This window comes from Lentzea sp. NPDC058450 (genome assembly GCF_042721395.1).
GTDB lineage: Bacteria > Actinomycetota > Actinomycetes > Mycobacteriales > Pseudonocardiaceae > Lentzea.
In genome coordinates, this window is the sequence record NZ_JBHXLO010000039.1 from 1 (window position 1) to 94,599 (window position 94,599).

The window sequence follows — 94,599 nt, forward strand, 5'->3', positions numbered from 1 at the left end:
CTCTCAAAGGAACTACCTCGACGAGGAGGTAATTCATATATTACTGGCTGTGTTTCGGCACGCTGTTGAGTTCTCAAAGAACACGCGCTCACCGGATCCAATCTCCGTTTCCGGAGAGTTTCACTCGGGGCTGGTGTTTCTGAAGCTTATTTGGTGTTGCTCGCCGGTGTCAAATCGGCCTCTCAGAGGCTCTTTGTCTTCCGGTTTTTTGTCAGGCCCGTTCCGGCTTGTTTTCCGGCCCGTGTCGCTCTGACTTGGAGAACATTACACGGGCCAGTTTCGATCTCCAAATCGGGGGGTACCTCAAGCGTCCGAACCGCCACTGACCTGCGCGTTCGTCACCGCGAAGACAGGATGGCGGTCAGCCTCCGCTTCGAACGCCGAGACGGCATCTCCGACCTTCGCGTCGAAGAAAGGCCTAGTCACAGGCTCCTTGCGAACGTAGGCGGCCAACACGGGCGCCGCGACGGACGCGGAAACCTCGCGCAAATCGACTTGACGTGACCTACGTCCCCTTCGCAGCACGGCCTCGCCGGCGGCCCGTGCGTTGTGCACCCAGTCCCGAACTCCGTACGGCGCGACAAGCCACTCAGCGCCGTCGTGCTCCATAAGACGAATGGGGATCGTGCGCGCAGCACCAGTGCGACGGCCACGAATGGTCAGCAGCACGTAGTAGGAGGGTGCGATGCCGAGAGCTACGGCGCGACTGATGACGACGTTGCCGATGCGACGCACAAGGTGCTGACGGTAAGTCTTGGCCACACGGTCAATCATGGACCTCATGACGTACGACGTGGTGGTGATTGGCGGAGGTCCCGCGGGACGCGCACTCGCGCGCGCCGCAGCAGAGCTGGGCCTCCACACAGCGATCGTCGACCGCCACCCCCGCCGTCCCTGGACGGCCACCTACGGCGCGTGGGCAGACGAGCTCCCGTTCGGCACTCCGATCAAAACCACCAGCACGACCGTGAAGGCCTACGCGCGCGAGGAACACCGCATCCAACGCACGTACGTGGTCCTGGACAACGCCAAGCTGCACGAACTGCCAGAAGCAGTAGACGTACTCCAACGGCCGGCGGCGGCGCGCTACACGTTCAACGCCACGGGCGCGCGCCACGGCCGTGCGGAGCAAACGGCCGTGGGGACGTTCATCAGCAGCACAAGCACCGAGACCACGCTCATGGACTGGCGGGGCGATGGCGACACGTTCCTCTACACGGTGCCGGTGGGCGATGGCCGGGTCCTGGTGGAGGAGACGTGCCTGGCGAGGAGGCCGGGGATGCCGCTCGGCGAGCTCCGGGAGCGGCTTCGGGCCCGCGGGTGGGCAGGCGGGGAGGAGATGCGGGCCGGGGGTGGCAGGCCGGAGGGTCACGCCTGGGACGAGGGGGAGCCACGCGGACGGGGTGCCGTGGTGGGCGGGGAGGAACCGCGCGACCGAGGTGAGGCGGGAGACGCGGGTGCCTGGGGTGGAGCGGGTGGAGGGCCGCGCGGTGGGGGCGCGGTGGGAATGAGTGAGGAGCGGGTCCGAGGCCGGGAGGGGGCGGCTGCAGGTGGGGCGGGTGCTGGAGGCACGGCTACGGGAGGGGCGGACGGCCGAGGTGCGGCGGGTGCGGGAGAGGCAGGCGGGAGTGGTGCGGAGACCGGCGGCGGTGCGGCGAGGGTGGGAGCTGCGGGTGGCCGGGGTGTGGTGGGGGCGAGAGACCCAGGTGGCCGGGATAGGAGCGGGGGCGCAGGTGGCGAGGGGGCAGGTGGCGAGGGGGCAGCGGGGCTGAGAGACCCAGGCGGCTCGGGCGGGAGTGGCCTTCACGGTGGCGCGGTGGGCGGGGAGGAGCGGGTTCGGTTTCCGTTGGACTCCCCCAGGGTCGGCGGGCTCGCGTTCGGGGCCGCTGCCGGCTTCATCCACCCCGCGACCGGATACAGCGTTGCCACCGCGCTGCAGTTGGCGCCGCGTGTGGCGGAGGCGGTCAGGCAGGGCCGGGATCCTCGGGCCGTCATCTGGCCGGTGAAGGCGCGGGTCGTGCACGCCCTGCGGCGGAAGGGGCTGGAGGCGCTGTTGAGGCTCGACCGCGAGGAGACGAAGGACTTCTTCGAGTTGTTCTTCCAGCTTGATCCCGAGTTGCAGGTGGCCTATCTGTCCGGGCGGGAGGACGTGCGGGGAACGGCCAGGGCGATGGCTGCCCTGTTCGGGGCCGCGTCTGGCCGCCTCAGGTGGAAACTCGTCTGACAAACCCCCTGCGTGAACAGCGAATCACCGTGCGCAGTGCCGCGGTGGCAGAAGAGAGCCAACCTCGTGAACAGCTGGTGAACCGGCTTGGGCAGGCCTGCGATCACGGGCACGATCGAGGGCGTGCCCGCATTGCTGGATGACGTCAGGTTCGCCTTCCAGCCGCTGTTCAACCTCAACACCGGGGGCGTTGTCGCGATCGAGGCGTTGGCCCGGCCGCACGACGGCAGCGTGCAGGATCTGCTCCAGGCCGCGTTCCGGGCCGGGTTGCTCGCGAACGCCGACGTCGGACTCGCCTGTCGTGCCGTCAGGTCGGCTGCCGACTTCGACCTGATGCTGCCGTTGCACGTGAACCTGCTCGCGATCACGGTCGCGGACAAGCCCGAGGTGCTGAGCCCCCTCTACGGCGCGCTCCGGGACGCGAACCGCTCCCCCGACAGCGTGGTCATCGAGATCGGGGAGCCGTACTCGCGCGCCAACCGGGCGCGGCTGGCGCGGGGGATGCAGACGTTGCGGAACAACGGTTTTCGCATCGCGCTCGACTGCGTGGGCGAGGGCGACGTGCCGCTTGGTCTGCTCACGAGCGCGAATCCCGACTACATCAAGCTCGACCGGGAGATCGTCCGGACGTTGCCCGACGACGCCGCGCGGGGTGCGCTGGTGAAGTCGTTGGTGCACCTGGGCGAGTACACGGGCGGCCAGGTGGTGGCGGAGGGTGTGGAGACCGAGGCCGAGCTCACCTACCTGCGCAAGCTGGGGGTGGGGTTCGCGCAGGGGAAGTTCCTGGCGCCGCCGCAGCGAAGACCGGCGGTGAACGCCCGCATCGCGCCTGAGGCGGTGACGGAGACCGGGGAGATCCGGCGGGCCAGCACGGGGCCGCGGATCACGGCGTTCCTGCATCCCGCGACGGTGTTGCCCGAGCACGCGACGAGCGATGAGGTACGTGAGGTGTTCGCCACGCAGCCTTCGATCACGGGTGTGGTGCTCCTCGACGACGAGGGCCGGCCGAAGTGGTCCGTGGACCGCAACCGGTTCCTTCTGGCCGTGACCGGTCCGTACGGACATGCGTTGCACGCCAAGCGTGAGGCCGCACGGCTTGCTGACAAGCCGCACGTCATCGGCACCGAGTCGTCGGCGCTCGAGCTTCTGGACGTGGTGGCCGGTGCGAACCGTGAGCGCACCAACGACGACCTCATCGTCGTGGACCACAACGAGCGGTGCATGGGTGTTGTGCGCGTGGCGGACGTGGTGCGCGGTGTGGCCGAGCTGAAGGTGGAGCAGGCGGCGGCGCTGAGTCCGCTCACGAGGCTGCCCGGCAGCGACGCCATCGCGAAGGAGGTCGACCGGCGGATCGAGGCCGGCGAGATCTTCGCGATCTCGTGGCTGGACGTCGACGGCTTCAAGCTGGTGAACGACACGGTCGGGTTCGCGGCGGGCGACGACCTCATCCGCGAGATCGGGCACGACCTGGCGGACCTCGCGCACGCGTTCCCCGGTGTGTCGGTCGGGCACGTCGGTGGCGACGACTTCCTCCTGCTGGCGGGCCTGGACGAGACGGTGCCGCTGAGTGCCCGTCTGCTCGACAAGCCGTACACGGCAGAGGGACGACATGTCACCCTCTCTCTTGCGACCCTTATCTGTGCCCCGGGATCAGTGGGCTCGTATCGCGAGGTTTCGCGATTGCTGGCGCCAGTGAAGGAGCACGCGAAGTCGCTCGGTGGGTCCAGCTGGGTCATGGGCCGGCCGGGGAGCGAACGACGTGACGTGCTGCGTGGTGTTCCGCAACGCGCGGTGAGCTAGGAAGTACAACCGAACGCCTCCTGCGCGGCGCGCTGATCACTCATAGCATCGAGCGTGCTACTCAATGCACAGGAGGTTCGGCGTGCAGGTCGGCGGCAGAACTCAATCGGTACCCGCGCAGCGCAGAAGCACGGACGGCCTCCTCACCGTTGGCGTGGAAGAAGAATTCGTTCTGGTCGAGGCCGCCACGGGGCATTTGGCCAACCGCGCCAAGGAAGTTCTCGCCGGCGCGGACCGGTACGAGGTGGATCTGCAGCAGGAAATCGCGCAATACCAGGTGGAATCGGCCAGTGGCGTCTGCACGGACATGACCGTGTTGCGCGAACAGCTCGCCACGGCGCGGAGAGCGCTCATCGAACGGGCCGGGCGGCACGACGCGAGGCTCGCCGCGACCGGGACTCCGGTGCTGGGCCTCACGATGCCGACACCGCTCACGAACTCCCCGCGCTACCACAAGATGGCGCAGGAGATGGGAGCGCTCACCAACGACCTCGCGATCTGCGGCTGTCACGTGCACGTGGGGCTGCCGGACGACGAGTCGAAGATCTTCGTGAGCAACCACCTGCGGCCGTGGCTGCCGACGTTGCTCGCGCTGGGGGCGAACTCGCCGTACTGGCTCGACGGCGACACCGGCTACGCGAGCTGGCGGTACGTGGTCTGGAACCGTTGGCCCACTTCGGGTGCGCCGCCGCACTTCGAGTCCGCGGCCGAGTACTACGCGGCACGGGAGGAGATCGTCGCGAGCGGCGCGGCGATCGACGCCGGGATGCTCTACTGGGACGTCCGGCTCTCGGCCCGGCACCCCACGCTGGAGCTGCGGGTCTCCGACGTCGCGCCGACGGTCGAGGAGGCCGTGCTGATGGCCGCGCTGGTGCGCGGGATCGCCGCCACGGCGCTGGGTTCCGGTGCGCCTCCGCCGAAACTGCCGCCGCACCTGCTGAAGGTCGCGATGTGGCGGGCCGCGCGGGACGGCCTGGAGGGTTTCGGCATCGACCCGGTGACGGGCTCGCCGACGCCCGCGTCGTCGATCGCCGCGTCGTTGCTGCGGTGGATCCGGCCGGCGCTGGAGTTCGCGGGCGACTACGAGCTGGTGTCGACGGGGATCGACCGGTTGCTGCTGGACGGCACGGGCGCGGTGCGGCAACGGCGGGCGTTCGCGCGGCGGGGCAGGCTGGACGACGTCGTGGGTTTCCTGGTGGCGCAGACCTCGCCGGTCTGACCTCGATCACTCGATCGGGTACATGTCGGGCCGGCTTGGTGCGCCTCCAAGGTCCGATCCAGTACTCAGTCACCGTGGCCACCCCCATCTGGGCACCCGGAGTGAACGGCCCGGAGCTCCCCAACACCGCGCGGGTCAGGGATTACTGGCTCGGCGGCACCCGCAACACCGAGGCCGACCACCGGCTCGCGGACGCGCTGGTGTCCGCGGCGCCGCACCTGCCGTACCTGTGCCGCACGCACAGGTCGTACCTCGGCCGGGTGGTCCGGCGGCTGACCGCGCTCGGCGTGCGGCAGTTCCTCGACCTCGGTTCCGGCCTGCCCACCGCGGGCAACGTGCACCTCGCCGCGCCCGACGCGCGCGTGGTGTACGTGGAGATCGACCCCGCGGTGGCGGCCGAGGGCCGTGCGCTCGTCCAGGACGACCCGCGCGTCGCCTACCTCTGCGCGGATCTGTGCGAACCGGAGGAAGTGCTGCGCTCGCAGGAGGTTCAGGACACGCTGGACCTCAGCGAACCGGTCGCGGTGCTCGTCCTGGACGTCCTCCACTTCGTCTCCGACGACGCCGAGCCGCACAAGGTGCTGGCGCGGTACGTGGACGCGCTCGCCCCCGGCAGCTACCTCGGGCTCTCGCACACGTGCCGCGACCCGTTCATGCTCGCCGCCGTCGGCCTGTTCGGCGCCATGTACGGGGATCAGCCGCTGCCCGAGTTCACGTTCCGGTACCCGGAGCAGGTCGCGCAGTTCTTCGACGGCTTGGAGCTCCTCCACCCCGGCGTGGTGCCGATCCCGTTGTGGGAACCGGATCCCGGCGAGGCACAGGACCGCAACCCGGAGAACTTCCACGGCTGTGGCGGCCTCGCGCGCAAGCCCTGGTCCTAGGCCAGCAACGGGATCGCGGCGAGCACGATCGTCGACGTGACGGCGAGCGACATGCCGTACCGCAGTTGCTGCCGTGCCGACGGCAGATCGCGCGCCAGCAGGAACAACGAGCACGCGACGACCCCGACGGCCGCCCAGAACACCCCGAACCGGAACCACAACCCGCCGCCGACCAGCAGCAGCCCGCCGAACGTCAGCTGCGTGGTCGCGTTCAAGGCGTGCCGGGTCCCGTACAGGACGACCGGTGTGCGCGACCCGGCACGGGCGTCCCCCACCCGATCCGGCACGGCCCACCACAACGCACGGCCCGTCGCCAGGCACGCGACCCCGGAGAACACCAGCCACACCGCGGGTTCCGCCCGTCCCCCGGCCGCCGAGTACGCCGTGATGCTCGGCAGCAGCCCGGCCGCGGTCGCGAGCGCCACGGGACCGGCGTACCCGCGCCGCTTCAGCCGCACCGGCTCGAGGTTGTAGGCCAGGTACAGCACCAGGATCAGCGCGACCCCGGCGGCGACCTGCCACGAGACGGCGACCGCCAGCGCGAGCGCGAAGATCATCTCGAAGATCGCCAGCGCCAGGACCTTGGACGCGCCGATCTCCCGCACGGCCTGGGCCAGATGCCGTTTCTCGTCGGTGTGGACGTCGTTGCGGAGATCGGCGTACGCGTTCAGCGGGTTGCCGGAGATGATCGCGACGAAGTTGGCGAGCACCGCGATCACCACCGCGAGGTCGAATCTCGTCGCGTAGCAGGCACCCCAGGCGGCGGCGCACGCGTAGTGCGCGCCGAACGGGTGCTCCAGGCGGTGGAGGTGGATCAACGCCGGCAAGTGGTCACCATCGCGAGGCTCGGCGGCGGCGCCATCGCGGCGCCTCGCAGCTGGGGTGTGCCAGCCGGGTGGACGAGCTCGACGTGCTTGTGCCGCAACAGAGCCGTGACGATCAGCCGGATCTCCAGCAACGCCAGGTCGCGACCGGGGCAGTGCCGCACTCCCCCGCCGAACGGGAAGAACGCGCCGGCGGGCGGTGGCGCGCGGAACGGGTCGAACACGTGCGGGTTCTCGTACGTCGCGGCCCGCCGGTGCGCGAGGTAGATGCTCGGCGTGAGCACCATGCCGTCGGCGCTCATCCGGTTGCCGGCGAGGGTCGCGGGCGGGGACAGCCGGAGCGACTCGGTGATCGCGGCGCCGACCAGGTCCGGCCGGTCGGCGAGACCCGCCTCGTGCATCCAGTACACCGTCCACGCCGTGGCGCTCGCCGTCGTCTCGTGCCCGGCGAACAGCAACGACACCACCTGGTCGCGCAGGTCCTCGCGTGGCAGGCAGGCCGCGAGCGCCGGGAACTCCGCGGATTGGACGCGCTCCAACAACATCGCGTCGAGCCGCGGATCGCTTCGGGTCGCCCCCGGCGTCAGCCAGCGGTGCGCGAGCGTGCGGACGCGACTGCCCAGGCGCCGGTCCAGCCAGCGGCTGAACGCCGTGAGCAGTTCGTCGTCGTCCACGCCGAAGACGACCCGGCCGATGATCCGCAGGGTCAGCCTCCTGGTCCACGCCGGCAGACTCGTCGGCCCGGCGGGCAGCTCGGCGACCGCCCGGCCGGCCATCTCCTCGATCAGCGCCCGGTACCGCTCGCCGCGCAGCATCGGCACGAGCGCACGCCGGTACGCGGTGTGCTCTGCGCCGTCGAGCCAGAGCACGGACCGGTTGCCCAGCAACGGACTCAGCGTGCGGCTCGGCGGATGCCGCAGCACGCGGTCGTTGCGGAACAAGGCCGTCATGACGTCCGGGTGCCAGACCAGCCAGCGCCGGTCCCGCAGCCGGACCAGGCCGTCCTCGAAGCCCTCCACCGAGTCGAGGAACGGGATCAGCCGCCACGCGAACCTCAGCTCCGTGCGGTTCATCGGCACACCGCGCACGCGAGGTGCAGCGCCGCCACGCCCTCGGCCTGCACGATTCTCGTTGGGGTGTAAAGGTCTTTGTCGTGCCACAGCGGCGGGTGCGGGCGATCCCAGGCGTGCATGAACCTCGCGCCCCGCGCCATCGCGGCCGACACGTCCCGGGGCGAGTGCGCCAGAACCCTGATGGCGTAGGCGGTCTCCTCGTACGTGCCCTCCCACCGGCCCCACGAACCGTCGGAGCGTTGGGTCGCGAGCACCCAGTCGACGGCCTTTTCGTTGCCGCCCAAGGCGTTCGTGACGCACGCGGTGGCGTAGTAGGGCGAGGCGTGCCACTTGTCGCGCCAGCTGCCGTCCGGTTCCTGCATGTCCCGCAACCACTCCTCCAGCGCGCGGTCGTGGCGCAAAGCCTGCAACGCGTGGGCGTTCGTGCTGGTCGACGGCGTGCGCTCGCCCGGGAAGCAGGCGAAGTGGCGGGCCTCGCGGTAGTGGCCGAGGGTGCTGACCGGGCCGGGGCTGTCGCACAGCGCGAGGGCGTGCAACGCGGTCGCGGTGTCGTCGGCGTCGGCGGGCAGTCCTGGTCCCCCGGCCGCGCCGGCCGCCGAGAACGCGGACCGGATCAGGCCCGCCCCGGCGTCGGGCACGTCCAGGCCCGCGGACCTCAGCGCGACGACGATCCAGGACCGTTCGAACAACGGCACCGGCACCCCGGCGGGCACAGGTCCGCCGTGAGCTTCTTGGACCGCCTCCAAGTAACGCAGGCTGTCCCCCGGCCGAGGCCCCCGCAGCCAGACGGCGGTCGCGGCGGGGCTCGCGGCCACCACACCGCCGACCGGCACGACCTCGGGCCGTGGGCCGAAGATCTCCAGGGTGTGCCAGAGCTTGTCCGGCAACGGCCTCTGGCGCAGCGCGTGCAACGGACGGGGGTCGAGCGGCGTGCGCAACCCGAGCCGTTCGGCCAGCGCGGGCACGATGAGTTCGACCGCGACCGTGTCCGGCAGCGTCACCGGACGGCTGAGCAACCGGCGCAGTGCCGCGAGACCACGCCGCGCCGCCGGGTGCCGGCCGAGGGCGTCGACCGCGCTCAACGTCGGGACCAGCGCGTACTCGCCGGGACCGCCCCACGTGCCGTCCGCGTGCTGGGTCGCCAGGAGGTACCGGACGCGAGCCTCGTGCCCCGTCAACCACGGCGCCAGCGCGACCAGCCTGCCCGTCTCGTACACGGACGGTGAGATACCGCTCCAGGGATCGTCGGTCAGTTGCGCTAACAGCCCCATCGCGGCCCCCGGAGACAGCAACTGCGTAACCCTAGGACCACAGAGAGTAGCACTCGTTAGGCCGTTCAGATCAGTACTCAGCAGGGTGGTCCAGGCGGGCGGATGCTGGGGTGAAAGCCGGAAGGAGGAGGTCGTGACGACAGCGCGCGACATCATGCATCCCGGAGTGCGGTGCGTGGACGAGGACGCGACCCTCGTCGAGGCCGCCCGGATGATGCGGGACCTCGACGTCGGCTCCCTGCCGATCTGCGGCAGGGACGACCGGTTGCAGGGGATCATCACCGACCGCGACATCGTGATCAGGGCCGTCGCGGCCGGGCTCGACCTGACCACGACGAAGGCGAGCGAGTTCGGCGGGCACGTCCACTGGGTCGACGCCTCCGACTCGGTGGCGCAGGTGCTGCGGACCATGGAGGACAACCAGATCCGCCGCGTGCCGGTGATCGAGGACCACCGGCTCGTCGGCATGGTGTCCGAGGCGGACCTCGCCCGGCACCTGCCGGAGGACCAGCTGGCGTCGTTCGTCGAACGCGTCTACGCCTGACGCGCCAAGTCGATCAGAACAAGGTCGCGGGCTCGACCGGCTCCGGCTCGGGCAGCGGGTCGAGTTCGGGCACCAACGCCCGCACGTCGTCGTGGAAGCGGCGGGCCAGTGCGGGGGCGTCGTCGTTGTTCGGCGTGTGCAGGAAGAACGTCGGCGAGCGGCCCTCGCGCAGCCAGTCCGCGATGATCTCGGTCCACGGCTGCCAGCCCGCGATCGTCTCCTCGTCCGCGTCCCGGCCCAGGTAGCGGACGACCGGCCGGTCGGTCAGCGCGCGCGTCCGGCGGGGCGTCCTCGGCTTCTTGGCCCACGCCTCCGCTTCGCCCTCGCTGGTCGGTGGGCTCTGGAACAACACCTGGGTGTCGAACGGGATCCACTCGGCGTCCGCGTCCGCGAGTGCCCCTTCGAGCCCCGACTCCGCGCGCTCGTTGGTGAAGAAGTCGAGGTGGCGCACCTCCACCGCGCGCCGGAGTCCGACGGGCAGCCTGCGCAGGAACCGGCTGAGGGCGTCGATGTCGAGCGGGCCGAACGACGCGGGCAGCTGGGTCCACAGCACGGCGCGCTCGCCGAGGGGTTCGATCGCGTCCAGGAAGGCCCGCATCTCGGTCTCGACACCGGCGAAACGGCGTTCGTGCGTGACGACCTTCGGCAGCTTGACCACGAACCGGAAGTCGGGGTCGGTCTGCTGGACCCACGTCTCGACGGTGGCGCGGGTGGGGGTCGCGTAGAAGGTGGTGTTGCCCTCGACCGCGTTGCACCAGGCCGCGTACGCGCGCAGGCGTTCCTTGGCGGGCAACGGTTGCGGCAGGAACCGTCCGGGCCACGCCTTGTGGTTCCACATCGCGCAGCCGACGTGCAGACGTGCCACTCCACCCACTCCCATCGGTCGTGGGTCTCAACTTACTGGTTCGCGTGCGAACGGATGGTCGTCCCGCCAGGAGTTGAACCTGGGACCTACCGCGTATCAGGCGGACGCTCTCACCGGGCTGAGCTACGGGACGGAGTGGAAGACGAGGGTGTCGAACCCTCCAGGGCGATCTTGCAAGGATCACCTGCGCGCCGGCGCGTCCCCCGTCGTTGTTCTGTTGTGGGATTCAGTTGTGCAGTGCCGCGGGCAGGATTCGAACCTGCACTGGACGCGTTCTGAGCGCGTTGCCTCTTCCGTTGGGCTACCGGGGCGTGCGGATCCGGGGAGTCGAACCCCGACTGTCATGGCCCTCAACCATGTGCCTCTACCAGTTGGGCTAGAACCGCGTTGTTCGTGCGAGCGGTCGGAGGGCATCGAACCCTCTGCTTCGGTTTGGAAGACCGACGTGTCCGCCGAGTTCACCACGACCGCATTGTTTTCTTGCCGCACCGATGGAAGGAGTCGAACCCTCGGGAAACGGGTTTGGAATCCGTTCCGCTTCCAAAGCTCACCGGCATGTGACGCAGGTCAAAAAGAAAACCGCCCAGGTTTCCCGTGGGCGGCTCCGAGGTCATGACCTGGGGATCAGGTCATGGCGTGGAGCCCCACGCCAGCGCCAGCAGACCGCCGGCGATTACGGCGAGAATTCGCCATCCCGCGAGCTGTGCCTTGGCGAGCATGTCTTCCTCCGGTTGATCTCTGTCGTTCGTGATGACACCAAGCTATGCGACGGCCGAGGGCCGTGCAACGCATTTAATTCTCTCCCAGGAACTGGGAATCAGCCTTCTAGGGGTTTGCGTAGTTCCGCGGCACGCGCGGCGCCGAACCGGGCGGCGAACAGGTCGGTGAGCACCTGGTCGGCGGTCGTTCCCCGCTGGGTCGCCAGCTTCTCCAGGCCGGCGGTCGTCCACTCGGTCAGGACCGCGAGGTCGACCTTCCAGTCCTCGCCTTCGCGCACGAACCTGACCGTGAGCGGCGGGGACGGCGCGGGCGCGTCCGGGTTGCCCGGCGCCATCTCCCCGGTGCTGACGTCGGCGCCGAGGATCAGCCTCGTCAGGTCGGGCAACGACTCGTCCACGGTGGTGGTGCCGTCGGCGTACCCGACCCTGGTCGACGTGTTCATGGAGACGAGGCCCTGCTGGACGGCCGTGACGAGCACCTCGCGGCCTGTCCGGGTGCGCAGGACTGCGGGGTCGACGGCCGCGCGCAGGCCGTAGACGACGGAGCGTTCGCCGATCGGGAGTGCCGCGAGCTGGGACTCGGTGCTCTTCAGCGCGTGCACGCGGTAGCTCTCCCAGGTGGCGACCGCCTTGCTCGCCACCGCGGCCAGGGCGGCGTCGCCGTTCTTCTCGCTCAGGGCGTTCGTGAACTGGAAGAAGACGTCGTGGATCGCGTACGTCTGGTCCGGCTTCGGCGACGTGGTCGTCGGAGCAGGCGCCTGGGTCGTCGAGGACGACGGCACGGCCGGAGGCGTCGTGGAGCACGCGGCCAGGGTCACGACCAGCAGCGGAACCAGTCTCTTCACAGCCGGAGCGTAAAACGAACGGCGCGCACTCCGTGGTGGAATGCGCGCCGTTCGACGAGGTGTCCGATCAGACGGTGAAGCCGAGTGCCCTCAGCTGCTCGCGGCCGTCGTCGGTGATCTTCTCCGGGCCCCACGGCGGCATCCACACCCAGTTGATGCGGAAGTCCGACACGAGACCGCCGCCCGTGCCACCGGTGAGGGCGGCGCGGGTCTGGTCCTCGATGACGTCGGTCAGCGGGCAGGCCGCGGACGTGAGCGTCATGTCGATGGTGGCGACGTTCTTGTCGTCGATGTGGATGTCGTAGACGAGACCGAGGTCCACGACGTTGATGCCGAGCTCGGGGTCCACGACGTCGCGCATCGCTTCTTCCACGTCGTCCAGCGCGGCGACGTCAGCCTTGGGCTCGAAGACCGGCATGCCTTCGGCTCCCCGGACCACTTCTTCGGTGCTCATGCTGCTCCCTGGCTTCGTGCTACTGCGTCTTTGAAGGCCATCCAGCCCAGCAGCGCGCACTTCACGCGCGCCGGGTACTTCGAGACACCGGCGAAGGCGATGCCGTCTTCCAGGACGTCCTCGTCGGGCTCGATCTGCCCGCGGCTCTGCATCAGCTCGACGAACGCGTCCATCTTCTTGAACGCCTCGCCCACGGGCTTGCCCACGACGAGGTCCGTCAGCACCGACGTCGACGCCTGGCTGATCGAGCAGCCCTGGCCGTCGTACGACACGTCGGAGACGATCTCGCCGTCGAGCTTGACCCGCAACGTCACCTCGTCGCCACAGGTCGGGTTGACCTGGAACGATTCGGCGTCATACGGGTCGCGCAGACCGCGGCCGTGCGGGTTCTTGTAGTGGTCCAGGATGATCTCCTGGTACATCTGCTGGAGCTGCATCTCAGGCCACCCCGAAGAACTTCTGCGCCTCGCGGACGCCGTCGACCAGCGCGTCGACCTCGTCGAGCGTGTTGTACAGGTAGAACGTCGCGCGCACCGACGACTGGGCGTTGAGGCAGCGGTGCAGCGGCCACGCGCAGTGGTGGCCGACGCGCACGGCGATGCCCAGGCTGTCGAGCACCTGGCCGGCGTCGTGGGGGTGCACGCCCTCGATCTCGAACGGCACGGCGCCGCCGCGGTTCACGGCGTCCTGCGGGCCGATCAGCCGGACACCCTTCACCGCCGACAGGCCTTCCAGCGCCGCCACGGTCAGCGCGTGCTCGTGGGCGTGGATGCGTTCCATGCCCACGACGCTGAGGTAGTCCACCGCGGCACCCAGACCGACGGCCTGGGACGTCATCGGCGAACCGGCCTCGAAGCGCTGCGGCGGCGGGGCGAACGTCGAGCCCTCCATCTTCACCAGCTCGATCATCGAGCCGCCGGTGATGAAGGGAGGCAACGCCTCCAGCAGCTCACGCCGTCCGTAGAGGACACCGATGCCGGACGGGCCGAGCATCTTGTGTCCCGAGAACGACGCGAAGTCCACGCCGAGCTTGCGGAAGTTCACCGGGCCGTGCGGAACGGACTGGCACGCGTCCAGCACCGTCAGCGCACCGACGCGTTGCGCCGCCGCGACGAGCACATCGACCGGGTTGATCACGCCGGTCACGTTCGACTGGTGCGTGAACGCCACGACCTTGGTGCGCGGGGTGATCACGCTGTCCACATCGGACAGGTCGAGCCTGCCGTCCGCGTCGAGCTTGAACCACTTCAAAGTCGCGCCGGTGCGGGCGGCGAGCTGCTGCCACGGAACGAGGTTCGCGTGGTGCTCCATCTCGGTCACGACGATCTCGTCGCCGGGACCCACGACGAAGCGCGCGGCCTCGGGACCCGAGGTCGCGGCGTTGCCCATCGCGTACGCCACGAGGTTGAAGCCCTCGGTGGCGTTCTTGGTGAACACCAGCTCGCCGAAGTCGGCGCCGACGAAGTCCGCGATGCGCTGACGCGCACCCTCGTACGCGTCGGTCGCCTCTTCCGCCAGCTGGTGCGCGCCGCGGTGCACGGCCGCGTTGTGCTCCTGCAAGAACGCTTTTTCCGCGTCCAGAACCTGCGTCGGGCGTTGCGAGGTGGCGCCGGAGTCCAGGTAGACCAGGCGCTTCCCGTCACGAACGGTGCGAGACAGGATCGGGAAGTCCGCCCTCAGAGCGGTTACGTCCAGTGGTGCTGCGGTGGTGGTCACAGCGCCTCCTCTCAACACCTACAACACTAGGAAAGGGCTGCGGCTTCCTTGGAACCCGTGTACTTCACGTAACCCTCGGCCTCGAGCTGGTCGGCGAGCTCGCGGCCGCCCGACTCGACGATCCGGCCGTTCGCGAAGACGTGCACGAAGTCCGGCTGGATGTACTTGAGGATCCGGGTGTAGTGCGTGATCAGCATGACGCCGACCTCACCGGAGGCCTTGTAGCGGTTGACGCCCTCGGACACGACGCGCAGCGCGTCGACGTCGAGACCCGAGTCGGTCTCGTCGAGGATCGCGACCTTCGGCGCGAGCAGGCCCAGCTGCAGGATCTCGTGGCGCTTCTTCTCACCGCCGGAGAAGCCCTCGTTCACCGAACGCTCGGCGAACGCCGGGTCGATGTCGAGGTCTGCCATGGCACCCTTGACCTCCTTCACCCAGTGGCGGAGGTTCGGGGCCTCGCCGCGCACGGCGGTGGCGGCGGTGCGCAGGAAGTTCGACATCGAGACGCCGGGGACCTCGACCGGGTACTGCATGGCGAGGAACAGGCCCGCGCGGGCGCGCTCGTCGACGGACATCTCGAGGACGTCCTCACCGTCGAGCGTGACGGTGCCCGAGGTGATCGTGTACTTCGGGTGACCGGCGATCGCGTAGGACAGCGTGGACTTGCCGGAGCCGTTGGGGCCCATGATGGCGTGCGTCTCGCCGGCCTTGATCGTCAGGTCGACGCCCTTGAGGATCTCCTTGGGAGCGTCCTCGCTGACGACCGAGACGTGCAGGTCCTTGATCTCAAGGGTGGCCATGACTTGCGGTTCTCCTGGTGGTCTGGCTGAAGTCAGTTCGTGGTGACGGTGACGTCGACGAACACATCGCCGTCACGGATGTCGACGGCGTAGACGTCGACCGGTTCGCTGGCGGGCGGTGACGAGGGCTTGCCGGTCTCCAGGTCGAAGCACGACCCGTGCAACCAGCACTCGATCCCCTTGCGGGAGACCTCGCCCTCGCTCAGCGACACCGCGGCGTGCGAGCACAGATCCGCGAGTGCGTGCACCCGCTCGCCCTCGCGCACCAGGACGACGTCCACGTCGTCCACGGTGGCGGCGAAGGGCTTGCGGTCGTCCAATGAGGACAGTGCACACACCTTGATCACGCGCCGACCGCCTCGAGCTCTGCCTCGATGGCGGCCTCGAGGCGCTCGCGCACCTCGGGGACGGCGATCTTCGCGATCAGCTCCTGGAAGAAGCCGCGCACGACGAGACGGCGTGCCTGCTCCTCCGGGATGCCGCGCGCCTGCAGGTAGAACAGCTGCTCGTCGTCGAACCGGCCGGTGGCGCTGGCGTGGCCCGCGCCCTCGATCTCGCCGGTCTCGATCTCCAGGTTCGGCACCGAGTCGGCGCGCGCGCCGTCGGTGAGCACCAGGTTGCGGTTGAGCTCGAACGTCTCGGTGCCCTCGGCCGCCACGCGGATCAGCACGTCGCCGATCCACACGGTGTGCGCGCCCTCGCCCTGCAGCGCGCCCTTGTAGACCACGTTGCTGCGGCAGTTGGGCTGCGAGTGGTCGATGAACGGCCGGTGCTCCTGGTGCTGACCCGCGTCCGCGAAGTACAGACCGAAGAGCTCGGCGTCGCCGCCCTTGCCCGCGTACTGCACGACCGGCGTGATGCGGACGGCGTTGCCGCCGAGCGTCACGACCGTGTGCTTGATCGACGCGTCCCGGCCGAGTTTCACGTGGTGCTGCGAGACGTGCACGGCGTCGTCGGCCCAGTCGTGGATCGCGATCACCTGGAGGTGCGCGCCGTCCGCGACGACGAACTCGACGTTCTCGGCGTACGCGCCGGAACCCCGGTAGTCGACGACGACGGTGCCCTCGGCGAACTGCGCGGCCTTGACCAGCAGGTGCCCGTAGGCGACCTGGCCCTCGCCGGCGCCCGTGATCGTCACGGTCGTCGGGTCGGACTTCGCGTCGCCGGGCAGCGTCACGACGGTGGCGTTCTCGAACGACGAGTACGCCTGCGCGGCGATGCGGTCACCGGGGACACCGGCCTTGCCGAGGCGGTCGTCGTCACGACCGACCGTCTCGACGGTGACACCGGAGGCGGCGTTCACCTCGACGGCAGCGGAACCCGTTGCCGCAGCGCCGGAGTGCAGACCGGCAAGACGCTTGAGAGGAGTGAAGCGCCAGATCTCCTCACGGCCACCCGGGACCTCGAACGCGTCCACGTCGTACGACGTGAAGTGCTCTGCGCGCGAGGCGACCGGGACTACGGCGCCGTGGGAGTGAGGTTGAGTCGACAGGGCGGCCATGTCAGCCGACGGCCCCTTCCATCTGCAGTTCGATCAGGCGGTTCAGCTCGAGGGCGTACTCCATGGGCAGCTCGCGCGCGATGGGCTCGACGAACCCGCGCACGATCATGGCCATGGCCTCGTCCTCGTTGAGGCCGCGCGACATCAGGTAGAACAGCTGGTCCTCGGAGACCTTCGAGACCGTGGCCTCGTGGCCCATCGCGACGTCGTCCTCGCGGACGTCGACGTACGGGTAGGTGTCCGAGCGGCTGATGGTGTCGACCAGCAGCGCGTCGCACTTCACCGTGGACTTCGAGTGGTGCGCCCGCTTGTTGACCTGGACCAGGCCGCGGTACGACGTGCGGCCACCGCCACGCGCCACCGACTTCGACACGATGGTCGAGGAGGTGTGCGGGGCCATGTGGACCATCTTGGCGCCGGCGTCCTGGTGCTGGCCCTCGCCCGCGAACGCGATCGAGAGGACCTCGCCCTTGGCGTGCTCGCCCATGAGGAACACGGCCGGGTACTTCATGGTCACCTTGGAGCCGATGTTGCCGTCGACCCACTCCATGGTCGCGCCCTCTTCGGCCTTGGCGCGCTTGGTGACCAGGTTGTAGACGTTGTTCGACCAGTTCTGGATCGTCGTGTAGCGGCAGCGGCCGCCCTTCTTCACGATGATCTCGACCACGGCCGAGTGCAGCGAGTCCGACGAGTAGATCGGCGCCGTGCAGCCTTCGACGTAGTGCACGTAGGCGTCTTCGTCGACGATGATCAGCGTGCGCTCGAACTGGCCCATGTTCTCGGTGTTGATCCGGAAGTAGGCCTGCAGCGGGATGTCGACGTGGACACCCTTCGGCACGTAGATGAACGAGCCACCGGACCAGGTCGCGGAGTTCAGCGCGGAGAACTTGTTGTCACCCGCGGGGATGACCGAGCCGAAGTACTCCTTGAAGAGCTCCGGGTAGTCCCGCAGGCCCGAGTCGGTGTCGACGAAGATGACACCCTGCTGCTCCAGGTCCTCGCGGATCTGGTGGTAGACGACCTCGGACTCGTACTGGGCGGCGACACCCGCGACGAGGCGCTGCTTCTCAGCCTCGGGGATGCCCAGCCGGTCGTACGTGTTCTTGATGTCCTCGGGCAGGTCCTCCCAGCTGGTGGCCTGCTTCTCCGTGGACCGCACGAAGTACTTGATCGAGTCGAAGTCGATCCCAGAGAGGTCGGCGCCCCAGTTCGGCATCGGCTTGAGGTCGAAGAGCTTCAGCGCCTTCAACCGGTAGTCGAGCATCCACTCGGGCTCGCTCTTCTTCGCCGAGATGTCGCGGACGACGTCCTCGCTGAGGCCTCGGCGTGCGCTCGCGCCGGCAGTGTCCGAGTCGGCCCAGCCGAACTCGTAGTTGCCGAGAGACGCGATGGTCTCTTCCTGCGTGAGCGGAGACTGCACCGTGGTGGGCGTGCGCTGCTCGGCAGCGGCAGTCATGCGGGCTCCCCTCCATCATCTGGGATCCGTTGAACGTTCGGGATGTGCGTCGTGCACACGGCGTGGCCGCGGGCGATCGTCGCGAGGCGCTGCACGTGGGTACCGAGGAGGTTCGCGAACGTCTCCGTCTCGGTCTCGCACAGCTGGGGGAACTCGGCGGCGACGTGGGCGACCGGGCAGTGGTGCTGGCACAACTGCTCACCCACCCCGACGTTGCGAGCCGATGAAGCGTAGCCCTCCCTGGTCAACGCGGCGGCGAGGGCCTTGGCCCGTTCGGCGGGCGTGACCTGGGCCACGATCGCCGACCGATGCCGGTCCACCAATGCGTCGACACGACTCTGCGCGAACGCCTTGACCGCTTCTTCCCCACCCGTCTGGGCGAGGAACCTGATCGCGGCGACCGCGAGGTCGTCGTAGGCGTGGCCGAACCGGGCACGTCCGGCGTCAGTGAGCAGGAAGAGCTTGGCGGGACGACCACGGCCACGTTGGGTCTGCCGGGGAGCGTCCCTGCTGATCGCCTCGCCGTCCGCGAGCAGCGCGTCGATGTGCCGGCGCACCGCCGTAGGACTGATGCCCAGCTCCTCGGCGACAGCCGCCGCGGTGACCGGGCCCTGCTCCAACAGGAGCCTGGCGACAGCGTGCCGAGTCTTGCCGTCGTGCTGGTGCACGGCGTCAAGATGGGTCTCGGCGTTTTTCACAACACCAGTGTTGCGTATTTAGCCGGAGGTCGCAAAGATCGCGGTCACAGGGTGACCTGACTCACGGTGGAGGCCGCCTGCCAGGGCGGTTGAGGGCCGCTCGTCCGGGGTGGACGGCGGGCCGGGCGGAGTGCGAGGGGCCAGGCACGGCGGGAGCAGGCACGGCGGCGGGCGGGACGGGCCGGGCAGGCGGGGCGAGGCAGGGCAGGCGGGACGGGCCGGGCAGGCGGGGCGAGGCAGGGCAGGCGGGACGGGCCGGGCAGGCGGGGCGAGGCAGGACGGGGCGAGGCCTGGGGTAAGGCGGGGCTGGGGCGCGATAGGCGCGGGCGGGGTGAGGCGAGGCCGAGCCGGGCACGGCCAGGCGGGACGAAGCGTCGGGCGAGGTTGCCGAGCGCAGCGGTTGGGGCGTGGTAGCTGAGCGCAGCGGTCGGGGCGTGGTAGCTGAGCGAGTGGGTCTGTGGTGAGCCAAGACGGGTGGGCCTTGCCGGGTACCAATGGCTTTAGGGGATGCGAAGCCGAAGGCGAGCCCGTCTGAGCGCAAGGTCCGCGATGGCGCAGCCGAGCTACCTTGCCGCAAGCGCAATGCCGAAGGCGAGGCGTCCTTCCTGGGCGCACCACGGCAACCGGTAATGACGTGACGTACCAGCACAAACGCAACCACGCACGCTTGAGATTGGGGCTTGACTTTGGGTGCGAGGTGCTAGCTTCTCGAGCTCGGCCGGGCGCTTTTCAGCCCGGCCTTTTCCGGCCGATGAGCGCCTCGCAAGGGCCCCGAAGTCAAGCCCTAATCTCTATCGTCGCGCAGCGGCGATGACGTAACCAAAGCTCGTCCAAGGTCTTTGCACCCAAACCCGACCCGCACGAGTAGTGACGTCCCGGCACACCCCCACCACCCCCGCTGGATACGCTGCCCGCATGCCCACCAACGGCGGAGCCGTGACTCCGGAGAGCGACCTCTTGAACGGTCGAGAGCGTCGCCAGCTGGACATCGTCCGCCGCTGGGGCACGATCGGCGCACTCCTCCTGACCGTGGGCAGCCTCGGCGGCGGCGCAGCCCCCATCTACTCCCCGCTCTACGGCGTCCCGGTCCTGGGCCTGTTCTCCAGGATGCCCAGCGTCGCCATGGGCGTCGTGTGGACCGGCATCTTCATGATCGTGTCCGCCTGGCTGGCCCTGGGCCGCTTCGTCAAACCGGGCAGACCGAGACTGATCTCCCGCGGCCAGATGGACCGCACGCTGCTGATGTGGACCGTCCCGCTGGTCTTCTGCGTGCCGATGTTCTCCAGGGACGTCTACTCCTACCTCGCCCAGAGCGAGATCGCGGCCAGGGGCCTCGACCCGTACGAGCTGGGGCCGGCCAACGCGCTGGGCGTCGACCACGTCCTCACCCGCGGTGTGCCGAACATCTGGCGGGAGACGCCGGCGCCGTACGGGCCGCTCTTCCTCGCGTTCGGCCGGTTGACCGCGATGCTCACGGGCGACCACGTGGTGTCCGGCGTGTTCGTGCACCGGCTGCTCGTGCTGGTCGGTCTGGGCATGATCGTGTGGGCGCTGCCGAGGCTCGCCGCCAGGTTCGGGGTGCCGCCGGTCGGCGCGTTGTGGCTGGGGGCGCTCAACCCGTTGGTGTTGTTCCACATCGTCATCGGCGTGCACAACGACGGGCTGGCGCTCGGGCTCATGCTGGTCGGCCTGGAGCTGGCCATGCGCGGGCTGGAACCGCTGAAGTGGTCGTGGATCGCTTTGGGGGCCGGGGTCATCGTGTGCGGTGCGATGGTGAAGATTCCGGCGATGGCCGCACTCGGGTTTCTCGGGGTGCTGGTCGCGCGGAAGCTCGGCGGGCAGTTCAAGCACCTCGCGCTGGTGGCCGGGGCGATGGCGGGCATCGCCGCGGTCGGGGTGGTGGCCATCTGTCTGGGGACCGGGTTCGGGTTCGGGTGGCTGGAGACGCTGAACGTCGCGTCCACCGTCAAGTCGTGGATGTCGCCGCCCACCGCGCTCGGGTTCCTGGGGGCCGGGACCGGGATCATGCTCGGGCTCGGCAACCACACCGAGGCGATGATCGCGTTGACCCGCATGCTCGGGCAGGCGGTGTCCGTGGTGATCACGGTGGCGTTGTTGTGGAGGAGCTTCAAGGGGCGGATCAAGGCCATGAACGGGCTCGGGGCCGCGCTCGGCGCGATCCTCGTGCTCGGGCCGGTGCTGCAGCCCTGGTACGTGTTGTGGGCGATGTTGCCGCTGGCCACGGCGGTGGTGGGGCCCAAGTTCCGGATGTTCGCGATGGTGGTGTCCGCGATCATCGCGGTGATCCTGCCGCCCACCGGGTCCGCGTTCGACGGGCGTGCGTACACGGTGCCGCAGGCGGTGGCCGGGGCGATCATCACGTTCGCGGTCTGCGTGCTGATCGCGCGCAAGCGGGTCGGGCCGTTCCTCAAGTCCGACCCGGCCGGTGGCGGGCACGTCTGACAGCCCGATCGGGCCAGTAACCCCGAACCTCCGGCGGGCGACCTCCTCTCAGTAGGAAGATCTACGCCGGGAGGGGGTGCGGCATGAGCGAGACCATGGCGCGCGAAGAGGTCCGGTTCGCGGTCGTGCTCAACGGGGGTGTGAGCCTCGCCGTCTGGATGGGCGGCGTGGTGCTGGAGCTCGACCGGCTGACCAGGCCCGGGTCGGTCTACCAGCCGTTGCTCGACCTGGTCGGGTGCACCGCGCGGGCGGACGTCATCGCCGGCACGTCGGCCGGTGGGATCAACGGGGCCGCGCTGGCGTTGTCGCAGGTCAACAAGAAGGCGGACCTCAGCAGGCTGCGGGACCTGTGGGCCGAGCAGGGGCGGATGGAGCAGCTGCTGCGCACGCCGTTCCGGGGGCAGCCGGCGTCGTTGCTCAAGGGCGACGAGTTCTTCCTGCCCCGGCTCCAGGAGGCACTCGCCCGGCTGACGACCGACTTCGAGCCGACCGAGGCCGACGAACGCCCGATCGACCTGCGGATCACCACCACGCTGCTCGGCGGCGTCCCCACGATCACCTACGACGACCTGGGCCAGCCGCTGACGCAGTCGGTGCACCAGGGGTCGTTCTCGTTCCGGCGTGACCCGTACGCGTGGGTCTCCGAGGACACCCGCGACGACTTCGCGCCCGGCACCATGAACGACCGCGTCAACCAGCTCGCGCTCGCGGCACGCAGCAGCGCCAGCTTCCCGTTCGCGTTCGAGCCGAGCTTCATCCCCGTCGGCGGCCAGGCCACGCCGGACCGCCCGGACATGGCGGACGTCGCGAACTGGGCCAACGGCGGCGACCGCAGCCGGTTCGCCGTCGACGGCGGCGTGCTCGTGAACACGCCCACGAAGGAGGCGCTGGAGGCCATCGACCGGATGCCCGCGGACGGGCCGGTGCGGCGGGTGATGCTGCTGGTCTTCCCGCACGCCGAACCGCTCGGCTCCGAGCCCGTGGCCGACACCGTCGACAAGTCGATGACGACGGTCGCGTCCGGCGGCAAGCTGCTGAGCGCGATGTCCAGCCAGGCCAACAGGACCTACGTCGAGAAGATCGAGGAGCACAACCGGCGCGCCGCGAGCAGCAGGGGCGGCCGGATGGCGTTGCTGGATCGCCTGCACGCCAACGGGGACGACGTCGTCGGCGAGGTGTACTCGTTGGCGGACAAGCTCTTCGGCCACTACGAGGACGTCGAGATCCGCCTCGCCGCCCGGCAGGTGACGGCGCAGCAGTTCGCGCTGCCCAAGGGGAACCCGGCGAACTGGTCGTTCGAACGGGCCCGGCGCGCGGCGGAGACCGCGCAGCGCAAGTGGAAAAAGCAGCACGGCGTCTTGCCGTACGTGCCGGGCGTCAAGCTCCCCGACCTCGTGTGCCGCGAGGACACCGGCTGGGAGTGGGGCATCACCATGGCCGAACGGCTGGGTGCATCGGCCCTGGACCTGCTCAAACGGCTGGTCTGGGTCGCCCCGGACGGCAAGGCCGAGGAGATCGCCGCCGCCCGCCGCCAGCTGCACCAGGTCCGCGCGGAGCTGCGCCGGCTGCGGACCGAGCTGTTCGACTGGAAGCCGTCGGACTCGCTCGGCGAGACGTACTGGACCGGACGCCTCGCGAGCTACCACGAGCACATGATCGACGGGCACCTCGGCCTGGAGGTCCGGGCGCAGGTCACCGAGATCGGCCGGATCGTCGGCGCCGCCCAGGACGTGATCACCGGACTGGCCGCCGACCGGCTCAAGCTCGGCGGTCTCCTCTCCTGGAACGCCCTGCTCGGCGCCCCCGCCACGACCGCGGAAGCGGGGCTGGAGGACGGCGAGCGGTGGCTGGCGCGGCTGCTGGCGCTGGAGATCGCGGGCACGTGCCTGTCCGACGACGCCTCGACGGGCCTGGACACGCCCGTCGAACTCGTCCAGGTGTCGCTGCAGACGCGCAACGCGTTCGCGCAGCAGTCGGTCACGGCCGATGACAAGGCCGGTGGAGCGTCGCTCTCCCGCTTCTCGGGTTTCCTGAAGCGGTCGTGGCGGGTCAACGACTGGATCTGGGGCCGCCTCGACGGCGCGACGATGCTGTGCCGCGTGCTGTTCGACCCGCGCCGCCTGCGCCGCATGGACACGCTCGGCCGTCCCGCCGACGACCAGCGCACGCCCGAACAACGCGCCGCGGCCGTCGTCGACGAGGTCGTGTCGGCGATGTTCGGCCTGGAACTGCCGATCCAGGTCGCGGCCTGCGCCGAGGAGGCCAAGAAGGAGCTCGCGGACATCTACCAGACCGAGAACGAGCTCTCACCGTCGTCGATGAAGCTCGCCGAGCTGGCCGCGTGGGGCCTGCACTGGCGGATCATCTGCGAGGAGCTCCCCCGGCTGCGCGCCGCGATCATCGCCGACCGCGGTGACGGCGCGGACAAGCGGTCGAGGGGCGAGCTGTTCCTCGAAGAGCACGCGGACATGTTGACCCGCCTCGAATATCCCGACCAGCACACGGTCACGCTCGGCATGTCGGCGCTCAACGCGTTCGACCGCGCCGGCATCGGCCGCGAGCCGCTCACCCAGGAGGCGGCGTCGGACCAGATGATCCGCACGGCCGCGACCGCCGCCGCCGTGGCCGTCACGGTCGCCGACTCCGAACGGTCGGGGCTCGCCGCCGTCCGCCCGGTGACGCGGGTGGTGCGCGGCGCGGCGCTGCTCCCCTACTGGACGATCACCGGCCTCACCCGCGGCGGGAACCTGGCCCAGTTCCTGGGTCTGCTGGGACTCGCGGTCGGCGGCGCGCTGGTCGTGATGGCGTTGTTCGGCATGCTGCCCGCGTGGGCCGCGGGTCCGGGCGCGGCGATCGGCGCGGCGAGTCTGCTGGGCGCGTTCGGGTACGCGGCGCTGCGCAGCGGCACGATGCTGCACGGCCTGGTGCTCCTGTCACCCGTGATCCCGTTGGTGGCCATAGCGGTCGACCGGCTGCCCGACGACCGCGCGGAGATCACGACCGGCACGGTCACGGTGGCGGGTGTCGCGTTCGTCGTGGCGGCGTTGCTGGTGCTGGGCTCGCTGCCGTCGCCGATCCGGACGCCGTTGGCGGTGCTGGCGGACTTCCGGCCGTGGCGGCTGATCAGGCGCCGCTGGAAGCAGGCCGCCGTCGCGGCGGTGGTCGTCGCCGGCGTCTGGGCGATCTGGCGGTTCGAGCTGCACACCAAGCCGTGGCTGGTGATCCCGACGTCCGTCCTGTGTGGAGCGTTCGGCGTCTGGATGGCGTTGTCCGGCGGCAAGTCCCTGCAACGCTGGCGCCGCGTGGAAGGCGTGTGGGGCACGGAACGCGCCGAGCCGCCCGCCGCCGCCACCGCGGGCTGGGCCGTGGTCTACGGCGTGGCGTACCTGGCCGCCGCCGACGTGCTGCTGATCATCGGCCCGCGCGGCTGGGGCTGGCAGGCGGTGATCGGCACGGCGCTGGCGTTCGGCCTGACGCTGCTGCTGATCACCTCTTGGTACGTGCCGCGGATCGAACGGCGCCGCATCCGCGAGCAGCTCGTCGAGGAGGCCATCCCGGCGATCTACCCGGCCGGTTCCGACGTCGCGGGGCTGCTGCGGGAACGGCTGGAGGGGCACGCGTCGCTCTACCGGTTCATGGTGACCGGCCAGGGCGACCACCCGGAGGAGCTGCGCCTCACGCAGACCGGACTGCTTGTCGCGCAACGGATCGAGGCGAAGCTCCGGTAGCTTGGTCCGGATGAGGGCTGACGGGACGCGCAACGTCGAAGCGGTGCTGCGCGCGGCGGCACGGGTCTTCGCGGCGGACCCGCACGCGCGGATCCCGGACGTGGCCGCCGCGGCGGGCGTGGACCGCCGCACGGTGTACCGCCGCTTCGACTCGCGCGAGGAACTGCTGCTCGCCGTCTACCGCGCCCGGCTCGACCAGCTGGAGACGTTGATCGCCTCGACGCTGGACGACCGGCCGGTGCGGGAGGCGCTGCTGGCGTTCGCCGAGGGCGGTGTCGCGCTGAGCCGGGAGTGGCCGGTGGACATCCGCGCGGTGGCCGATCCGGACGTTCAACGGCGGCGCGTCGAGCTCGACGACCGGATGTCCGCGTTCCTCGCGAGGGCCGAGGAGGCGGGCCTGATCTCGTCCGGCCTGCCTTCCGGGTGGGCGTTGCGGACGTTGCAGACCCAGCTGCACACGGCCGCGCAGGAGATGCCCGACCTGCCGCCTCCGGAGGCCGCCGCGCTGGTCGTGGCGACGTTCCTGCACGGCGTCGGCTGAGGTGTGACGCGGGCCATGCCCTGGTCCGGGCATTTTCTGGCCGCCTTGGGCGTCATAAGTGTCATAGAAAGTGACACTTATGGAGGTTCTGATGGCTCAGACGTGGCTCATCACCGGTGCGTCGCGCGGGTTCGGCCGTGAGCTGGTGCTCGCCGCCGCAGAGTCGGGTGCCCAGGTCGTGGCGACGGCTCGCCGCCCTGAACAGCTCGAAGACCTGGTGGAGCGCTTCCCGGACCGGGTGCGCGCGGTGGCCCTGGACGTGACCGACGCCGAGGCCGCCGCCCACGCGGTGTCGGTGGCGGTGGCGGAGTTCGGTTCGCTGGACGTGGTCGTCAACAACGCCGGGTACGCCAACAGCGCGCCCATCGAGGAAATGGCCGCCGCCGACTTCCGCGCCCAGGTGGAGGCGAACCTGTTCGGCGTCGTGAACGTGACCCGCGCTGCCCTGCCCGTGTTGCGGCAGCAGCGGTCCGGGACGTTCGTGCAGTTCTCGTCGGTGGGTGGCCGCGCGGGCGGCACGCCGGGGATGGGCGCGTACCAGACGGCGAAGTTCGCGGTGGAGGGCTTCTCCGAGGTGCTGGCGAACGAGGTGGCGCCGTTCGGGGTGCGGGTGGTGATCGTGGAGCCGGGGGCGTTCCGCACGGACTGGCAGGGTTCGTCGATGGTCCGCCACCAGGTCGGGCCGGACTACGAGGAGAGCGTGGGGGCGATCAACCGGTTCCGGGACGAGACGGACGGGGTGCAGCCAGGGGATCCGGCGCGAGGGGCGCGGGTCGTGGTGGACGTGGTGGGATCGGACGCTCCGCCGCGCCGGTTGGTGCTGGGGGCCGCGGCGGTGGAGCACGTGCTGGCGGCCGAGGCCCGGCGCAGTGCGGAGACGCGGGAGTGGGCGGAGGTCAGCGCCTCGGCCGACTTTCCCGCCGACGAAGCCTGAGCCACGCCACCAGCTCGCGGCACGCCAACAGCCCGGCCGGTGAACGTGGCCGGGCTGTGGCTCCTTCCCCCTGCTGCTGCCGCGCCCCCGCTTCGCAGCAGTCCCTGCGTCCCCCTGCTCCCCCGAGCTCAGGCAGCCAGCGCGATGACCGGCACCGTCTGGCCCATCGCCCGTGCGTACAGCGCCTCGAACCGCTCCAGCGTCGCGGCCAGCGCGTGGTGCGAGATGATCTCGCTGCTGGAGGCGCCCATCCGTGCGCGCATCGGCTCGTCGTGCACCAGCGTGTGCAGGCGCTGGGCCAGCTGGTTCACGTCGCCCGGCTCGAACAGCCAGCCGTTGCGGCCGGGGTGCACGAGGTGCGGCAGCGCCATGGCGTTGGCGGCGATGACCGGCTTGCCCGCGGCCATGGCCTCCATCGTGGCGAGGCTCTGCAACTCGGCGACGCCGGGCATGACGAACAGGTCGCAGCGGGCGTAGGCGTCGAGGAGCTCGTCCTCGGACACGAAGCCGTGGAACCGCACGCGGTCGGTGATGTCGAGGTCGCGGGCCAGCAGCTCCCACTCGGCCTTGCAGGTGCCGTCGCCGACGATCTCGCCGAACGCGCCGGGCACGCGGGCCAGGGCGCGCAGGAACTCGTCGACGCGCTTCTCCTCGTCCAGGCGGCCGACGAACAACGCGGTCGGGCGGTCGTTGTGGGTGACCGAACGCTGGTAGCGGTCGATGTCGATGCCGCACGACACCGGGACGGCCGGGGTCGGGAACCCGCTGTCGTGCAGCAACTGCACGGCGCGCGGGGTCGGGGCGGTCACGACGTCGGCGCGGCCGAAGACGCGGGCCAGGTCGCGGTAGGCGAACTTGCGGGCCATGCCCTGCAGGAACGCCGGCACGTGGGCGTGGCTGAACAGGTTCTCCGGCATGAAGTGGTTCGTCGCCATCGTCGGGATGCCCTCGGCGACGGCCGCGTTAAGCACGAACCGGCCCACCACGAAGTGCGCCTGCACGTGCACGACGTCCGGCTTCAGCGACTTGACCAGCGCGGCGGCCTCCTTCGACGCCTGCCACGGCAGGCAGAAGCGGAAGTCCGGGTAGAACGGCAGGCGGTGCGATCGGAGCCGATGCACTGTCACGCCTGGGATTTCCGTCGCACGGGGCGAGTCCGGGGCGATGACGTGCACGTCGTGGCCACGCTCGGCGAGACCGACCGCCAGGCGCTGCGCGAAGCGCGCGGCACCGTTGACGTCCGGCGGGAACGTGTCGGCGGCGATGACGACGCGCAGCGCGCTGGAGGTGTTCACGGGGAGCTCCGTTCGGATGTTTTCACGAGGTTGACGAGCGAGTGCGAACACGCCGCAAACGGCGGCGAGAGCGCAGGCGAACAGCGCGACACCGGTCAAAGGAGACAAATGCGCGGCTTCGCCGAGCAGGAACGCGCCGAGGCCCACGGCGACCAGTGGGTCCACCACGGTCAGGCAGGCGACGGCCAGGTGCGGGGGTCCGCCGGCGTAGGAGTGCTGGACGAGCCAGCCGCCCACGGCGAGCGAAAGGGCGATGCCGAGCACGGACGCGAGGTGCGAGAGCCCGAACCCGCCTTGCTGCACGGACTGCGAGACGGCACGCATCAGCACCGATACGTAGCCGTATGCGACGCCACCGGCTGATGCGAACGCCACGGCACGGATGCGTGCGTTAGGCGTAAGGGCTGCGACGAGGCCAGGCACCGCGATCAGCCCGAGAGTCACCAGTCCGGCCGTGAGCTCGACATCGGGCACGACCTTCGTTGCGGTCGCACTGCCCGACGCGAACCACACGAACGCACCCACACCCACGGTCGTGAGCAGGATCGCCGGCAACTCGCGGAAACGGCGGTCCATCAACGCCGTCATGCCGATCGCGAGGACACCGATCGGTTGCACGACCGTCAACGGCGCCATGCCCAGCGCGGCGGCGTGCACGCCGGCACCCGCGATGAGCAGCGCCAGGCCGCCCAGCCAGCGGGGTTGGCGCAGGACACTGGCCCGTGCGCCGGTCTCGGCGACCGCGTCGTGCTGCAACCGGGCCGCGAGCGCGAAGCACACGGCGCCGAGCACGGCGAGCGTGATGGCGAGCAGGGTCATGACGTGCGCCTCACCTGTAGTGCCGCGATGGCGAAAAGCAGGACGTAAAGAGATGCGAACAAAACGCGTTCCGTAAGTCCGCGCGCTTCGAAACCGCCGAAGGAAACGTGACTCACGAGAAACGCCGCGCTGGAGATGGTGGCCGTTGTTGCGATACCGAGCAGGGCCGGAAACTGACGGGCGATGAGCACCCCCGCGGCTGGCAGGGCCACGAACATCACCGCTCCGGCGTACCGGTGGATGTAGCCCGACATCGAGGTCGGCGCTCCCGTCGGATCGGTCGGGAAGATCGTCGCCACGGTCAGTCCTGCCGACCAGATGCCGATCAACCACTGCGCTGACCTGCCTACACCGCGCAGGTTGACGGCGAGCAACGCCGAGACGGCCGCGAGACTAAGAGACGTCGCCGCGAGCCAGCCCGTGCCGTTGTCGACGAACACGTAGTCGCTGATCACGTCCGAGACCGGGTTGAGCTGCCCTGCCGACATGACATGCAGGTAAAGAATCGGAACCAGTGAGAACACCAGTCCCCCGACCACCAGGCCTCGCCTTTTCGCCCCCGCTTCGACCACGGGAAAAGTCTCTTTCGATCGGCGTGATCAACCAATGGGGAACTCCCCCGACGTGACCCTGAGGTGTCCCTGAGGTGCCGGGGTAGGGCTAGCCCCACCTTTTTCAGCCCTGCTTCAGGAATGGGCCGAATGACCCAACTGAGTGCCGGGCGCTCCGACCGCCTAGGCTGCGTGCCTGTGAGCCCGAATCCCCAGCCTGCGGTGGAAGTGTCGGGGCTGGTCAAGAGATACGGCTCGAAGACCGCCGTCGACGGCCTCGACCTCGTTCAGCAGCCCGGCACCGTTCTCGCCCTGCTCGGGCCCAACGGCGCGGGCAAGACGACGACGGTCGAGATCTGCGAGGGCTTCCGCCAGGCCGACGACGGCACGGTGCGCGTGCTCGGCCTCGCGCCCGGTTCCGAAGCACTGCGGCCGCGCATCGGCGTGATGCCCCAGGGCGGCGGCGGTTATCCCGGCATCCGCGCCGAGGAGATGCTGAACCTCGTCGCCGCGTGTGCCGCGCACCCCCTCGACCCGAAGTGGCTGATCGAGGTCCTCGGTCTCGGCGGCGCCGCGCGCACCCCGTACAAGAGGCTCTCCGGCGGCCAGCAGCAACGGCTTTCGCTCGCGTGCGCGTTGATCGGACGCCCCGAGCTCGTGTTCCTGGACGAACCGACGGCGGGCATGGACCCGCAGGCGCGCCGGCTGGTGTGGGATCTGGTGGCGGCGTTGAAGGACGACGGTGTCGCCGTGCTCCTCACGACGCACCTCATGGACGAGGCCGAGACGCTCGCGGACGACGTCGTGATCATCGACGAGGGCCGCGTCGTCGCGCAGGGCACTCCCGCCGAGCTGACCGCGAACCGGCCGGACGACCAGCAGCTGCGGTTCCGCGCGCGGCCCGGTCTCGACCTGACGTTGCTGTCCGCCGCACTGCCCGAGGGGCTGAAGGTGCGCGAGGCGACGAAGGGCTGCTACGTCGTGGAAGGCCTGATCGACCCGCAGGTCGTGTCGACCGTCACGTCGTGGTGCGCGCAGCAGGGCGTGCTGGCCGAGGAGCTGACGGTGGCCAAGCGCAGCCTCGAAGACGTTTTCCTGGAGCTGACCGGCAGGGAGCTGCGCTCGTGACCACCTTCGCTCCCGGCACCTTCAAGCCCGCGCCCGGCCGCGGTTCGTTGCCCCGCATGCTCTTCACGCACGCGCGCACCGAGGCGATGCTGACGTTGCGCAACGGCGAGCAGATCCTGCTGACCGTGATCATCCCGCTGGCATTGCTGGTGGCGTTGTCGCTGATGTCGGTGATCCCGATGCCGGAACCGCGGGTCGGGTCCGCGACTGCCCGGATCTTCGCGCTGGCGATCATTTCGAGCGCTTTCACCGGGCAGGCCATCGCGTTGGGCTTCGACCGGCGTTATGGCGTGCTGAAGCGGCTTTCCGCGTCGGCACTGCCCCGGTGGCTGCTGGTTGCCGGACGGGTCTGCGGCGCTCTCGTGGTGGTCGCGATCCAGATCGTGTTGTTGGCGGTCACGGCGTTGCTGCTGGGCTGGCGGTTCCCGTTGGCCGGGTTGCCGTGGGTCGTGCTGCTGATCGTGTTGGGCACGTTGACGTTCGGCGCGTTGGGCGTGCTGCTCGGCGGTGCGTTGCGCGCGGAGATCGTGCTGGCGCTGGCGAACATCATCTGGTTCGTGCTGCTGATGGTCGGCGGTGTCGCGTTGTCGGTGCCGGTGTCGTTCGTGCACCTGTTGCCGTCGGCGGCGTTGGCTCAGGCGCTGGAAACCTCTGTGGTGCACGGCACTGCCCCTGGTGTGGGCCCTGTCGCAGTCCTCGTGGCCTGGGGCGTTGTGGCGGGTGCATTGGCCACCCGGACGACGAAGCTGACATAACGACACCTACGATCGGGGGCGTGTCGAAGCTGACCGCCTTCCTCGTGTCCTGGCAGCGCGCTTTCGCGATTGCCGTCGTCATCGCGCAGGCCGGGATCGCGGTCACCGGCTCGATCGTCCGCGTCACCGGCTCCGGGCTCGGCTGCCCGACGTGGCCGCAGTGCGTCGAGGGCAGCGTCGTCCCGGTGGAGCACCCCGAGGTCGCCGCGCTGCACCAGTGGGTCGAGTTCGGCAACCGCACGCTGACCGGTGTCGTCGGCGTCATCGCGGGCCTGTGCGTGCTGGCCGCGTGGTTCCACCTCCCCCGGCGCCGCCGGGTGCTGGTGCTGTCGCTGGTCCAGCTCGTCGGCGTGGCCGTGCAGGCGGTGGTCGGCGGGATCACCGTGCTGACCGGGCTCGCCTGGTACACCGTGTCGATCCACTTCATGATCTCGATGGGTCTGGTGTGGATGGCCGTGCTGCTCGTCAGCTCGCTGCGCGAGGGCGACGGTCCCGCCCGGCTGAAGGTGCCGGCGCCGTTGATGAAGCTCCAGGTCGTGATGGCGGTCGTGCTCGGCGCGTTGCTGCTCGCGGGCACCTGGGTCACCGCAGCCGGTCCGCACGCCGGGGACGCCTCGACGCCGCGCCTGGGCGTGGAGGTCGCGACGCTCGCGCAGATCCACGCCGACCTGCTGTTCCTGTTCCTGGGCCTGCTGATCGCGGTCGGGTTCTTCCTGCGCACCCGCGCCTACTGGACACTCGTCGCCGTCGTGCTCGCGCAGGGCGTGCTGGGCATGGTCCAGTACTGGACCGGTGTGCCCGAGGTGCTCGTGTCGATCCACGTGCTGGGCGCGGGTGCCGTTGTCGTTGCCACGGCGGCGCTCTGGACGTCCAGCCGGGAGCGGACGCACGAGGTCGAGCTGCCCGCTTCCGACGATCAGGCGCTCAGCAAGGCCTGAGCGTCGCCCTGGTCGTTGTGGCCCGCCCAGTTCGCGGGCGTGGCCTCGAAGTTGGCGTCGGTGATGGTCCGGTCGGCGCCCGCGTCCAGCAGGATCCTGATCACCGGCAGGTGGCCGCGTTCAGCGGCGAGGTGCAGCGCCGTGACGCCCTCGCCGTGCATCGGGCCGCCGAAACCCGTGCGGCGGTTGGGGTTCGCGCCCAGGTCGAGCAGCGTGCGGGTGGCGTTCTCCAGCCCGCACCAGGCCGCCCACGCGAGCGCGGTGCCGCGGTAGACGTCCGCGTCGATCCTGGCGCCGCGCTTGAGCAGGTCGCCGAGGACCTCGGTGCGGTCGTTGCGGGCGGCCCACGACAGCGCCTCGTCCAGCACTTCCTGCGGGTCGTTCGTCGGCCACCAGCGCGGGAAACCGCTGTGCGGCCGGTAGTAGCCGCGGTTCGCCTCGGGTTCGGTGGCGAGGTCGAGGTCGCCCAGTCCGGCGGCGGTGCGCAGGTTCGGCGGGTGGATTCCGTGCTGTGCCAGGAGTTCCGCGGTCTGCCGGTTGCCCCAGAACAACGCGACGGTGAGCGGGGTACCGCCTTCGCCGCGCGCTTCGAGGTCGGTGCGGGCGTCTCGGCTCAGAAGCAGCTCGGCGAGGTGCGGCTGGTTCGCGTAGGCCGCCTGGTGCAACGCCGTCCAGCCGTGGACGTTCTGGTGGTCGATGTCGGCGCCGTCGTTCAGCAGCACCTCGACGAGCCGTTCGTCGCACTTGGCGGTGGCGAGGCCGAGCAGGTCGTTCCCGTTGGTGCCGCTGGCCTTCACGAGCCACGGGTCACGCGTGATGATCGCCTTGAGCTCGCCGGGGTTCTGCATCTCGATGGCCTGGTAGGCGCGGGCGAACGGCCGCGGCTTGCGGATGTTCGCCTTGAGGGCCTTCCAATCCTCGCAGCCGTGGGCCTGCGCGAGCACCATGTGCGCGCCCTCGTCCGTCAGCGGGACGTCGTCGAAGACCTCCAGCGCGCCCGGCACGCCGTCCCACGCGGAGGCGAGCAGTCCGCGCGCTCGCTCCTCGTAGTACTCGATGTCATCGCGAAACGGGTGCCACATGGCACCACGCTACTTCGGTGCGGCGGGCCTGCGCTCCCACAAAGCGGGCAGTTCCTCTGAGAGCCAACCGTAGAGGTTGTCGACGGCCTTGAGCCGCTGCGCCCGCTCGGGGTCGCCGCTGAGCAACCGCATGCCGTCGTCGGTCAGCAACTGGACGCTCGCGATGGCGGTGAACTTGCGCTGGATGAAGTCCGTCCAGGCCTTCTCGTTGATCCGGTACTCGGCCGCCTGCCGGCCCCGGCGCGTCCGCTTGGTCACGAGGCCGACGTTGACCAGGTACTTCAGGTTGGTGCTGATCGACCCGCTGCTCGCCTCCAGTTCCTGGGAGAGTTCGGCGGCGGTGCGCTCGACCGGCTGGCAGACCAGCAGGTACCCGAGGATGCGGCCACCGATCAGCGGGATGCCCTCCTCGGCGAAGTGGGCCGCGAACCGCTCGATCCAGGCCGACAGCCTGGTCTCCCGCCCGACGCTCATCAGTGATCCCTTTCGGTCGACACTGAAACTATCGTAGCGATCTTGTCAACGGGCGCGGGCAGAGCGGACCAGCACGCGACCGCGGGTGGTCACGCGCTGGGACACGGGAGGTGCTGCCAGAAGTTGCCGGAGTCCCGCCAACGCAGGCGGGCGGGCGTTCACAACGGGGCGGCGAGCAGACGGGCGCGGCGCCGGTCGGGCTCGTGCCGACTGCCGGGCTCCTAGCGGGCGGAGTCGTCCTTCACCGTCGAGAGGAACGCCGTCCAGGCCGTCGCCGACACCGGCAGGTGGGTGGCGGGTGCCTTGCTGTCCCGGACGCCGGCGCCCCGCCCCACCTCGACGCAGTTGTCAGCGGTGCTGCTGTAGCTGCTCTTGCGCCAGTCGGTCATTGGAGACCCTCCAAGATGTTGTCGATCACCGCCCTCGATTCTTCCCGATTCAGCGCGGAGGCGGCGAGCTTCTTCACCCTGTCCTCGTACAGCGCGATGGTGTCCTTGTCGTCGAAGAACAAACCGCAGTTCAACGTGTCCAGGAAGACGAGCGGCGGGTACTTCGGGAACTTCATCACGCGGAAGTCCCCCGCCACGCCGGCGTGCGCGCCGATCGACCTCGGAATGATGTGGAGGTTGATGTACTGGCGCACGGACATCCGCAGCAGGTGCGCCAACTGCTCACGCCACACCTCTTCACCTCCTGCGGGCAGCCACAGCGCCTGCTCGTGCATGTAGAAGGTGAAGGTCCGGCCAGGCCGAAGGATCTCCGTTCGCGCCATCCGGGCGGCCACGACCTTCGGCACGTCCTCCGGCTCGTGCGGCCCGGCCAGCGCGATGGCGTACGCGTACTCGGGAATTTGCAGCAGGCCGGGCACGAGGCTCATCGACCAGGCGATGACCTCGTCGGATTCCTTCTCGTGGTTGATCAGCGTGCGCAGCTGGTCGGGAACGCCGTCCTCGGGAAAGAGCAGATAGCCCTTCTCCTGCGATTCCAGGTACAGCGCGAGCATGTGCCGACGGTCCGCCAGCGACAGGCGGCAGTAGGCGAGCAGGACCTCGATCTCGTGTGCCGTGGCGCCGCCCTTGCCGTTGACCAGGTCGGAGAGTTTCGACTCGTCCCAGTCCAGCTCCTCGGCCAGACCTCGTTGGGTCATGCCGGTCCTGGCGATGGCGGCGCGGAGGGCGTTGCCGAACTCGCGGCCCACGATGTTCGACTCTCTTTTGGGCATGAAGAAAAGCTAGGAGACACACGTCTCCCAGCTCCATCGTTTCAGCTCGAAAAGCCCTGAAAGAGAGCCGCTTGGAGATTCTCCAAGCGGCACAACGAGTTCGCCCGAAAGCGCTCGAACGCGGGAATCAGCAGACCGGCGCGAGCGGGGTGGTCTCGTCCGGGCCGGGACGGCGGCGCCAGCGGTCCAGTTTGGCGTGTTCCGTGAGCGAGATCAGCGTCTCACGGACGGACAGGCGCACGCGCGGATCGCACGTCAGCACCGGGACCTCGGGCGCGATGCCCATGCCCCGGATGATGGCCGACACGTCCGACCGGACAGACGCGTGCACGTTGTTCAACGCCAGCACGTACGGGATCTTGTGGTCCTCGAAGTAGCGCATCGCGTCGACCGAGTCGGCGGGGCGCATCACGTCGAACAGCACCACGGCACCCACGGCGCCGCGCACCACGTCGCTCCAGCCCGCGCGCGGGTCCTGCCACTGCGGGGCCACGAACAGGTGCAGCGCGAGGCCCGGATCGAGCCACACGCGTCCGAACTGGATCCTCACCAGCTCCGTGACTCCACCGGCGCGCTCGGGCGCCAGTGAGCTCATCGTCAGGAGATCGTTCTCCACGATGGACCTGATGAAAGTGCTCTTGCCCACGCCGAAGCCACCGGCGACGACAATCTTGGCCGAGGTCAGCTCCCGACCGGGCGGCCCTGGGGGCCCGAATTCGGGAAATCTAGAGCCGACGTAGTCCACTCAGCACTCTCTCCATCAACCCGAGGTCCGGCGTGTCACCGCCTGCGGAAGCGGTCTGGTGCACGTCCACCAGACCTCGTTCCGCCATGTCGCCGAGCAGTACTTTCACGACCCCCAGCGGGAGACGCATCAGCGCCGCCACTTCCGCGACGGATCGCGGGGAGTGGCACAACTCGACAACGCGTTGGTGCTCAGCCTGCAAGATACCCGCAGAGAGCCGACTCTGATCATTGGCGGAGACAAGTGTCTCGATCTCGAGGTGAATGTTCGACCGAGTGCGCCCACCCGTCCAGGCATATGCACGAACGATCGAGGCATCGGCGGCGTCCGGAAGGACGGATTCGAACGCCGGAACCACTTCTTGCCGCGATGCAACGGGAGTCGCATCCCGCGCGGGCACCTCGCCGGCCGAGCGCGGTCGCTTTCGGCCCGAGTCCAGGGAAAACCCGTTCATCAGGTCGGCGAACGTCTGCTCTGCGGGCGTTTCGGCCCGCTTCCGTCGTCGGTGCGCGTCAGCGGACGAACTCATGGATCACCTCACGCTGTGCAGCTGCGCTCGCAGTTCGGGGGTGAGGATCTGGCCCACCTGGTCGACGACCACGGTCATCTCGTAGGCGACCTGGCCGACGTCGCTGTCGGGGGCGGCGAGTACCGCCAAACAAGACCCGTCTCGAATGGACATGAGGAGCATGATCCCGTAGTCCATCTCGACCACGGTGCGCAACACTCCGCCACCTTCGAAGCAACGTGAGGCGCTCAGGGTGAGCGCCACGACGCCCGAGGCGATGGCGGACAGCTGGTCCGCGCGCTCGGGCGGCAGACCTGTGGACTTGGTGAGCAGCAGGCCGTCCACGGAGATCACGATGGCGTGGGCGACACCGGCCACGCGCTCGGTGAAGTTCGTGATCAACCAGCCGAACTGGTCGACCTGGCGTGACTGCGGCGTGCTCATGCCTTCTCCCCGTTGTACTGGCCGTTCCCCTGGCCGTTTCCGTTCCCGTTGCCACCGAGCGGCGCCTGGCGCAGGCCCGTCTGGTAGCTGGCGAGAAAGCCCCGTGCCCGCTCCGGATCGCGCTTCGGGCCCGCGGCGGGACGTGCACCGTTCTCGGGACGTTCGGCTAGATCGGGGAGCAGGTTCTTACGCGGTGCCCGTTTCGGCAAGCCGGCATCGGTCTCGCCGGCGTCCGTGGCGGGGTCTCCCGCCTGTTCCCAGACGGTCCCGCCGGGCTTCTTCCCGAACCAGGATGCCACTACTGACGGTGACGGTGCGGAGGAGGGCCCGGCCTGAGGTCCGGCCGGCGGTTGGTCACCGTTGACCCGTTCGTCCGAAACGCCGCTGCCCGCGAACCAGGAAGACGTCGTCTCATTTGGCGTCGGTGCGGGAGCCGAACCGTTGCCGTTGCCGTTGCCGTTGCGCGCGGGGCGCTGCGGCAGCGACTCGTCGATCGCGGCGCCGCGGAACGACGTCCACTCGGCCGACTCGCGCGGCTGGTCGATCGCGGGTGCCGGTTCGGGCGGCGGCGCCAGGTTCGGCGTCTTCACGACGACGTGCGGCGCCTTGGCGGCGAGGGCGGGCTTCGGCTGGGGCAGCGCGGCGTGCCGGGGTCCGGCGGGCGCCGGGGCGGGTTCGTTCGAGCGGACGAGCTCGGAAGGCACGAGCACGAACGCGCGCAGGCCCTCACGGCCCTCTCCGGCCGACCGCAGCCGGACGGTGATGCCGTGACGCCCGGCGAGCCTGCCGACGACGAACAGACCCATCTGACGGGAGACGGGCACGTCGTCCTCGGTACCGGACGAGAGGCGCTCGTTGGCTTCGGTGAGCTCGGCAGGTCCCATGCCGATGCCCTGGTCCCCCACCTCGACCAGCACGGATCCCTGCTGGTCGAGACGCGAGCCGATGATGACCTGGGTGGAGGGCGCGGAGAACGCGGTGGCGTTGTCCAGCAGCTCCGCGACGAGGCGGACGAGGTCGCTGGCGGCGTAGCCGACGATCTCGACCGACGGCGTCGACTTCACGACGACCCGTTGGTAGTGCTCGATCTCCGACGCGGCGGCGCGCAGCACGTCCGCGAGCGGCACGGGCTGGTGGAACCGGCGGGCCACGTCGGTGCCGGACAGCACCATCAGGTTCTCGTTGTTGCGGCGCATGCGCGTCGCGAGGTGGTCGAGCTTGAAGAGGTTCGCGAGCTGTTCGGGGTTCTCCTCGTGGCGCTCCAGCTCCTCCATGAGCTTGAGCTGGCGTTCGACGAGACCCTGCGAGCGGCGCGACAGGTTGACGAAGATGTTCTTCATGCCGGACCGCAGCGACGACTGCTCGACGGCGGACCGGATGGCCTGCTCGTGCACGGCGTCGAACGCGCGGGCCAGCTGGCCGAACTCCTCGCTGGAGTGCACGGGCACCGGTTCGATCTCGGTGTCGGGCGCGCGGTCGGCACGGATCGCGGCGACGACCTCGGGCAGGTGGTGGTGGGCCACGTCGAGGGCGGAGCGGCGGAGCTCGGACAGCGAGCGCAGCAGGTAGCGGCCGATGACGAAGCCGAGCGTGCCGGCGATCAGCAGCATGGCGAGCAGGATGACGGCGGCGGCACCGGCCTTGTTGGACGTGTCGTCCTGCAGCGAGCCGGCGGTGTTCGCGAGCTCGTCCTGCAGTGCGCGGCCGACCTGTTCCATCAGCCGGGCGGTGGCGCCGGAGGCCTTGTTCCAGTCGTCGACGGCGATGCCGAACTCCGGCGCGGGCTTCGGCTGGCCGGGCCGGGTCGCCGGCGGCGGGGTGCCCTCGGGCTGTGTGAGAGCGCGTTCCACGAACGCCGTGCGCAGCGCCACGGAGGCGCCGGTGACGGTCTGGTCGTAGGTGCGGCGCTGCTCGGTGGTGCCGATGGCCTGGTAGTCGTTGAGGCGGTCCTGCAACCGGATGTCGGACTGCTCCAGCGCGCGGGTCTCCGGACCGAGGAGCTTGCCGCGCCCGATACCCGCCAAGACGATGGCGTGCTGGAGCGAGATCTGCTCCTGCGCGATGACGATGTTGTGCAGGGCCTGCGCGGTGCCGGAGATGGCGTCGTCGTTGAACTGGCCGACGAGCGCCTGTTCGAAGTCCAGCAACGACTTCACGACCGCGGAGTAGCCGGAGGTGCCGCCGGACGGGTCACCGCCGTCGCCGCCCTGCGCGACCTTCTCCCGCAGGTTCTTGAGCGTCTCCAGCTGGCCGCCGAGCTCGAGGAACCGCTGCTTCGAGACGTCGCTGACGCCGTCGGTGCGGTCGACGCGGCGGCGCACGGTCGCGGCGGCGTTGTCGGTGGCGCTGATCTGGTTCTGGTAGGCGCCGACGCCGGAGCCGCTGGTCGCGCTCTGCGCGGCGAGCGTGCGCTCCTGCTGGACGCTGGAGATCAAAGGCGCGAGATCCGCCCTGAGGCGAACCAGGCCCTGCATCTGCACGTAGTTGTTCGACCGGTCGACGTAACCGGAGATCTGCAACGCGCCCGCGCCGACGGCCACGGCGACCGGCACCAGCAGCACGACGCCGAGCTTGACCGGCAGGCGCCAGTTGCGCCAGTCGCTGATCTTTCTCCACTCGACATTCACGAAATGATCCCCACGGCGCGCTCGAAGTGCCCCACTATCGGCTACCTCCTGGCCTGGCGAATCCCCGCGAGTCGATGTCCCCGCAGCTCGATATCTCCATCAGCCGTATCGGGTGTGAGCGGATAGTAGGCCAGAGAGCGTGACGCGACAACGACCTGGGGCGTGCACGATCGATCACCCTGCGTCACAGCCGACCTTTTGGGGTGGTCCTGCGGGTTCAGGGGATTGACTCGCCGCCACGCGTGGTTACGCTTGCGCCCTCCACCCCCGGATCGGACGCGCTGCGTGCGCGGAGCCTCGCCGGGCACTCCCCGTAACGAATGCGAGCGGTTGATGACGAAGGCGCTGCCCTCCGTGTCACGCCCGGCGACGCCCGGTTTCGCGACCTTTGACGAGCCCGTTCACTCATTGCTCATAGATGGTGACGGAGAGCCGGATTTCAGTGCCATCCAAACGAGCGAGGATTTCCTCGACCTGAAGCGCCGGGTGAAGCGTTTCATTCTCCCGGCCACGTTGCTGTTCCTCGCTTGGTACGTCACGTTCGTATTGCTTTCCGCTTACGCCGCCGACTTCATGCGCACCCCGCTGTTCGGAACGGTGAACGTCGGTTTGACGCTCGGATTCCTCCAGATCGTGACCACCATCATCATCACAATGGCGTACGCGCGTTACTCCAAGAGGCAGCTCGATCCGCAGGTCGAGAAGGTGCGCGCACTCGCGGAAACCGACGAGGAGCTCGCGTGACCGGGGCGAACACCGCGATCAACCTGTCCGTCTTCGGCATCTTCGTGCTGCTGACGCTCTACGTCGTCTACCGCGCCTCCACGCGGAACGTGAGTGCGTCGGACTACTACGCCGCCGGAAGTTCGTTCACGGGCACGCAGAACGGCATCGCACTCTCGGGTGACTTCCTGTCCGCGGCGTCGTTCCTGGGCATCTCCGGCGCGATCGCCGTGAACGGCTACGACGGCTTCATGTACTCGATCGGCTGGGTCGTGGCCTGGCTGATCGGCCTGATGCTGATCTCCGAGCGCCTCCGCAACACGGGCCGCTTCACCATGGGCGACGTGATGGCGTTCCGCATGCGCCAGCGCCCCGTGCGCGCGGCCGCGGCGAACGCGACCCTGGTGATCTCGATCTTCTACATGATCGCGCAGATGGCGGGCGCCGGCGGCCTGATGGCGTTGCTGCTGGACGTGCACAGCAAGATCGGCCAGTCGATCATCATCGCGGTCGTGGGCATCGTCATGGTGCTGTACGTGCTGGTCGGCGGCATGAAGGGCACCACCTGGGTGCAGATCATCAAGGCCGTCCTGCTGATCCTGTCGGTGTCGCTGCTGACGATCTTCCTGATCGGCAAGTTCGGCTTCGACTTCTCGTCGATGCTGGATCGCGCCACGCAACAGTCGCCGCTCGGCGAGGCCGTGCTGGCCCCCGGCGTGAAGTACGGCGCCTCGGACCTGTCGAAGATCGACTTCATCTCGCTGGCACTGGCCCTGGTGCTGGGTACGGCTTCCCTGCCGCACGTGCTGATGCGCTTCTACACGGTGCCCAACGCACGTGAGGCGCGGAAGTCGGTCGTGTGGGCCACCTGGATGATGGCGATCTTCTACTCGTGCACCCTGGTCATCGGCTTCGGCGCCATGGCACTGGTCGGCACCGACAAGATCACCGGCGCCCCCGGCGGCGAAAACTCGGCGGCGCCGTTGCTGGCGTTCCAGGTCGGCGGCACGGTGCTGCTGGGCATCGTGTGCGCGGTGGCGTTCGCGACGATCCTCGCCGTGGTCGCGGGTCTCACTTTGACCGCTTCGGCTTCGTTCGCGCACGACGTGTACGCGAACGTGATCAAGCACGGCGAGGCCGACCCGCGCGACGAGGTGCGGGTGGCCCGGATCACCGCGGTCTGCGTCGGCGTGCTGGCGATCGTCGGCGGCATCGCGGCGAACGGTCAGAACGTTGCCTTCTTGGTCGCGCTGGCGTTCGCCCTGGCCGCGTCCGCGAACCTGCCCACGTTGCTGTACTCGTTGTTCTGGAAGCGGTTCAACACCCGTGGCACGTTGTGGAGCATCTACGGCGGGCTCGGGTCGTGCGTGCTGCTGATCGTGTTCTCGCCGGCGATCTCGGGCTCGAAGTCGTCGGTGTTCCCGGATGCGGACTTCGCGTTCTTCCCGCTGTCGAACCCCGGCATCGTGTCGATCCCGTTGTCGTTCCTGGCCGGGTTCCTGGGGACGGTGCTGGGTGGGGAGAAGGCGGACCCGGCCAAGCAGGCGGAGATGGAGGTGCGCGGCCTGACCGGGCTCGGTTCAGGCCTGCGCTAGGAGCGGCCGGCCGGTGGAGCGGATCCACTCGGCCAGGTCCCAGGTCGTCGGCTCGATCGCCCGCACGGCCGCGAGGTCCGACGGGTGTTCGGACGCCTTCGCGAACTGGCGGAACATCTCCCGGTCGAGCTCGTTGGGCAGAACGCTCAGCGGCAGGGCCTCGTAGCGCGACGGCAGCCCGGCGTGCGCGCCGAACGCGGCGGCGATCTGAGGGCCCGTCAGCTCGTCGCCGACGGCCTCGACGGCTCCACCGGGCACGTCCACGGCGTCGAGCAGGAGCGCGGCGGCGATCCGGCCGATGTCCCTGATCGCGATCAGCTTGAGCGGGGCGTCGGCCGGCAGCGGCAGGCTCAGCACCACCGTGCCGTCCTCCACCCTCGGCGCCATCACGGTCGCGAAGTTCTCCATGAAGCCGGTCGGACGGAGCATCGTCGTCCTCAGACCGGAACGCCCCAGGTGCTCCTCGATCCGGTGCTTCGAGTCGTGGTGCGGCACCCCCGTCAGGCGGTCCGCGCCGAAGACCGAGTTGAACACGACGTGCGGCACGCGCGCGGCGACCGCCGCGTCGACGAGGGTGGTACCCAGACGGACCTCCTCCTCGATCTCGTCGAGGCTGTTGGCCTCCGGGGTCATGAAGGAGAACGCGTCGACCGCCTCCAGCGCGGTGACGACGGACGCCGGGGTGTCGATCCGGACGGTGGTCAGCTCGACACCCCGTGCGGCCAGCGCCCGCGCCCGGCCGGACGCCGGGGAGCGGACGAGGGCCCGCACCCGCGCCCCGCGGTCCAGGAGCGCGTCGACGACCGCCCCGCCCTGCTGCCCCGTCGCACCGAAGACGGCGATCGTTCCCTGCGTGCTCATCTCGTCCACCCTCTCACTAGTTCATGGCGTGAACCAAATTAGTTCATGCCATGAACCTTTGCAAGGGTGTGCGGCGCCACGCGAGCACTGCGCGGTGGGTCAGGACGAGGAACGAGCCGAGACGCCCGACGCGTCCACGACGGCGGTGGCGACGCGTTCGAACTCGCGCCGGGTCTCGTCGTCGAGGTTCTCCGCGATGTCGGGCAGGCGTGTGGTGGTCTCGGCGTAGACGGCTTCGGCGAGCGCCTTCCCCGCGGGCGTCACGCCGAGCATGACGACCCGCCGGTCCTGCTCCGAGGTCACCCGGCTGACCAGGTCGCGCCGCTCGATGCGGTCGACGAGCTGGCTCAGCGCGTTCTTGGTCATGCCGAGCGCGGAGGCCAGGTAGCTCATCCGCCGCGGCTCGTCCTTGATCGCGCACAGCAGGGTGGCCTGCGTGGAGGTCAGGTCGTGTTCGGCGCAGATCTGGGCGTACCTGCGCTGGATCAGGACCGAGAGCCAGAAGAGCTTGTCGCCGTAGGCCACGCCCGTCTCCCCTCGTCCGGCGCCGAACACCCAGTCTACGGCCGCACTCAGGCGTCCGCGGCGGCTGCCTGGATCGCCTTGCCGAACCGGGACGCCGCCGCGTCGTCGGTGAACTTGAAGCCGAGCGTCGGCTCGGTCAGTTCGAGTTCGAGCAGCAGCGGCGTGCCGTCGGGGCCTTCCACGACGTCCACGCGGGCGTAGAGGAAGTCCTTGCGCCGCAAGGACAGCAGCTCGGCGGCCACGTCGAGGACCTGCTCGCCCAGTGCGATCTGGGCCGCGGACGGTTCGATGGCGCCGAGCCTCTCCTCGACGTACAGGCCGGACTCCGCCTCGGCGAGGCCCTGGGCCAGCATCGGTCCTTTGTGGAACGAGTGGGAGTACTCGCCGGCGCAGAACACCAGGGCGGTCTCGCCGTTGTCGTCCACACTGGACTGGTAGGGCTGGATCAAGGCCTTGACGCCCAGCGCCTCGAAGTGCGCGCGGGCGGCGGTGTGGTCGGTGAACCTGGCCGCGCCGCGTGAGCCGGCGCCGACCGAGGGCTTCACGACGAACTCGCCATCCGGGAAGGTGGGCTCCTCCCCCGGCGCGACGACCGCGGTGGGCACTACGGGGACGCCGCGGGAGGCGAGTTCGACGAGGTAGGCCTTGTCGATGTTCCAGCGGACGACGGCGGCCGGGTTCGCGAGGGTCGGGACGCTGTCGCACCACGCCAGGAACTCGTCGAGGTGCTCGGGGTAGTCCCAGGTCGCGCGCAGCACGACCAGTTCGGCGTCCGGGGTGCCGTCGTTCCACGGCTGCCACGTGACGTCGACGCCGTCTCGCTGCAGCGCGGCTACCAGCGACTTCTCGTCGCCGTCGCCGTCTGGCAGGCCGGTGCAGGAGGCGAGGACGACTCTCATGAGCGCATCGTGGCCATCTTGCGGCGGTGTGCCGGGCCGATCTTGGTGGCGGCCGTGGTCTCGCGGTCCCATTCGGCGGCCTCTACGCCTGCGGCGGCTTCCACGGCGGCCGTGGCGGACTCGACGTCCTTGGTCATCACGTCGCCCATGGCGCCGTCCGCGCCCACCAGCACGATGCGCGCGCCGGCGCGGCCGATGGGTTCGATCACGGCCCTGACCGCCGTGTCCGGCTTGCCGTGGGCCTTCACGAACTCGGCGATGCGCTTCTGCGTGGTTTGATCAGACACCCCCACACTGTAAAACCAGCGGGTAGCTTCGTCCGGGTGACCACCGACACGCTCGCGTCGTTCCTCTCGTGGTACTTCGACCGCAACCCCATTCGCGCCGCTCATGCCGGTTCGCTGGAGCACTACTCCACCTTCGGGGACTTCTCTGCCTCCTCGTTCGAGCGGCAGGCCCGGGAGAACGGGGAGTGGATCGTCCGGATCGAGGCGTTGCCCAGGTCCGTGGACCGCGATCTCGCGTTGTCGGTGTTGCGCGGGGCCGCGGCGATGGAGGCTTCGCCGGGGTGGCGGCGGGACCCGAGTGAGTACACCGGGATCGTGTTCTTCGGGTTGCTGGCGCCGTTCCTGCACCGGCTGCTGCCCGAGGCGGGGCTGGTCGGGGCCACGATGGCGAAGCTCGCCGAGGTGCCGTCGATCCTCGCGGCGGCCGAGGCCAACCTCGACCCGTCGCTCGCGTCGCCGCTGGTCGTGCGGCGGGCGTTGGACCAGGTGCGGACGGCCAGGGGGTTCCTGCTCGAGTCGTTGCCGCTGGAGGCGTCGACGCCGGAGTTCCGCGCCGACCTGGTGGAGGCCGCCGGGCCCGCCGCGGACGCGTTCGACCGGCACGCGGCCTATCTCGAGGACCTCGCGGTGCGGGCCACCGGGGACTGGCGGATGGGCGAGAAGCTCTACTCCACGTTGTTGCAGGACAAGGAGATGCTCGGGTACGGGTCGCCTGAACTGCACCAACGCGGGCAGGACGCGTACGCCGAACTGGAGGCCGAGATCATCGAGCTGGCCGGGTCACCGGACTGGCGGACGGCCATGACCGCGTTGCAGGAGGACCACCCGCCCACGATGGAGGCGTTGCTCACCGAGTACCAGGCCGAGACCGCGCGGGCGCGCCAGGCGCTGATCGACCACTCGCTCGTGACGATGCCCGAAGAAGAGGAGTGCTACGTCGTGCCGGCGCCGGCGTTCCACCGGGCGGTCACGGCCGTGGCGAGCTACCTCGGGCCTCCGCCGCTGACGTCACGGCGTTCCGGCTACTTCTTCGTGCCGTTCACGCCCGAAGGCGCGTCGGACGAGCAGGTGTCGCAACGGCTGCGCGCCAACTCGCGGTCGCAGCTGCCGACGGTCTCGGTGCACGAGGCGTACCCCGGTCACCACTGGCACAGCGCCTGGCTCGCGGCGCAGGGACCGGCGCACCCGCTGCGCAAGGTGTTCCGCACGTCGTACTTCTCCGAGGGCTGGGCGCTCTACTCGGAGAAGCTGCTGCGCGAGGTCGGCTTCTACGAGTCCAAGGACGCGGTCATGGGGCACGTCCAAGCGCGGCTCTTCCGGGCGGCGCGGATGATCGTCGACACGGCGCTGCACTGCGGCGACATGACGCCCGAGGAAGCCGAGGCGTTCATGGTGGCGCGGACGGCCCTCACACCCGCCACCGCGACGAGCGAGGTCAAGCGGTACTGCGCGTGGCCGACGCAGGCGCCGTCGTACCTGACCGGCGCGTTGGAGATCGACCTGATCCGCGCCGAGTACCTGAAGGCGGGGCTCGGGTCGTTGCGCGACTTCCACGACCGGATCGCCGGGTCCGGCGCGCTGCCGCTCGGGCTCGCGCGCCGGGTGGCACTCGGCGAGGACTGAGGCGGCGGCGCTAGGCGGGCCGGTAGGCCTGGCCCGCCGCCGTCAGCGCCGTGCCGGTCGACAACCCGGTGGGGCTGGTCTTGGACGACAGCGTGAACCACGCGTAGCGTTCCACAAAGGACAGTCCATTGAGCATCTTCGTCGACGCCGTGATGAACGCGGTCTGCTGCGCCTGGCTCGGGTAGACCGCCCGGCCGGAACGCCAGTCGATCAACGCGTACTCGGTCAGCCAGATCGGCTTCTTGTAGCGGTTGTAGACGTTGCGCAGGTACGACTCCAAGTGCCCGGTCGCGGCGGCGGAGAAGTCCTGGCCGTACCAGTGGATCGGGATGAAGTCGACGCGCAGGTTGCGCGCCTTCGCTCCCGCCATGAACCGGTCGAGCCAGCCGCCCGCGACGTCACCGCCGAACGCGACGCCGGGCGCGCCGAGGCGCAGACCGGTGTTCTGCAGGCGTGGCCACAGGTCCAGGGCCCGTTCGACGGTCATGTTGGCCTGGCCCGGCATGTCGGGCTCGTTGAAGCCGAGGAGCTGACGGCCGTTCGCCTTGGCGGCGGCCAGCTCGGCGTCGGTCACGCTGGCCGCGCCCCAGATCATCGGCACGAACTCGGCGTTGCTCTGGATTCCGCGCCGGTCCGAGGCCCACGTGTAGTACCAGCGGGCGTCGAGCGCGGTCATGGCGGCACCGGCCGGGCCGGGGTCGTCGGCCGCGTTGACGCCCTTCTTGGCCGAGGCGGCGTGGGATGGAAGCGCTCCCATGAGCAGCAGACAGGCGATCAACAGCAGGGTTGTCTTTCGCATGGGATGGTCTTACCAGGGCTGCGAGCTGTCTGTCATGGGGAGAACACCCAGCGTGGTGGTTCCCAGCGGGCGGAACCGGGAACATCGGGGTCGCGGGCCGGGTTGAGCGGGGTGAGTCGATCTAGGAGGACAGATGCCCAAGGCAGTGGTGGTGCGTTCGGCCGGTGGTCCGGAGGTGCTGGAGCACGCCGACGTGCCGTCGCCCGTGCCCGGTGACGGCGAGCTGCTGGTGAAGGTGGGCGCCGCGGGCGTCAACTACATCGACACGTACCAGCGCAGCGGCCAGTACCCGGTGCCGTTGCCCACCACGCTGGGCCTGGAGGGCGCGGGCGAGGTCGTGGTCAGCAACTCCCCCGCGTTCGCCGTCGGCGACAAGGTCGCGTGGATGTCCGTGCTGGGCAGCTACTCGTCCGAGGTCGTCGTGCCGGCGGCCGCGGCGGTGAAGGTGCCGGACGGCCTGGACGTCGAACTCGCCGCGGCGGCGTTGCTGCAGGGCATCACCGCGCACTACCTCGTGCACTCGACGTACGCCGTCAAGGAAGGCGACCGGGTGCTCGTGCACGCGGCGGCCGGCGGTGTCGGGTTGCTGCTGACGCAGTGGGCGAAGTCCAAGGGCGCCACCGTGGTGGCCACCGTGTCGACGGACGAGAAGGAGGCGCTGGCCCGCGAGGCCGGGGCCGAGCAGGTGCTGCGGTACGGCGACTTCGCGTCCCAGATCGAGAAGGTCGACGTCGTGTACGACGGCGTGGGCGCGTCCACGTTCGACCAGTCGCTCGCCTCGCTGAAGCCGCGCGGTGTGCTGGCGCTGTTCGGGGCGTCGTCCGGACCGGTGCCGCCGGTGGACCCGCAGCGGCTGAACGCGGCCGGGTCGGTGTACCTCACGCGGCCGTCGACCGGCGCGTACATGCTCACCCGCGAGGAGTTCGAGGGGCGTGCGGCCGACCTGTTCGACGCGATCAGGACGGGCGTGCTGAACATCCGCGTCGGCGGCCGGTACAAGCTGGAGGAGGCGGCGCAGGCCCACACGGACCTGCAGTCGCGCAAGACGACCGGCAAGCTGCTGTTGCTGCCGTGAGGCGTGGAGGCCGAGAACCCGCGTGATTCCGGCCCCTTGAACGCGAAAGGCCCGGTTCTGGCAAGTCCAGAACCGGGCCTTTTCACTACGAGGTCAGCTGACCTTGACGCCGTCGATGACGAAGATCAGCGTCTCGTTGGGCTGGATGCCGTTGCCGCCCTTGCCGTAGCCCTTGGCGGGCGGCACGACGAGCAGGCGGCGGCCGTTCTCCTTGAGCCCGACGAGGCCCTCGTTCCAGCCGTCGATGACCCCCGCCTGGCCGACGTTCTCCACCGGGAACGGCTCGCCGCGCTTGAACGAGCTGTCCAGCACCTTCTTGTCCGAGAAGGTCGTGAGCTGGTAGTTGACCGTGGCCGTCGAACCCGCCTTCACCTCGGCGCCGGTGCCGGGCACCAGGTCCTTGATGATCAGTTCCTCGGTGGGCTTGCAGCTCGGGACCTCGACCGTGGGCGCCTTCCCGAAGTCGCCGCTGACCTTGAAGTCGTCGGCCTTGCAGGGGTTCGTGGGCGTCGCCGCGGAGGACGACCCGCCCGCGGAGGGCTGGGCCGAGCCGGCGCAGCCCGCGAGGCCGGCTGCCGCCACGAGGGCCAGGGAAGCGATCAGGACGTTGCGCATGGTCGGTGAGCGTATTCGGAGCGGTGTGAGCGGCGTGTAGCACCCACCTCGGCCAACCGGCCGAACCCACCGCGCGTGGGTGCGTTCGGGTGGGTGAGTCACCCTCATCCGCCACGTTCGGGGGTGGCGGCGACACGGCGTCACCGAAGCGCACGGATGCGGGCCGTCCACTGGGCTCAAGGGCGTTTATTCCGGGACTGAATGTCGCACGAATAGCAGCTTCCTTATCTTTTGACCGACGCGTACAGTAACTCCGCGCACTTGATCGGACACCGACCGCATTCGTCCGTTCGAGTAGCGGCCAATCTGGTGACCCGGGAGGTGGGACACGTGTCCGCGGAGGCCGGAGGCATCCGCAGCAACCTGCTCCAGGAGTTGTTCTGGACTCGGACCGGGTTGCTCCTCCTCATACTCGTCGTCACGTCCGGCGCATCGCTGACCATTTCCAGTCAAATGGATTCCGGTACAGCGAGAAACCTGCTGACAGCACTCGGTACGGGCACGCTCATTTCGGCGGTCGTGAGCTTCACGCAAACGTTGATCACGTCGAAAGCCGCGCAGAAGGCGCTTCTGGAGCCGGTCATCGAGGAGAGCCGCAAGGCGCTCAAAGAGCTGACCGAGCAGTACCGGGCGCTCGACCGCGAGTTCTTCCCCAGTCACGTGTTCGAGCCGACGGCGAAGCCCGACCCGGTCTTCAACCAGCTGATGATGCAGGACCTGGAACGGACCCGGCTGTACTGCTTCCGCGGGTTCGCCGGCCGGTACGCGGCGGGAAGAGTGCTGCTCAGCCAGACCGAGTGCGAGCTCAGGGCCGTGCTGGCCGATCCGCGCGACGACAACGCCATCAGCGGGCGGGCGCGTTATCTGCTGCGCAACGAAGGCGCGGACGGCGACTACGACGAGATCCAGGAACGGTTGAAGGAGCAGATCGGCATTGGCCTCGTCGGGCTGTTCGCGGCCCGCAGCCGGTGTTCCCGCATCGACGTCACCATCGTTTCGGATCCGCCGCTGGACCGGCTCGAGCTGTTCGACGACTCCGCGTGGCTCACGCTCTACAGCAACACCGCGGGGGTGCTCAGGCCGTATCCGCGCACGCTCAGGTTCACCGAAAGTTCGTTCCTTTACGCGATGGAACGCGCGGAGTTCCTGCGCATCAGCAATTCCAAGGCCGGCTACCACTTCGCCATCACTCCGGCGACTTCCCGCACCGACTTCGTGGCGCTGTTCGAGAAGGTCACCGGCGAGTCACTCACCACAGACGGATTCGCGGAACTAGAACGCAAGTTCCACTCATTCCGTCGCGAATTCTCCGCATCCGCTCAGTTGAGGAGCTGATCGATCTTGCTAGCCGAGTTCACCGGGTTGTCCGCGCTCGACGAGCTCGCCGCCAGGGTGAAGCGCGCCGAATTCCCGGTCGCCGACCACTGGGACGACGTCGGCACGTGGTTCCGCGAGTGGGCCAGCCGTCCCGAGCTCCGCAAGGAGCTGCGCGCGCACATCGACGGACTGACACCCCAGGAGGCGACCTGGGTGATCGCGCACTCCCGCGAGACGACGACGCATTACGCCTGGTGCCTGCGCGACGTCGCGGACGAGCCGTTCACGTTCTGGCTGCACGAGTACAAGCCGCTGCGCGACTGGCGGGCGGGCTACGCGGACTCCGTGCACAACCACCGCTACCACTTCTGCACCACCATCCTCAGTGGCGCCTACCTGCACGAACGTTTCGACGCCCGGCTCGGCGTCGGCGGTCGCACGGTCGTCGGCACGGAGCTCACGAACCGCACCCAGTGCACCGAGGGGACCACCGGCACGTTGCAGGCGCACGAATTCCACCGCATCCCGCGCGCGGCCGACGGCACCATGACGTTCCTGGTCAAGTCCCGTGCGGTGAACCCGTGGAGCCTCAGCTACGACCCGGACACCGGCATCAGCCACCGGCACGTGCCCGTCGAGGACCGGCTGGAGGATCTGACGAACCATCTGTGAACGGCCACTGAGGCCACCGCTACGCGCATACCATCAGCCCACCTGGCAGGGAGGGCTGATGATGCGTACGCGCACAGAGATTCCGAGGTCTGTCATAGGGGACGTGGAGCAGCGCGTGAGGCGGCTGTGCGAGGACCTCGCCGCGAAGCTCCAGTTCCACGGGTGGCACCACGTGAGCTTCGTCCGCGACAAGTCCGTGCACTTCGCCGAACGCAACGGCGCCGCACGGGACGTCGTGGAGGTCGCGGCACTGGTGCACGACCTGAACTACATGGTCCGCCGCAACTCGCTGCCCACGGACGGTGCGGCGTTGCGGCGCAAGACGTTGTTCGTCGCCGGGGTGTCCATCGGCGACATCGAGTGGATCGAACGGATCGTGCTCGAGGCCGAGATGCGCACGCGGTCGCGGGACATCTCGCTGGAGGCGCAGGCGCTGTCCGACGCGGACACGCTGTTCAAGGCACTGCCGGTCACGCCGGTCGTCCTGGCGCACAAGTACCTCCAGGAGAACGGCATCACGTTGCGCGAGCTCGCGCACAAGATCGTGGGCGAGCAGGTGGGCAAAGCCGACGAGGGCTACTACTTTTACGACGCGGAGGCCGCCGCGACCTACACCAAGTGGGCCGAGACGAACCTCCTGTTGTGGAAGTGCATCGTTGAGTCCCTCGACGACCCGTGCGTCGAGGACCTGCTGACCAAGGTGGCGTCCTGAGCACGTTCTTCATCAGAAACGGCACGGAGTCGGTCCCCGCGGGTGACTACGACCCGCGCGAAGCCGTCGTCGTGTGGCATGAGGTGTTCAACGAGGTTTGGGCGCCTCTGCCCGACGACAACGTTGTCGAGCTGCCCCCGGCGTTGATCGCGCAGCTCGTCAAGGCCGATCCGGCCCGCATGCACGACGTCGCGCTCTCGTGGGCGCCTCTCGTCGGCATGGGCTTTCACGAGGCGTTCGCACACCTCGTGGAGTTGTCCCAGCTGGCACGCACGGCCGTGAGCCGTGCCGACACCGTGTGTCTGGAGATCACTTCGCCGGCGTGAGGCCGACTTTCTGCTGCACCGGCATCGTGACGCCCACGGCGGCGAACACGAGTTCACGCGATGCGCGCCGCACGGTCAGCACGCCGAGATACGACTCCACGGTCGCACTGCGACGCAGGTCCAGGTAGGCGCCGACGGCGGCATCGACGATCAGGTCTCCTTCGACGCGGTCGCCGAAGCGGCGGACGAGTTCCGCGATCGCCTGGTTCAACTGGACCTGCGAGTTCACCATGACCGTACAAACGATCAGCGACGGTGGTCGGTTCAGCGTGCGCGCAGATCGGCACTTCCGTGCAACGCGCAGGCGAGCCCCAGCACGTTGCCGCGGCTGAGCATCTCCCACCGCACCTGCCGCACCGCCTCCCCCGCGGCCATCCCGGACCCGACCCGTGCCAGCAGCATGCCGGTGACCCACCCGGCCATGTCCTGCGGCACCGCCTCTTCCGGACAGACCACTGCGGACGCGCCGTGCTCCACGAACGACCGCACGAGCCCGGCCATCGGCGACGTCCCCACCACCAACGGCTTGCGCACGGGCCAATGCGGCTGCGGCCACACACCCGCGCTGTCCCAGCGTGCGATCTCCTCGGCGTCGAGGAACCCCTCGCGGAAGTGCAGGTGCACGGCGTCCATGGTCTCGCCGGCCAGCACCCGTCCCAGCTCCGGTGGCGTCACGTACGCCGAGGTGACGGACGTGGGCGGGATCTGCGACATCAGCTCGGTGACGTGCCGCTCGGTCAGGCCGCGGTCCATGCCGGCGTCGACCGCCATCGACACCTCGAACGGCCACGGACGTGGTGAGATCCGCTGCACCAACGGCCCGACGGGGTGTTCGAGGACGCTCGACAGGCCCCAGAAACCGAAGGGGCACAACACGTTCCCGCTGTGGTCGGAGACCGGGCAGTGCGGAGGGACCGGGCCGCCCGCGCCGAACGGCCCGAACTGGCCGACGGAGGCGCAGAGCCGGTGGGGACCGTCGGTGAAGGGGAGGTCGTAGACCAACGGCCAGCGGACGGCACTGGAACCGGTGGCCGCGGTGATCATCACCCCGGCCGGGCGGCCCGTCGCACGAGCCGCCTGCCGGATCGCCGCGGCGGGGTCGAGCTCGCCCAGCGCGGCCGCGTGCCTCCCGGAGCCGGAGCCGCCGAACAGGTGCGCGTACACCTCCGCGCCCTGCAACGCGAGAAACGCGAGGTCCGTGCAGTAGGCCGGGAAGTCCTTGCCGTACCAGGGGTCCAGCCCGGACACGGCGGGCAGCGCCATCGCCACGCCGGCCGTGCTCAGCCAGGCCGGCACGTCCCCGGCGGCGACCAGCGCCCGTTCCCCGAACTCCAGCACCGACACCGCCCGCCCGACCGGCAGGTCCGTGAACGTCCGCGACAGCTTCACCCGAGGCACGGTCCGGGGCTCACCAGAGCCGACCGGCAGCACCACCTGCTGCACGTGCACCGGCGCCACCCCGGCGTAGATCACCAGCTCACCGGTCCACGGCACGGCCGCGTACGGCGTCGTGACCTCGAAGTTCACCCACGCGCTGGGCCCTTCGGAGGGCAACATGAACGCCTCGGACACCACCGGCCGCCCGGACATGCTGAGCACGGCCCGCAGCTTGACGTCGTCCGCGAGCACCGGGCCGTCGCCGACCCGCACCCACACCTCGTACTCGGCACCCGGCCGCAACGCCCCGGCGATCCCCTGCGTCGCCCCTGGAAGCGCGACCACGACCGACACGGGACGGTCCGCGACGACGGGCGGCGCGGGCAACGCCGCGAAGGTCATCTGACCGCGGCGTTCCAGCTCGCGGAACTGCCACAACGCGTCCTCGACCCGCACCGGGCCGGGCCCGCGCGGCACGGCCAGCACCACGTGCGGCGCGCTCCAGCCGACGACGACCGACGAGGTGTCCACACCGGACACCCACGCGTGCACGGCGGTGAAGAGCACGACCGGACGGCCCAGCGCGCGCAGCGAGGCGACCAGCGGAGCCGAGTCCCACGAGCGCGAGTCGTGCAGCACGACCAAGTCGCCGGGCACCTCGGCCAACGAGGGCAGACCCGAGGCCGACGGGAAGTGCCGGAGATCCAGAACGGCGCACCGCAGCGGCCGCACGGCCGTCGTGACCACAGTGGACGCGGCCGATCCGACCGGCAGACCGGAGCTGACCTGCGCCCACCCGCCCGGATCGGTGATCACGACGAGCGAGGACGCCGGTGTCAGGGCCGCGACGAAGTCCAGTGGTGAACCTTCACCACCGGTGACGGTGAACTCAACGGGCGCCACAGCCGTACGACTGGAAGTGCAGCTAGAACGGCCAGCCAAGCACCGGCAACCCGACCACGGCGTCCACGGCGAGACCGCAGAACACGAGCATCAGGTAGAGGTTCGACATGTGGAAGAACTTCATCGTGTTCGTCGATCCGCCGCGGCGCACGACGTTGTGCAGCTTGTGCGCGAAGATCGCGAACCACAGGCCGGAGGCGGCCGCCACCGCCACGTAGATCCAGGAGGTGACGGGGGCGAGGGCGAGGGTGCAGACCACGGTGATCCAGCTGTAGATCACGATCTGCCGCGTCACCTGCGCCGCTGTGGCCACCACGGGCAGCATCGGCACGCCTGCGCGGGCGTAGTCCTCCTTGAACTTCATCGCGAGGGCCCAGGTGTGGGGCGGCGTCCAGAAGAAGATGACGCCGAACATGACCAGGGCGGGCCACTCGACCGTGCCCGTCACCGCGCTCCAGCCGATGATCACCGGCATGCAGCCCGCCATGCCGCCCCAGATGATGTTCTGGGAGGTGCGGCGCTTGAGCACGAGCGTGTAGACGAAGATGTAGAAGAGGATGGTCGCCACCGCGAACGCGGCCGACATCAGGTTGACGAAGATCCACAGGAACGCGAACGAGACGATTCCGAGGACGACGCCGAAGATCAGGGCGTTGCGCGGCGGAATGGCGTTGTGCGCGAGTGGACGGGCCGCCGTCCGCTTCATCACCGAGTCGATGTCGGCGTCGACGAAGCAGTTGAGGGCATTTGCCGACCCCGCGGCGAGCGTGCCGCCGGTGAGGGTGCAGGCGATCAGCCACAACGGGGGCAGGCCGTGCTGGGCCAGCAGCATCGCGGGGATCGTGGTGATCAGCAGGAGCTCGATGACGCGCGGCTTGGTGAGGGCGACGTAGGCGCCTACAACTTTGCGGGGCGACCTGCTCGGGGCCTCGAGGACCGCACTCATCGCGTGAACGCTCCTGGTGTCGCAAGTGGTGGGATTTCCAGCGACTGATGGTAACTGCGTTCAATATTCACAGCCCGTTCGGGTACTCGTGTGCCTGGGCACACACCGACCTGCGACCTTTCAGCGCAACATCTGAATCTCTCAGGACTAGGCTGGCCGGTGGACGTGGGAGAGATGCGGGTCAGGCTCTTCGGGATCGATTCCGAACGGCCTGGGCACCCGCCCGAGCGACAAAGTTTGGAGCTGTAAGTCCGTGACCGTCACCGACGACATCACCCGGCTCACCAAGGCCGATCTGCCTGACGACTGGACGGAGCTGGACAAGCGCGCCGTCGACACCGCCCGACTGCTCGCGGCGGACGCGGTGCAGAAGGTCGGCAACGGGCACCCCGGCACCGCCATGAGCCTCGCGCCGCTCGCGTACACGCTGTTCCAGCGCGTCCTGCGGCACGACCCCGCCGACGCGGACTGGATCGGCCGCGACCGGTTCGTGCTCTCCGCGGGCCACTCCAGCCTGACCCTGTACGTGCAGCTGTACCTCTCCGGCTACGGCCTGGAGCTCGACGACCTCAAGGCGTTGCGCACGTGGGGCTCCAAGACCCCCGGCCACCCCGAGCACGGGCACACCAGGGGCGTCGAGATCACGACCGGCCCGCTGGGCTCCGGTCTCGCCTCCGCCGTCGGCATGGCCATGGCGGCCCGCCGCGAGCGCGGCCTGTTCGACCCGTCGGCCGCGCCGGGTCAGAGCCCGTTCGACCACCACATCTACGTGATCGCCTCCGACGGTGACATCGAGGAGGGCGTCACCTCCGAGGCCTCGTCGCTCGCGGGCACGCAGCAGCTGGGCAACCTGGTCGTCTTCTACGACGACAACAAGATCTCCATCGAGGACGACACGACGATCGCGCTGTCCGAGGACACCGCGAAGCGCTACGAGGCCTACGGCTGGCACGTCCAGGTCGTGGAGTCCGGCGAGAACGTCAAGGGCATCCTCGAGGCCGTCGAGAAGGCCAAGGCCGTCACCGACAAGCCGTCGTTCATCCTGCTGCGCACGATCATCGGCTTCCCGGCGCCGAAGAAGCAGAACACCGGTGCCGCGCACGGTGCCGCGCTCGGCGAGGACGAGGTCAAGGCCACCAAGGAGATCCTCGGCTTCGACCCCGAGCAGACCTTCGAGGTGACCGACGAGGTCATCAACCACACGCGTGAGGTCGTCAAGCGCGGCGAGCACGCCAAGGCCGAGTGGCAGAAGTCCTTCGACGCGTGGGCCTCGGCCAACGCGGAGAACAAGGCGCTGCTGGACCGTCTCGTCGCGCGTGAGCTGCCGTCCGGCTGGGACGCGGACCTGCCGGTCTACCCGGTCGACGCCAAGGGCGTGCCGACCCGCAAGGCCTCCGGTGAGGTCATCAACGCGCTGGCGAAGCACCTGCCGGAGCTGTGGGGCGGTTCGGCCGACCTGGCCGAGTCGAACCTGACCACGGTCAAGGGCGCCAAGTCGTTCGGTCCCGCGGAGATCTCCACGGGCATGTGGAGCGCCGACCCGTACGGCCGCGTGCTGCACTTCGGCGTCCGCGAGAACGCCATGGGCATGATCCTCAACGGCATCGCGCTGCACGGCCCGACCCGTCCGTTCGGCGGCACGTTCCTCGTGTTCTCCGACTACATGCGTCCCGCCGTGCGCCTGGCCGCGATCATGCAGGCCGCCGTGACGTACGTGTGGACGCACGACTCCATCGGCCTGGGCGAGGACGGCCCGACGCACCAGCCGATCGAGCACCTCGCCGCCCTGCGCGCGATCCCGGACTTCGCCGTGGTCCGCCCCGGTGACGCCAACGAGACGGCGTTCGCGTGGAAGGCCGTCGTCGAGCAGCTCGGCCCGGTGGGCCTGGCCTTGTCCCGGCAGAACGTCCCGACGCTGGAAGGCACCTCGTACGAGGGCGTCAAGCGCGGTGGCTACGTGCTCTTCGGTGACGACAACCCCGAGGTTGTGATCATCGGCACGGGCTCCGAGCTGCAGATGGCGTACGAAGCCGGAAAGGTTCTGCAGGGCGAGGGCGTTGCAGTGCGTGTGGTGTCCATGCCGTCGCTCGACTGGTTCGAGAAGCAGGATTCGGAGTACCGCGAGTCGGTCATCCCGTCCTCGGTGAAGGCGCGCGTCGCGGTCGAGGCCGGCATCGCGCAGCCGTGGTACCGCCACGTCGGCGACGCGGGCGAGATCGTCTCGATCGAGCACTTCGGCGCCTCCGCCGACTACCAGACGTTGTTCAAGGAGTTCGGCTTCACGACGGAGAACGTCGTGGCCGCCGCCCGCCGTTCCCTTGACCGAGTGAGGGGTTAATCCAGTGAGCAAGGCCAACCTCGACGCACTTTCCGGCGCCGGCGTTTCCATCTGGCTCGACGACCTGTCCCGTGAGCGCCTCACGAGCGGCAACCTCGACGAGCTGATCCGCGACTGGAACGTCGTCGGTGTCACGACGAACCCGACGATCTTCGCGGGCGCCCTGTCGAAGGGCGAGTCCTACGACGAGCAGATGCGTGAGCTCGCGAGCCGCGGCGCGGACACCGAGGCGACCATCCGCGAGGTCACCACGACGGACGTGCGCAACGCGTGCGACAAGTTCCGCGAGATCTACAACTCGACCGGTGGTGTGGACGGCCGCGTCTCCATCGAGGTCGACCCGCGCCTGGCGTTCGACACGGACAAGACCGTGGCCGAGGCGCAGGACCTGTGGAAGACCGTGGACCGGCCGAACCTGCTGGTGAAGATCCCGGCCACCGAGGCGGGCCTGCCGGCGATCACGAAGACGATCGCCGAGGGCATCTCCGTCAACGTGACGCTGATCTTCTCCACCGAGCGGTACGAGAAGGTCATGGAGGCGTACGTCGCGGGCCTCGAGCAGGCCAAGGCGAACGGCCACGACCTGCGGTCGATCCACTCGGTCGCGTCGTTCTTCGTGTCCCGGGTGGACACCGAGATCGACAAGCGCCTGGGCGCGATCGGCACGGACGAGGCGACCGCGCTCAAGGGCAAGGCCGCTCTCGCCAACGCGTACATCGCGTACGGCGCGTTCGAGAAGATTTTCCAGGGTGAGCGCTGGGAAGCTCTCCAGGCGGACGGCGCGCACGCGCAGCGTCCACTGTGGGCGTCGACCGGCGTGAAGGACCCGAGCTACTCCCCCACCCTCTACGTCGACCAGCTCGTCGTCGCCGACGTCGTGAACACGATGCCGGAGAAGACGCTGCACGCCGTGGCGGATGGCGGCAAGATCGACGGTGACACGGTCACCGGCCGCGCCGCGCAGGGCCAGGAGGTGTTCGACCAGCTCGCCGCCGTGGGAATCGACCTCGTGGACGTGTTCCAGGTCCTCGAGACCGAGGGTGTCGAGAAGTTCGAGAAGTCCTGGGAAGAGTTGCTCGAGACGGTGACGAACCAACTGGCTCAACTGAAGGGCTGATCACGAAGTGACCTCCGTCGAAATCGTGAGGTCACCGAACGCCGACCAGGTCAGCATCATCGCTGCTGACCTGGTCGCGGATTCGGTGCCGAGCAAGCTGACCGCGCAGGACCCGACCCTGTGGGGGCCGGAAGCCGAGTCCGAGGCGAGCATCCGCCTGTCGTGGACGACGTTGCACGAGACCTCCCGGGCGCTGCTCCCGGATCTCGTGGCACTGCGCTCCGAACTGCACGCGGAGGGCGTCGACCGCGTCGTCCTCGCCGGAATGGGTGGCTCGTCGCTGGCCCCCGAAGTCATCACGCGCACCGCGGGTGTCCCGCTGGTCGTGCTGGACACCACCGATCCCGCCCAGGTCGCCGACGCTCTCGCTGGTGACCTCGAGCGCACGGTGATCGTGGTGTCGTCCAAGTCCGGTGGCACTGTCGAGACCGACAGCCACCGCCGGATCTTCGAGAAGGCTTTCACCGACGCGGGCATCGACGCCGCGTCGCGCATCGTGGTCGTCACCGACCCCGGCTCGCCGTTGCAGCAGGCGTCCGAGGCCGCGGGCTACCGCAAGGTGTTCCTGGCCGACCCGAACGTCGGTGGCCGCTACTCGGCGCTGACCGCGTTCGGCCTGGTGCCGTCGTACCTCGCCGGTGCCGACGTCGAGTCGCTGCTGGACGACGCGGCCGAGGTCGCGAAGCTGGTGTCGCAGGACAACGTCGAGAACCCCGCCGTCGTGCTCGCCGCGGTCTTCGGCGCCGCCCACGCCAACGGTGCCGAGAAGATCGTCTTCGCCGACACCGGTTCGGGCATCAAGGGCTTCGGCGACTGGGCCGAGCAGCTCATCGCCGAGTCGACCGGCAAGAACGGCACCGGCCTGCTGCCGGTCGTCGTCGAGGGTCCGGGTGCCGAGGGCTTCGTGAACGCACGTTCGGACGCCACCACCGTCGCGATCGGACCGGCCACCGGGTCGGCCACGCTCGCGGTCGAGGGCAAGCTCGGCGCGCAGTTCCTGCTGTGGGAGTACGCGACCGCGTTCGCCGGCCGGGTGCTCGGGATCAACCCGTTCGACCAGCCCGACGTCGAGGCCGCGAAGAAGGCCTCCCGCGCGCTGCTCGACGCTCCGGCCGTCGCCGCGACCGTTCCGTCCTTTGTGGACGGCCCGGTGCAGGGGCACGGCACTGACTGGGCCCCGCGCAAGGTCCACACGGTCGCGGAAGCGCTTGCGGCGATCGTTGAAGTGGCGCCCGAGTTCGGCTACATCTCCGTTCAGGCGTACTTGGACAGGATCGACGACGCGTCGTTCGAGCTGCTCCGTGCGGAGATCGCGAAGAGGACGCACCTGCAGACCACGTTCGGCTGGGGTCCGCGCTTCCTGCACTCGACCGGCCAGTACCACAAGGGCGGTCACCAGAACGGCGTGTTCATCCAGATCACCGGCGAGTCCGGTGACGACCTGGAGGTGCCCGGCCGTCCCTACACGCTGGCGCAGCTGCAGCTCGCGCAGGCGCTCGGCGACGGTCAGGTCCTGGCCGAACACGGTCGCCCGGTGCTGCGTCTTCACCTCGAAGACCGCATCGCCGGACTGGCCCAGCTCGTCGAGGCAGTCCAGGAGGACGGCTCGTGACCACTTCCGCCAAGTGGAACAACCCGCTGCGGGACGCGCGCGACAAGCGCATGCCCCGCATCGCGGGCCCGAGCGCGCTGGTCATCTTCGGTGTCACCGGTGACCTCTCGCGCAAGAAGCTCATGCCGGCGATCTACGACCTCGCGAACCGGGGTCTGCTGCCGCCGGGCTTCGGTCTCGTCGGGTTCGCCCGCCGCGACTGGGCCGACCAGGACTTCATGAAGGTCGTCCACGACGCCGTCAAGGAGCACGCGCGCACGCCGTTCAACGAGGCCGTGTGGCAGCAGCTCGCCGAAGGCATCCGGTTCGTGCAGGGCACGTTCGACGACGACCAGTCGTTCGACAACCTGGCCTCGTGCCTGGCCGCCCTGGACGCCGAGCGCGGCACGGGCGGCAACCACGCGTTCTACCTGTCGATCCCGCCGGGCGCGTTCCCGACGGTGGTCAACCAGCTCAAGCGCGCGGGCCTCGCCCAGACCTCGCCCGACCAGTGGCGCCGCGTCGTCATCGAGAAGCCGTTCGGCCACGACCTGAAGTCGGCCAAGGAGCTGAACAAGACGGTCAACGAGGTCTTCCCCGAGGAGTCGGTGTTCCGCATCGACCACTACCTCGGCAAGGAGACCGTGCAGAACATCCTGGCGCTGCGGTTCGCGAACCAGCTGTACGAACCCATCTGGAACTCGAACTACGTCGACCACGTGCAGATCACCATGGCCGAGGACATCGGCCTCGGTGGCCGCGCGGGGTACTACGACGGCATCGGCGCCACGCGGGACGTGATCCAGAACCACCTGCTGCAACTGCTCGCGCTGATCGCGATGGAGGAGCCCGTCTCCTTCAAGCCGGCCGACCTGCGCGCGGAGAAGGTGAAGATCCTCTCGGCCACGCGTCCCGCGGAGCCGTTCGAGGAGACCACCTCGCGCGGTCAGTACACGGGTGGCTGGCAGGGCGGTCAGAAGGTCCCGGGTCTGCTGGAGGAGGGCGGTTTCTCGCCCGAGTCGAAGACCGAGACGTTCGGTGCGATCACGTGTGAGGTCAACACGCGTCGCTGGGCCGGGGTGCCGTTCTACCTGCGCACCGGCAAGCGCCTGGGCCGTCGCGTCACCGAGGTGGCCGTGGTGTTCAAGCGGGCGCCGCACCTGCCGTTCGACGACACGGCGACCGAGGAGCTGGGCCAGAACGCCCTGGTGGTCCGGGTTCAGCCGGACGAGGGCGTGACGATCCGGTTCGGGTCGAAGGTGCCGGGCAACACGATGGAAGTCCGCGACGTCACGATGGACTTCGGCTACGGCCACTCGTTCACCGAGTCGTCGCCGGAGGCCTACGAGCGGCTGCTGCTCGACGTGCTGCTCGGGGAGCCGTCGCTGTTCCCGAAGAACGACGAGGTCGAGCTGTCCTGGGAGATCCTCGACCCGGTCCTGGAGTTCTGGGCGCGCAAGGACGAGCCCGCTCTGGAGAAGTACAAGGCCGGTACGTGGGGCCCGCCGTCGGCGGACGCGATGACCGCTCGCACCGGAAGGCACTGGAGGCGTCCGTGATCATCGACCTGCCCTCGACCACCACCTCCCAGATCAACTCGCGGCTGGTCCGGCTGCGCGACGAAGGCGGTGCGACGACCCTCGGGCGCGTGCTGACCCTCGTGATCGTGACCGAGGACGGCCAGCGCACCGACGCCGCGATCGACGCGGCGAACGACGCTTCGCGCGAGCACCCCTGTCGCGTGATCGTCGTGGCCCGCGGCGCTCGTCAGGCGGCTCCCCGCCTGGACGCGCAGATCCGCGTCGGCGGTGACGCGGGTGCTTCCGAGGTCGTTGTTCTTCGTCTTTACGGGGAACTGGCCAAGGAAGGCGCCTCGTGCGTCATGCCGTTGCTGCTGCCGGACACCCCGGTCGTGGCGTGGTGGCCGTTCGACGCTCCCGTCTCGCCGTCGAAGGACCCGATCGGTGCTCTGGCACAGCGTCGCATCACCGACGCCGCGGCCGAGAAGAACCCGATCAAGGCCCTGGAGACCCGGCGCGCCCACTACGCGCCGGGCGACACGGACCTGGCGTGGACGCGTCTGACGTTGTGGCGCGCCATGCTCGCGTCCTCTTTGGACCTTCCGCCGTACGAGAAGGTCACCGAGGCGGAGGTGACCGGCGAGGCCGACTCGCCGTCCACGGACCTGCTCGCGGCGTGGCTGACCGACCGTTTGAAGGTGCCGGCCAAGCGCTTCAAGGCGACGTCGGGTGAGGGCATCGTGGAGGTGCGGCTCGCCCGTCCCTCCGGCGACGTCGACCTGCTGCGCCCGGACGGCAAGGTGGGCACGCTCTCGCAGCCCGGCCAGCCGGAGCGGCGCGTGGCGTTGCAGCGTCGTTCGGTGCGTGACTGCCTCGCCGAGGAACTGCGCCGGCTCGACCCGGACGAGGTCTACGCGGCGGCGTTGAAGTCGCTCGCGAAGGTCACGAAGGGCCGGGTTCCGTCCGCTTCCGGCAAGGAGGACGCCGCTCCCGTCGCTGAGTCGAACGGCACCGCGGCGCCGAAGAAGTCGAAGGCGAAGGCTGGTTCGTGAGCAATCCCGAAGTAGTGGTCCACCGCGACGGCGACCTCCTGGCCGCCGCCGCGGCGGCCCGCCTGGTGACCCGCATCGTCGACGCGCAGGCCGCTCGCGGCTTCGCGTCGGTCGTGCTCACCGGCGGCCGCACCGGCACCGCCGTCCTGGACCACCTGAACCGCAGTGCCGCGCGCGACGCGGTGGACTGGTCGCGGGTGGACCTGTTCTGGGGCGACGAGCGTTTCCTGCCGTCGGGTCACGCCGACCGCAACGAGACGCAGGCCCGCGCCGCTCTGCTGGACCACGTGCCGCTGGACCCGTCCCGCGTGCACGTGATGGAGCCGTCGGACGGCAAGTACGGCGACGACCCGGAGGCGGCCGCTTCGGCCTACGCGGCGTTGCTGGCAACACTGGCCGGTACCGAGGACGTGCCCGCCTTCGACGTCTGCATGCTGGGCGTCGGCGAGGAGGGCCACGTGGCCTCGGTCTTCCCGGACTCCCCCGCGGTGCACGAGAAGGAGCGCACGGTCGTGGCCGTGCGCGACTGCCCGAAGCCGCCGCCGACCCGCGTGTCCCTGACCCTGGCGTCGGTCCGCGCGGCCCAGGAGGTCTGGCTGATGACCACCGGCGAGGCGAAGGCGGAAGCCGTCGCGTCGGCACTCGACGGCGCCGACGAGGTCGCGTTGCCGGCGGCGGGCGCTGTCGGCCGTAGCCGCACCCTGTGGCTGCTGGACACGTCAGCCGCCTCAGCGGTTCCGGCCCTGTTCAAGCCTTCCCTGGCTTGAGGTTTCCCGGTTCAAGGCCCCGGCTTCGGCCGGGGCCTTTTCCTATTTGCCGCGCAACCGGCTGATCCGCTGCGCGCACGACGGATGCGAAGCCAGCATCCGCGCCCTCAGCCCGGCGCGCGCCCGGTGCAGGTCGTGCCCTTGCCTGACCCACCGTTGCAGCACCTCCAAGAGCAACGGCCCGTACCCCATCTCGGCCGCGACGCGATCCGCGTGCAACTCGGCCCGCCGCGACTGCAACGCCATCAACGGCGCGATAACGGGCACCAACAACACCCACGGACTCATCGCGATAGCAGCCACCGCAAGCGCGAGGACCAGCACGACGCTCACCACTCTGGCGGTGGGCGTCCCCAGCTTGTGGCCGGCCACGTAGATCCCCAGCCCGACCATGAGCACCGCACCGATCGTGATCCGCGCCGGCAGCTCGTACCACCACCGGAGCAACGAGATCTTGGTGTGCCCGGCCAGGTGGTGCCCGAGCTCATGCGCCAGCACGGCCTCCAACTGGTCGGGCGGCAACTGCATGGCCGCCGTCGACACCCCCACCACGTGCCCGCCGACCGCCATGGCGTTGATCTCCTTGGAGTTCTGCACCCGCAACCAGTACCGCCGCGGCTCCACCCCCGCCGCCCCGCACACCTCGTTGAGAATCGGTTCCAGCACAGCGCTCTCGGTCCGGGTCGGCTTCCTCAGCCGGTGCGCGAGAACAGCCAGCACCTTGTCGACGGCCGGCACGAACACGACAGCCCCCGAGGCGAACCACACGGCCGGCAGCAGCCAGAGTGCCTGGGGCGTCACGGCCCTGCCGATGAGCGCGATGATCAGCAGGCTGCTCAGCACCGTGGGAACGCCGAGCAGCAACTCGGTCAGGGCGGAGATGTCGAAGCGTCGTCGGGCAGCGCGCACGGGCCATCACCTCGCGCGGACGAGCCTGTCAGCGCCCGCCCGTTTGTGTCCAGCCGAGTCGCCCGTCCCGCCCAATGTGGTTGGCTGGACGGCGAACCGCATTGGGGGGACCACGTGCACATCCGCGAGGCGCGGGCCGAGGACGCGCCGGCCATCCACCGCATCAACCGCGAGGCCCTGGCCTACGACTTCCCGCTGGCAGACACACAGGCGCAACTGGACCGCATCATCAAGGCACCCAACATAAAACTGCTGGTGGCCGAGGACGTCGATGTCGTGTGCGGCTACATCCAGCTCAGCGACTACGAGAACACCTACCACCGCCCGCTGAAGAACCTCATCACCCTCGCCACCGCGCCCGCGCACCAGGGCAGGGGTGTCGGCAGAGCCCTGCTGGCCGCGGGCGAGGAGTAGGCGCGGGCCGACGGGGCGAGTGGCGTCCGGCTGGTGACAGGCCATAACCGGGTGGGCGCGCGGAAGTTCTACGCCGCCAACGGGTACGAGCTCCGCAAGGAGCAGACGAACCTCATCAAGTGGTGGGACTGAGCCGAACGCGCTAGCTGTACTGACCCGAGACGTTAGGAACGCGGCGGGCGGGCATTCGACTTTGCCATTGTTTGGCGGCCGGCGTGGCCGGATGCGTTAGGTGATCCCGTTGGTGTGAAAGAACGTCTGCGCGCGGGACCAGAACGCGTGGCGGTTCCCTGGTCTCGTCGGTGAGGATCTCGGCGTAGGCCAGGCGGCTGTGGTCGTCGACGGCGTTGTGCAGGTAGCTGTGGCCGAGGTCTGCGCGGCTGCTGTTCGTGTGCGGCCGGGCTGGATCACGGTGGGCGGAGCTGTTGCGTGTGCCGATCGTCCGGCCGTGGACTTTGTGGCCGCCGCCAACGGGGATGTTGCCCAGCTTCTTGATGTCGACGTGTGCAAGATCGCCGGGGCGGCGTGTTCGTAGCGGCGGATCGACTGGCCGTTGGCTCGGGTCCAGGCGCCGCAGCCGGCCAGCCGGTCCCGGCGCAGGACCCGATGCACGGTCGACGGGTTCAGGTCGACGACACCCCAAGCCAGGCGCAGCCGGCCCAACTCGGTCAGTGGTGCGTTAGCGTGAGTGATCGAGGGTCTCTTGGGTGGCCGGTGCAGATGTCGCAATCCACACCGAACCCGGAGGCCATCCCTGATTCCAAGGTCATCCGATCACCTGTCGGACCGTTCGCAACGTCTCGGGTCAGTACAGCTAGCCGATGAGCACGGTGTAGCCGCCGCCACCCACCAGGTGTTCCATGGCGTACAACGGCAACGACGGGTTCGCCGCGGCGGCCCCGGCCGTGAACTCGCTCCCCAACAGCTCCATGATCGTGCCCTCGGGCAGGTTCGGGTGCGCCGCCGCGAAGTGCCGTGCCCGCGCATCCCCCAAGCACAACAACAACGTCTCGCCAGCAGCGGCCGGATGCCGGGCCACCGCACGGTAGGTCGCCGCCGAATCCGCGTGCGAAGCCATGTGGTGCAACAACTCCGGTGTGCACAAAGGATTCGCGGCCGCCCTCGGGTACAGCCACGGCCCGTGCCTCGCCACCAGGTCCTCCAGCACCACACCTGGACGCCCGGCGACCACGGAGGCGACCATCATCCGCACCTGCTCGACGGGTGAGCCGGCCAGCGATTCCAGTTCCGCAGGAGTAGCGGACTCGATGCGGGGCACCAGGTTCGCGCCGGTTCGCGCCACCGGGGCCAGTTCCACCAGCAGGTCCAGTGGGATCGCGGGGTTGTGCAGGACGGCGCCGCGCAGGGTCGGGGTTTCGGCCAGGGAGCGCAGGATCGGTACCGGGACGGCCGGGTTCGCGGCGAGGTTGGCGAGGATGCCCGGTTCCAGTTCCGACGCCAGCGCGGCGTAGGCGGACTCCGGCAGGTCGGTGCGGGAGGCCAGGTAGTAGCGGGATGCGTGCCAGGGCAGCAGGTCTGCCGCCAGGGACGGTGGGGTGGCCGGGTTCGAGGCCAGTTCGCGGGCCAGGGGTTCCGGGCTCAGCGACGTGAGGACTTCGGCGGGGGTGTGCGGGCTGCGGGCCAGGGCGGCGCGCACTTCGGGAGACGGGTGGTCGCTCAGCGCTGAAGCCAGGGATGCGGGTACGGCGTGGAAGAGGAGCAGTTCGGCGACGACTGGTGGGGTGTCGGCGGCCAGGCGGGCGATCACGTCCTGGGGCAGTGAGGCCGCCCACTCCGGGAGTTCTGCCCGAACGGACTCGTCCGGGTGGTGGGCCAGCACGCGGGCCACGGACGGGTCGGCGTCCGGGTGGGACGTCACGGCGAGGGCGACTGCCTCGTCGGTCAGTGGCACGTCGGCGGGCGCGACCGTGCGGCGGGACAACAACACGTACGCCACGGACGACGAGCCGTGCGAGAGCAAAGTGCGCACGTGGGACTCGGTCAGGTCGCCGCGGGCGGCCAGGTCGGGGGCCAGGGTGGCGTCGTGGACCAGGCGGTCCAGCAGGAACGAGGGCAGCGCGGGGTTCGACGCCAGGCCCTCCAGTTCAAGGTTCACCAATCCCCCTGGTAACGCGGCAGGCATTCCCCCCGACAACGCGTATCATCCCCAATCGCGTTGAGTAGCGGGGGTTTTGTGGCAAACGGCAGTGCGAAGCGACGTCCCACCATCGGGATGATCACCGCTGGCCCGCTGATCGAGCTCGCGGGCGAGCAGTGGCGTGGTGTCAGTGGCGGCGCTCAACGGCTCGGGTGTGACCTCGTGTGTTTTGTGGGCAGCGAACTGGAGCATCCGGACCCGCTCAAGCGTCGGGCGAACACGGTCTACGACCTCGTTTCGCCGAACCGCATCGATGCGCTCGTGGTGTGGACTACGCGCGTGGGGCAGCTCATCGGGTCCGACGGCATGGAGGAGTACGTCAAGCAGTACGCGCCCATGCCCATCGTGAGCGTAGAAACCAGCCTTGCCCAGTGGCCAACCATTTTGATGGACAACCGCGATGGCATGCGTCAGGCCGTGGACCACCTCATCGAGGTGCACGGCAAACGGCGCATCGCGTTCGTCCGAGGGCCGCAAACACATGCGGGCGCACGAGAGAGGTTCCTCGGGTACGCGGATTCGTTGCGCAACCACGGGATCCGGTTCGACCCGTCGCTCGTGACGATGCCGGGATCGTTCATCTGGGAACCGACCCGCGCCGCCGAGGCCGTGCGGAGGATGCTCGCGACCACCCCGGAACCGCCGGACGCCATCGCCGCCGCGAACGACGACTACGCGATCGGTGTCGTGTCGGTGCTGGAGAAGCTCGGCTTCCGCACGCCGGAGGACATCGCGGTCGTCGGCTACGACAACCACACGAACGTCCGGACGCACGACCTCGGCTACAGCACGGGCGGCCCCGCGTCACGGGTGCAGCGCGAGGTCAACATCGACGCCGCGACCCCTGCTTTCACCACGGTCAGAGCGCCGTTCCACGAGATGGGCATCCGGGCCGCCGAGCTCGCGGTGGCGCTCGTGCGGGGCGAACCGACGCGCCAGCGCCAGACCATGCCGACCGAACTCATCGTGCGCCGCAGCTGCGGCTGCCTGCCCGCCGGGCTCGGTGACCACTCGCCCGCGCACGACCGGCTGAGCATCAACGAGTCGGCGACCGCGTCCACCGTGGCCGACCACCTGCGCGACTCCCTCGGCCCGCCCGGCGAGAAGCTGCCGGACGGCTGGGCCGAGCAGCTGGTCGTCGAGCTGATGGCCGCCGGCCGGGGCGAGGTCGAAGGCGCCGAGTTCCTCAAGCTGCTGGCCGAGTACATCCGCTGGAGCGCGCGCGCCGGGTGCGAACCGGCGCAGTGGTGGCCGCCGCTGTTCGACCTCCACAGGTTCGTGACGGCACGCATCAGTGACGCCACCATCATCAACGACCTGTGGTTGCGCGTGCAGTTGCTTCTGGGCGATGCGTTCGCCACGGACGCACGCTTCAAATACCTGTCGCACGAGCGTCACGACCAGACGGTGCGTGAGACCGGACAACGGCTCATCGCGTCGAGGGACGTCTACGAGCTGACGACCGCGCTCGCGGAGGAACTCCCCCGCCTCGCCATCCCCGGCTGTCACGTCATGTCGTACGACACGCCCGGCACGGCCCGTGTGCTCGTGCGGTACGAGAACGGCGAGCTCAAGAGGCCGCCGACCACCCCGTTCCCCACGATCAACCTCACGCCGTACCCGTTCCGCCGCGACGAGCCGTTCAGCGCCCTCGTGGCCCCGCTCTACACCGACGAGGACCACCTCGGGTACGTGATCTTCGAGGAGGGCCCCGAGCCCGGCTGGATCTACGAGGCCGTGCAACAACAACTCAGCAGTGCGTTGCGCACGATCCGTCTGATGCAAGAGCTGAAGGACGCACGCGCGCGGCTCGAAGAACGCGTCGGCGAGACGGAAGCGCAGCTGCGGCACGCCCAGAAGATGGAGGCCATCGGACGGTTGACCGGTGGCATCGCGCACGACTTCAACAACATCCTCACGGTCGTGAACGGCAACAGCGAGATGCTGCTGCGACGCACCCTTCAGGACGATCCGCGGCGCACGGCCATCGAGGACATCAGGCACGCCGGCGAACGCGCCGCGAACCTCACTCGCCAGCTGCTCGCGTTCACCCGCCAGCAGGTCCTGCACCCGGAGTCGCTGGACCTCAAGGAGAACCTCACCAAGGTCCACTCGATGCTGCGCACGCTCGTCGGCGACCAGATCGAGCTGGACATGCAGCTGCCGGACGGCGTCGCGCACGTCTGGGCGGACGCGGGCCAGGTCGAGCAGATCCTGTTCAACCTCGCGGTCAACTCCCGCGACGCCATGCCCGACGGCGGCATCCTGACGATCGCGATCGAGGACCGGCGGCTCGGCAGCCAGGACTCCGGCCGGATCGTCGGCGTCCGGCCCGGCGAGTACGTCGTGCTGAGCGTCCAGGACACCGGCGGCGGCATGGACCCGGACGTGCAGGCGCAGGTGTTCGAGCCGTACTTCACGACCAAACCGGTCGGCAAGGGCACCGGCCTCGGCCTGTCCACGGTGTTCGGCATCGTGCAGCAGTCCGGTGGCCAGATCGAACTCATCAGCGCACCGGGCGAGGGCACGACCGTGGAGGTCTATCTGCCCGTGCCGCTGCAACGCGCAGACACCCCCGAAGCGCCGTGCGCGCGCCGCACCACCACACACCAGGGTGTCGGCACCGTGCTGCTCGTCGAGGACGACGCGCAGGTGCGGGTCATGACGAAGCGTTCGCTGGAGACCGCGGGCTACGCGGTGATCGAGGCGGGCGACGGCCAGGAGGCGTTGCAGCTCGCCACCGCGTACCGCAGCACGATCGACCTGGTGCTGACCGACGTGGTGATGCCGAAGATGGGCGGCCCCGAGCTGGTCAGGCTGCTGCGCTCGACCGGCGCGGCCCCGGCGGTGATCTACATGTCGGGCTACACGACCGACGAGGTCCTCGACGACGAGGTGCTGATCACCAAGCCGTACGTGGAGTCCGACCTGCTCGAACGCGTCCGGCAGGTGCTCGCCGACTGAACCCTCAGGAGGCCTGCGCGCGCTTGGCCACGGCGACGCGCACGGTCTCGTCGAGCGTCTCGATCCGGAACGGCTTCTGCAGGTAGCCCGCGATCTCGTGCCCGGCGAACCGGCGCTCGAGCGAGGTGCGGTCGTACCCGCTCGTCAGCACCACCGGCACGGTCAGGCCCTCGCGTTCGAGCTCGGCGAGGACCTCCTCGCCGGACAGGCCCGGCATGCTGTGGTCGAGCAGCATCGCGCACACGTCGGCGGACCGTTCGCGCAGGATCGCGATCGCCTCTGTGCCGTCACTCGCCTGCAGCACGGCGAAGCCCAGCTCCTCGAGCAGGCTCACGGTGTACCTCCGCACGGGGTCCTCGTCCTCGACCACGAGCACCAGCCCAGCCAGCGACATGCGGGCAAGTATGCCGGAACTTATCGGTTCCCTCAGCACCAGGTCACCGTCTATTTTTGGTAATTCTTCACGAACTGCTCCATCAGTGTGATCTGGGCCATTTGGGTCACACCATTGGTTGAGGGTCTGCGCTAACCTTCGCGGCACCGCTGCCGCTCCACGCTGAGAAAGAGGCACCAGGAAAGGCCAACTTCATGCGTAAAGCGACGGCAGCAGCCGCTCTGGCCGTGCTGTTCACATTGTCGTCAGCACCCGCACACGCCGCGACGATTCCTTCGGAGCGCGTGACGATCGACGTGGTGACGGTGAACGGTTCCGGGTGCAAGCAGGGCACCGCAGAAGTCATCGTGGCACCGGACAACACCTCGTTCTGGGTGATCTACAGCGACTACCTCGCCCAGGCCGGCAAGGGCGCTCCTGCCACCGACTTCCGGAAGAACTGCCAGCTCACCCTGCAGATCAACGTCCCGCAGGGGTTCTCCTACGGCATCGCGGAAGCGACCTACGGCGGCTACGGGTACATCAAGCCCGGCGCGGTCGGCTACCAGTCGGTGAATTACTACTTCCAGGGTCAATCGGCCACCACGACGTGGAAGCACACGTTCAACGGGCCGTTCGACGACAACTGGTCGATCACCCATCGAACCGAGTTCTCCGAGATCGTCTGGTCCCCGTGCGGCGAGCAGAAGAATCTCAACGTCAACAGCTCCCTGCGCGTCGACAAGGGTACCTCGGACGCCAATACAAACAGTTTCATGACGATGGACTACCAGCGCGGAGAAGTGCGCACGCTGCATCACTTCAGCTGGAAGCGCTGCTGATTCTTCACCAATAAAGGCCGCCGCCACCGAAGTCCAACCGCCGCCACCCCTCCCTGCGAGACGCGTTTGGAAAGGTGCCTCATGCTCAACGCGGTTGCCGCTGCCCTGCTGGCCTCGGCCATCATCATCCCGCCCGGCTCTCCCAACGAGACGCCGCCGCCCGACCACATCACGATCGACATCGTCACGGTCAACGGCTCCGGCTGCCCGGCGGGCACGGCGGCCGTCGCGGTGTCCGAGGACAACAAGGCCTTCACCGTCACCTACAGCGACTACCTGGCCCAGGTCGGCGTCGGCGCACGGCCGACCGACTTCCGCAAGAACTGCCAGCTCAACCTGCGCGTCAACGTGCCGCAGGGCTTCACCTACGGCATCGCCCAGGCCGACTACAGAGGGTTCGCGCACCTAGAACGCGGTGCGTACGCCATCCAGAAGGCCAACTACTACTTCCAGGGCATGTCGCAGAACGACTCCGCACAGCACCGCTACAACGGCCCGCACAGCGACGACTGGCAGGCCACCGACCAGACCGAGGTCGCCGCGATCGTCTACTCCCCGTGCGGCGAGAAGCGGAACTTCAACATCAACACCGAGCTCCGCGTCTACCCCGGCTCGTCCAACACCGCCACGACGACGAGTTTCGTCTCGATGGACTCCACGGACGGTGCGATCGACACGACCTACCAGTTCAGCTGGAAGACGTGCCCGTAGGCCCTCTGTAGTGCAGTGACTACCGCACGCGCTCGCACGAGCGTGTGCGGTAGCACATATGTGAGCCGATAGCCGTACAGATTCGCGTGTAGCGGCGTCTTACCCCCATGACGGGGCAGGTCGGGGTAAAGGGGCAGCCAATGCCATCCGCCGCATACGCGCAGTACGGTGAGGATCGGAAGGCTCACAGGGGAGGTCGGATCCTGACCACGACGCTGCTCCCGGCCAGACGGCCGGAGGAGAGGGCGGCCGGCTCGCGCTGGCCGTTCCGTGGCGACTACCGGCAGGTGCTCGCGGACCTGGCGTTGATCTTCTTCGCCGTCCTCGACGTCTGGCTGTACGCACTGTGGCTCGAGGCCGATCCGATCACGGACCTCCCGCCGATCGAGAGCTACCAGGTGTGGCTGAACTGGGTCGCGGTCGGCGCGCTGGTGCTGCGCCGCCGGTTCCCGTTCCTCACGCTCGTGCTGACCATCCCCGGCTTCTTCGTCGGCTGGTCGCAGCTCGCCGCGATGATCGCCCTGTACACGGTCGCGCGCCGGTACATCGGCGGCTGGCAGACGGGTCTCGCGGCCGCGCTGGTGTGGCTGTGCCGGTTCGTCGCCTGGCCGTTCCAGGAGCTCATCGACCGGCCCGCGTCCGGCCACTTCCACTCGGCCATCTACGGCTTCCTGGTGGCGGGCCTGCCGATCGCGATCGGCCTGCTCGTGCACGCACGGCAGGAACTGTCGGATCGCATCTCCGAACTCGCCGAGTCCCGCGAGAGAGAGCGCGTACTCCACGCGCACGCGATTCGTGCGGACGAACGGGCAAAGCTCGCGCGCGAGATGCACGACGTCGTGTCGCACCAGGTGAGCCTGATCGCGATGCAGGCCGGTGCGTTGCGCATGGCCGTGGTCGACGCCGAGCACAAGCAGGTCGCCGGCACCATCCGCACGCTCTCCACACGCACGCTCGACGAACTCCGTCAGCTCGTGTCCGTCCTCCGCACCACGGACGGCAACCAGCCGGGCGTGGACGAGCTGTCCGACCTGGCCGCGGACGCCGGTTTCGAGGTGTCCGTGCAGCTCAAGGGGCCGGTCGAGGACCTGCCCGCACCGGTGTCCGGCGCTGTCTACCGGACGGTGCAGGAGGCCCTGACCAACATCCGCAAGCACGCCGTGGGCGCCAGCGCGACGGTGTTCATCGACGCCCAGTACGACGACAACGTGCTGGTCGAGGTGCGCAACACCGCCGCGTCCAGCCCGTCGTCGACGTTGCCCAGCGGAGGCCACGGCCTGGTCGGCCTGCGCGAACGCGCCACGTTGCTCGGCGGCGAGTTCTCGGCGGGACCGACCGAGGACGGCGGCTTCCTGGTGTCGGCCACGTTCCCGAGGGAACGCGTCGTCACCGATTGAAGCGCTGGAAGGCGTGGTACGACTTCTTGGGCTCCAGGCGGTACGGCGAGTTGTCGTCGTCGAAGCGCTCGCGGATCGTGCGGAACAGGCTGTACGCCGCCATGTCGTAGTCGCGATCGCGACATGTCGGGTGGTGCGGCGAGTCCGGTGAGATGACCGAGTACAGGTGCGATCCCTCGACGTCCGGCTGCGCGGCGAACACGCGCAGCATGCGGGCGACGTGGTCGGCCTGCTCGCGTTCGTTCCGCTCGAAGCCGGGCTTGATCACGGGCGGGTCGGCGAACCAGTCGACGATGTCCCAGCCCATCCCGCCGGCCTCCGCGGCGCCGGTGAACGTGCAGCAGCCGTACTCGAGGATCATCAGCGGCTTGCCCCAGCGCCGATATTTGTCCAGGTCGGTGGTGTACTCGGCGTCCGTCGCGAAGTGGTTGTAGTAGTCGAGGCCGACGACGTCGAACAGCGACCAGTCGTTCCACTCGGCGTCCGCGCCCGCCGCCGCGCCGTAGGTGATCCGGCCGTGGAACTCGCGGCGCGTCACCTCGACGGCCTTCGCCATGAACTCGCGGAAGCGCCTGATGACCTGCGGCCACTCGCTGTCCGGGATCGACGGGATGTGCGCGATGCGGTCCAGGAACGTGTCGCCGGGGATGATGCCCGGCGTGAAGAGGAAGTGCTCGCAGCCGGTCACGAACGTGACGTTGCCACCGCGCCGCTTCCGTTCGGCCGTGCGCGCCGCCTCGGCCATGTGCTGCAGGATCTCCTCCTGCGGGTGGTCGTAGAGGCGTGGCTGCACGAACACCTCGATGCCGCGGCGCAGCGCCACGTCCGTCGTCTCGGCGAGGCGGCCGAGGTCCGTGCCGAACGCCGTGATCGACGGGCAGCGCAGGTCGGCGATCAGGCCGATCTCCCGTTCCAGCTGCGGAAGGCTCCACCGCGCGCGGCTCAGCGGGTCCCCCACCGCGTGCAGCACGCCCGTGTCGTAGCAGACGCCGCCGCGCTTCTTGGGCGCCGCTGAGGCCGTTCCACCCACACTGGCCAGCGCCGCAGCACCTAACGCCGCCTGCAGGAACACCTTTCGACTGATCATGGTTCCCCCTGGACTAGTTACGCAACTAGGATGCTGTTCATGCAACCAGAAAATCGGCCGGGCGGCCAGAAGCGCAGCTTCATCGAGGACGCCCGGCGCGGTCAGATCGTGGCCGCGACCATCGCGACGATCGCCGAGATCGGGTACGCGAAGTCGTCGTTCGTGCAGATCGCGCAGCGTGCGGGCATCAGCCCGGGGCTCATCACGTACCACTTCGCCAAGCGCGGGGAACTGATGAAGCAGGTCATGCTGACCGTGCACGACTCGATGGACCGTGCGCTGACCGCACACACAGAGAACGCCGACGGCTACGTGAGCGCGCTGCGGTCGTTGGTCGAGGGGTTCGTCGTCTACTGCGCCGAGCACCCGGCGGAGCTGATCGCGATCGCCCAGATCGCGGCTGCCGCGCGGGACGCCGAGGCCGCGCGGACGTGGGCGGACGAGCAGAACGCCCGCACGCTGACCGAGCTGGAGGACATGTTCCGCGAGGGCCAGCAGGCCGGTGAGCTGCGGGAGTTCGCGCCACGCGTGATGGCGGTGTCCGTGCTGGCCGCGATGGAGGCGGCGCCGGCCGAGCTGATGACCCGGCCGGACACCGACGTCTCCGCTTATGCCCGCGAGCTCGCGGACCTGTTCGAACTGGCCGTCAGACGCGCTTAGAGGCGAGCGACGCGCTGAGCGCCGCCGCCGCGCCGAGCACCGCGCAGGTGAGCGCGATCGACAGCGTCGGCTCGTTCTTGAGCAGCACCGACACGAGCAGCCACACCGACAGCCCGAGCCCGAGGCCGAGCGGCACCGACGCGATGATCGCCGCCACGCCCGTCTGCCTGCGCCGCAACGCCCGCAGGTTCGACTCCAGGTACGCGAACGTGAAGAGCAGCAGCAGCGCCGACCCGGTGCCCATGAGGCTCAGCCACGGCGTCTGGCTCGACTCCAGCAGGAACGGCTCCTTGTCGTCGACCTTCGCCGTCACGACACCGCCGATGATCCACCGCGCCGCGCCCGGCAGCTCGAACCCCTCCGTCCCGCGCGTCACGTCCGCGAGCGGGATCCCGGCCGCCGTGACGACCAGCTGGGTGCCCTCGACCTGGATCGGGCCGGTGAGGTCCGTGGTGATCGTGGTGTTCGGCGGGGTGCCGGTCGCCACGAACGGCACGATCGCCATCGCGATCAACGCGACGGCGGCCACCAGCCACAACGCCCACGGCGTCGATGGCGGCTTGATCATCTCCGACGCGGGCACGAGCGTGCTGCTGCCGCTCAGCCGTGCGGCCGGTACGGGGTCGACCAGCGTTGCCCTGATGCGCTGCCCCGTGAGCGTCACGGTGTCACGTTCGGGCACGGGCCTGAGCGACGGACGCGTGGAAGACGACGACACCTGCGGTGCGAGGTGCACGGGCATGTTGAGCCGCACGAGCCAGTCCGGACCGAACAGGTGGCCCGCCGCGGCCGCCAGGTCGATCGCGAACGTCTCGGCGTTGCGGTACCGCGCCTCCGGCTCGCGCGCGATGCTGCGCATGACCACGCCCGCGAGCGGTTCCGGCACCTTCGGCAACGGCCGCGGCTCCTGGAAGACCCGCTTCTGGATCATCGCGATGGGCCCGCCACCGCGTTCGAACGGCAGGTCGCCGCACAGCAGTTCGTAGAGCATCGTGCCGGTCGCGTACACGTCCGCCGCGGGCGACAGCGGGTTGCCCATCGCCTGCTCGGGCGCGATGTAGGCGGGCGTGCCGAGCACCGCGCCGCCGTGCGTCACGAGCGTCGCGCCCTCCGACACCACCTGCGAGATGCCGAAGTCCGCCACCTTGACCAGGCCGTTCGAGGTGAAGAGCAGGTTCTTGGGCTTCACGTCGAGGTGCAGCACCCCGGCCGCGTGCGCCGCATGCAGCCCGGACAGCGCCGCCAGCACGATCCCGCACGACTGCTGAGCCGTCAGCCCGTCGCTCGCGAACCGCGACCACACCGTGCCGCCGTCGAGCCGTTCCATGACGAGCAGGTGCTCGCCCTGCTGCCGCACGTAGTCGTACACGGGCACGATGTGCGGGTGGTCGAGCCGCGCGAGCAGCCGGGCCTCGTGCTCGAACCGCTCACTCATCCGGGGGTCTTCCGCCACCGCGTGCGGCAACCGCTTGATGGCCACGGGCCGCCCGAGCTGCCGGTGCACACCGCCGTAGACGACGCCCATGCCGCCCTCGCCGATCTGCTCGCCGACGGCGTACTGCGGCAGGGCAGCGACCACACTGGACAGAGTCACCGCTGAATCCTCACGGTATCGGGATCCACATAGGACTTCGGCCCGGGCTCACCGGGATGCGGCGTCAGGTACCCGAGCACGAACGCCGCGGCGGCCGCTCCCACGATGAACGGGATCTCGGCCGTCGGCGAAGGCGCCACCAGCCGCAACACCGACAGCGAGATCACCGCCACGAGCCCCGTCCCGATGCCGGCGGGCAGGAACCGCATGGCCCGCTGCCACCGGTTCGCGGGCAACCGCCGCCGCCCGAGCGCGATGAGCGCCCCCGCCCACGACAGCGCCGTCAGGATGAGCACCCCGAGCCCGAACGCCCCGTAGACCGACCACAACGACCCCTGCACGTCCCCGGTCGTCTCGACCGACGCGATGGTCTCCCGGCTCGTGTCGATGACCTCGAACTCGACCGGCAACAACCCGAGCGCCTGCGCCCCGAGGTCCGTCGGCTCCATCGGGAACGACCGCGTCTCCGACGATCTGGCGGGCACGTCGAACGGAACCGTTGTGTCGTAAGAGAAGAAGGTCAACGCCAACGCCGACCCGCTGATCCGCACGGTCTTGACGCGCTGCACGGTGTTCGTGTTGTTGCGGACCGTGATGGACACCTTGGCGGTCTGCGCCGGGTCCAGCACCAGCGTCCCTACTCCAACCGGCCTACCGTCCACATCGGCCTCGAGGATCACAGACCCGTCCTGTGCCGAGGCCGCTGGAGGGAGCAGCATAATTCCGCACAACAGCAGTAAACCTGCACCGGCCATGCGACGTCTCACTAGCGCACCTTAGGTTCTGATCCGGGGAGAGGGAATGCGGTCTTTAGGCTTACTCGTGGCCATTACGGCCGGTGTTACGGTGCTGAGCGCCACACCGGCAACGGCCCAGCAGCCCCCCGCGCTCACGGTGAGCCCGAACGTGGGCGCACCGGGATCGGGCTTCAAGGTCTCGTGGACGGGGATCTACTTCCCCCGAACGTGCGAGTTCCCCACTGTGCGGGTCCTGTGGGACGGCAAGACAGTAGTGGGCAGCGGCTCAGGCAGCAGCAACGGGACGGGTTCCGGTTCGGCAACGGTTCCGGGGAACGCCACGGAGGGCAGCCACCGGGTGACCGTGCAGCCGACCTCGTGCCAGGCGAGCTCGGCGTCCAACAACTACACGGTCCGCATCCCGCCGCCGGTCACCACCACGACCCCGCCCGTGGTCACGACCAAGCCGCCGGTCACCAACCCGCCGGTGACGAACCCGCCCGTGACGACCAAGCCCCCGGTCATCACCACCACGACCCCGCCGACCACCACCACGACGACCACGACCACCACCACGGACTCGTCGTCGCCCTCCACCTCCACCACCGACGCCTTCACGGGCCCCGGTGACGGCGTCCTGGTCCTCGACAAGGACAACATCCAGCCAGGCGACGACCTGACCGCCACCGGCACCGGCTGCCCGAAGGGCGCCAACGTCACGCTGAAGTCCCTCGGTCAGGACGTGGGCAAGACGACGGCCGACGACAGCGGCGCCTTCTCCTCGCCGGTGAAGTTCGCGAGCATCGAACCGGGCCGCCACAAGGTCCGCGCGGAATGCGGCATCGTCCTGGTGGGCAACGTCGACGTCACCCTCTCCAGCTCGTCGGGCGGCACGACCAGCACCCTCGTCGTCCTGCTCTTCTTCCTGCTGGTGGGTGCCGCCATGCTCCGCCGCCAGTTCTCCGGCCTCAGGCGCTGACCAAGGCACCGGCACGCGAAGCCGAAGGCGAGCCCGAACGAGCGCGCGCATCGTCAAAGCGGTGTGGTGACGTACAGACCCAACTCAGCCACGCACGCGAAGAGATCGGGGCTTGACTTTGGGTGCGAGGTGCTACCCCTCGCGGATCGGCCGGGCGCTTTTCAGCCCGGCCTTTTCCGGCCGACCAGCGCCTCGCAAGGGCCCCGAAGTCAAGCCCCGATCTCTATCGTCGCGAAGCGGCGATGAAATGACCCGGCTCGGTAAAGTCTCTGCACCCCAACGCAACCACCGCACTGGCGACGGACCCGGCAAGCCCACGCGAAAGGCCCCCTCTCCGCAGGATGAGGGGGCCTTTCGCGTTGTACACCTACGAACCAGACTTACGGCTCTTCCCGCTGCCGACGGAGCTTGGCCAGCGCCTCTTCGAGGATCGCCTCACCATCGGCATCGGAGCGCCGCTCCTTCACGTACGCAAGGTGCGTCTTGTAAGGCTCGTTGCGCGGAGGCGCGGGTGGCGTCTGCTCGTCACGACCTGCGGGGAGGCCGCAGCGCGGGCAGTCCCAGTTCTCCGGGATCTCCGCGTCGACCGCGAAGGAAGGCCGGGACTCGTGACCGTTCGCGCACCAGTACGACACCCGACGGCGGGGCGCGGACTCGCCGCGCTCCGATTCGCCCATCGGGCCTGCGCCGACGCGGGTACCGCGAATCGCGTTACCACCTGACATCGACCGTTACACCCCCACCAAGTGGATTACCCCAAGCCCCGAAGGGCTTCTGCCGCTGAACGGTTGATCAGGCTGCGCCGGGCAGCTTGATCAGCAGTCCGATGCCCACGATGGCGATGACCCAGACCGCGCCGACGAACAGCGTCAGGCGGTCGAGGTTCTTCTCGACGACGGAGGAACCGGACAGACTCGACTGCATACCGCCGCCGAACAGCGAGGACAAACCGCCGCCGCGCCCGCGGTGCAAGAGCACGAGCAGCACCAGCACGACGCTGGAGACGATCAACAGGATCTGCAGGAACAGGATCATTTCTTCCTCGCTGTCAGGCAGCCGACGCCATAGAGTACCTGTTCGACTGCCGAACGTGTGCAACCAGTGGGGTTATGGGTTTATCCAGATCAACTTAGGGTAGAGGCCCGCCGGCAGCCAGAGCGCACAGCTTGGTGAATTCGTCAGCCTGAAGGCTGGCACCGCCGACGAGAGCGCCGTCGATGTCCTTCTGCGCAATCAGTTCGGCGATGTTCGACGACTTCACCGAACCGCCGTAGAGCACGCGGACGACGGCCGCGGTCTCCTCGCCGTACTTCTCCGCGACGAACGAGCGGACCACCGAGCAGACCTCCTGGGCGTCCGCGGAGGACGCGGTCTTGCCGGTGCCGATCGCCCACACGGGCTCGTACGCGAACACGATCTTGGCGACCTGCTCCGCGGAGAAACCGGCGAGGCCGTCCTCCAGCTGCTGGCGCACCAGCTCCAGGTGGCCGCCGGCCGTGCGCACGTCGAGCTTCTCGCCGAAGCAGAAGATCGGGGTGACGTCGACCTTCAGCGCCGCCTTGACCTTGGCGTTGACGATGGCGTCCGTCTCGCCGTGGTACTCGCGGCGCTCGGAGTGCCCGACGACCACGTAGTGGCAGCCGAGCTTCGCGAGCATCCCGCCCGACACCTCACCGGTGTAGGCGCCGGAGTCGTGCTGCGAGATGTCCTGCGCGCCGTACTTGAGCAGCAGCTTGTCGCCGTCGACCAGCGTCTGGATGCTGCGGATGTCGACGAACGGCGGGAGGACCGCGACCTCGACCTTGGCGAAGTACTTCTCCGGGAGGGAGAAAGCGATCTTCTGCACGAGGCCGATGGCCTCGAGGTGGTTGAGGTTCAACTTCCAGTTGCCCGCGATGAGCGGGAGCCGGGCTGCCATCAGGACTCCAAAACGCTGATGCCGGGGAGTTCCTTGCCCTCAAGGAACTCGAGCGACGCGCCGCCGCCGGTGGAGATGTGCGAGAAGCCGTCCTCGGGCAGGCCCAGCGCGCGCACGGCCGCGGCGGAGTCGCCACCACCGACGACGGTGAACGCCTCGGACTTGACCAGGGCCTCGGCCACGGCGCGGGTGCCGCCGGCGTAGGTCTCGATCTCGAACACGCCCATCGGGCCGTTCCAGAACACGGTCTTCGCGTCGGCGAGCTTCGACGCGAACAGCTCGCGCGACTCGGGACCGATGTCGAGGCCCATCTTGTCCGCGGGGATCGCGGACGTCGCGACGACCTCGTGCTCGACGTTGCCGAACTCGGCCGTGACCAGCACGTCGACCGGCAGCACGAGCTCGACGCCGCGCTTCTCGGCCTCGGCCAGGAAGCCGCGGACCTGGTCGAGCTGGTCCTCCTGCAGCAGCGACGTGCCGACCTCGTGGCCCTGGGCCTTGAGGAACGTGTACGCCATGCCGCCGCCGATGAGCAGCCGGTCGACCTTGGCCAGCAGGTTCGCGATGACGCCGAGCTTGTCGGACACCTTCGCGCCGCCGAGCACCACGACGTACGGGCGCTCCAGGTCGTCGGTGAGCTTGCGCAGCACCCCGAGCTCGGCGTCGACGAGACCGCCGACATACGCGGGCAGCTTCTGCGCCACGTCGTAGACCGAGGCCTGCTTGCGGTGCACGACACCGAAGCCGTCGGACACGAACGCGTCGGCGAACGAGGCCAGCTCGTCGGCCAGCTCCGCGCGCTCCGCGTCGACCTTCGAGGTCTCGCGGGCGTCGAAGCGGACGTTCTCCAGCATCACGACGCCACCGTCGGTGAGCGCGCCGACCACGGACGTGGCGGACGGGCCGACGAGGTCGGACGCCAGCGCGACCTCCGTGCCGAGCAGCTCACCGAGGCGAGCGGCGGCCGGGGCCAGCGAGAACTTGGGGTCCGGCTCGCCCTTGGGGCGGCCGAGGTGAGCGGTGACGATCACGCGGGCACCGGCGTCGGCCAATGCCTTGATCGTCGGCACCGACGCGCGCACGCGGCCGTCGTCGGTGATCTTGTCTCCGTCGAGGGGGACGTTGAGGTCGGCGCGCACCAGGACGCGCCGACCCGCGACACCCTCGGCGAGCAGGTCGCTGAGAGTCTTCAACGCACTCGCTCCGAACTCAGATCTTGGAGGCGACGAGCTTGACCAGGTCCGCGAGGCGGTTGGAGTAGCCCCACTCGTTGTCGTACCAGCCGACGACCTTGACCTGGTTGCCGATGACCTTGGTCAGCGGCGCGTCGTAGATGCACGAGTGCGGGTCGGTGACGATGTCGGCCGACACGATCGGGTCGGTCGAGTACTTGAGGATGCCGGCCAGCGGGCCCTCGGCGGCGGCCTTGTAGGCAGCGTTGATCTCGTCGACGGTGACCTCGCGCTTGAGCGTGACGGTCAGGTCGGTGGCCGAGCCGGTGGGGATCGGCACGCGCAGCGCGTAGCCGTCGAGCTTGCCCTTGAGCTCCGGCAGGACCAGGCCGATGGCCTTCGCGGCACCCGTGGAGGTCGGGACGATGTTCAGCGCGGCGGCGCGGGCGCGGCGGAGGTCGCTGTGCGGCGCGTCCTGCAGGTTCTGGTCCTGCGTGTACGCGTGGATCGTGGTCATGAGGCCCTGCTCGATGCCGAAGCTGTCGTGCAGCACCTTGGCCAGCGGGGCGAGGCAGTTCGTGGTGCAGGACGCGTTCGAGATGATCGTCTGCGAACCGTCGAACTTGTCCTCGTTGGCGCCGATGACGACCGTCAGGTCCTCGTTCTTGGCCGGCGCGGAGATGATGACCTTCTTGGCGCCGCCCTCGTCGACGTGCGCGCGGGCCTTGGTGGCGTCGGTGAAGAAGCCGGTGGACTCGACGACGACGTCGACGCCGAGGTCCTTCCAGGGCAGCTTGCCCGGGTCGCGCTCGGCCAGGGCCTTGATGACCTTGCCGTCGACGGAGATGCCCTCGTCGGTGACCTGCACGTCGGCGTCCAGGCGACCGAGGATGCTGTCGTACTTCAGCAGGTGGGCCATGGTGGCGACGTCACCGAGGTCGTTGAACGCGACGATCTCGATGTCGTGGCCGCCGGCCCTCACGGCGCGGAAGAAGTTGCGCCCGATCCGACCGAAACCGTTGACACCTACACGAACCGTCACGACTGACTCCTTGCGTTCAGCTTTGGCAGGAACGAGCCCACCCTATCTGCCGAACTGCGTCCCTGGTCACAGGGATAGTGAGTATCTCTTGATCGAGCCAGAAAAAGTGGGCCTGACTAGGCCGTTCGGCGGCGCAGCGCGCGGAGCATCCAGAGGTAGGCGCTCAACTCCTCTGCCGCCTCCGCGGCGGTCCGGCAAGCCTCCGGGCTGGTGTCCTTCGGATCGCGGCCGACGACGGCCTGGATCCGTGCGAGCCACTCGTCGACGACGGGGCGGTCCTGGGGCGGCACGAGCGGGGTCTCGGCTCTGGTCCGGGCAGTCATGTCAGGATCCTGTCCACGCTTCCGGAGCAGGCTCAATACCCCGAAACAGCGGGTGTTACAGGCCGTTACGCACCCGGTACGGTCAGGGGTCATGACGGCCGCCGCTGCCACATGCGTGACGTGTGGAAACCCTCTCACGGAGGCGGCCGCGGGTCGACGCTACTGCTCCAACGCGTGCCGTCAACGCGCCTACCGCTCCCGCACGTCCGCGCGCATCGAGACGACCAGCGCGGTCTCGTTCGTGCCCGCGCCGCTCGACAGCTTCGTGGGCAGGCGGGAGGAACTGGCCGCGCTGGCCCGCACCGAGGCGGACCGGCTGGTCTCCCTGGTCGGCCCCGGCGGTGCGGGCAAGACGCGCCTCGCGATCCAGCACGCGAGCAAACGCGCTGATCAGACGTGGTGGACGCCGCTCGCGTCCGCGTCGGACGTGGTGCAGGCGATCTTCGCCTCGGTCGGCGCGCACCCGTTGCCGAACGGGTCGGCGCGCGACGCGGTGGTCGCCGAGGTCGACCAGCACCGGCGGCCGTTGCTGGTGCTGGACAACTGCGAGCACCTGCTGTCGCAGGTCGCGGCCGTGGTCGTGGAACTGCTGGCCCGATGTCCCCGGCTGCGCGTGCTGGTGACCTCGCGCGAGCCGTTGCGACTGGCCGGTGAGCAGGTCTTCTCCGTCGGCGAGCTGGAGCTGGAGCACGACGCGGTGGCGTTGTTCCGCGACCGGGCGATCTCGGTGGACCGGTCGTTCGAGGTGGACGCCGCGAACGTCGCCGACGTCGTCGCCGTCTGCCGGTCGCTGGACGGCATGCCGCTGGCGATCGAACTGGCCGCGCGGCGCATCCCGGTGCTCTCCCCCGCCGACATCCTCGCCCGGCTGGGCGACCGGCTGGCGTTGCTGACCGGTGGCCCGCGCACGGCCGACGACCGTCATCGCACGCTGCGCACCGCGATCGGGTGGAGTTACGACCTGCTGTCGCCGGAGGAGCAGGGGGCGTCGCGGCGGCTCGCGGTGCTCGGGGTGCCGTTCGACCTCGGGGTGGCCGGCGCGGTGTGCGGGGTGCCGGACGCGCTGGAGCTGCTGACCGGGCTGGAGCAGAAGTCGTTGCTGGTGGTGGACCGGGTCGGCGGGCACACGACGTTCCGTCAGCTCGAGTCGGTGCGCTTGTACTGCCGTGAACGCGCTGTGGCGCACGGCGACGTCTCTCTCGTGGCCGACCGTGTGGTCGAGTGGGTGTGTTCGCTCGTGGAGCCGGAGATCTCGTCGTTCTTCCCGGCGCCCGCCGTGGCGCTGCTGCTGGACCGCAACGTCGGGCTGCTGGAGCTGGCGGCGCAGCGCACGGCGTCGACCGGTGACTGGTCCCGGCACGCGCTGACGATCGTCGCGACGGCCTGGACCTCGACGCCGCGCGGGCCCCGGGGTGCTCCGACCGAGCTGCTGCACCAGGCGTTGTCACGCCCCATGCCCGCGGCCTACCGGAGCGTGCTGGCGGTGCTCGCGGCGATGCATCACCGCGTGCGCGGCGGGTGGCACGTGACGCGGCGGTTCGCCGAAGAGTCGTTGGCCATCGAACGCGCTGATGCACGTCGTCCTGGCACCACGGCGCGTGCGTTGGAGGTGCTCGCGTCCGCTGAAGCACACACGGGTGACCCCTCGCGTGCGTGGGAGTTGTTCGACGAGGCCTCTGCGCTGCTGCGCGACTCCAACGACAAACTCGCGCGCGCCATCCTGTTGAACTCGTACGGCTGGACGTTGCTGCAACACGGTTTCCCGAACCGCGCGGCGCCGTTGGTGCGGGACGCGCTGACGTTGATCCGCCTGATCGGGCTGCCGCACATGCTGAACCCCGTGCTGCACACGGCGGGCGCGATCGCGTTGGCGCGCAAGGACTTCGTTGAGGCCGTCGACCTGTTCCGGGAGAGCCTGGAGGTCGGCGCCGACCACCCGATGGACCAGTTCTACGACCTCGAAGGACTGGCGTTGGGGCTTGTAGGCGTGGGGGCCGACGACGAACGCGCTCTCTCGTTGCTCACGTCTGCCGGTGTGGTGCGCACGCGCTTCGACTTCCGTGCAGAGCCGTACTGGCAGGCGTTGCTGGACGACGCACGGGCCGTGTGTCGCGACCGGATCTCCGCCACCCGCCTGCGCGCGGCCGAGTCGACGGGCGAGCGGATGTCGTTGGCGCAGGCCATCTCCTACGCCCTGACCACGCAGCCGCACGCCGAGGACCCCGCCGACGGGGCGATCTCGGCGCGCGAGCTGCACGTCGCGACGCTGGTGGCGGAGGGGCTGACGAACCGGCAGATCGGGCAACGGCTCGGCATCTCACCGCACACCGTCGCCCGGCACGTCACGCACGCCCGGTCGAAGCTGGGGTTGCGTTCGCGCGCCCAGCTCGCCGTGTGGGCGGGGCGGCAGACGCCTTAGGCCTCTGCTGGGCGGGACTGGGCCGACCGGCAGACGCCCAACCCTCAGCTCCGCCGCCTGCTCACACCTCTGCTTCGAGCATTTCCGCCGTGACGGCGGACTCCGTGTCCGGCAGTCCGAGGTCCTTCGCGCGCTTGTCGGCCATCGCCAGGAGACGCCTTATACGGCCTGCCACCGCGTCCTTGGTCATCTGCGGGTCGGACAGCTGGCCGAGCTCCTCCAGGGACGCCTGGCGGTGCGCGAGCCGCAGCTGGCCGGCGGCGGCCAGGTGGTCCGGCGCCTCCGGGCCGAGGATCTCCAACGCGCGCGCCACCCGTGCGGCCGCCGCGACGGCCGCGCGGGCCGAACGGCGCAGGTTGGCGTCGTCGAAGTTCGCGAGCCTGTTCGCCGTGGCACGCACCTCGCGGCGCATCCGGCGTTCTTCCCAGGCCATCACGCTGTCGTGCGCGCCGAGCTTGGTCAGCATCGCGCCGATGGCGTCGCCGTCCCTTATCACCACGCGTTCGGCCCCGCGGACCTCGCGCGACTTGGACGAGATGCCCATGCGGCGGGCAGCTCCGACCAGCGCCAGCGCGGCCTCGGGACCGGGGCAGGTGATCTCCAGCGACGAGCTGCGGCCGGGTTCGGTCAGCGAGCCGTGCGCGAGGAACGCTCCGCGCCACGCCGCCTCGGCGTCGCACACTCCCCCGCTCACGACCGGCGCGGGCAGGCCGCGCACGGGACGGCCTCGCGGGTCGAGCAGACCGGTCTGCCGGGCGAGACCCTCGCCGTCCTTGACCACGCGGACGACGTACCGGGTGCCCTTGCGCAGGCCGTTGGACTGGATCGTGAACACCTCGGCGTGGTGGCCGTAGAGCGCCTGGATCTCCTTGAGCAGCCTGCGGGCCGCGGATCCGAGGTCGAGCTCGGCCTCGACGACGACCCTGCCGGACACGATGTGCAGGCCGCCGGCGAACCTGAGCAGCGAGGACACCTCCGCGCGGCGGCAACAGGTCTTGGATACCGCGAGCCTGCTCAGCTCGTCCTTGACCGCCGACGTCATCGCCACGGGCTCGTCCCTCCCACTCCGGTCTCCTCGACCACCTGCCTCAGGCAACCGGCAAGCGCCTCCGGATCATGCCGTTCCGCGGCGTCCGGTGCGGCGATCTTCGCCAGATGCGTCCGCGCACCCAGTGCCGAGGCGGCTCGCGTCAACCGGTCCGGGGTCGGGACCGAGTCGACGTCGGCGATCACCGCGTCCACCTTCAGCTCGGGTGCGTGCTCGCAGACTACGTCCAAATGCCGCTCCGGAGAGAAACCAGCAGTTTCACCCGGTTGGGGGACGAGATTGAGCACAAGGACCTTCTTGGCCTCTGTGCGCACGAGCGCGTCGTGCAGTTCGGGCACCAGCAGGTGCGGCAACACGCTGGTGAACCATGATCCGGGGCCGAGTAACACAAGATCCGCGTCAAGTACAGCCTGTACTGCTTCCGGACAGCCGGCAGGTCGCCCGTTCGGGGCAGTCAACCGGATGCGCTGCACGAGCCCCGGCGTGGTCGCGATGGCGACCTGCCCCCGGATGCGCCGCACGTCCGTCACGTCCTCGTCGAGGCCTGTGACGTCGGCCTCGATGTCGAGCGGGTCGTTCGACATGGGCAGCACGCGCCCCTTGACGCCGAGCAGCCTGCTCGTGAGGTCGAGCACGGCGACGGGATCGCCGAGCTGCTCCAGCAGCCCGGCGATCACCAGGTTGCCGACCGCATGACCGGCGAGGGCCCCCGTGCCGCCGAAACGGTGCTTGAACAGGGACGTCCACAGCCGGCTGGCCTCGTCGTCCCCGGCCAGCGCCGCCATGGCCTTGCGCAGGTCGCCCGGCGGCAGCAGGTCGCTGAGCTCCCTGCGCAGCCGCCCCGACGAGCCCCCGTCGTCCGCGACGGTCACCACGGCCGTCACGTCGTCGGTGACCCGCTTCAGCGCGGTCAGCGTCGCGTGCAGCCCGTGCCCGCCACCCAAAGCAACAGCTTTCAACTTCGTCACTCGCGTCCCAGATCCCTGTGCACGACCTTGACAGCCATGCCGTCCTCGCTAGCCAGCCTCGCGGCCAGCTCTTCGCTCAGGGCCACACTGCGGTGCTTGCCGCCGGTGCAGCCGATCGCGAGCGTCAGGTAGCGCTTGCCCTCACGCCGGTACCCGGCCCCGATGAGCCGGAGCAGTTCGTGGTACCGATCAAGGAACTCGTCAGCGCCCTCCTGCGACAGCACGTAGTTGCGCACCTCACCATCGAGACCCGTCTGCTCGCGCAGCTCCGGGATCCAGAACGGGTTGGGCAGGAACCGCACGTCCATGACGAGGTCGGCGTCCATCGGCAGCCCGTACTTGTACCCGAAGCTCAGCACCGTGACCCGCGTCCTCGACGCCGCCTCCGTGCCGAACGTGTCCTCGATCTTGGCCCGCAACTGGTGGATGGACAGCGCTGACGTGTCCAGCACCAGGTCGGCTTCCTGCTTGAGCGGCGTGAGCAGGATCCGCTCGGCCTCGATGCCGTCCTGCAGCCGCCCGTCCCCCTGCATGGGGTGACCGCGCCGCACCGCCTCGAACCGGCGGATCAGCACGTCGTCGGTGGCTTCGAGGAACAGCACGCGCGGCTTGTACCCGCGTGCGTCCAGGTCCTTGATGATGGAGGCCAGGTCCTCGGTGAACGCGCGGCTGCGCACGTCCATGACGACAGCGACCCTCGTGATGGCCCCGCGCGCCTGGGCGCCGAGCTCCACCATGGTGGCGATGAGTTCCGGGGGCAGGTTGTCGACGACGAACCAGCCGAGGTCCTCCAGGCACTTGGCCGCGGTGCTGCGGCCCGCACCGGACAGCCCGGTCACCACGGCGACTTCGATGCCGGACTTCTCCGCGTTCACGACTACGACTCCGTTACCTGTTCATGAGCGCGCTTGATGCGCTCTTGGTGGGCCTAGTGGCGTGGCTCGGAACGTTGCCGGGGGAATGCGCGGTCAGACGGGTGCGTCGTGGTGCCGCCACGAGGCGCCCTGCTGAGCGTGGATTACCTCGCCAACGTTCTGGGTCACGCCACTAGCTCTGTGGTCGGGCCGCGCACGGTGGTCGGGCCCGGTGGTGAGTCTCCACTGGAACGAGCCGCGCGTGCGGCAGGTTCGGCAGTTGGGGTGGGCGTGGCGTGGCCGCGGTCACGATCCTCGCGCCGCTCGGTGGGGGCGCGCAGGGCGGGCGTGACGGGTGCGGCAGGTGATGCGAGTGCGGTGCCGGCGGCGGGTGAGGCTGCCGCACCGGGTCCGGCCGGCTCATGCGGTTCGGCGAGTGGAGAGGGTTCGGCGGACAGCAGCGGTGCTGGAGGGAACCACGCGGCACGGCTTGGGAGTGCGGGCCGGGCGGCGGGGTGCGGTGCGGCGGCGGTCACGGCGTTGTCGGGTAGCTCGACTGGAAGGCCAGGCGGGCGTCGGCCGACTCCGCTATGCGGTTCAGCTCGTCGTCCAGCGCCAGGTAGACCTCCCACGGTTCTTGGCCGCCGGCGGTGGCCAGGTGGTCGGTCACCCGTTGTTCCAGGTCTGGGACTCGTTTTGCCTTCCACACCTTGTCGGCCAGGCTGACCAGGAGGTCTTCCAGGGTGATGCCGTCAGCCGTCCAGGAGCCGTGGGTGCCGGCGAAGCGGGCCAGGTGTGGTGGCACGCCCCTGGAGAGCAGCAGGGTGTGGCCCGCCGGCTCGTGGTCGGAGCCCGGGCCCGACAACTCGTTGGGGTGCAACACCTTTCCTATGTCGTGAGTGGCTGCTCCGTACCGAACGGCCTCCTGGTCCACGGTCAGCGACGGGTGGTGTTCGGTCAGCCAGGTCAGGAGTTCGCAGGCCACGTCGTGGACTGCTCGCAGGTGCGCGGCCAGGCGGGGTGGGGCGTGGAGGTCGGTCAGCAACTCCTCGGCCTCGGCGGGCAGGCGGCGCGGGGAGCCTTCGGTCAGGGCTTGGTGGAGGGTGGGCATCTAGGGCTTTCCCGCCGCGGAGGCGAGGGTGGCCACCACGGCTTCCGCTGTCCGGCGGCCCACGCCGGGGACGTCGCTGATCTCGTCCACTGTGGCCTGGCGGAGTTTCTTGACCGAGCCGAAGTGCTTGAGGAGGGCGGCTTTGCGGGTTTCGCCGAGGCCCGGGACCTCGTCGAGTTCCGAGGTGGTCATGCGCTTGGAGCGCTTCTGGCGGTGGTAGGCGATGGCGAAGCGGTGGGCCTCGTCGCGGACTCGTTGCAGGAGGTAGAGGCCGTTGCTGTTGCGCGGGAGGATCACCGGGTCCTGTTCGCCCGGGACCCAGATTTCTTCCAGGCGCTTCGCGAGGCCCACCACGGCCACGTCGGTGATGCCCAGCTCTGCCAGGACGTCCGACGCCGCCGCGGCCTGGGGGCCCGCGCCGTCCACCACCAGGAGGTTGGGCGGGTAGGCGAACTTGCGGGGCTTGCCGGTGTCCGGGTCGATGCCCGGGTTGGGGCCGCCCGAGGCGGTCTCCCGGAGCATGGCCTGGAAGCGGCGGCGGACCACCTCGGCGATGGAGGCGACGTCGCCTTCCGTCGCGGCTTCGCGGAGGGCGAAGCGGCGGTATTCGGACTTGCGGGCGAGGCCGTCCTCGAAGACGACCAGGGAGGCCACCACGTCGGTGCCCTGGACGTGGCTGATGTCGACGCACTCGATGCGCAGCGGGGCGGTGTCGAGGGCCAGCGCGTCCTGGATCTCCTGCAACGCCGCCGAGCGCGCGGTGAGGTCGCCCGCCCGCTGGAGCTTGTGCTGCGCGAAGGCCTCGGAGGCGTTGCGCGCCACCGTTTCCATCAGCGCGCGCTTGTCGCCCCGCTGTGGGACACGCAGAGCGACGCGTGAGCCCCGTTGTTCGGAGAGCAGGTCCTCCAGGGCGGGAGCGTCGTCCGGCAGCACCGGCACCAGGACCTCGCGCGGGGTGTTCTCGGTTTCGTCGCCGTAGAACTGCATGATGAACTGGTCGACGATGGCGGCGTCGTCGACGGCCTCCACCTTGTCGAGGACCCAGCCGCGCTGGCCGCGCACCCGGCCGCCGCGGACGTGGAAGACCTGCACCGAGACTTCCAGCTCATCTTGGGCGAACGCCATCACGTCGGCGTCCGTGCCGTCGCCCAGCACGACGGCCTGCTTCTCCATCGCGCGGCGCAACGCACCCAGATCGTCGCGCAGGCGCGCCGCGCGTTCGAACTCCAGCTCTTCGGACGCGGCCAGCATCTCACGTTCGAGGCGGCGGATCATGTTGTCCGTCTTGCCCGCCAGGAAGTCGCAGAAGTCCAGCACGATGTCGCGGTGTTCGTCCGCCGACACCTTGCCCACGCACGGCGCCGAGCACTTGTCGATGTAACCGAGCAGGCACGGGCGGCCGATTTGGTTGTGGCGCTTGAAAACGCCCGCCGCGCACGTCCGCGCCGGAAAGACGCGCAACAACAGGTCCAGCGTCTCGCGAATGGCCCAGGCGTGCGCGAACGGGCCGAAATAACGCACGCCCTTCTTGCGCGGGCCGCGATACATGTGCAGCCGCGGGTATTCCTCGTGCAACGTCACGGCCAGCATCGGATACGACTTGTCGTCGCGATACCGGACGTTGAAGCGCGGGTCGAACTCCTTGATCCAGTTGTACTCGAGCTGCAGCGCCTCGACCTCGGTGGAGACGACCGTCCACTCGACGGAGGCCGCCGTCGTCACCATCTGGCGGGTGCGCGGGTGCAACCCGGCCAGGTCGGCGAAGTACGAGTTCAGCCTGCTGCGCAAGCTCTTCGCCTTGCCGACGTACACGACCCGGCCACCGGCGTCGCGGAACTTGTAGACGCCGGGAGCCTCAGGAATCGTGCCCACCGCGGGGCGGTACGTCGAGGGATCTGCCACGCCGTCAAGACTATCGACGGGGTCTGACAAAAACAGAAAGGGTCAGGTCAGGACCACCTGGTCGCCGTCGACCTTCACCGCGACGACCTTCAGTCCGGTCGTCGCCGGCCCCTTCTTCACCGCGCCGTCGGCGGCGGCGAACTGGCTGCCGTGCGAAGGACACGTGATGGTGCCGCCGGACGGTTCTCCGACCATCGAACCCTGATGCGGGCACGACGCGTCGTACGCCTTGACCTCGGTCGCCGAAATGCGCGCCACGACGATCCTCTTGCCGCCGGGAGCGTCCACGACAGCGCCGCCGCCCTCCGGCACGTCGGCGAGCGCCACGAGAGCGGTGCCGGCCGTTCCGGCGGACCCGGTGGATCCCGTCGGGTCGGAGCCGCCCTGTGTCGTCGGGGAGGAACTGGAAGGACTCGTCGAACTGCACGCCGTCACGAGGCCGCTGGGCACGGCGAGCGCGACCGCGATTCCGCAGAGAGCCGCGCGCCTGCTGACCGGGCTTTCGGTGTTCACGACCGATCCTCCGTGGTGGTGGGGGTGTTCGGGGTTACACCACAGCATTACGCGGATCGGTCAGCGAGCGTTCATTCAGAAGCCCAATGCACAGCAAATGCACAGGTCTCAGGCGAGCACCAAATCGTCCCCGGAACGCACGACGGCGACCTCGGTCAGTCCCGAAGTCGCAGGTCCTTTGCGGACAGCGCCGGTGGCGGGGTCGAAAGCGCTCCCGTGCAACGGACAGGTGATCACCCCACCGGCAGGCGGATTCACGAACGAACCCACGTGCGGACAAGCGGGGTTGAACGCCCGAAATTCACCCGATCGAGGTTGCACGACGAGCAGCTGGGCATTGCCGGGCATGTCCACCAGCAATCCCGAGCCGGAAGGCACCGAGGCGACGGCGACCACCTTGTCACCGGCACGAGCGGTCCCGGCACCGCCCGTCCTGCGAGGAGCGGGCTCGCCACAGGCGCTCAACGCGGCAGCGAGCCCACACAACAACACCGTTCGACGACCAAGACCATCCACGGGCACCGATTATCGGCGCTGGTCCTCCGCGGCGGCCGTCCGGGCCAGTGCGAGCACGGCCGTGAACGGCGGGAACCAGTGCCGCGAGTGCGACGGCGGGTTCGCCCACCTCAACGACCCGTAGCGGGTCATCGTCGGAGGAAGCGCGATCCGGTGCGGCGACCGCACGAACTGGACCTCCGGCGGCGCCTTGAGGTGCGTCGGGAGCAACGCCACCAGCTCGGCGAGGAAGATCCAGTGCTCGCGGGGCCCGGGAATGACCGTGACCGGCCCGGCGAGCATCCGCGACTTCAGGTCGGCCAGCACTCGCGACCCGATCCGCGCCGGCATCGCCAGGGCTGTCGTGGCGGGACCCAGGGGCAGGAACACACCCTGCTCGGTGACGCTCACCTGCCAGCCGAGCAACCGGTAGCCGGCGACGGCCTCCCCGATCGCTCGTGCGTGTCCCCTGTTCTGTGGGATACCGGCAGTACCGGTCTCCGCGGTCGTGAGGCTCATCGGCGGTTGTCCTCCCCGTTGGTGGGTCAGGCACTGGCCACGCCACGGGGGTCATCCCGCAGCCTGACGTTGTGCAGGGTCCTTCTCAGTTCCCGCCAACACCACTCGTCCGCTGCATGAGCCTCATGCAGCGGACGTATGAAGCTCATCCGCCAGGCGGGGGCACCAGGACTGCGACACGCGAATCCATTACGTCTTATGCATGAGATGGATGGACTGACGATCACACCTCCGTACACTGGGTAAACGCTCAGTGACGGGGGCGAGGCCGATGGATTCAGCGACACCCAGATCCAGACGCGCTTGCCCTTGCGGGGCGTTCATCGCCGCCGACAACTCCGATCGGCTGTGTCACCGGTGCCGCCGCAACGCTCGTGCGGACGTGCACGGACCACCCGAGGTCCCGAACGACTTCTGGGACCTCCCGGCCATCGCGGCCGCGTGCACCGACCGCGACATGGGCTCCTTGATCTCCGCTTACCGGCACCACCCGCAGCACCTCAGCCGTGTGACGCAGGACCGCATGGCGGGGTGGCTCGGCATCAGCCAGGCGCAGCTCTCGCGTTACGAGTCGGGCGAGAACCAGATCGACCGGCTCGACCGGTTGCGCCACTTCGCGCTGGTGCTCGGTGTTCCGGGCGAACGACTGTGGTTCGACCGAGTCGTCATCCCAGCTCAGGTGGGCTCCCCCGAATCGGGCCCGCCAGATGTGCTCGCCGCCCCCTGGGAGGCGACGAGCATTGCCCGTTCGGTCGAGGAGACGGCGAGGAGCGACTTGGCGATCAGCAGACGAGCGGCGCTCGCAGGAGCTGCCGCGGTGACGGTGGGGTCAGCACTGGTCGAACCGCTGCAGAGGTGGTTGCACCCGCTGCAGAACCTGTCGAAGTGGTCGTCGCACTCGGCGATCAGCGAGGAGGAGCTCTTCGCGTTGCAGCGGGTGGCCGACGGACTGCGCGGCTGGGGTGGCCGCGGTGGCTACGGCCTGGCCCGCAAGGCGGTGCTGGGACAGCTCGACGAGCTCGCGGAACGGCTGGGGCGCGCCCCGTCCGGCCCGACGACGGAACGCGCGTTCTTCATCGGCGCCGAACTGTCGAAGGTGGCGGCGAGCATGTCGTTCGACGCGGGCCTGCACAACGCGGCCCAGCGCTACTACGTGCTGGCCATCCGCATGGCCAAGGCCGGCCACAACGACGGCTTCGCGGCGTTGTGCCTCGCGGCCATGGCGAGGCAGATGTTCGACCTGGGCCGCCCCGAAGACGGCTTGGAGCTCGTCCAACTCGGCCAGTACGGCACCCGCCGCACCGGCACCCCGACGTTGAAGGCGCTGCTCCTGACCCGCGAGGCCTGGGCCTACGCGAGCATGGGCAAGACCCGCGAGTTCCACCAGGCCGTGGGCATGGCCCAGGACAGCTTCGCCCAGCGGGACGCGGACAACGAGCCGCGCTACCTGCACAGCTTCGACGAGGCCGAGCTGGAGGGCGTCATCGGCGCCCGCTGCCGCGACCTCGCCATGCACGACCCAACGCAGGCCGTGTTCGCCGAACAGCACATCCGGCGAGCCCTGGAACTGCGTGACCCGTCGAAGGTGCGCAACCGCGCCTTCGACGTGATCGGACTGGCGCGCACCAAAATGGTCGCGGGAGACCCGGAGGCAGCGTGCGGGTTGATCAACGAGGTCCTGCCGACAGCGGCGAAGCTCTCCTCGGGGAGGGTCCTCCGCAAACTGGAGGACTTCGCCAAGGAAGCGGCACGGCACCGCCACATCCCCGCGGTCCAGGACACCAGGGACGCGATCAGAGCGATACGGACCGCTTGATGCGCGTGGGCATCACCGGCCACACCAACCTGGTCCCCGACTGCGTCCCCGCCGTCCAGCGAGCCATCGCCGAGACCCTCGAAGGCCTCGGCGGCTCCCTGGTGGGCGTGACGTGCCTGGCACCGGGCGCGGACCAGATCTTCGCGCGCGCCGTCCTCGCACTGGGCGGCGAGGTGGAGGTGGTCCTTCCGGCGCTGGACTACCGCGACAAGCTGAAACCGCACCAGGTGGCCGACTACGACGAACTGAGGGCGGCGGCGACGGTGGTCTCCGTCCTGCCCCACATGTCGAGCGGCCGCCTGGCCTACGTGGCGGCGAACGAACGCATGCTCGCGTCGGTCGAGGTGCTCGTGGCGGTGTGGGACGGCGAGCCTGCACAGGGCAAGGGCGGCACGGCGGACGTGGTGGAGCAGGCGCGCGCGTCGGGCGTGCCGATCGAGGTCGTGTGGCCACCGGAGGCCCGCCGGAAGTCGTGACGGCAACCCGGTGGGCACTGGCTGGGCAGGGCACGGTGGGCGCAGAGCACGCGGCAGGCAGAGCACGCGGGCAGTGCACGCGGCGAGCGAGGTGCGGCGGGTGTAGCGCGGCGGCAGGTGTGGTGAGCCAAGACGGATGTGACCTTGCCGGGTACCAATGGCTTTAGGACATGCGAAGCCGAAGGCGAGCCCGTCTGAGCGTAAGCATCGCGATGGCGTAGCCGAGCGCCCGGCCAAGACCCAACGCAATGCCGAAGGCGAGGCGTCCTTCCTTCTTGGCTTGGTCCAAGCGGTGTGGTGACGTGCGGTGCCAACGTGCCCACGCACGCTTGAGATTGGGGCTTGACTTTGGGTGCGAGGTGCTAGCTTCTCGAGCTCGGCCGGGCGCTTTTCAGCCCGGCCTTTTCCGGCCGA

General features: G+C 69.3%; 89 protein-coding genes, 4 tRNA genes and 2 pseudogenes. 37 read left to right on the forward strand and 58 right to left on the reverse strand.

Annotated features, from left to right (window positions below):
* Positions 1–303: 303 nt before the first annotated feature.
* Positions 304–774, reverse strand: coding sequence for a nitroreductase family deazaflavin-dependent oxidoreductase (locus ACFWNN_RS39400; RefSeq protein WP_382445074.1), 471 nt, complete (start codon positions 772–774; stop codon positions 304–306).
* Positions 775–781: 7 nt separating this feature from the next.
* Between ACFWNN_RS39400 and ACFWNN_RS39405 the strand changes: the two are divergent.
* The 5 genes and pseudogenes from ACFWNN_RS39405 to ACFWNN_RS39425 form a co-directional block, all read left to right on the forward strand.
* A pseudogene (locus ACFWNN_RS39405) lies at positions 782–1,309 on the forward strand (lycopene cyclase family protein); the annotation flags it as partial.
* A 507-nt stretch (positions 1,310–1,816) separates the two neighbouring features.
* Positions 1,817–2,224: a lycopene cyclase family protein gene (locus ACFWNN_RS39410; protein ID WP_382445150.1), complete on the forward strand. Its 408-nt coding sequence runs from the start codon at positions 1,817–1,819 to the stop codon at positions 2,222–2,224.
* 87 nt (positions 2,225–2,311) lie between these two features.
* Positions 2,312–4,024 carry an EAL domain-containing protein gene (locus ACFWNN_RS39415; protein ID WP_382445075.1) on the forward strand — a complete coding sequence of 571 codons (1,713 nt, stop codon included), beginning with the start codon at positions 2,312–2,314 and terminating at the stop codon, positions 4,022–4,024.
* A 154-nt stretch (positions 4,025–4,178) separates the two neighbouring features.
* Positions 4,179–5,243, forward strand: a complete 1,065-nt coding sequence (locus ACFWNN_RS39420; RefSeq protein ID WP_382445076.1) for a glutamate--cysteine ligase — start codon at positions 4,179–4,181, stop codon at positions 5,241–5,243.
* Between the two features lie 74 nt (positions 5,244–5,317).
* Complete coding sequence (locus ACFWNN_RS39425; RefSeq protein ID WP_382445077.1) at positions 5,318–6,124, forward strand: SAM-dependent methyltransferase; 807 nt, start codon at positions 5,318–5,320, stop codon at positions 6,122–6,124.
* On the opposite strand, the gene ACFWNN_RS39430 is transcribed toward ACFWNN_RS39425, so the two are convergent.
* The 3 genes from ACFWNN_RS39430 to ACFWNN_RS39440 are packed head-to-tail and all read right to left on the reverse strand — an operon-like array spanning position 6,121 to position 9,292.
* Complete coding sequence (locus tag ACFWNN_RS39430) at positions 6,121–6,951, reverse strand: UbiA prenyltransferase family protein (RefSeq protein ID WP_382445078.1); 831 nt, start codon at positions 6,949–6,951, stop codon at positions 6,121–6,123. The genes ACFWNN_RS39425 and ACFWNN_RS39430 overlap by 4 nt on opposite strands.
* A complete protein-coding gene (locus tag ACFWNN_RS39435) occupies positions 6,939–8,021 on the reverse strand; it encodes a cytochrome P450 (RefSeq protein ID WP_382445079.1) in 1,083 nt (360 codons plus the stop codon). Before ACFWNN_RS39435 ends, ACFWNN_RS39430 begins: the two co-directional genes overlap by 13 nt.
* Positions 8,018–9,292, reverse strand: coding sequence for a prenyltransferase/squalene oxidase repeat-containing protein (locus ACFWNN_RS39440; protein ID WP_382445080.1), 1,275 nt, complete (start codon positions 9,290–9,292; stop codon positions 8,018–8,020). The genes ACFWNN_RS39435 and ACFWNN_RS39440 overlap by 4 nt, the downstream gene beginning before the upstream one ends.
* Before the next feature lie 133 nt (positions 9,293–9,425).
* Here ACFWNN_RS39440 and ACFWNN_RS39445 point away from each other — a divergent pair, with 133 nt between their 5' ends.
* Positions 9,426–9,836 carry a CBS domain-containing protein gene (locus tag ACFWNN_RS39445; RefSeq protein ID WP_382445081.1) on the forward strand — a complete coding sequence of 137 codons (411 nt, stop codon included), beginning with the start codon at positions 9,426–9,428 and terminating at the stop codon, positions 9,834–9,836.
* 13 nt (positions 9,837–9,849) lie between these two features.
* On the opposite strand, the gene ACFWNN_RS39450 is transcribed toward ACFWNN_RS39445, so the two are convergent.
* The 14 genes from ACFWNN_RS39450 to ACFWNN_RS39515 form a co-directional block, all read right to left on the reverse strand.
* Positions 9,850–10,674 carry a DUF72 domain-containing protein gene (locus tag ACFWNN_RS39450; protein ID WP_382445151.1) on the reverse strand — a complete coding sequence of 275 codons (825 nt, stop codon included), beginning with the start codon at positions 10,672–10,674 and terminating at the stop codon, positions 9,850–9,852.
* An 82-nt stretch (positions 10,675–10,756) separates the two neighbouring features.
* Positions 10,757–10,834 (reverse strand) — tRNA-Ile (locus tag ACFWNN_RS39455).
* Between the two features lie 105 nt (positions 10,835–10,939).
* Positions 10,940–11,012 (reverse strand) — tRNA-Leu (locus tag ACFWNN_RS39460).
* 1 nt (position 11,013) lies between these two features.
* A tRNA-Leu gene (locus ACFWNN_RS39465) sits at positions 11,014–11,087 on the reverse strand.
* A 12-nt stretch (positions 11,088–11,099) separates the two neighbouring features.
* Positions 11,100–11,172 (reverse strand) — tRNA-Gly (locus ACFWNN_RS39470).
* 346 nt (positions 11,173–11,518) lie between these two features.
* The gene (locus ACFWNN_RS39475) at positions 11,519–12,265 is read right to left on the reverse strand and encodes a hypothetical protein (protein ID WP_382445082.1); all 747 of its coding nucleotides are present in this window, start codon (positions 12,263–12,265) and stop codon (positions 11,519–11,521) included.
* Positions 12,266–12,332: 67 nt separating this feature from the next.
* Positions 12,333–12,719 carry a metal-sulfur cluster assembly factor gene (locus ACFWNN_RS39480; protein WP_089912772.1) on the reverse strand — a complete coding sequence of 129 codons (387 nt, stop codon included), beginning with the start codon at positions 12,717–12,719 and terminating at the stop codon, positions 12,333–12,335.
* Positions 12,716–13,156 (reverse strand): Fe-S cluster assembly sulfur transfer protein SufU, encoded by a 441-nt coding sequence (gene sufU, locus ACFWNN_RS39485; RefSeq protein WP_382445083.1) that lies wholly within the window; start codon positions 13,154–13,156, stop codon positions 12,716–12,718. Before sufU ends, ACFWNN_RS39480 begins: the two co-directional genes overlap by 4 nt.
* Before the next feature lies 1 nt (position 13,157).
* The gene (locus tag ACFWNN_RS39490; protein ID WP_382445084.1) at positions 13,158–14,435 is read right to left on the reverse strand and encodes a cysteine desulfurase; all 1,278 of its coding nucleotides are present in this window, start codon (positions 14,433–14,435) and stop codon (positions 13,158–13,160) included.
* A 26-nt stretch (positions 14,436–14,461) separates the two neighbouring features.
* The gene (sufC, locus tag ACFWNN_RS39495) at positions 14,462–15,235 is read right to left on the reverse strand and encodes a Fe-S cluster assembly ATPase SufC (protein ID WP_382445085.1); all 774 of its coding nucleotides are present in this window, start codon (positions 15,233–15,235) and stop codon (positions 14,462–14,464) included.
* A gap of 32 nt (positions 15,236–15,267) precedes the next feature.
* Entirely contained in the window at positions 15,268–15,582 is a 315-nt protein-coding gene (locus ACFWNN_RS39500) for a non-heme iron oxygenase ferredoxin subunit (protein WP_382437014.1), read from the reverse strand.
* Positions 15,579–16,736, reverse strand: coding sequence for a Fe-S cluster assembly protein SufD (sufD, locus tag ACFWNN_RS39505; RefSeq protein WP_382445086.1), 1,158 nt, complete (start codon positions 16,734–16,736; stop codon positions 15,579–15,581). Before sufD ends, ACFWNN_RS39500 begins: the two co-directional genes overlap by 4 nt.
* Before the next feature lies 1 nt (position 16,737).
* Positions 16,738–18,192 (reverse strand): Fe-S cluster assembly protein SufB, encoded by a 1,455-nt coding sequence (gene sufB, locus ACFWNN_RS39510; RefSeq protein WP_382445087.1) that lies wholly within the window; start codon positions 18,190–18,192, stop codon positions 16,738–16,740.
* Positions 18,189–18,890 carry a helix-turn-helix transcriptional regulator gene (locus ACFWNN_RS39515; protein ID WP_382445088.1) on the reverse strand — a complete coding sequence of 234 codons (702 nt, stop codon included), beginning with the start codon at positions 18,888–18,890 and terminating at the stop codon, positions 18,189–18,191. The genes sufB and ACFWNN_RS39515 overlap by 4 nt, the downstream gene beginning before the upstream one ends.
* A gap of 915 nt (positions 18,891–19,805) precedes the next feature.
* On the opposite strand from ACFWNN_RS39515, the gene mptB reads away from it, so the two are divergent.
* The 4 genes from mptB to ACFWNN_RS39535 all read left to right on the forward strand — a co-directional run bounded on the left by mptB (position 19,806) and on the right by ACFWNN_RS39535 (position 26,556).
* Positions 19,806–21,353, forward strand: coding sequence for a polyprenol phosphomannose-dependent alpha 1,6 mannosyltransferase MptB (gene mptB / locus ACFWNN_RS39520; protein ID WP_382445089.1), 1,548 nt, complete (start codon positions 19,806–19,808; stop codon positions 21,351–21,353).
* An 83-nt stretch (positions 21,354–21,436) separates the two neighbouring features.
* Entirely contained in the window at positions 21,437–25,081 is a 3,645-nt protein-coding gene (locus ACFWNN_RS39525; RefSeq protein ID WP_382445090.1) for a patatin-like protein, read from the forward strand.
* A 10-nt stretch (positions 25,082–25,091) separates the two neighbouring features.
* Positions 25,092–25,622, forward strand: coding sequence for a TetR/AcrR family transcriptional regulator (locus tag ACFWNN_RS39530; RefSeq protein ID WP_382445091.1), 531 nt, complete (start codon positions 25,092–25,094; stop codon positions 25,620–25,622).
* A 91-nt stretch (positions 25,623–25,713) separates the two neighbouring features.
* Positions 25,714–26,556, forward strand: coding sequence for an oxidoreductase (locus ACFWNN_RS39535; RefSeq protein WP_382445092.1), 843 nt, complete (start codon positions 25,714–25,716; stop codon positions 26,554–26,556).
* Positions 26,557–26,684: 128 nt separating this feature from the next.
* Here the strand turns inward: ACFWNN_RS39535 and ACFWNN_RS39540 are convergent, their stop codons facing one another.
* Both ACFWNN_RS39540 and ACFWNN_RS39545 read right to left on the reverse strand, forming a co-directional pair.
* Positions 26,685–28,670, reverse strand: a complete 1,986-nt coding sequence (locus tag ACFWNN_RS39540) for a glycosyltransferase (protein ID WP_382445093.1) — start codon at positions 28,668–28,670, stop codon at positions 26,685–26,687.
* On the reverse strand, positions 28,667–29,242 hold the full coding sequence (locus tag ACFWNN_RS39545) for a DUF998 domain-containing protein (protein WP_382445094.1): 576 nt from the start codon (positions 29,240–29,242) through the stop codon (positions 28,667–28,669). Before ACFWNN_RS39545 ends, ACFWNN_RS39540 begins: the two co-directional genes overlap by 4 nt.
* A 201-nt stretch (positions 29,243–29,443) precedes the next feature.
* On the opposite strand from ACFWNN_RS39545, the gene ACFWNN_RS39550 reads away from it, so the two are divergent.
* The 3 genes from ACFWNN_RS39550 to ACFWNN_RS39560 are packed head-to-tail and all read left to right on the forward strand — an operon-like array spanning position 29,444 to position 32,042.
* Positions 29,444–30,349: an ABC transporter ATP-binding protein gene (locus ACFWNN_RS39550; protein WP_382445152.1), complete on the forward strand. Its 906-nt coding sequence runs from the start codon at positions 29,444–29,446 to the stop codon at positions 30,347–30,349.
* Positions 30,346–31,104, forward strand: a complete 759-nt coding sequence (locus ACFWNN_RS39555; RefSeq protein WP_382445095.1) for an ABC transporter permease — start codon at positions 30,346–30,348, stop codon at positions 31,102–31,104. Before ACFWNN_RS39550 ends, ACFWNN_RS39555 begins: the two co-directional genes overlap by 4 nt.
* A 20-nt stretch (positions 31,105–31,124) precedes the next feature.
* On the forward strand, positions 31,125–32,042 hold the full coding sequence (locus tag ACFWNN_RS39560; protein WP_382445096.1) for a heme A synthase: 918 nt from the start codon (positions 31,125–31,127) through the stop codon (positions 32,040–32,042).
* Here ACFWNN_RS39560 and ACFWNN_RS39565 read toward each other — a convergent pair.
* From ACFWNN_RS39565 to ACFWNN_RS39600, 8 genes are all read right to left on the reverse strand, one after another.
* Positions 32,021–33,124: an ankyrin repeat domain-containing protein gene (locus ACFWNN_RS39565; RefSeq protein ID WP_382445097.1), complete on the reverse strand. Its 1,104-nt coding sequence runs from the start codon at positions 33,122–33,124 to the stop codon at positions 32,021–32,023. The two genes, ACFWNN_RS39560 and ACFWNN_RS39565, sit on opposite strands and share 22 nt — an antisense overlap.
* 9 nt (positions 33,125–33,133) lie before the next feature.
* Positions 33,134–33,598, reverse strand: coding sequence for a GbsR/MarR family transcriptional regulator (locus tag ACFWNN_RS39570; protein WP_382445098.1), 465 nt, complete (start codon positions 33,596–33,598; stop codon positions 33,134–33,136).
* 221 nt (positions 33,599–33,819) lie between these two features.
* Positions 33,820–33,987 (reverse strand): DUF397 domain-containing protein, encoded by a 168-nt coding sequence (locus ACFWNN_RS39575; protein ID WP_382445099.1) that lies wholly within the window; start codon positions 33,985–33,987, stop codon positions 33,820–33,822.
* The gene (locus ACFWNN_RS39580; protein ID WP_382445100.1) at positions 33,984–34,820 is read right to left on the reverse strand and encodes a helix-turn-helix domain-containing protein; all 837 of its coding nucleotides are present in this window, start codon (positions 34,818–34,820) and stop codon (positions 33,984–33,986) included. The genes ACFWNN_RS39575 and ACFWNN_RS39580 overlap by 4 nt, the downstream gene beginning before the upstream one ends.
* A gap of 127 nt (positions 34,821–34,947) precedes the next feature.
* Entirely contained in the window at positions 34,948–35,466 is a 519-nt protein-coding gene (locus ACFWNN_RS39585) for an ATP-binding protein (protein WP_382445101.1), read from the reverse strand.
* Between the two features lie 79 nt (positions 35,467–35,545).
* Positions 35,546–36,094 carry a DUF742 domain-containing protein gene (locus tag ACFWNN_RS39590; protein ID WP_382445102.1) on the reverse strand — a complete coding sequence of 183 codons (549 nt, stop codon included), beginning with the start codon at positions 36,092–36,094 and terminating at the stop codon, positions 35,546–35,548.
* A 3-nt stretch (positions 36,095–36,097) separates the two neighbouring features.
* Positions 36,098–36,517, reverse strand: a complete 420-nt coding sequence (locus tag ACFWNN_RS39595) for a roadblock/LC7 domain-containing protein (RefSeq protein ID WP_382445103.1) — start codon at positions 36,515–36,517, stop codon at positions 36,098–36,100.
* Positions 36,514–39,144, reverse strand: a complete 2,631-nt coding sequence (locus ACFWNN_RS39600; RefSeq protein ID WP_382445104.1) for a nitrate- and nitrite sensing domain-containing protein — start codon at positions 39,142–39,144, stop codon at positions 36,514–36,516. The genes ACFWNN_RS39595 and ACFWNN_RS39600 overlap by 4 nt, the downstream gene beginning before the upstream one ends.
* 333 nt (positions 39,145–39,477) lie before the next feature.
* Between ACFWNN_RS39600 and ACFWNN_RS39605 the strand changes: the two genes are divergently transcribed.
* Positions 39,478–39,888, forward strand: coding sequence for a DUF485 domain-containing protein (locus ACFWNN_RS39605; protein ID WP_382445105.1), 411 nt, complete (start codon positions 39,478–39,480; stop codon positions 39,886–39,888).
* Entirely contained in the window at positions 39,885–41,462 is a 1,578-nt protein-coding gene (locus ACFWNN_RS39610) for a cation acetate symporter (protein WP_382445106.1), read from the forward strand. The genes ACFWNN_RS39605 and ACFWNN_RS39610 overlap by 4 nt, the downstream gene beginning before the upstream one ends.
* Here the strand turns inward: ACFWNN_RS39610 and ACFWNN_RS39615 are convergent.
* From ACFWNN_RS39615 to ACFWNN_RS39630, 4 genes are all read right to left on the reverse strand, one after another.
* Positions 41,448–42,323 carry an NmrA/HSCARG family protein gene (locus tag ACFWNN_RS39615; protein WP_382445107.1) on the reverse strand — a complete coding sequence of 292 codons (876 nt, stop codon included), beginning with the start codon at positions 42,321–42,323 and terminating at the stop codon, positions 41,448–41,450. The genes ACFWNN_RS39610 and ACFWNN_RS39615 overlap by 15 nt on opposite strands.
* 99 nt (positions 42,324–42,422) lie before the next feature.
* Complete coding sequence (locus tag ACFWNN_RS39620; RefSeq protein ID WP_382445108.1) at positions 42,423–42,848, reverse strand: MarR family winged helix-turn-helix transcriptional regulator; 426 nt, start codon at positions 42,846–42,848, stop codon at positions 42,423–42,425.
* A gap of 47 nt (positions 42,849–42,895) precedes the next feature.
* The gene (locus ACFWNN_RS39625; protein ID WP_382445109.1) at positions 42,896–43,747 is read right to left on the reverse strand and encodes a hypothetical protein; all 852 of its coding nucleotides are present in this window, start codon (positions 43,745–43,747) and stop codon (positions 42,896–42,898) included.
* Positions 43,744–44,034: a hypothetical protein gene (locus ACFWNN_RS39630; RefSeq protein ID WP_382445110.1), complete on the reverse strand. Its 291-nt coding sequence runs from the start codon at positions 44,032–44,034 to the stop codon at positions 43,744–43,746. Before ACFWNN_RS39630 ends, ACFWNN_RS39625 begins: the two co-directional genes overlap by 4 nt.
* Before the next feature lie 36 nt (positions 44,035–44,070).
* Here ACFWNN_RS39630 and ACFWNN_RS39635 point away from each other — a divergent pair, with 36 nt between their 5' ends.
* Positions 44,071–45,657 (forward strand): DUF885 domain-containing protein, encoded by a 1,587-nt coding sequence (locus tag ACFWNN_RS39635; protein WP_382445111.1) that lies wholly within the window; start codon positions 44,071–44,073, stop codon positions 45,655–45,657.
* A gap of 10 nt (positions 45,658–45,667) precedes the next feature.
* Here ACFWNN_RS39635 and ACFWNN_RS39640 read toward each other — a convergent pair whose 3' ends face one another.
* Positions 45,668–46,456 carry a glycoside hydrolase family protein gene (locus ACFWNN_RS39640; RefSeq protein ID WP_382445112.1) on the reverse strand — a complete coding sequence of 263 codons (789 nt, stop codon included), beginning with the start codon at positions 46,454–46,456 and terminating at the stop codon, positions 45,668–45,670.
* A gap of 133 nt (positions 46,457–46,589) precedes the next feature.
* On the opposite strand from ACFWNN_RS39640, the gene ACFWNN_RS39645 reads away from it, so the two are divergent.
* A complete protein-coding gene (locus ACFWNN_RS39645; protein ID WP_382445113.1) occupies positions 46,590–47,531 on the forward strand; it encodes a quinone oxidoreductase family protein in 942 nt (313 codons plus the stop codon).
* 93 nt (positions 47,532–47,624) lie between these two features.
* Here the strand turns inward: ACFWNN_RS39645 and ACFWNN_RS39650 are convergent, their stop codons facing one another.
* Positions 47,625–48,146, reverse strand: a complete 522-nt coding sequence (locus ACFWNN_RS39650) for an FKBP-type peptidyl-prolyl cis-trans isomerase (RefSeq protein ID WP_382445114.1) — start codon at positions 48,144–48,146, stop codon at positions 47,625–47,627.
* A gap of 321 nt (positions 48,147–48,467) precedes the next feature.
* Here ACFWNN_RS39650 and ACFWNN_RS39655 point away from each other — a divergent pair, with 321 nt between their 5' ends.
* The 4 genes from ACFWNN_RS39655 to ACFWNN_RS39670 all read left to right on the forward strand — a co-directional run bounded on the left by ACFWNN_RS39655 (position 48,468) and on the right by ACFWNN_RS39670 (position 51,173).
* Positions 48,468–49,481 carry a hypothetical protein gene (locus ACFWNN_RS39655; RefSeq protein WP_382445153.1) on the forward strand — a complete coding sequence of 338 codons (1,014 nt, stop codon included), beginning with the start codon at positions 48,468–48,470 and terminating at the stop codon, positions 49,479–49,481.
* Between the two features lie 6 nt (positions 49,482–49,487).
* Entirely contained in the window at positions 49,488–50,135 is a 648-nt protein-coding gene (locus tag ACFWNN_RS39660; RefSeq protein ID WP_382445115.1) for a hypothetical protein, read from the forward strand.
* 61 nt (positions 50,136–50,196) lie between these two features.
* A complete protein-coding gene (locus ACFWNN_RS39665; RefSeq protein ID WP_382445116.1) occupies positions 50,197–50,847 on the forward strand; it encodes an HD family phosphohydrolase in 651 nt (216 codons plus the stop codon).
* An 83-nt stretch (positions 50,848–50,930) separates the two neighbouring features.
* On the forward strand, positions 50,931–51,173 hold the full coding sequence (locus tag ACFWNN_RS39670; protein ID WP_382445117.1) for a hypothetical protein: 243 nt from the start codon (positions 50,931–50,933) through the stop codon (positions 51,171–51,173).
* On the opposite strand, the gene ACFWNN_RS39675 is transcribed toward ACFWNN_RS39670, so the two are convergent.
* Genes ACFWNN_RS39675 through ACFWNN_RS39685 form a run of 3 tightly spaced genes read right to left on the reverse strand, consistent with a single transcriptional unit; the run spans position 51,157 to position 54,399 of the window.
* Complete coding sequence (locus ACFWNN_RS39675; RefSeq protein WP_382445118.1) at positions 51,157–51,384, reverse strand: three-helix bundle dimerization domain-containing protein; 228 nt, start codon at positions 51,382–51,384, stop codon at positions 51,157–51,159. The two genes, ACFWNN_RS39670 and ACFWNN_RS39675, sit on opposite strands and share 17 nt — an antisense overlap.
* A gap of 53 nt (positions 51,385–51,437) precedes the next feature.
* On the reverse strand, positions 51,438–53,453 hold the full coding sequence (locus ACFWNN_RS39680) for a hypothetical protein (RefSeq protein ID WP_382445119.1): 2,016 nt from the start codon (positions 53,451–53,453) through the stop codon (positions 51,438–51,440).
* Between the two features lie 22 nt (positions 53,454–53,475).
* A complete protein-coding gene (locus tag ACFWNN_RS39685; RefSeq protein ID WP_382445120.1) occupies positions 53,476–54,399 on the reverse strand; it encodes a heme o synthase in 924 nt (307 codons plus the stop codon).
* A gap of 253 nt (positions 54,400–54,652) precedes the next feature.
* On the opposite strand from ACFWNN_RS39685, the gene tkt reads away from it, so the two are divergent.
* The 6 genes from tkt to pgl are packed head-to-tail and all read left to right on the forward strand — an operon-like array spanning position 54,653 to position 62,784.
* Entirely contained in the window at positions 54,653–56,737 is a 2,085-nt protein-coding gene (gene tkt / locus ACFWNN_RS39690; RefSeq protein WP_382445121.1) for a transketolase, read from the forward strand.
* A 4-nt stretch (positions 56,738–56,741) separates the two neighbouring features.
* Positions 56,742–57,854, forward strand: coding sequence for a transaldolase (gene tal / locus ACFWNN_RS39695; RefSeq protein WP_382445122.1), 1,113 nt, complete (start codon positions 56,742–56,744; stop codon positions 57,852–57,854).
* Between the two features lie 25 nt (positions 57,855–57,879).
* Positions 57,880–59,466 carry a glucose-6-phosphate isomerase gene (locus ACFWNN_RS39700; protein WP_382445123.1) on the forward strand — a complete coding sequence of 529 codons (1,587 nt, stop codon included), beginning with the start codon at positions 57,880–57,882 and terminating at the stop codon, positions 59,464–59,466.
* A gap of 50 nt (positions 59,467–59,516) precedes the next feature.
* Positions 59,517–61,004: a glucose-6-phosphate dehydrogenase gene (gene zwf / locus ACFWNN_RS39705; RefSeq protein ID WP_382445154.1), complete on the forward strand. Its 1,488-nt coding sequence runs from the start codon at positions 59,517–59,519 to the stop codon at positions 61,002–61,004.
* Positions 61,001–62,017: a glucose-6-phosphate dehydrogenase assembly protein OpcA gene (gene opcA / locus ACFWNN_RS39710; protein WP_382445124.1), complete on the forward strand. Its 1,017-nt coding sequence runs from the start codon at positions 61,001–61,003 to the stop codon at positions 62,015–62,017. Before zwf ends, opcA begins: the two co-directional genes overlap by 4 nt.
* Positions 62,014–62,784 (forward strand): 6-phosphogluconolactonase, encoded by a 771-nt coding sequence (gene pgl, locus ACFWNN_RS39715; RefSeq protein WP_382445125.1) that lies wholly within the window; start codon positions 62,014–62,016, stop codon positions 62,782–62,784. Before opcA ends, pgl begins: the two co-directional genes overlap by 4 nt.
* 42 nt (positions 62,785–62,826) lie before the next feature.
* Here pgl and ACFWNN_RS39720 read toward each other — a convergent pair whose 3' ends face one another.
* A complete protein-coding gene (locus ACFWNN_RS39720; RefSeq protein ID WP_382445126.1) occupies positions 62,827–63,693 on the reverse strand; it encodes a M48 family metalloprotease in 867 nt (288 codons plus the stop codon).
* 114 nt (positions 63,694–63,807) lie between these two features.
* On the opposite strand from ACFWNN_RS39720, the gene ACFWNN_RS39725 reads away from it, so the two are divergent.
* Positions 63,808–64,107, forward strand: a complete 300-nt coding sequence (locus ACFWNN_RS39725; protein ID WP_382445127.1) for a GNAT family N-acetyltransferase — start codon at positions 63,808–63,810, stop codon at positions 64,105–64,107.
* A 231-nt stretch (positions 64,108–64,338) separates the two neighbouring features.
* Here the strand turns inward: ACFWNN_RS39725 and ACFWNN_RS39730 are convergent.
* Positions 64,339–64,725, reverse strand: a pseudogene (locus ACFWNN_RS39730) (IS481 family transposase); the annotation flags it as partial.
* 196 nt (positions 64,726–64,921) lie between these two features.
* The gene (locus tag ACFWNN_RS39735) at positions 64,922–66,223 is read right to left on the reverse strand and encodes a hypothetical protein (RefSeq protein WP_382445128.1); all 1,302 of its coding nucleotides are present in this window, start codon (positions 66,221–66,223) and stop codon (positions 64,922–64,924) included.
* Between the two features lie 117 nt (positions 66,224–66,340).
* On the opposite strand from ACFWNN_RS39735, the gene ACFWNN_RS39740 reads away from it, so the two are divergent.
* Entirely contained in the window at positions 66,341–69,229 is a 2,889-nt protein-coding gene (locus ACFWNN_RS39740) for a substrate-binding domain-containing protein (RefSeq protein WP_382445129.1), read from the forward strand.
* Positions 69,230–69,233: 4 nt separating this feature from the next.
* On the opposite strand, the gene ACFWNN_RS39745 is transcribed toward ACFWNN_RS39740, so the two are convergent.
* Positions 69,234–69,623: a response regulator gene (locus tag ACFWNN_RS39745; protein ID WP_382445130.1), complete on the reverse strand. Its 390-nt coding sequence runs from the start codon at positions 69,621–69,623 to the stop codon at positions 69,234–69,236.
* Positions 69,624–69,817: 194 nt separating this feature from the next.
* On the opposite strand from ACFWNN_RS39745, the gene ACFWNN_RS39750 reads away from it, so the two are divergent.
* The 3 genes from ACFWNN_RS39750 to ACFWNN_RS39760 all read left to right on the forward strand — a co-directional run bounded on the left by ACFWNN_RS39750 (position 69,818) and on the right by ACFWNN_RS39760 (position 72,552).
* On the forward strand, positions 69,818–70,444 hold the full coding sequence (locus tag ACFWNN_RS39750) for a DUF4360 domain-containing protein (RefSeq protein ID WP_382445131.1): 627 nt from the start codon (positions 69,818–69,820) through the stop codon (positions 70,442–70,444).
* Between the two features lie 81 nt (positions 70,445–70,525).
* Positions 70,526–71,155, forward strand: coding sequence for a DUF4360 domain-containing protein (locus ACFWNN_RS39755; protein ID WP_382445132.1), 630 nt, complete (start codon positions 70,526–70,528; stop codon positions 71,153–71,155).
* 140 nt (positions 71,156–71,295) lie between these two features.
* Positions 71,296–72,552, forward strand: coding sequence for a sensor histidine kinase (locus ACFWNN_RS39760; protein WP_382445133.1), 1,257 nt, complete (start codon positions 71,296–71,298; stop codon positions 72,550–72,552).
* Here ACFWNN_RS39760 and ACFWNN_RS39765 read toward each other — a convergent pair.
* On the reverse strand, positions 72,542–73,639 hold the full coding sequence (locus tag ACFWNN_RS39765) for a glycoside hydrolase family 113 (protein WP_382445134.1): 1,098 nt from the start codon (positions 73,637–73,639) through the stop codon (positions 72,542–72,544). The genes ACFWNN_RS39760 and ACFWNN_RS39765 overlap by 11 nt on opposite strands.
* A 39-nt stretch (positions 73,640–73,678) precedes the next feature.
* Between ACFWNN_RS39765 and ACFWNN_RS39770 the strand changes: the two genes are divergently transcribed.
* Positions 73,679–74,299: a TetR/AcrR family transcriptional regulator gene (locus ACFWNN_RS39770; RefSeq protein WP_382445135.1), complete on the forward strand. Its 621-nt coding sequence runs from the start codon at positions 73,679–73,681 to the stop codon at positions 74,297–74,299.
* On the opposite strand, the gene ACFWNN_RS39775 is transcribed toward ACFWNN_RS39770, so the two are convergent.
* Together ACFWNN_RS39775 and ACFWNN_RS39780 are read right to left on the reverse strand one after the other, a co-directional pair.
* Entirely contained in the window at positions 74,286–75,893 is a 1,608-nt protein-coding gene (locus ACFWNN_RS39775; RefSeq protein WP_382445136.1) for a serine/threonine-protein kinase, read from the reverse strand. The two genes, ACFWNN_RS39770 and ACFWNN_RS39775, sit on opposite strands and share 14 nt — an antisense overlap.
* Entirely contained in the window at positions 75,890–76,522 is a 633-nt protein-coding gene (locus ACFWNN_RS39780) for a hypothetical protein (protein ID WP_382445137.1), read from the reverse strand. Before ACFWNN_RS39780 ends, ACFWNN_RS39775 begins: the two co-directional genes overlap by 4 nt.
* Before the next feature lie 217 nt (positions 76,523–76,739).
* Here ACFWNN_RS39780 and ACFWNN_RS39785 point away from each other — a divergent pair, with 217 nt between their 5' ends.
* Positions 76,740–77,609, forward strand: a complete 870-nt coding sequence (locus ACFWNN_RS39785; protein WP_382445138.1) for a hypothetical protein — start codon at positions 76,740–76,742, stop codon at positions 77,607–77,609.
* Between the two features lie 380 nt (positions 77,610–77,989).
* Here ACFWNN_RS39785 and ACFWNN_RS39790 read toward each other — a convergent pair whose 3' ends face one another.
* The 6 genes from ACFWNN_RS39790 to ACFWNN_RS39815 form a co-directional block, all read right to left on the reverse strand.
* Positions 77,990–78,334 (reverse strand): RNA polymerase-binding protein RbpA, encoded by a 345-nt coding sequence (locus ACFWNN_RS39790; RefSeq protein ID WP_053738343.1) that lies wholly within the window; start codon positions 78,332–78,334, stop codon positions 77,990–77,992.
* Positions 78,335–78,401: 67 nt separating this feature from the next.
* Positions 78,402–78,644 (reverse strand): preprotein translocase subunit SecG, encoded by a 243-nt coding sequence (gene secG, locus ACFWNN_RS39795; protein ID WP_285641251.1) that lies wholly within the window; start codon positions 78,642–78,644, stop codon positions 78,402–78,404.
* Positions 78,645–78,738: 94 nt separating this feature from the next.
* Positions 78,739–79,527, reverse strand: coding sequence for a triose-phosphate isomerase (tpiA, locus tag ACFWNN_RS39800; RefSeq protein ID WP_382445139.1), 789 nt, complete (start codon positions 79,525–79,527; stop codon positions 78,739–78,741).
* Positions 79,527–80,720: a phosphoglycerate kinase gene (locus tag ACFWNN_RS39805; RefSeq protein ID WP_382445140.1), complete on the reverse strand. Its 1,194-nt coding sequence runs from the start codon at positions 80,718–80,720 to the stop codon at positions 79,527–79,529. The genes tpiA and ACFWNN_RS39805 overlap by 1 nt, the downstream gene beginning before the upstream one ends.
* A 16-nt stretch (positions 80,721–80,736) precedes the next feature.
* Positions 80,737–81,741, reverse strand: coding sequence for a type I glyceraldehyde-3-phosphate dehydrogenase (gene gap / locus ACFWNN_RS39810; RefSeq protein ID WP_382445141.1), 1,005 nt, complete (start codon positions 81,739–81,741; stop codon positions 80,737–80,739).
* Positions 81,742–81,857: 116 nt separating this feature from the next.
* The gene (locus ACFWNN_RS39815; RefSeq protein ID WP_382445142.1) at positions 81,858–82,064 is read right to left on the reverse strand and encodes a hypothetical protein; all 207 of its coding nucleotides are present in this window, start codon (positions 82,062–82,064) and stop codon (positions 81,858–81,860) included.
* A 91-nt stretch (positions 82,065–82,155) separates the two neighbouring features.
* On the opposite strand from ACFWNN_RS39815, the gene ACFWNN_RS39820 reads away from it, so the two are divergent.
* Positions 82,156–84,483, forward strand: coding sequence for an ATP-binding protein (locus ACFWNN_RS39820; protein ID WP_382445143.1), 2,328 nt, complete (start codon positions 82,156–82,158; stop codon positions 84,481–84,483).
* Positions 84,484–84,544: 61 nt separating this feature from the next.
* On the opposite strand, the gene whiA is transcribed toward ACFWNN_RS39820, so the two are convergent.
* The 8 genes from whiA to ACFWNN_RS39860 all read right to left on the reverse strand — a co-directional run bounded on the left by whiA (position 84,545) and on the right by ACFWNN_RS39860 (position 91,893).
* Positions 84,545–85,531, reverse strand: a complete 987-nt coding sequence (whiA, locus tag ACFWNN_RS39825; protein ID WP_030478101.1) for a DNA-binding protein WhiA — start codon at positions 85,529–85,531, stop codon at positions 84,545–84,547.
* Positions 85,522–86,490, reverse strand: a complete 969-nt coding sequence (yvcK, locus tag ACFWNN_RS39830; RefSeq protein ID WP_382445155.1) for a uridine diphosphate-N-acetylglucosamine-binding protein YvcK — start codon at positions 86,488–86,490, stop codon at positions 85,522–85,524. The genes whiA and yvcK overlap by 10 nt, the downstream gene beginning before the upstream one ends.
* A gap of 5 nt (positions 86,491–86,495) precedes the next feature.
* The gene (gene rapZ, locus ACFWNN_RS39835) at positions 86,496–87,353 is read right to left on the reverse strand and encodes an RNase adapter RapZ (RefSeq protein WP_382445156.1); all 858 of its coding nucleotides are present in this window, start codon (positions 87,351–87,353) and stop codon (positions 86,496–86,498) included.
* A 532-nt stretch (positions 87,354–87,885) separates the two neighbouring features.
* Positions 87,886–88,464 carry an HD domain-containing protein gene (locus tag ACFWNN_RS39840; protein ID WP_382445144.1) on the reverse strand — a complete coding sequence of 193 codons (579 nt, stop codon included), beginning with the start codon at positions 88,462–88,464 and terminating at the stop codon, positions 87,886–87,888.
* A complete protein-coding gene (gene uvrC / locus ACFWNN_RS39845) occupies positions 88,465–90,366 on the reverse strand; it encodes an excinuclease ABC subunit UvrC (protein ID WP_382445145.1) in 1,902 nt (633 codons plus the stop codon).
* 42 nt (positions 90,367–90,408) lie between these two features.
* Positions 90,409–90,879 carry a Rieske (2Fe-2S) protein gene (locus ACFWNN_RS39850; protein ID WP_382445146.1) on the reverse strand — a complete coding sequence of 157 codons (471 nt, stop codon included), beginning with the start codon at positions 90,877–90,879 and terminating at the stop codon, positions 90,409–90,411.
* A 108-nt stretch (positions 90,880–90,987) separates the two neighbouring features.
* Positions 90,988–91,275: a Rieske (2Fe-2S) protein gene (locus ACFWNN_RS39855; protein ID WP_382445147.1), complete on the reverse strand. Its 288-nt coding sequence runs from the start codon at positions 91,273–91,275 to the stop codon at positions 90,988–90,990.
* Positions 91,276–91,404: 129 nt separating this feature from the next.
* The gene (locus ACFWNN_RS39860) at positions 91,405–91,893 is read right to left on the reverse strand and encodes a hypothetical protein (protein WP_285641239.1); all 489 of its coding nucleotides are present in this window, start codon (positions 91,891–91,893) and stop codon (positions 91,405–91,407) included.
* Positions 91,894–92,275: 382 nt separating this feature from the next.
* Between ACFWNN_RS39860 and ACFWNN_RS39865 the strand changes: the two genes are divergently transcribed.
* Positions 92,276–93,709 carry a helix-turn-helix domain-containing protein gene (locus tag ACFWNN_RS39865; protein ID WP_382445148.1) on the forward strand — a complete coding sequence of 478 codons (1,434 nt, stop codon included), beginning with the start codon at positions 92,276–92,278 and terminating at the stop codon, positions 93,707–93,709.
* Positions 93,709–94,185, forward strand: a complete 477-nt coding sequence (locus ACFWNN_RS39870; protein ID WP_382445149.1) for a hypothetical protein — start codon at positions 93,709–93,711, stop codon at positions 94,183–94,185. The genes ACFWNN_RS39865 and ACFWNN_RS39870 overlap by 1 nt, the downstream gene beginning before the upstream one ends.
* Positions 94,186–94,599 lie beyond the last annotated feature (414 nt).

Excerpts from the sequence above, each read along its gene's own strand:
- ACFWNN_RS39765 (WP_382445134.1), bottom strand. The coding sequence starts at position 73,639 with ATGATCAGTCGAAAGGTGTTCCTGCAGGCGGCGTTAGGTGCTGCGGCG.
- ACFWNN_RS39665 (WP_382445116.1), top strand. The coding sequence starts at position 50,197 with ATGCGTACGCGCACAGAGATTCCGAGGTCTGTCATAGGGGACGTGGAG.
- ACFWNN_RS39645 (WP_382445113.1), top strand. The coding sequence starts at position 46,590 with ATGCCCAAGGCAGTGGTGGTGCGTTCGGCCGGTGGTCCGGAGGTGCTG.
- ACFWNN_RS39760 (WP_382445133.1), top strand. The coding sequence starts at position 71,296 with ATGCCATCCGCCGCATACGCGCAGTACGGTGAGGATCGGAAGGCTCAC.
- ACFWNN_RS39770 (WP_382445135.1), top strand. The coding sequence starts at position 73,679 with ATGCAACCAGAAAATCGGCCGGGCGGCCAGAAGCGCAGCTTCATCGAG.
- ACFWNN_RS39615 (WP_382445107.1), bottom strand. The coding sequence starts at position 42,323 with ATGAGCACGCAGGGAACGATCGCCGTCTTCGGTGCGACGGGGCAGCAG.
- ACFWNN_RS39820 (WP_382445143.1), top strand. The coding sequence starts at position 82,156 with ATGACGGCCGCCGCTGCCACATGCGTGACGTGTGGAAACCCTCTCACG.
- ACFWNN_RS39750 (WP_382445131.1), top strand. The coding sequence starts at position 69,818 with ATGCGTAAAGCGACGGCAGCAGCCGCTCTGGCCGTGCTGTTCACATTG.
- ACFWNN_RS39650 (WP_382445114.1), bottom strand. The coding sequence starts at position 48,146 with ATGCGCAACGTCCTGATCGCTTCCCTGGCCCTCGTGGCGGCAGCCGGC.
- sufC (WP_382445085.1), bottom strand. The coding sequence starts at position 15,235 with ATGGCCACCCTTGAGATCAAGGACCTGCACGTCTCGGTCGTCAGCGAG.
- ACFWNN_RS39530 (WP_382445091.1), top strand. The coding sequence starts at position 25,092 with ATGAGGGCTGACGGGACGCGCAACGTCGAAGCGGTGCTGCGCGCGGCG.
- ACFWNN_RS39575 (WP_382445099.1), bottom strand. The coding sequence starts at position 33,987 with ATGACCGACTGGCGCAAGAGCAGCTACAGCAGCACCGCTGACAACTGC.
- sufB (WP_382445087.1), bottom strand. The coding sequence starts at position 18,192 with ATGACTGCCGCTGCCGAGCAGCGCACGCCCACCACGGTGCAGTCTCCG.
- ACFWNN_RS39565 (WP_382445097.1), bottom strand. The coding sequence starts at position 33,124 with ATGTGGCACCCGTTTCGCGATGACATCGAGTACTACGAGGAGCGAGCG.
- ACFWNN_RS39860 (WP_285641239.1), bottom strand. The coding sequence starts at position 91,893 with ATGAGCCTCACGACCGCGGAGACCGGTACTGCCGGTATCCCACAGAAC.
- tpiA (WP_382445139.1), bottom strand. The coding sequence starts at position 79,527 with ATGGCAGCCCGGCTCCCGCTCATCGCGGGCAACTGGAAGTTGAACCTC.
- ACFWNN_RS39755 (WP_382445132.1), top strand. The coding sequence starts at position 70,526 with ATGCTCAACGCGGTTGCCGCTGCCCTGCTGGCCTCGGCCATCATCATC.
- ACFWNN_RS39580 (WP_382445100.1), bottom strand. The coding sequence starts at position 34,820 with ATGCCCAAAAGAGAGTCGAACATCGTGGGCCGCGAGTTCGGCAACGCC.
- ACFWNN_RS39525 (WP_382445090.1), top strand. The coding sequence starts at position 21,437 with ATGAGCGAGACCATGGCGCGCGAAGAGGTCCGGTTCGCGGTCGTGCTC.
- ACFWNN_RS39870 (WP_382445149.1), top strand. The coding sequence starts at position 93,709 with ATGCGCGTGGGCATCACCGGCCACACCAACCTGGTCCCCGACTGCGTC.
- mptB (WP_382445089.1), top strand. The coding sequence starts at position 19,806 with ATGCCCACCAACGGCGGAGCCGTGACTCCGGAGAGCGACCTCTTGAAC.
- ACFWNN_RS39400 (WP_382445074.1), bottom strand. The coding sequence starts at position 774 with ATGATTGACCGTGTGGCCAAGACTTACCGTCAGCACCTTGTGCGTCGC.
- ACFWNN_RS39840 (WP_382445144.1), bottom strand. The coding sequence starts at position 88,464 with ATGCCCACCCTCCACCAAGCCCTGACCGAAGGCTCCCCGCGCCGCCTG.
- ACFWNN_RS39540 (WP_382445093.1), bottom strand. The coding sequence starts at position 28,670 with ATGACCCTGCTCGCCATCACGCTCGCCGTGCTCGGCGCCGTGTGCTTC.
- ACFWNN_RS39480 (WP_089912772.1), bottom strand. The coding sequence starts at position 12,719 with ATGAGCACCGAAGAAGTGGTCCGGGGAGCCGAAGGCATGCCGGTCTTC.
- ACFWNN_RS39535 (WP_382445092.1), top strand. The coding sequence starts at position 25,714 with ATGGCTCAGACGTGGCTCATCACCGGTGCGTCGCGCGGGTTCGGCCGT.
- ACFWNN_RS39590 (WP_382445102.1), bottom strand. The coding sequence starts at position 36,094 with ATGAGTTCGTCCGCTGACGCGCACCGACGACGGAAGCGGGCCGAAACG.
- ACFWNN_RS39435 (WP_382445079.1), bottom strand. The coding sequence starts at position 8,021 with ATGAACCGCACGGAGCTGAGGTTCGCGTGGCGGCTGATCCCGTTCCTC.
- ACFWNN_RS39685 (WP_382445120.1), bottom strand. The coding sequence starts at position 54,399 with ATGAGTGCGGTCCTCGAGGCCCCGAGCAGGTCGCCCCGCAAAGTTGTA.
- ACFWNN_RS39640 (WP_382445112.1), bottom strand. The coding sequence starts at position 46,456 with ATGCGAAAGACAACCCTGCTGTTGATCGCCTGTCTGCTGCTCATGGGA.
- ACFWNN_RS39740 (WP_382445129.1), top strand. The coding sequence starts at position 66,341 with ATGATCACCGCTGGCCCGCTGATCGAGCTCGCGGGCGAGCAGTGGCGT.
- ACFWNN_RS39595 (WP_382445103.1), bottom strand. The coding sequence starts at position 36,517 with ATGAGCACGCCGCAGTCACGCCAGGTCGACCAGTTCGGCTGGTTGATC.
- ACFWNN_RS39605 (WP_382445105.1), top strand. The coding sequence starts at position 39,478 with ATGACGAAGGCGCTGCCCTCCGTGTCACGCCCGGCGACGCCCGGTTTC.
- sufU (WP_382445083.1), bottom strand. The coding sequence starts at position 13,156 with ATGCAGCTCCAGCAGATGTACCAGGAGATCATCCTGGACCACTACAAG.
- secG (WP_285641251.1), bottom strand. The coding sequence starts at position 78,644 with ATGATCCTGTTCCTGCAGATCCTGTTGATCGTCTCCAGCGTCGTGCTG.
- ACFWNN_RS39450 (WP_382445151.1), bottom strand. The coding sequence starts at position 10,674 with ATGTGGAACCACAAGGCGTGGCCCGGACGGTTCCTGCCGCAACCGTTG.
- ACFWNN_RS39440 (WP_382445080.1), bottom strand. The coding sequence starts at position 9,292 with ATGGGGCTGTTAGCGCAACTGACCGACGATCCCTGGAGCGGTATCTCA.
- zwf (WP_382445154.1), top strand. The coding sequence starts at position 59,517 with ATGCCCCGCATCGCGGGCCCGAGCGCGCTGGTCATCTTCGGTGTCACC.
- ACFWNN_RS39570 (WP_382445098.1), bottom strand. The coding sequence starts at position 33,598 with ATGAGCGTCGGGCGGGAGACCAGGCTGTCGGCCTGGATCGAGCGGTTC.
- ACFWNN_RS39745 (WP_382445130.1), bottom strand. The coding sequence starts at position 69,623 with ATGTCGCTGGCTGGGCTGGTGCTCGTGGTCGAGGACGAGGACCCCGTG.
- sufD (WP_382445086.1), bottom strand. The coding sequence starts at position 16,736 with ATGGCCGCCCTGTCGACTCAACCTCACTCCCACGGCGCCGTAGTCCCG.
- ACFWNN_RS39815 (WP_382445142.1), bottom strand. The coding sequence starts at position 82,064 with ATGACTGCCCGGACCAGAGCCGAGACCCCGCTCGTGCCGCCCCAGGAC.
- ACFWNN_RS39790 (WP_053738343.1), bottom strand. The coding sequence starts at position 78,334 with ATGTCAGGTGGTAACGCGATTCGCGGTACCCGCGTCGGCGCAGGCCCG.
- ACFWNN_RS39625 (WP_382445109.1), bottom strand. The coding sequence starts at position 43,747 with ATGAGAGTCGTCCTCGCCTCCTGCACCGGCCTGCCAGACGGCGACGGC.